At 38.4% G+C, this 115,343-nt stretch carries 123 protein-coding genes and 1 tRNA gene (2 of these 124 cut by a window edge); 41 read left to right on the top strand and 83 right to left on the bottom strand.

The features are described 5' to 3' along the window. From DI077_RS15880 to DI077_RS15620, 54 genes are all read right to left on the bottom strand, one after another. Positions 1–411: the beginning of a hypothetical protein gene (locus DI077_RS15880; RefSeq protein ID WP_109020894.1), read on the bottom strand. It extends 774 nt beyond the left edge of the window; the window shows 411 of its 1,185 coding nt (coding positions 1–411); the start codon lies at positions 409–411; its stop codon lies beyond the left edge, outside the window. Positions 412–640: 229 nt separating this feature from the next. Beyond that, entirely contained in the window at positions 641–1,075 is a 435-nt protein-coding gene (locus DI077_RS15875) for a PH domain-containing protein (RefSeq protein WP_109020895.1), read from the bottom strand. Positions 1,076–1,157: 82 nt separating this feature from the next. Further along, positions 1,158–1,352 carry a hypothetical protein gene (locus DI077_RS15870; protein ID WP_109020896.1) on the bottom strand — a complete coding sequence of 65 codons (195 nt, stop codon included), beginning with the start codon at positions 1,350–1,352 and terminating at the stop codon, positions 1,158–1,160. Between the two features lie 517 nt (positions 1,353–1,869). After that, a complete protein-coding gene (locus tag DI077_RS15865; protein WP_109020897.1) occupies positions 1,870–2,937 on the bottom strand; it encodes a hypothetical protein in 1,068 nt (355 codons plus the stop codon). Between the two features lie 211 nt (positions 2,938–3,148). Next, positions 3,149–3,913, bottom strand: coding sequence for a hypothetical protein (locus DI077_RS15860; protein ID WP_109020898.1), 765 nt, complete (start codon positions 3,911–3,913; stop codon positions 3,149–3,151). Positions 3,914–4,123: 210 nt separating this feature from the next. Then, a complete protein-coding gene (locus DI077_RS15855) occupies positions 4,124–5,101 on the bottom strand; it encodes a hypothetical protein (RefSeq protein WP_109020899.1) in 978 nt (325 codons plus the stop codon). 190 nt (positions 5,102–5,291) lie between these two features. After that, positions 5,292–6,359 (bottom strand): tetratricopeptide repeat protein, encoded by a 1,068-nt coding sequence (locus DI077_RS15850; RefSeq protein WP_109020900.1) that lies wholly within the window; start codon positions 6,357–6,359, stop codon positions 5,292–5,294. Between the two features lie 206 nt (positions 6,360–6,565). Next, positions 6,566–7,786, bottom strand: coding sequence for a Shedu immune nuclease family protein (locus DI077_RS15845; protein ID WP_109020901.1), 1,221 nt, complete (start codon positions 7,784–7,786; stop codon positions 6,566–6,568). A gap of 325 nt (positions 7,787–8,111) precedes the next feature. Further along, on the bottom strand, positions 8,112–9,995 hold the full coding sequence (drt3b, locus tag DI077_RS15840; protein WP_109020902.1) for an antiviral reverse transcriptase Drt3b: 1,884 nt from the start codon (positions 9,993–9,995) through the stop codon (positions 8,112–8,114). Beyond that, positions 9,988–11,184 carry an antiviral reverse transcriptase Drt3a gene (gene drt3a, locus DI077_RS15835; protein ID WP_109020903.1) on the bottom strand — a complete coding sequence of 399 codons (1,197 nt, stop codon included), beginning with the start codon at positions 11,182–11,184 and terminating at the stop codon, positions 9,988–9,990. Before drt3a ends, drt3b begins: the two co-directional genes overlap by 8 nt. Before the next feature lie 169 nt (positions 11,185–11,353). Further along, entirely contained in the window at positions 11,354–11,671 is a 318-nt protein-coding gene (locus DI077_RS15830) for a helix-turn-helix domain-containing protein (RefSeq protein WP_109020904.1), read from the bottom strand. Beyond that, a complete protein-coding gene (locus DI077_RS15825; RefSeq protein ID WP_109020905.1) occupies positions 11,637–12,014 on the bottom strand; it encodes a type II toxin-antitoxin system RelE/ParE family toxin in 378 nt (125 codons plus the stop codon). The genes DI077_RS15830 and DI077_RS15825 overlap by 35 nt, the downstream gene beginning before the upstream one ends. Before the next feature lie 293 nt (positions 12,015–12,307). Continuing rightward, positions 12,308–12,604: a HigA family addiction module antitoxin gene (locus tag DI077_RS15820; protein WP_109020906.1), complete on the bottom strand. Its 297-nt coding sequence runs from the start codon at positions 12,602–12,604 to the stop codon at positions 12,308–12,310. Beyond that, positions 12,604–12,882, bottom strand: a complete 279-nt coding sequence (locus tag DI077_RS15815; RefSeq protein WP_109020907.1) for a type II toxin-antitoxin system RelE/ParE family toxin — start codon at positions 12,880–12,882, stop codon at positions 12,604–12,606. Before DI077_RS15815 ends, DI077_RS15820 begins: the two co-directional genes overlap by 1 nt. 32 nt (positions 12,883–12,914) lie before the next feature. After that, a complete protein-coding gene (locus DI077_RS15810) occupies positions 12,915–13,430 on the bottom strand; it encodes a hypothetical protein (RefSeq protein WP_109020908.1) in 516 nt (171 codons plus the stop codon). A 238-nt stretch (positions 13,431–13,668) separates the two neighbouring features. Next, entirely contained in the window at positions 13,669–14,361 is a 693-nt protein-coding gene (locus tag DI077_RS15805) for a pentapeptide repeat-containing protein (RefSeq protein WP_167837172.1), read from the bottom strand. Positions 14,362–15,117: 756 nt separating this feature from the next. Then, positions 15,118–16,116 carry a hypothetical protein gene (locus tag DI077_RS15800; RefSeq protein WP_109020910.1) on the bottom strand — a complete coding sequence of 333 codons (999 nt, stop codon included), beginning with the start codon at positions 16,114–16,116 and terminating at the stop codon, positions 15,118–15,120. Positions 16,117–16,358: 242 nt separating this feature from the next. Continuing rightward, positions 16,359–16,517 carry a hypothetical protein gene (locus DI077_RS15795; protein ID WP_167837173.1) on the bottom strand — a complete coding sequence of 53 codons (159 nt, stop codon included), beginning with the start codon at positions 16,515–16,517 and terminating at the stop codon, positions 16,359–16,361. 35 nt (positions 16,518–16,552) lie between these two features. Beyond that, positions 16,553–16,915, bottom strand: a complete 363-nt coding sequence (locus DI077_RS15790) for a DUF5615 family PIN-like protein (RefSeq protein ID WP_109020911.1) — start codon at positions 16,913–16,915, stop codon at positions 16,553–16,555. Continuing rightward, a complete protein-coding gene (locus DI077_RS15785) occupies positions 16,905–17,129 on the bottom strand; it encodes a DUF433 domain-containing protein (protein WP_109020912.1) in 225 nt (74 codons plus the stop codon). Before DI077_RS15785 ends, DI077_RS15790 begins: the two co-directional genes overlap by 11 nt. 318 nt (positions 17,130–17,447) lie before the next feature. Continuing rightward, positions 17,448–18,140, bottom strand: coding sequence for a hypothetical protein (locus DI077_RS15780; protein ID WP_109020913.1), 693 nt, complete (start codon positions 18,138–18,140; stop codon positions 17,448–17,450). Then, the gene (locus DI077_RS15775) at positions 18,137–18,655 is read right to left on the bottom strand and encodes a hypothetical protein (protein WP_109020914.1); all 519 of its coding nucleotides are present in this window, start codon (positions 18,653–18,655) and stop codon (positions 18,137–18,139) included. The genes DI077_RS15780 and DI077_RS15775 overlap by 4 nt, the downstream gene beginning before the upstream one ends. 225 nt (positions 18,656–18,880) lie before the next feature. After that, the gene (locus DI077_RS15770) at positions 18,881–19,252 is read right to left on the bottom strand and encodes a hypothetical protein (protein ID WP_109020915.1); all 372 of its coding nucleotides are present in this window, start codon (positions 19,250–19,252) and stop codon (positions 18,881–18,883) included. Further along, positions 19,252–19,878 carry a type II toxin-antitoxin system antitoxin SocA domain-containing protein gene (locus DI077_RS15765; RefSeq protein ID WP_109020916.1) on the bottom strand — a complete coding sequence of 209 codons (627 nt, stop codon included), beginning with the start codon at positions 19,876–19,878 and terminating at the stop codon, positions 19,252–19,254. Before DI077_RS15765 ends, DI077_RS15770 begins: the two co-directional genes overlap by 1 nt. Before the next feature lie 201 nt (positions 19,879–20,079). Next, on the bottom strand, positions 20,080–20,475 hold the full coding sequence (locus DI077_RS15760) for a hypothetical protein (RefSeq protein WP_109020917.1): 396 nt from the start codon (positions 20,473–20,475) through the stop codon (positions 20,080–20,082). Next, complete coding sequence (locus tag DI077_RS15755) at positions 20,468–21,397, bottom strand: hypothetical protein (protein WP_167837171.1); 930 nt, start codon at positions 21,395–21,397, stop codon at positions 20,468–20,470. The genes DI077_RS15760 and DI077_RS15755 overlap by 8 nt, the downstream gene beginning before the upstream one ends. Positions 21,398–21,569: 172 nt before the next feature. Next, complete coding sequence (locus DI077_RS15750) at positions 21,570–22,490, bottom strand: hypothetical protein (protein ID WP_109020918.1); 921 nt, start codon at positions 22,488–22,490, stop codon at positions 21,570–21,572. 207 nt (positions 22,491–22,697) lie between these two features. Next, positions 22,698–23,069: a hypothetical protein gene (locus tag DI077_RS15745; protein ID WP_109020919.1), complete on the bottom strand. Its 372-nt coding sequence runs from the start codon at positions 23,067–23,069 to the stop codon at positions 22,698–22,700. Next, positions 23,069–23,617 carry a hypothetical protein gene (locus DI077_RS15740; RefSeq protein ID WP_109020920.1) on the bottom strand — a complete coding sequence of 183 codons (549 nt, stop codon included), beginning with the start codon at positions 23,615–23,617 and terminating at the stop codon, positions 23,069–23,071. The genes DI077_RS15745 and DI077_RS15740 overlap by 1 nt, the downstream gene beginning before the upstream one ends. A gap of 242 nt (positions 23,618–23,859) precedes the next feature. Further along, positions 23,860–24,900, bottom strand: a complete 1,041-nt coding sequence (locus tag DI077_RS15735) for a hypothetical protein (protein ID WP_109020921.1) — start codon at positions 24,898–24,900, stop codon at positions 23,860–23,862. Between the two features lie 197 nt (positions 24,901–25,097). Next, positions 25,098–26,027 carry a hypothetical protein gene (locus DI077_RS15730; RefSeq protein ID WP_109020922.1) on the bottom strand — a complete coding sequence of 310 codons (930 nt, stop codon included), beginning with the start codon at positions 26,025–26,027 and terminating at the stop codon, positions 25,098–25,100. Between the two features lie 297 nt (positions 26,028–26,324). Further along, complete coding sequence (locus tag DI077_RS15725; protein WP_109020923.1) at positions 26,325–26,963, bottom strand: hypothetical protein; 639 nt, start codon at positions 26,961–26,963, stop codon at positions 26,325–26,327. 269 nt (positions 26,964–27,232) lie between these two features. Then, positions 27,233–27,979 carry a hypothetical protein gene (locus DI077_RS15720; RefSeq protein WP_109020924.1) on the bottom strand — a complete coding sequence of 249 codons (747 nt, stop codon included), beginning with the start codon at positions 27,977–27,979 and terminating at the stop codon, positions 27,233–27,235. A 404-nt stretch (positions 27,980–28,383) separates the two neighbouring features. Continuing rightward, positions 28,384–29,073 carry a homing endonuclease associated repeat-containing protein gene (locus DI077_RS15715; protein WP_109020925.1) on the bottom strand — a complete coding sequence of 230 codons (690 nt, stop codon included), beginning with the start codon at positions 29,071–29,073 and terminating at the stop codon, positions 28,384–28,386. Between the two features lie 242 nt (positions 29,074–29,315). Then, on the bottom strand, positions 29,316–30,410 hold the full coding sequence (locus tag DI077_RS15710) for an SIR2 family protein (RefSeq protein WP_109020926.1): 1,095 nt from the start codon (positions 30,408–30,410) through the stop codon (positions 29,316–29,318). Between the two features lie 201 nt (positions 30,411–30,611). Then, positions 30,612–31,466 carry an SEC-C metal-binding domain-containing protein gene (locus tag DI077_RS15705; protein ID WP_109020927.1) on the bottom strand — a complete coding sequence of 285 codons (855 nt, stop codon included), beginning with the start codon at positions 31,464–31,466 and terminating at the stop codon, positions 30,612–30,614. After that, positions 31,450–31,980 carry a hypothetical protein gene (locus tag DI077_RS15700; RefSeq protein WP_109020928.1) on the bottom strand — a complete coding sequence of 177 codons (531 nt, stop codon included), beginning with the start codon at positions 31,978–31,980 and terminating at the stop codon, positions 31,450–31,452. Before DI077_RS15700 ends, DI077_RS15705 begins: the two co-directional genes overlap by 17 nt. A gap of 238 nt (positions 31,981–32,218) precedes the next feature. Beyond that, positions 32,219–32,554 carry a helix-turn-helix domain-containing protein gene (locus DI077_RS15695; RefSeq protein WP_109020929.1) on the bottom strand — a complete coding sequence of 112 codons (336 nt, stop codon included), beginning with the start codon at positions 32,552–32,554 and terminating at the stop codon, positions 32,219–32,221. Next, positions 32,538–32,903: a hypothetical protein gene (locus DI077_RS15690; protein ID WP_109020930.1), complete on the bottom strand. Its 366-nt coding sequence runs from the start codon at positions 32,901–32,903 to the stop codon at positions 32,538–32,540. The genes DI077_RS15695 and DI077_RS15690 overlap by 17 nt, the downstream gene beginning before the upstream one ends. A gap of 328 nt (positions 32,904–33,231) precedes the next feature. Next, positions 33,232–33,912, bottom strand: a complete 681-nt coding sequence (locus DI077_RS15685; protein WP_109020931.1) for a hypothetical protein — start codon at positions 33,910–33,912, stop codon at positions 33,232–33,234. A 204-nt stretch (positions 33,913–34,116) separates the two neighbouring features. Then, on the bottom strand, positions 34,117–35,085 hold the full coding sequence (locus DI077_RS15680; protein ID WP_109020932.1) for a hypothetical protein: 969 nt from the start codon (positions 35,083–35,085) through the stop codon (positions 34,117–34,119). Next, a complete protein-coding gene (locus DI077_RS15675; protein WP_109020933.1) occupies positions 35,078–35,656 on the bottom strand; it encodes a DUF6932 family protein in 579 nt (192 codons plus the stop codon). Before DI077_RS15675 ends, DI077_RS15680 begins: the two co-directional genes overlap by 8 nt. A 205-nt stretch (positions 35,657–35,861) precedes the next feature. Then, on the bottom strand, positions 35,862–36,263 hold the full coding sequence (locus DI077_RS15670) for a type II toxin-antitoxin system death-on-curing family toxin (protein WP_109020934.1): 402 nt from the start codon (positions 36,261–36,263) through the stop codon (positions 35,862–35,864). Then, positions 36,260–36,472, bottom strand: a complete 213-nt coding sequence (locus DI077_RS19800; RefSeq protein WP_109020935.1) for an AbrB/MazE/SpoVT family DNA-binding domain-containing protein — start codon at positions 36,470–36,472, stop codon at positions 36,260–36,262. The genes DI077_RS15670 and DI077_RS19800 overlap by 4 nt, the downstream gene beginning before the upstream one ends. Positions 36,473–36,888: 416 nt before the next feature. Beyond that, entirely contained in the window at positions 36,889–37,212 is a 324-nt protein-coding gene (locus DI077_RS15665) for a hypothetical protein (RefSeq protein ID WP_109020936.1), read from the bottom strand. A gap of 2 nt (positions 37,213–37,214) precedes the next feature. Continuing rightward, a complete protein-coding gene (locus DI077_RS15660) occupies positions 37,215–37,634 on the bottom strand; it encodes a hypothetical protein (protein WP_109020937.1) in 420 nt (139 codons plus the stop codon). 183 nt (positions 37,635–37,817) lie between these two features. Continuing rightward, positions 37,818–39,299: a TIR domain-containing protein gene (locus tag DI077_RS15655; protein WP_109020938.1), complete on the bottom strand. Its 1,482-nt coding sequence runs from the start codon at positions 39,297–39,299 to the stop codon at positions 37,818–37,820. A 219-nt stretch (positions 39,300–39,518) separates the two neighbouring features. Then, positions 39,519–40,337: a FlgO family outer membrane protein gene (locus DI077_RS15650; RefSeq protein ID WP_109020939.1), complete on the bottom strand. Its 819-nt coding sequence runs from the start codon at positions 40,335–40,337 to the stop codon at positions 39,519–39,521. A gap of 217 nt (positions 40,338–40,554) precedes the next feature. Then, a complete protein-coding gene (locus DI077_RS15645) occupies positions 40,555–40,812 on the bottom strand; it encodes a hypothetical protein (RefSeq protein ID WP_109020940.1) in 258 nt (85 codons plus the stop codon). A gap of 13 nt (positions 40,813–40,825) precedes the next feature. Next, positions 40,826–41,251 (bottom strand): hypothetical protein, encoded by a 426-nt coding sequence (locus tag DI077_RS15640; RefSeq protein WP_135354912.1) that lies wholly within the window; start codon positions 41,249–41,251, stop codon positions 40,826–40,828. A 289-nt stretch (positions 41,252–41,540) separates the two neighbouring features. After that, complete coding sequence (locus DI077_RS15635; protein WP_109020942.1) at positions 41,541–43,112, bottom strand: reverse transcriptase domain-containing protein; 1,572 nt, start codon at positions 43,110–43,112, stop codon at positions 41,541–41,543. Positions 43,113–43,339: 227 nt separating this feature from the next. Continuing rightward, complete coding sequence (locus tag DI077_RS15630; RefSeq protein WP_341461785.1) at positions 43,340–44,443, bottom strand: tyrosine-type recombinase/integrase; 1,104 nt, start codon at positions 44,441–44,443, stop codon at positions 43,340–43,342. A 387-nt stretch (positions 44,444–44,830) separates the two neighbouring features. Continuing rightward, positions 44,831–46,432 carry an L-aspartate oxidase gene (gene nadB, locus DI077_RS15625; RefSeq protein ID WP_109020943.1) on the bottom strand — a complete coding sequence of 534 codons (1,602 nt, stop codon included), beginning with the start codon at positions 46,430–46,432 and terminating at the stop codon, positions 44,831–44,833. Further along, entirely contained in the window at positions 46,429–48,264 is a 1,836-nt protein-coding gene (locus tag DI077_RS15620; RefSeq protein WP_109020944.1) for a S41 family peptidase, read from the bottom strand. The genes nadB and DI077_RS15620 overlap by 4 nt, the downstream gene beginning before the upstream one ends. 112 nt (positions 48,265–48,376) lie before the next feature. Here DI077_RS15620 and DI077_RS15615 point away from each other — a divergent pair, with 112 nt between their 5' ends. Continuing rightward, on the top strand, positions 48,377–49,312 hold the full coding sequence (locus DI077_RS15615; RefSeq protein ID WP_109020945.1) for a tetratricopeptide repeat protein: 936 nt from the start codon (positions 48,377–48,379) through the stop codon (positions 49,310–49,312). Here DI077_RS15615 and DI077_RS15610 read toward each other — a convergent pair. Continuing rightward, entirely contained in the window at positions 49,281–50,048 is a 768-nt protein-coding gene (locus DI077_RS15610) for a pyridoxine 5'-phosphate synthase (protein ID WP_109020946.1), read from the bottom strand. The two genes, DI077_RS15615 and DI077_RS15610, sit on opposite strands and share 32 nt — an antisense overlap. A 105-nt stretch (positions 50,049–50,153) precedes the next feature. On the opposite strand from DI077_RS15610, the gene DI077_RS15605 reads away from it, so the two are divergent. The 7 genes from DI077_RS15605 (at position 50,154) to DI077_RS15575 (ending at position 55,220) form a co-directional block, all read left to right on the top strand. Beyond that, a complete protein-coding gene (locus tag DI077_RS15605; RefSeq protein ID WP_109021153.1) occupies positions 50,154–50,642 on the top strand; it encodes an FYDLN acid domain-containing protein in 489 nt (162 codons plus the stop codon). Between the two features lie 118 nt (positions 50,643–50,760). Beyond that, on the top strand, positions 50,761–51,648 hold the full coding sequence (miaA, locus tag DI077_RS15600; protein WP_109020947.1) for a tRNA (adenosine(37)-N6)-dimethylallyltransferase MiaA: 888 nt from the start codon (positions 50,761–50,763) through the stop codon (positions 51,646–51,648). Positions 51,649–51,676: 28 nt separating this feature from the next. Continuing rightward, positions 51,677–51,928, top strand: a complete 252-nt coding sequence (gene hfq, locus DI077_RS15595) for an RNA chaperone Hfq (protein ID WP_109020948.1) — start codon at positions 51,677–51,679, stop codon at positions 51,926–51,928. A 65-nt stretch (positions 51,929–51,993) separates the two neighbouring features. Next, positions 51,994–53,064 carry a mannose-1-phosphate guanylyltransferase gene (locus DI077_RS15590; RefSeq protein ID WP_109020949.1) on the top strand — a complete coding sequence of 357 codons (1,071 nt, stop codon included), beginning with the start codon at positions 51,994–51,996 and terminating at the stop codon, positions 53,062–53,064. Between the two features lie 170 nt (positions 53,065–53,234). Then, positions 53,235–53,966 carry a hypothetical protein gene (locus tag DI077_RS15585; RefSeq protein WP_109020950.1) on the top strand — a complete coding sequence of 244 codons (732 nt, stop codon included), beginning with the start codon at positions 53,235–53,237 and terminating at the stop codon, positions 53,964–53,966. A gap of 21 nt (positions 53,967–53,987) precedes the next feature. Next, the gene (locus DI077_RS15580; protein WP_109020951.1) at positions 53,988–54,467 is read left to right on the top strand and encodes a chemotaxis protein CheW; all 480 of its coding nucleotides are present in this window, start codon (positions 53,988–53,990) and stop codon (positions 54,465–54,467) included. Between the two features lie 18 nt (positions 54,468–54,485). After that, entirely contained in the window at positions 54,486–55,220 is a 735-nt protein-coding gene (locus DI077_RS15575) for a phosphate signaling complex PhoU family protein (RefSeq protein WP_174705648.1), read from the top strand. On the opposite strand, the gene DI077_RS15570 is transcribed toward DI077_RS15575, so the two are convergent. After that, positions 55,192–55,887, bottom strand: coding sequence for a hypothetical protein (locus DI077_RS15570; protein WP_109021157.1), 696 nt, complete (start codon positions 55,885–55,887; stop codon positions 55,192–55,194). The genes DI077_RS15575 and DI077_RS15570 overlap by 29 nt on opposite strands. A gap of 106 nt (positions 55,888–55,993) precedes the next feature. Here DI077_RS15570 and DI077_RS15565 point away from each other — a divergent pair, with 106 nt between their 5' ends. After that, positions 55,994–58,063: a tetratricopeptide repeat protein gene (locus DI077_RS15565; protein WP_341461784.1), complete on the top strand. Its 2,070-nt coding sequence runs from the start codon at positions 55,994–55,996 to the stop codon at positions 58,061–58,063. On the opposite strand, the gene DI077_RS15560 is transcribed toward DI077_RS15565, so the two are convergent. Genes DI077_RS15560 through pgsB form a run of 5 tightly spaced genes read right to left on the bottom strand, consistent with a single transcriptional unit; the run spans position 58,047 to position 61,620 of the window. Continuing rightward, on the bottom strand, positions 58,047–58,550 hold the full coding sequence (locus DI077_RS15560; RefSeq protein WP_242935244.1) for an LIC_12238 family plasminogen-binding lipoprotein: 504 nt from the start codon (positions 58,548–58,550) through the stop codon (positions 58,047–58,049). The two genes, DI077_RS15565 and DI077_RS15560, sit on opposite strands and share 17 nt — an antisense overlap. A 50-nt stretch (positions 58,551–58,600) precedes the next feature. Next, positions 58,601–58,780 carry a hypothetical protein gene (locus DI077_RS15555; RefSeq protein ID WP_109020952.1) on the bottom strand — a complete coding sequence of 60 codons (180 nt, stop codon included), beginning with the start codon at positions 58,778–58,780 and terminating at the stop codon, positions 58,601–58,603. Positions 58,781–58,830: 50 nt separating this feature from the next. Then, positions 58,831–59,964 carry a poly-gamma-glutamate system protein gene (gene pgsW / locus DI077_RS15550; RefSeq protein ID WP_242935243.1) on the bottom strand — a complete coding sequence of 378 codons (1,134 nt, stop codon included), beginning with the start codon at positions 59,962–59,964 and terminating at the stop codon, positions 58,831–58,833. Further along, positions 59,961–60,419, bottom strand: a complete 459-nt coding sequence (gene pgsC / locus DI077_RS15545) for a poly-gamma-glutamate biosynthesis protein PgsC (RefSeq protein WP_109020953.1) — start codon at positions 60,417–60,419, stop codon at positions 59,961–59,963. The genes pgsW and pgsC overlap by 4 nt, the downstream gene beginning before the upstream one ends. Further along, positions 60,412–61,620, bottom strand: a complete 1,209-nt coding sequence (pgsB, locus tag DI077_RS15540) for a poly-gamma-glutamate synthase PgsB (RefSeq protein WP_109020954.1) — start codon at positions 61,618–61,620, stop codon at positions 60,412–60,414. Before pgsB ends, pgsC begins: the two co-directional genes overlap by 8 nt. Positions 61,621–61,714: 94 nt before the next feature. Between pgsB and DI077_RS15535 the strand changes: the two genes are divergently transcribed. After that, a complete protein-coding gene (locus DI077_RS15535; protein WP_109020955.1) occupies positions 61,715–64,111 on the top strand; it encodes a SpoIIE family protein phosphatase in 2,397 nt (798 codons plus the stop codon). Here the strand turns inward: DI077_RS15535 and DI077_RS15530 are convergent. From DI077_RS15530 to DI077_RS15515, 4 genes are all read right to left on the bottom strand, one after another. After that, entirely contained in the window at positions 64,101–64,439 is a 339-nt protein-coding gene (locus DI077_RS15530) for an STAS domain-containing protein (protein WP_109020956.1), read from the bottom strand. The genes DI077_RS15535 and DI077_RS15530 overlap by 11 nt on opposite strands. Positions 64,440–64,483: 44 nt before the next feature. Next, positions 64,484–66,559: a serine hydrolase domain-containing protein gene (locus DI077_RS15525; RefSeq protein ID WP_109020957.1), complete on the bottom strand. Its 2,076-nt coding sequence runs from the start codon at positions 66,557–66,559 to the stop codon at positions 64,484–64,486. 7 nt (positions 66,560–66,566) lie between these two features. Beyond that, positions 66,567–68,216 (bottom strand): 2,3-bisphosphoglycerate-independent phosphoglycerate mutase, encoded by a 1,650-nt coding sequence (gene gpmI, locus DI077_RS15520; RefSeq protein WP_109020958.1) that lies wholly within the window; start codon positions 68,214–68,216, stop codon positions 66,567–66,569. A 76-nt stretch (positions 68,217–68,292) separates the two neighbouring features. Beyond that, the gene (locus DI077_RS15515; protein WP_109020959.1) at positions 68,293–68,781 is read right to left on the bottom strand and encodes a DUF1564 family protein; all 489 of its coding nucleotides are present in this window, start codon (positions 68,779–68,781) and stop codon (positions 68,293–68,295) included. A gap of 89 nt (positions 68,782–68,870) precedes the next feature. On the opposite strand from DI077_RS15515, the gene DI077_RS15510 reads away from it, so the two are divergent. Further along, positions 68,871–69,863, top strand: a complete 993-nt coding sequence (locus DI077_RS15510) for an adenosine kinase (protein WP_109021164.1) — start codon at positions 68,871–68,873, stop codon at positions 69,861–69,863. 53 nt (positions 69,864–69,916) lie between these two features. Here DI077_RS15510 and DI077_RS15505 read toward each other — a convergent pair whose 3' ends face one another. Both DI077_RS15505 and DI077_RS15500 read right to left on the bottom strand, forming a co-directional pair. Continuing rightward, positions 69,917–70,318: a response regulator gene (locus tag DI077_RS15505; RefSeq protein ID WP_109020960.1), complete on the bottom strand. Its 402-nt coding sequence runs from the start codon at positions 70,316–70,318 to the stop codon at positions 69,917–69,919. Beyond that, the gene (locus DI077_RS15500) at positions 70,315–71,838 is read right to left on the bottom strand and encodes a PAS domain-containing sensor histidine kinase (RefSeq protein ID WP_109021167.1); all 1,524 of its coding nucleotides are present in this window, start codon (positions 71,836–71,838) and stop codon (positions 70,315–70,317) included. The genes DI077_RS15505 and DI077_RS15500 overlap by 4 nt, the downstream gene beginning before the upstream one ends. A 33-nt stretch (positions 71,839–71,871) precedes the next feature. Between DI077_RS15500 and DI077_RS15495 the strand changes: the two genes are divergently transcribed. From DI077_RS15495 to pheS, 7 genes are read left to right on the top strand one after another with little or no spacing between them, the layout of a single operon-like run. After that, positions 71,872–72,801, top strand: coding sequence for an ABC transporter ATP-binding protein (locus DI077_RS15495; RefSeq protein ID WP_109020961.1), 930 nt, complete (start codon positions 71,872–71,874; stop codon positions 72,799–72,801). After that, on the top strand, positions 72,798–73,529 hold the full coding sequence (locus tag DI077_RS15490; protein WP_109020962.1) for an ABC transporter permease: 732 nt from the start codon (positions 72,798–72,800) through the stop codon (positions 73,527–73,529). The genes DI077_RS15495 and DI077_RS15490 overlap by 4 nt, the downstream gene beginning before the upstream one ends. Before the next feature lie 4 nt (positions 73,530–73,533). Continuing rightward, a complete protein-coding gene (locus tag DI077_RS15485; protein WP_109020963.1) occupies positions 73,534–75,390 on the top strand; it encodes a motility-associated ABC transporter substrate-binding family protein in 1,857 nt (618 codons plus the stop codon). Beyond that, complete coding sequence (locus DI077_RS15480) at positions 75,387–76,475, top strand: hypothetical protein (protein ID WP_109020964.1); 1,089 nt, start codon at positions 75,387–75,389, stop codon at positions 76,473–76,475. Before DI077_RS15485 ends, DI077_RS15480 begins: the two co-directional genes overlap by 4 nt. 1 nt (position 76,476) lies before the next feature. Then, the gene (locus DI077_RS15475; RefSeq protein ID WP_109020965.1) at positions 76,477–77,091 is read left to right on the top strand and encodes a hypothetical protein; all 615 of its coding nucleotides are present in this window, start codon (positions 76,477–76,479) and stop codon (positions 77,089–77,091) included. Continuing rightward, positions 77,088–78,482: a UDP-N-acetylmuramate--L-alanine ligase gene (locus tag DI077_RS15470; RefSeq protein WP_109020966.1), complete on the top strand. Its 1,395-nt coding sequence runs from the start codon at positions 77,088–77,090 to the stop codon at positions 78,480–78,482. The genes DI077_RS15475 and DI077_RS15470 overlap by 4 nt, the downstream gene beginning before the upstream one ends. Continuing rightward, complete coding sequence (gene pheS, locus DI077_RS15465; protein ID WP_109020967.1) at positions 78,479–79,504, top strand: phenylalanine--tRNA ligase subunit alpha; 1,026 nt, start codon at positions 78,479–78,481, stop codon at positions 79,502–79,504. The genes DI077_RS15470 and pheS overlap by 4 nt, the downstream gene beginning before the upstream one ends. Before the next feature lie 35 nt (positions 79,505–79,539). Here the strand turns inward: pheS and DI077_RS15460 are convergent, their stop codons facing one another. From DI077_RS15460 to DI077_RS15445, 4 genes are read right to left on the bottom strand one after another with little or no spacing between them, the layout of a single operon-like run. Beyond that, entirely contained in the window at positions 79,540–81,066 is a 1,527-nt protein-coding gene (locus DI077_RS15460) for a thiolase family protein (RefSeq protein WP_109020968.1), read from the bottom strand. Between the two features lie 15 nt (positions 81,067–81,081). Then, positions 81,082–81,879 carry a hypothetical protein gene (locus DI077_RS15455; RefSeq protein WP_109020969.1) on the bottom strand — a complete coding sequence of 266 codons (798 nt, stop codon included), beginning with the start codon at positions 81,877–81,879 and terminating at the stop codon, positions 81,082–81,084. Continuing rightward, positions 81,876–82,880 (bottom strand): LIC_10450 family protein, encoded by a 1,005-nt coding sequence (locus tag DI077_RS15450; protein ID WP_109020970.1) that lies wholly within the window; start codon positions 82,878–82,880, stop codon positions 81,876–81,878. The genes DI077_RS15455 and DI077_RS15450 overlap by 4 nt, the downstream gene beginning before the upstream one ends. Next, entirely contained in the window at positions 82,877–83,161 is a 285-nt protein-coding gene (locus DI077_RS15445) for a hypothetical protein (protein WP_109020971.1), read from the bottom strand. The genes DI077_RS15450 and DI077_RS15445 overlap by 4 nt, the downstream gene beginning before the upstream one ends. A gap of 122 nt (positions 83,162–83,283) precedes the next feature. Between DI077_RS15445 and rpsT the strand changes: the two genes are divergently transcribed. From rpsT to DI077_RS15405, 8 genes are all read left to right on the top strand, one after another. Next, the gene (gene rpsT / locus DI077_RS15440; protein WP_109020972.1) at positions 83,284–83,562 is read left to right on the top strand and encodes a 30S ribosomal protein S20; all 279 of its coding nucleotides are present in this window, start codon (positions 83,284–83,286) and stop codon (positions 83,560–83,562) included. Positions 83,563–83,717: 155 nt separating this feature from the next. After that, positions 83,718–83,790, top strand: a tRNA-Val gene (locus tag DI077_RS15435). A 97-nt stretch (positions 83,791–83,887) separates the two neighbouring features. After that, on the top strand, positions 83,888–85,264 hold the full coding sequence (gene glmM, locus DI077_RS15430; protein WP_109020973.1) for a phosphoglucosamine mutase: 1,377 nt from the start codon (positions 83,888–83,890) through the stop codon (positions 85,262–85,264). Beyond that, entirely contained in the window at positions 85,249–87,084 is a 1,836-nt protein-coding gene (gene glmS / locus DI077_RS15425; RefSeq protein WP_109020974.1) for a glutamine--fructose-6-phosphate transaminase (isomerizing), read from the top strand. The genes glmM and glmS overlap by 16 nt, the downstream gene beginning before the upstream one ends. Positions 87,085–87,090: 6 nt before the next feature. Next, positions 87,091–88,131, top strand: a complete 1,041-nt coding sequence (locus DI077_RS15420; protein ID WP_242935241.1) for a glucose-1-phosphate thymidylyltransferase — start codon at positions 87,091–87,093, stop codon at positions 88,129–88,131. Positions 88,132–88,134: 3 nt separating this feature from the next. After that, entirely contained in the window at positions 88,135–89,049 is a 915-nt protein-coding gene (locus tag DI077_RS15415; protein ID WP_109020975.1) for an alpha/beta fold hydrolase, read from the top strand. Between the two features lie 2 nt (positions 89,050–89,051). After that, the gene (locus DI077_RS15410) at positions 89,052–90,653 is read left to right on the top strand and encodes a carboxyl transferase domain-containing protein (RefSeq protein ID WP_109020976.1); all 1,602 of its coding nucleotides are present in this window, start codon (positions 89,052–89,054) and stop codon (positions 90,651–90,653) included. 45 nt (positions 90,654–90,698) lie between these two features. After that, positions 90,699–91,055, top strand: coding sequence for an STAS domain-containing protein (locus DI077_RS15405; RefSeq protein WP_109020977.1), 357 nt, complete (start codon positions 90,699–90,701; stop codon positions 91,053–91,055). Here DI077_RS15405 and DI077_RS15400 read toward each other — a convergent pair. Next, positions 91,052–91,603 (bottom strand): DJ-1 family glyoxalase III, encoded by a 552-nt coding sequence (locus DI077_RS15400; RefSeq protein WP_109020978.1) that lies wholly within the window; start codon positions 91,601–91,603, stop codon positions 91,052–91,054. The two genes, DI077_RS15405 and DI077_RS15400, sit on opposite strands and share 4 nt — an antisense overlap. Before the next feature lie 132 nt (positions 91,604–91,735). Between DI077_RS15400 and DI077_RS15395 the strand changes: the two genes are divergently transcribed. From DI077_RS15395 to DI077_RS15380, 4 genes are read left to right on the top strand one after another with little or no spacing between them, the layout of a single operon-like run. After that, on the top strand, positions 91,736–92,911 hold the full coding sequence (locus DI077_RS15395) for a trypsin-like peptidase domain-containing protein (protein WP_109020979.1): 1,176 nt from the start codon (positions 91,736–91,738) through the stop codon (positions 92,909–92,911). Then, positions 92,912–93,937: a Holliday junction branch migration DNA helicase RuvB gene (gene ruvB, locus DI077_RS15390; RefSeq protein ID WP_109020980.1), complete on the top strand. Its 1,026-nt coding sequence runs from the start codon at positions 92,912–92,914 to the stop codon at positions 93,935–93,937. It begins immediately after the preceding gene. Further along, positions 93,918–94,826 carry an energy transducer TonB gene (locus DI077_RS15385; RefSeq protein ID WP_109020981.1) on the top strand — a complete coding sequence of 303 codons (909 nt, stop codon included), beginning with the start codon at positions 93,918–93,920 and terminating at the stop codon, positions 94,824–94,826. The genes ruvB and DI077_RS15385 overlap by 20 nt, the downstream gene beginning before the upstream one ends. A 52-nt stretch (positions 94,827–94,878) precedes the next feature. After that, a complete protein-coding gene (locus DI077_RS15380) occupies positions 94,879–95,049 on the top strand; it encodes a DUF2191 domain-containing protein (protein WP_109020982.1) in 171 nt (56 codons plus the stop codon). A 46-nt stretch (positions 95,050–95,095) separates the two neighbouring features. Here the strand turns inward: DI077_RS15380 and DI077_RS15375 are convergent, their stop codons facing one another. Genes DI077_RS15375 through DI077_RS15355 form a run of 5 tightly spaced genes read right to left on the bottom strand, consistent with a single transcriptional unit; the run spans position 95,096 to position 98,453 of the window. Further along, positions 95,096–95,407, bottom strand: coding sequence for a hypothetical protein (locus DI077_RS15375; protein ID WP_109020983.1), 312 nt, complete (start codon positions 95,405–95,407; stop codon positions 95,096–95,098). A gap of 5 nt (positions 95,408–95,412) precedes the next feature. Further along, on the bottom strand, positions 95,413–96,612 hold the full coding sequence (locus DI077_RS15370) for a serine hydrolase domain-containing protein (protein WP_242935239.1): 1,200 nt from the start codon (positions 96,610–96,612) through the stop codon (positions 95,413–95,415). A 50-nt stretch (positions 96,613–96,662) separates the two neighbouring features. Further along, positions 96,663–97,079, bottom strand: coding sequence for a SufE family protein (locus DI077_RS15365; protein ID WP_109020985.1), 417 nt, complete (start codon positions 97,077–97,079; stop codon positions 96,663–96,665). Between the two features lie 7 nt (positions 97,080–97,086). Beyond that, the gene (locus tag DI077_RS15360) at positions 97,087–97,446 is read right to left on the bottom strand and encodes a hypothetical protein (RefSeq protein WP_242935238.1); all 360 of its coding nucleotides are present in this window, start codon (positions 97,444–97,446) and stop codon (positions 97,087–97,089) included. Next, a complete protein-coding gene (locus tag DI077_RS15355) occupies positions 97,443–98,453 on the bottom strand; it encodes a hypothetical protein (protein WP_242935237.1) in 1,011 nt (336 codons plus the stop codon). Before DI077_RS15355 ends, DI077_RS15360 begins: the two co-directional genes overlap by 4 nt. Positions 98,454–98,523: 70 nt before the next feature. Between DI077_RS15355 and DI077_RS15350 the strand changes: the two genes are divergently transcribed. Genes DI077_RS15350 through DI077_RS15315 form a run of 8 tightly spaced genes read left to right on the top strand, consistent with a single transcriptional unit; the run spans position 98,524 to position 106,388 of the window. Beyond that, entirely contained in the window at positions 98,524–98,703 is a 180-nt protein-coding gene (locus tag DI077_RS15350; protein ID WP_109020986.1) for a hypothetical protein, read from the top strand. 1 nt (position 98,704) lies between these two features. Next, on the top strand, positions 98,705–99,250 hold the full coding sequence (locus DI077_RS15345) for a tetratricopeptide repeat protein (RefSeq protein ID WP_109020987.1): 546 nt from the start codon (positions 98,705–98,707) through the stop codon (positions 99,248–99,250). Next, positions 99,247–99,843 (top strand): RsmD family RNA methyltransferase, encoded by a 597-nt coding sequence (locus tag DI077_RS15340; protein WP_109020988.1) that lies wholly within the window; start codon positions 99,247–99,249, stop codon positions 99,841–99,843. Before DI077_RS15345 ends, DI077_RS15340 begins: the two co-directional genes overlap by 4 nt. Further along, entirely contained in the window at positions 99,840–101,987 is a 2,148-nt protein-coding gene (gene pbpC / locus DI077_RS15335; RefSeq protein ID WP_109020989.1) for a penicillin-binding protein 1C, read from the top strand. Before DI077_RS15340 ends, pbpC begins: the two co-directional genes overlap by 4 nt. Before the next feature lie 9 nt (positions 101,988–101,996). Beyond that, positions 101,997–102,413: an acyl-CoA thioesterase gene (locus DI077_RS15330; protein ID WP_109020990.1), complete on the top strand. Its 417-nt coding sequence runs from the start codon at positions 101,997–101,999 to the stop codon at positions 102,411–102,413. 28 nt (positions 102,414–102,441) lie between these two features. Continuing rightward, positions 102,442–103,728: a PP2C family protein-serine/threonine phosphatase gene (locus DI077_RS15325; protein ID WP_109020991.1), complete on the top strand. Its 1,287-nt coding sequence runs from the start codon at positions 102,442–102,444 to the stop codon at positions 103,726–103,728. Beyond that, positions 103,725–104,867 (top strand): LptF/LptG family permease, encoded by a 1,143-nt coding sequence (locus DI077_RS15320; protein WP_109020992.1) that lies wholly within the window; start codon positions 103,725–103,727, stop codon positions 104,865–104,867. Before DI077_RS15325 ends, DI077_RS15320 begins: the two co-directional genes overlap by 4 nt. Positions 104,868–104,882: 15 nt before the next feature. Then, positions 104,883–106,388 (top strand): mechanosensitive ion channel family protein, encoded by a 1,506-nt coding sequence (locus DI077_RS15315; RefSeq protein ID WP_109020993.1) that lies wholly within the window; start codon positions 104,883–104,885, stop codon positions 106,386–106,388. Between the two features lie 23 nt (positions 106,389–106,411). Here DI077_RS15315 and DI077_RS15310 read toward each other — a convergent pair whose 3' ends face one another. Together DI077_RS15310 and DI077_RS15305 are read right to left on the bottom strand one after the other, a co-directional pair. Next, positions 106,412–107,866 carry an FAD-binding oxidoreductase gene (locus DI077_RS15310; RefSeq protein ID WP_109020994.1) on the bottom strand — a complete coding sequence of 485 codons (1,455 nt, stop codon included), beginning with the start codon at positions 107,864–107,866 and terminating at the stop codon, positions 106,412–106,414. A 1-nt stretch (position 107,867) separates the two neighbouring features. After that, the gene (locus tag DI077_RS15305) at positions 107,868–108,623 is read right to left on the bottom strand and encodes an SDR family NAD(P)-dependent oxidoreductase (RefSeq protein WP_109020995.1); all 756 of its coding nucleotides are present in this window, start codon (positions 108,621–108,623) and stop codon (positions 107,868–107,870) included. 52 nt (positions 108,624–108,675) lie between these two features. Here DI077_RS15305 and DI077_RS15300 point away from each other — a divergent pair, with 52 nt between their 5' ends. From DI077_RS15300 to DI077_RS15290, 3 genes are read left to right on the top strand one after another with little or no spacing between them, the layout of a single operon-like run. Continuing rightward, the gene (locus DI077_RS15300; protein WP_278321643.1) at positions 108,676–109,176 is read left to right on the top strand and encodes an NYN domain-containing protein; all 501 of its coding nucleotides are present in this window, start codon (positions 108,676–108,678) and stop codon (positions 109,174–109,176) included. Between the two features lie 7 nt (positions 109,177–109,183). After that, positions 109,184–110,662, top strand: a complete 1,479-nt coding sequence (locus DI077_RS15295; protein ID WP_109020997.1) for an MBOAT family O-acyltransferase — start codon at positions 109,184–109,186, stop codon at positions 110,660–110,662. Between the two features lie 11 nt (positions 110,663–110,673). Continuing rightward, positions 110,674–111,759 (top strand): DUF1574 domain-containing protein, encoded by a 1,086-nt coding sequence (locus DI077_RS15290; RefSeq protein ID WP_109020998.1) that lies wholly within the window; start codon positions 110,674–110,676, stop codon positions 111,757–111,759. Here the strand turns inward: DI077_RS15290 and DI077_RS15285 are convergent. The 4 genes in view from DI077_RS15285 to DI077_RS15270 are tightly spaced (at most 58 nt apart) and all read right to left on the bottom strand, a layout consistent with a single transcriptional unit that may run on beyond the window. Next, entirely contained in the window at positions 111,745–112,344 is a 600-nt protein-coding gene (locus tag DI077_RS15285) for a hypothetical protein (protein WP_109021176.1), read from the bottom strand. The genes DI077_RS15290 and DI077_RS15285 overlap by 15 nt on opposite strands. A 58-nt stretch (positions 112,345–112,402) precedes the next feature. Beyond that, positions 112,403–113,398: a hypothetical protein gene (locus tag DI077_RS15280; protein ID WP_109020999.1), complete on the bottom strand. Its 996-nt coding sequence runs from the start codon at positions 113,396–113,398 to the stop codon at positions 112,403–112,405. Further along, positions 113,395–115,299 carry a FecR family protein gene (locus DI077_RS15275; protein ID WP_109021000.1) on the bottom strand — a complete coding sequence of 635 codons (1,905 nt, stop codon included), beginning with the start codon at positions 115,297–115,299 and terminating at the stop codon, positions 113,395–113,397. The genes DI077_RS15280 and DI077_RS15275 overlap by 4 nt, the downstream gene beginning before the upstream one ends. Positions 115,300–115,305: 6 nt before the next feature. Continuing rightward, a protein-coding gene (locus tag DI077_RS15270; protein WP_109021001.1) for an adenylate/guanylate cyclase domain-containing protein crosses the window boundary here: on the bottom strand, positions 115,306–115,343 show its end. It continues 1,816 nt past the right edge of the window; 38 of the gene's 1,854 nt are visible here — the last part of the coding sequence; its start codon lies beyond the right edge, outside the window; its stop codon occupies positions 115,306–115,308.

Raw genomic sequence — 115,343 nt, 5'->3', positions numbered from 1 at the left:
GGCTAAGATGTCTTTTTCTATAAGTAAAGATTTCGAGGTGGTTGTTGAAATTAAATTATTCAAATAAGAGCTGGTTTCGTAGTCACTAAAATATGACTTTACTATTTCTAAGAATGAGAATTGCCCAGCAATAATTATTGCTGAAATGATTATATATTGAATGAAAAATGATCTTTTACTTGGTGTATAATTAGATTTACTAATTTTTTTGTATTTTGAAGAGGTGTTTGTCTCTTCTACAATTGTGATTTTTTCTTGCTCCGTTAAAGTTTCATAGCTATCATCTAGATTAATAGCCTTATTGATGTTCTTATTCATATCAAATATTTTGATATTTGAAAATTTTGCATAGGAATCAAGATCATTAAGACCTATAGTAAAAAATAAGAAATAAAATATCTTTTCTTTCATCTTTTTGGAAAGGTTCTTGCCTTTCGTATAACGGACTAGCCTTACCGACGTTGTCCGTAGCTGAGCCTCGAGGGAGGCGTTAGCGTCGGCGCGCTTTCTTGCTAAGCAAGAAACGTGACGGAGGACAATGTGGCTTCAGCCCGAGCAAGGGTGAGCGAAGCGAATCCCGCAGCGTAGCGGTAAGGCGTAGTTAGCCGATGGCCAGAAGTATAACTGTTTTTTTGCTCGTTTATAATGTAGAAGCAAGAGCATCTAATGCTATGCTGAAAAACTTAAAATCTTTTTTGCCAATATGAAAAGCTCGAATTATTGAAGAAAACGTCTGTAAATTCATTTCTGCAAAGAACCATCCTACTTTGGTTTTAATGGATTTTAAATCTTCAAATTTTATATCAAAATGAGTTAAATCGAAAAGTAAAGAAGCCTTTTGTAAGAAAAGAAAGCGTTTATCGGTGCATACAATAAGCCATTTTCCAGCCTTAAATTTCTGCTCAGAGCTTTCGAGATTACCAAAACAATAAGCTTTCATCAATTCATTATCTAAAAGAATTTCATGGAGCTGATTGAATGCCGGAAAATAAGTATATAAAAGTTCAATACTTACACTCGGGTAGTTTTCAATAAGAGTCTTAATTTGTGTTTTTACTTCTTCTTGAGTTTGCATAAATACGCTCAATTGTTGTATTTAAATAAATGAAACTACTTGAGAGCAAGCTTATCAGCGTATAAATCTGGAAATTTCTTGCTCAAGGATTGATATGAAACGCCAGATTTTTTAGACTGATCGTTAAGAAAGCCGATATTTTTTTTTTAACTTTTGAGGTGTCTCCTTTTATAATTAATTTATCCTGAGGCGGCAAGAAATCATTAATAACCAAAGAAGATTTGATAGCGTAAGCAATATCCTTCGGATTCTTAGAGTAACTTATTTTGTTTTTCATAAACTTTCTTTCCTTCTCACCAAAACCTAGCACCAAAGATTCTGATATTTTTACCTATCAAAGTAAGTCAAACGGTAATGATAACCTCTGTAATTAACCCGAGAAAAAGAATTTTTCGTAGAGTGTAAAATGCCCTTTGAAATAATTCTATTTTAATCAAGAAAATCCAGTTTTGCGGTATAAAAATCTACATCATGTTTCTCAAGATTGTCCTGGTTTTTCTTAGAATCCCATTCGAACTCCACATGAAAAAGAATAGCATATAATATATGTATGTTAATACATATATTAGTCTGTATTTTTGCTTTCTTGTAGTAAATTTTCTGGCTTTCGGCTAACGAACTAGCCTTACCGACGTTGTCCGTAGCTGAGTCTCGAAGAGACGTTAGCGTCGGCGCGCTTTCTTGCTTAAGCAAGAAACGTGACGGAGGGCAATGTGGCTTCAGCCCGAGCAAGGGTGAACGTAGTGAATCCCGCAGCGTAGCGGTAAGGCGTAGTTATGCGCTGGGTGGTATTTTCAATTTCGATCAAGATTCATTAAAAAATCATCAAGTTTTTCTTCCAAGATAGAATAAAAGTCTTCATTAATAGCCTTTAGTTCTATCATTTTACACAGATCTTCATCAGTTAAAAAGAGGATTAATTTTCCGCTTTCTTTTAGTGCACCTCTTGCTGCTACAATAGCATTATTGCTAGGACCTTGTCTTGAGATTATATAGGCTATATTGCGGAGTCCAGTTTTAAATAAATACCTTTCCGTTGTGTAAATAGTATTCGGTGGTAAAGGGTCAGAATAATTTTTAAATTCGAATAAAATAAATTTGGAACCAAAATCATTTTGTAGTTGGGAAAGAAAGAGTGATTTAGATGTGATCCTGCCAATTAGATCAAATATATTCAAATCACTTTCTGTCCGCTTTTGACTTTTCCAGTTTACTATGTCAGTTTCAAATAAAAATTTAATTATATCTGTTAACAAGTTTTCATAATCTCTAAAAAAGTCCCTTCCGGGATTTATTAATTTTAGTTTTTTGCAAAATTCATGTTCTTCCTTTGAATCCTTAAGCTCATAGTTATTATCTAGTGTATGGGCATTAAAAACATCTAGCGTGGGTTGTTTTCTTTTCGGAGGCTGAAGAGGTTTTTTATTAAAATTGTAAATTTCGATCGGGATTTGGAAATTTATTACGTTTTCAAAAAGAAAAGATTCTAATGTATTTTTTAGAAACTTATCGATTAATGAAAAATCAAGTAATGATCTAATGTCAAAAATATGTATCCCATATCTTTCAAATGTAGATATAATAACTTGATCCGATACATAGCAAGAGGTGATTATTACTGTTGTTGATTCCTTTGAAACAATAAAAAATGAATCTGTATTTAGTTTGTCTGCCCAACCCATGATGATATGGGCTCCGAGTTCATAATTAGATGAGAATTTAACTTCAGCATATGTTTTTTTATTTGAACTGTCTGTTATAATAATATCAAATCCTTCTTTTTCTCTGTCTACTTGCGGATATATTTTTTTTAGAATTTTGAAAACAATATCTTCAAATTCTTTGGCTTTTATTGAAATCATATAATTTTACCACCTTGCGCATAACGAACTAGCCTTACCGACGTTGTCCGTAGCTGAGCCTGCGATGCAGGCGTTAGCGTCGGCACGCTTTCTTGCTAAGCAAGAAACGTGACGGAGGACAATGTGGCTTTAGCCCGAGCAAGGGTGAACGGAGTGAATCCCGCAGCGTAGCGGTAAGGCGTAGTTATACGCAGTTGCTTTTATTTTTGTATCATTTCTTTTGTGCATTCTTTATCATTTTGTCGAATATTTGATCAAAGGGCAATTTTCCTTTAACTAAATATAAGCTCATGGCATCAGTTAATTTATTAGAAAGCCAGCGCCATTTTGCCAGATGATTTAAATTTTCCGTACCCGCAATAGCTTCGTCTATATACTTTTTTACTTTATTAAAATATACTTCTCTCGGATCATATCCGTCATTTGCTAGTTCGGTCGCATTCGGTGGATTTACCGCAAATTTGAAAGGATCTATGTAACAAAAGCCATCCGAATCCGTATTTGTAAAAACTGACTTGATCTGATCTGTTAATTTATTAAGCAGAACAGGATCTATTACGACTCGAGGATAATTTGCAATGTTTGATTCAATTTCATAAGCTTTCACCAGACCTGATCCATATAAAATCCCTTTTTGATGAAAAGTAGGCCCAATAGAAATTCCTCCTCTGACCAAAATTCCAACATATAGCAAGTGCGACTGAATCCATCCGCTAGCCCAAAGAACATCAAATATATTATTAACCTTTGAGCTTATTGCAATAGAATCGGAAAAAACGCTAATTTCAAGTTTAGAAAGAGCAGTCTTAATCTTTCTCGACATGGAATATGTTTTATACTCTTTCATCTTATTTAACGCATAAAGTACCTGTTCATGAAGATCTGGATTATGTTCTAACTTATTTATAATTTCTTTAAATCCGAGTATATCAAGAAATCCAACTATCCTTTCAGCGTAAGATGACTTATTTTTCATGAGTTGTTCGAAAACATTTTAAGCAATTGCGTATAACGAATTAGCCTTACCGACGTTGTCCGTAGCTGAGCCTTCAGGCGTTAGCGTCGGCGCGTTTTCTTGCTTAAGCAAGAAACGTGACGGAGGACAATGTGGCTTTAGCCCGAGCAAGGGTGAGCGGAAGCGAATCCCGCAGCGTAGCGGTAAGGCGTAGTTATACGAAGGGCAATTTTAATTAAGAAAAGTTATTTTCTTGAAGGTTTCGATGTCATCAATAAACAAAGAGCAATTATTGCATTCTGCAAAAGTTTTATTCCTAACTGACATGCCAATTTCATAAAATTTCAATGATAAATTTCCACATACTGGACATTCCTTTGTTTCGGAGGAAAAATTAAAATCTTTGCTATTTTCAAATGCTATTTTTTTATTCCCATAATTGTTTTCAAAATAAGGAAATGAATAAGCCGATTTACCTAAAGACTTTATGATTTTTAAAGTATGATAATTTGGTTTAGAATTTTTTTTATAATGGTCAATGATTGCTTCAATAGGTTCAAATTTAATTTGTAAATTGCCATGTTTCCATATCTCTTTTGTTGATTCAGGAAATGAATGGGAAATTAATTTATATGCTGAAGGTATTATTTTACTTCCAATTAAATCATCAAAATCATTTATTTCTAAATAATGAATTCCTCTATGAGAAATTTCATTTCTTAAATGAATTAATTGATTTATAGTATTGTTTTCTATGTTTAATTCATTTAGCAATTTAGCTAAATCTGAATTAAGGTTTTTTAATTTGTTTAGTCTTTCTAAAGTTTTTTCAAGTGAAATTGTCTTAAAATTTTTTGATTTTTTGAGAAGTGTGTCTTTATCGATACTGTTACTAATTATCGAATGTAAAAAATTTACCTCTTCGAATTCTTTTATATCGTAGATATATATTATATTTATATTTTCAAGGATGCTTTTTAAAGAAATTTCAAAGAAATGATGGAAATGAATTATAGTTTCAATATATGAATTGAGGTAATTTATATTAATGTGGTTAGAGCTACTATCAATATAGTTTCCATCAAGTTCATCATCTAAAAAAGAAGTAAAATAAGATACAATCGCATTTCTGAATGAGAAAACTCCTAAGGAGATAAAATCCGAAGAAAAGCCTCTTATATTTTTTAATTTGTCAGAATAATTTGTCATTTATTTTTGTTTTTACGAATTATATAAAATTGCCTTTCGTATAACGAACTAGCCTTACCGACGTTGGCAGACGGCACGTCTTCTTGCTTAGCGAGAAGCGTGACGGAAAGCCAATGTGGCTTCAGCCCGAGCAAGGGTGAGTGAAACGAATCCCGCAGCGTAGCGGTAAGGCGTAGTTATACGTCGTGTTTCATGGATTAATGGAATTTAATTTCTTTATTGTCATTTCTTTTATGTATTCTTTCACGTGAGAAATGATTTTTCCATTAATATCCGAAGTTTGCTCTTGGTTTTTTTCTTTTAATGACTGAATGTCTTCTTCCTTTATTCCATTTTCTAATAACATATCATATATTTCCTTATTTTCTATTAAAAAATTTATATATATTCTCTTGATATCTATTATCGCGACTAACGAAGCTAATCCAATTTCATTTAATTCGGTAATGTTTGAGTTTTCTAATAATCTATTGCTATAACTGAGAAGCTGAATTGTAGATAAATGATTTTTCACTGATAAACAACGATCAATTAATGTTCTTAGTAAATAAAAATGCAATGAAACAAATTTTTCTTCTTTAAATATGTGACTAACTTCCTTTAGAAGCGTTGTTGCCTCGTCAACATTGTTATCTAAGTATAAGTAATCCAATTGTTCTATTTTGTTGAAAATTAAGCTGTAGTCGTCATTTTTAATGATTTTTTCTATTTCTTTTAAATGATTTAACGCTTTTTTGAATTCAGATTTATTCACATAACATCGGGTAAGGAAAGTCAATTTTTGAATTTTTTCTCTTTCATTTTTTGGAGAAATTTTATTTATATTTTCAATTGCTTTGTCACATTCCCCTTCTGTTACCAGTATAGAAGAGAAAGAATATACTAATTCTATATCCGATTTTGCTTCGAGTGCTTTTTTTAGATACTCTAAAGCATCCTGGTATTTTTCATTTTCTTCCAATCGGTTATGTTTTTTAAAATATTTTTTAATTTTGGTTATAGTTTTATGATCCTTGATTTCTTTAAGCTCTGGAATATTTAACTTCTTGAATGGATATAGTATTAAAAGATTCTGTTTTTCCTTTTTATATTTATCTTTCTTATATGAATTCCATATTTCATTTATGATTAGACTCAAGATATCTACAATTATCGCTGTTAATATACTCGTAAAGGAAAATGCCTCGACTACAAGCAGGCCAATTAGAGACAGGAAAGCTAATAGAATTATTAATCTTCTGATATTATTTACTGGCATTTTTTTTGAAACATGACGTATAACGAACTAGGCTTATCGACGTTCCTCGACCCTGAGCCTCTGTAGGAGGCGTTAGGGACTGGCACGTAGCTTGCGTATTGCAAGCGAGTGACAGAAGAGGAATGTGGCGTAGCCCGAGCGAGGGTGAACGAAGTGAATCCCGAAGCGTAGCGATAAGCCGTAGTTATACGCAGTAAGCGCTGTTATTATTTCAATTTTTTTTCTAAATTTAATAATCTATTTAAAATTTCATCATAAAGGATAATTTGGATATTTTTGTATGACTTCCTTAACACTTTAAAATCTTCTTTTTTGTTATCGTTATTGAGCTGATTACTATGTCCTATAATAAGATAAGCATTCGGTCTAACTAAACTAATATGAAAATCTAATTCCAACTCACGCTTAATATCGTTTTCGATGTTACTTTTTTTAGACTCTGCATTATATAAATATTTCTCAGCTTGTACGACAGATTTCACAAGTTCTGGATGAAAATAATAGTTTCCATGATCCGTTTCGGATGCAAGTAGCTTTGTTTGTGGACGCTTAATCTCAAATATATCTAAATTATAATCGAAATCTATCAATCCAAAATCAAATCTCCTGTTACCACCTAGCATAACGTTTATTTCTGGAATCGATTTTATATATTTTGAATCGATTATATACAAATTTTCCATCAAGAACTTGCCGAGCTTTGATTCAGTAGCATTTTCCTCAATTAAGGATTTAAAGATTAGGATAGCATTGGTTATAACTTTAGATTTAACTGCAGTGTAATTATTTAGTAGAAAGTTAGTTTTCTTATCTTTCTGCTTATATTTTTTTTCTAGGAGAGATAAGTAGAAATTTTCTATTTTATCTAAATTCTCGGGACTAATGTCTGAGATTATATTTTCGTCTAAACTTTCTATTAATCGTTTTTCTTTTATACTGTTTGAGAAATCGCCTTCTGGGTATTTACTTGGTAAAATGGAATGCTGTAACGATTTAAAAGTAAAAACTTTTTCTCTTTTAGATTCATTTATTGCTGTTTGTAAATCTTTGATAAACTTTGAAAATTCGGAGTATTTTAAATATAAGGTTTGCTTTACGACTTTAGTAGTGAAAGGTTCATCCTGATTGATAATTACTCTGTTGATATTTTCTTCAGTTATAAATTTGAATAAGTAATAACTCCCTCCAGATTTAATGTAGCCCTTTTCGTGAATTTCATAGGGTAGTTTCGACATGCCTATGAACTCAATAACAACTTCAAATTTTTTACTATTCCAATTATAAAAGTCTGGAGGATAAAAACGTATGTAATTTTCTGAACGATTAATTTCAAAAATACGTATTTCCTTGTTAGAAAACAATTCATCATTATTCCAATAGTAATTGGATATTTTCCCGTTTTTTTCTTTTCGAATATTTATTGGCATAGCTTTATTTTGGTGCTTATTGCGTATAACGAACTAGGCTTACCGACGTAGCCCGTAGCTGAGCCTCAAGGAGGCGTTAGCGTCGGCGCGCCTTCTTGCTTTTGCGAGAAGCGTGACGGAGGGCTATGTGTCGCAGACCAAGCGAGGGTTTGCTGTGCAAATCCCGAAGCGCCGCGGTAAGCCGTAGTTATGCGACGTTTCTTATTAAATTTAAGAGAGATACCCTCTCGGTGTGTATCATTTGTTTTAAAAATGACCCTCTTTTGCCATGATGAAATGACAAAGGTTACGTTTTTTAGGCGTTCTGAGGATATCTCCCTTATATTTAATAAGATAATTGTAGTTTTTTCTTTTTAAGCAATTCCCTTAATATATTATTATTATTCCAATGGAAATACCAAGAATGCTTTTCGATGTATTGAATAATTTCAGACTGATCTTTGTTGCTTGGTACGGGTTTTTTGAAGTGAACTCCAGCTTTACAAATTTTTATTTTCTCCTCAACGTCAAGGAAAGGCGCTGAAAGTAAATCAAAAAATAAATGACAGGATTCGGAATAATTAATTAGAAAATTTTCGGTTAGTATGTTGCAAGCTTCATCTAATATTTGTTCTTTGATTTTGGAATAAAGTGGTTTATTCTTTATGTAATAAAGAATAGTGATAATTTCAAAATAGGTTAATCTTTCTTTTGGATTTCTATCTTCAAAGATCGTTTTTTTTGATTTTTCGATAATCGTTTCTAATAAGAAAACATCTAAAGTATAATTAATTCCCAGTTCAGAATGTATAATTAGGAGATTTAAAGCTTCAATAACGCAATCAGATTCTATGGATGATTTAAGACATTCTATAATCTCTGAAGAAATTTTATCATTTAATCTTTTTCTGTTGTAGGGTTTGAATTTTTTCGTGATGTCTAAAGTCATATATATAATATTTGTGACCTTTATTATATTATTTACTCTTGTGTCAGTTCTCAGTTGATAGAATGTTAAATCTAGAAAAACTATTATCGCTTTTAAGCAAATTTCTTCATCTATTTCAAAGAGCGATTTGATATTCCTTTGGATCAGACCAAAAAAGTAATTCGATAAAGCATGAGTATTGTTTTCTATTTCGCCAATAATTGAACGGAATTTATTTAATTCTCGTTCGCTGTTGAGTTTCTTATTCAGTGTTGAGTCTAGGACTTCGGTTTTTAACTGGCTTATGAAGCTTTTAAGTTCTATTTTTTTCTTACTAATGGTTGAGATAAACGGCCTATTTAAGTATGCGGTTTTAGTTTCATTAAGATAGAGTTTATATTTTTCTAGTTCCTCTTTGATTATGGCTATAAACTTATCGATTATGGTTTTTGAGTTTGAAAAAATGAAATAATCGTCAATATATCGGGCACAAGTGTAATGTTCTCCAAAAAGAAAACCGTCTACTTTCAGCTGCTTTTCAGTTAGTAAATCAATTTCTTGTAAAATAATCTCCGCAAATATTCTAGACATTTCGGGACCTACGATTATTCCATTAGTTTCTTTGTAATTTGACTCCTGAATAAGATTATCGAAATATCCACCTAATGAAATATCCCTTCCATTAGAAAATGCAACATCTTTGGATTCTAATTTTCCTCTTATTGCCCAAGAAATCGAATGCGAGTAGATAGTTGGAAAAAACTTAGATATATCAATCGTTGCCATTTGACGATAGTCCTTTTCCAATTTTGTGAAATAATCTGATGAAAAAAACTTATATAGATGGGAATAATCTTTGTAAACAAAGTATGATGATGAAAATGCCGTGTTTTCATCGAATTGTTCAACGGATGATTTTTTCATGTCGGCAGTTGAAATATCGGCAAACATCTTACCGATTTTTACGGGATGACGAATCGAGAATTTGCTTTTAAGGCAGCTTTTTATAATTTGGATTTCAAACTTTTTGTAAAGGTTTGTTATTTTCTCTGATAATTTTGGATGAATTAAGTATAAAACTCTATAATTTTCTTTATCCTTTTTTATTCTAAATTTATAAGGAATTCCTGAATAATTATTCGAGAATACTTCCCTAACAAAAGCATTTGGGTTATTGCTTTTTAGGTTATAAAGATAATTAAATGATCCCCAATTCGAAAATAAAATTGGCGTTTCAAATGGAGATACTTCGGTGAGCAAGCACCTCTCTTTTATACCTGAATTGAGTCTTTTTTTATTCATATTTCCAAACTTCCTGAATTTTCGAAATAGTGTCTGGGTTTAATGAATTAGTAATTGTGAATGAGTAGCCAGATTTAAAACTCATTTGTTTGAGTTTGATCAGGTTTTCTGTTGTTAATTTTGCTCTAAGTTTATTTGAAATATAATACTTTTTTGAAACTAAGACAGAATACCAAAAGTTATCAAGTTCTTTAAGGTTAATTTGAATTTCTGATTCATCGCATAACGCATATTGATATTTAATTCCAACTACTAGTTTTTTGGCTCTATCCGCAATTCGTAGCTCAGTCGCACCCGTAAGAAATTTAATTCTCAAAAGAAGTATTTCGAAATTAGAATCTTTAATAAACTGCTTTAAAGATAAGATAATTCGCTTCTTTATTTTACCTAACTTATTCTTTGAAATTCCAATTTTTAATGCATTCGATAAATCAAGTGAGTATCCTAAGTAATTAATTTTCTCAGTTGATTTACTGTGATAAAACCTGGTCTTTGATCTATTTAAAATTAAACCTTCTGGAAGATTTAATTTTATAAAATCTAATATTTTTTTCTGACTATTTTCCTTTGTTATTATAACTATATCGTCAACATATCTGCTATAGTAAAGAATGTCTCTGTTTGAACGTATCAAATTGTCGAATTCTTCTAAATAAATTTCTGATAAAGTTGAACTTAATGCCAGTCCTCTTGGTAGAGATGTATGACCATGATTATCTAATTCACGCTTTATATTATTTAAGTGAAGTAAAAAAGAGTTATTATAAATTCCTTTCGTTTGCAAAAGGCTTATTATTTTATAAAATGATATACTTTCAAAGAAATTTTTGATGTCTGTTCTGACTATAGAAAATGACTTTTCGGTCTCAAGTATATACTTAAGTTGTAAAATTTCCTGTTCTCTACTGAAGGAATTAACATGGAATAGCGATTCAAGAATTTCCGATGTTTTTCTAATTGTTAATGTATCATAAATATTATTTGTTATGAATATTTTTTTATGTCTGAAATCGATAGTTTCAAGTCCCTTGGTTTCTGAATTATTCTCTGCAAATTCAGTTGCAATACTTTCAGTCAATGTAATAAGTTGATCCTTATCTAACTTATATTTCCAAAAATCAGATTTTCTAATTACTTTTCTAATCTGATTTGGAGAATATTGGAACTTTGTTGTATCTTTTTTTATCATAGTTTTAAGAAATGTCGCATAACGAACTAGCCTTACCGACGTTGGCGGACGGCGCGGTTTCTTGCTAAGCAAGAAACGTGACGGAGGACAATGTGCCGAAGGCCGAGCAAGGGTGAGCGAAAGCGAATCCCGCAGCGTAGCGGTAAGGCGTAGTTAAACGAAGTGTGGCTTATACATTAGCAAGAGTTTTCTTGCCTTTTTTTATAATAATCTCAGCGCCTAATGTGTGAACTAACTTAGAAAGCACTAGTAAAGTAGGATTGTCCTGTTTTCCACTTCTGATTTCTTGAATAACAGTGCTTGAAACATTTGCTCGTTTAGAGAGCTCTCTTACAGAAAGTTTTTCTGATTCCATTAATTCAATAATGGTTTCAGAAAGAGTTAAAGCATCGTATTCCTTATCAAACTTTTCTTTAAAAGCTTGATTTTTCATTAAACGATCAAATGTAGTTTTAGTAATAGCTGTCTTTTTTTGTTCGTTTTTCATAATCTTCCCTTCTTTTTAATGCTCTTTCTTTTTCGTTTTTTGGTAATTTGTCTGTTTTCTTGTGAAATGCGTTAGTAACGATAATCTTTTTCCCTTTTACAAAGAAGCAAAGAAATCTATGGGGAATAGGCTTAAAAGCGAATAAGGCATCACCTTCAAAATTGAATTTAGTTTTGTCTTTAATTTCCCCAATTTCTGCGAATCTTTTGAATAAAGCTAATGTTTTAATTTGAAATGACTCAGGTAAATTTTCAAAATAATCCAAAGCATCAGAATTTTCATTGTCATCAAAATACCATTCAATAGTAAATTTCTCACCTTTGTAGGCAGTGAATTCTTTCACTATTTGGGTGTAACGGGAAAGTGATACAGCGTCAATGTATTTAATTTTCTCTATATTGCTTTTTTATCAGTTTTTTCTTATTTTGTTTTAATCAAAATTTGCCACATTTCGTTTAACGAACTAGGCTTATCGACGTTGGTCGTAGGTGAGCCTGCATGCAGGCGTTACCGTCGGCACAACTTCTTGCTAAGCAAGAAGTGTGACGGAGACCAATGTGGCTTTAGCCCGAGCGAGGGTGAACGGAGTGAATCCCGAAGCGTAGCGGTAAGGCGTAGTTATACGCCGGTTTGATTTTAAACAGCGATAGGGAATTTTTCTATATGATTTATTTTTTCTTGCATAGCTAACCAAAGATCATACTTTCCTTGCATTCGAATCCAACTTTCAGCAGATGTATTTGTAGCATATGCGATTCTAACAGCCATATTTGGAGTAATCCCAGCTTTTTGATTCACAATTTCAGAAAGAGTCTTTCTTGAGACACCTAAACTTTTTGCAGCTTCAGAAATAGGTAAATTTAAAGGTTTTAAGACATCTTCGAGTAAAACTTCTCCCGGATGGGTAGGCTTTCGTGTTTTAGTGTTTTTCATTAATGGTAATCCTCATAATCTACTAAAATTGCATCTTCACCAACAAATAGAAAAGTAACTCTCCAATTTCCGTTTACCGAAACAGACCATCGCTTTTTCTTATCACCTTTTAAAGGATGAAGCTTGTATCCTGGTAAATCCATGTCTTCAGGCTTTAAGGAAGCATCTAACCTATCTAATATCCTTGCAAGTTTACTAGAGTGATCAGGTCTTATTCCTTTTTTGCTACCAGTATTGAAAAAATCCTCGAGGCCTTTATGAAGAAATGATTTAATCACCAGATTTGAGTGTAACGCAATGGGTTACGGAATCAAGTCTTTTTTTGTAATTTTAATTTAAAATCGTAACCTAAATAGCTTTTGATTTCTTTCTCCAATGGAACATTAAATTGTAATACTTCTAAGGTTGTGTTTTCAAGAAGGTTAATCATGTATTTTGTTTTCTCATCTGCAAGCTTTCCGAATAGAATCCAAGATAGATTATTATGTTTTTTTTGATTTTTATTATGACTTTGCTTTCCATGGAAAGATTTATCACGAATGGTTTTAAGCTGATAGTCTTGCCTGATAGAAACGTTTTTATTTACCAATTCAAAGATAAATTCTTTCTCAGAAAAAATATTTCCTATTATACTTTTTCTCTTGAGAATATTGGGAAAAATATCTGAAATATCGCTGTAAACTTCGAAAGCGGCCATTACCCAATTATTAAGATTTAGAATTTGGTATTTATTTTTTTTATTCGAGTAATCAGCCCATGCTTCTATTATAATTTCAGAAAGAACATAAAAATAAGATAATCCTTCTTCATCGTTTTTTTTTAACATATTCTTTTCAAACTGGCGTATAACGAACTAGGCTTACCGACGTTCCCCGACCCTGAGCCTCAGGGAGGCGTTAGGGCTGGCACAGAGCTTGCTTTTTTGCAAGCGAGTGACAGAAGGGGAATGTGGTGCAACCCAAGCAAGGGTGAGTGGAGCGAATCCCGCAGCGCCGCGGTAAGCCGTAGTTATGCGATGGCGCTTTGTGGATAGTTCTAATTCAATTACTTTAATGGATTTAAAATTATAGACTGGTTGTAGAATTATCTAGTATATCTTCTATTGTTTTATTCCAGCGATTGCCATATTTTGCATCAAAATAAATATTTCTGTACTTATGTAGAGTAATATTCTTGTATTTAGTATTTCTTTTTTGAAATAAAACTGGTTTTAACTTTAACAGTTCATTTTTCAGTTTTTTTTCCATTTTGCAATTATATAAAGACCATACATCTAATAATTGTTTTGTTTCTAGATTGTAAGATCTTGTTAAATCTGCTCTAGTAAAGTTTGAGTCAGTTAGCTTTGCACCATAAAAATCAACTTCGAAGAATTTTGCATTAGTAAAATCACATCCATGGAATATTCCATTTCTAAATTTACAGTAGTTAAATTTGGTTGATTTTGCATTTCCCTGTAACAACTGGGCTTTATTAAATTCTAGGCCTGTGAGATTTGAATTACTAAAATCAGGATTCCATAGCAAGCTCGAAATTAAATTTATTTCATCGCCCTCGAAATTAGATAAATTGAATTCAATGAGGATTGGAATGTGTGCTCGTAAATTTCTGATATCCCGTATAATTCTAATTTTTCTTTCTTTTATATCTATGTTCGAACTTTTTGCTATATCCAGTAGTTCAATTGTAATTCTTTTCAATTCCTCGTTTTTTGCTAAGCGACTTTGAAACCAAAACAGACCTAAACCTAAGATCATTAAATCAAATACAATAGAAAAGAGAATTCCATTTAGGTTATTTATCTCAAACGGAATATGTCCCTCGACGAAGGCGATCGCAGATTGAAAATAAAATTGAATTATTATTATAGTAATTGAAACTAAAAGAAAGTAAAAAATTGGATGTGTTAATACATTTCTAGAAATTGATGAGTTGTTGATCGATATCGATCTTGAGGAAATTTGAATGTATACTTTCTGCAATTTATTTTTAGCGTAATTAGCTCTAAATATACTTAGTTTATATTTTATTTTCGTGTATTTTAGGCTAATATGTCTGTAAAAGAGTCTAATATTCCCCGTTATTAACAATATTTGACTTTTGATAAAGAAATACACTCGTATTATTGTTATAGTTATAAAATGACGAACACTCAATACAATTATGCCTAATCTATGAAATAATCTTATGATATTTATTTTTACGAAATAAAACGCTTTTATTAGCAAGATAATAGTAGTGATTGATATAGATTTTTTAGGTTTAGATTTTTTCATGTTGGTGTAGAATTGATTATTAGGAAAAATTAAAAGAATCGCAAGCATGAGTTTGGAGCGGTGCAATATTTTTTTGCGCTTTCGCATAACGAACTAGCCTTACCGACGTTGGCATACGGCACGTCTTCTTGCTTTTGCAGGAAGCGTGACGGATAGCCAATGTGGCTTTAGCCCGAGCAAGGGTGAGCGTAGCGAATCCCGCAGCGTAGCGGTAAGGCGTAGTTATACGCAGTCTCGTTATTTTAGTTTTTCCAAAATTTGAAAAATTGGTGAAAAATTAATTTCGGGATTAATATTTTTATCAGAAAAAGACACTTTTGGATCAGTAAAAATATATTTAGCAATGTCCAGCCTGAGTTGATTTTTTAGAATATCATTGTCTCCAATTGATAATTCAAATGTTTTATATTGTTCAAGAATTACTGATCGATGTTCATAAGTTACTCTTAATAGTCTTTCTGCATTGAATTTACTTAAAGAAAATCGGGAGATACTTGTTAACAATCCTAAAATAAATGAATTGAATAACACTTTACTTATAATCTCGTAGACCTTCGATGAATCAAAATTATTTAATATATTAAAATAAATAAATATTAATTCGGAGATAAATATAACAATTGTTATCCAAAATAATATAAACCATTTTTTTTCAGATTCTTTGTGTATCTTAGTTAAACTATTGAACACATTCTTGCTTTCATTGATAAATTGCTCAGAGGTTTTGTCTCTCAAAACAGTCAGGATTTTATCGATTTCCTTTTTTTGTGATTTTATTGAAACCAATTCATCCTCTATCTTTTTACTTGTTTCTGTCGGATCTAACTGTTGTATTTCATTTTGCATCTTTATTATATCAATGTTAAATTGAAGTGGAAACAATAGGCCTAAGAGATTTTCATACTGACCTTTAATACCAGATATAGACGATTCTCTGGAGTTGGGAAATTCTGGAGTGTGAATCCCATTTTTTACCAATTTTTGTATTTTTGATGTAATTGACGATATATGGCCTAAAACAGTATTGATATCGTTAATCGCTTTTGAAAGAATTGATATATTTATTTTACTATGGTAGATAATAGAATCATCTAATATCGTTAAACAATAGTTTGAAAATTCGTTTTTGAATGCATCAGCTTTTTGAAAGTTATTATTACCTAATTCTTCAAAGGTAATATTGTTGCTTTTTAGTTCAGAAATTAATTTTTTTAGTTCTTCGATTTTTTCTTCCATTGGTATTTCCGTTTTAGAATTTGCAAGATTGCGTATAACGAACTAGGCTTACCGACGTTGTCCGACCCTGAGTCTTCGGAGAAGACGTTAGGGACTGGCGCGTTTTCTTGCTTTCGCAAGAAACGTGACGGAGGACAATGTGTCGCAGACCGAGCAAGGGTGAGCTTGCGAGTCCCGCAGCGTAGCGGTAAGGCGTAGTTAAACGAAGTGCCTGTGTTTGAAAGATTTAATCTACAAAGGAATTATTTACTTTTCTTTTTTCCACCAACGTAATGACTTCCTTTGCCTTTACTGTTTGTGCCACCGACACGTTTGCTTCCTTTTCGTCCGGCAGCATCAACTGCAAAAATTATTAGCATAGAGCTAATAATTATGATTGAAATTAGTTTTAAATTTTTCATAATTTTGACCTTTTTTATTTCAAAGTTGTATGAAATTACAAATGTATTTCTCTAATTCTGATCTTGGAAGTTGAAAGGACCACGAACTTACCAACTAGGTCATCATTATGTTGGTTGATTAAAGTTTGAATAGCTTTTGTAATTTCTAAATATTCTTTTGGGTTATATCTTAGTAAGATAACTCCAATGGTGAATTCTTTATGAGAAAAAACCCATTCACCAAAATCTTTATCTAAAGTAAGTATAATTGAATTTAGTTTTCTTGCGATTTCAATCACTTCAAAATCGGATACACTTTTATGATCTTCGAGTATGGAATGAATAACAATGCCGGATTCTCGAAGGATTTTAATAATACGAAAATCAACATTTTCGTCAGCTAGTAAACTAGCTAGCAAGAAGCGTTTCCTTGCTAATAACATCGCTAGAGTATGCAATACATGCGTAGATATCTTCTTTACGGATGTTTGGAGTAGCAGCCAGAATATCTTCGATAGTCAAACCTTCCCCCAGTCTTTCAAGAATAAGCTCAACAGTAACCCTAGTGTTTTTGATAACCGGTTTCCCAAGCATAACTTGAGGAGAAGAGCTAAGATGTTCTCTGTAATTCATAATTATATTTTAGGATATGATCTATAAATTTGTCAAGATTCAATATTTACTTAAAAGACAGAGAGTAAGCAATAATTCTTAAAAAGAAGGCCTATTTGCCCATTTTTGGCTTTTCTTAAAGAATTTTAGGCATTTCGTTTAACGAACTAGCCTTACCGACGTTGTCCGACCCTGAGCCTCGAAGAGGCGTTAGGGACTGGCGCGTAGTTTGCGTATTGCAAACGAGTGACAGAAGGACAATGTGGCTTCAGCCCGAGCAAGGGTGAGCTGTGCGAATCCCGCAGCGTAGCGGTAAGGCGTAGTTAGCCGAAGTTGATTTTAGTCATTGAGGTTTGTTCCAATCGGACCTTTCTCTTCTTTTAATATTTTTTGGTTCATTTCATTTTGAATTTTCTGCATTTTGCTCTCTAACTCTTTCAATTCAATTTTCGTATTCCAAGAATTAAATAATTGAACAGAGTAAATGTTCCTCCGATCTTTATTACTTTCATTTCTTTTTTGTACAATATAAGGGTAGATAAATTTAAAGTAGATTATATAGATATCACCAACTCTTTTGAAAGCTGTGTCAGAGTCTGCAAGTTCGCTTATGAAATATGAAGAAAAATTTTCCAGTATATTTTCTACTTCTGATAATAATTCACTAACCCCAAAGAGATTAATTGTTTCTTCTAACCAATTTGAGGCTTCTTGATTTAATTTTTCGTTTTCAAATTCGTTAATCTTACCTTCATAGTAGGTGAATCCGTTTTCTACTTCAAATTCAAATAATTTCCCTATTCTTTCTTTAAAGATATCGCATTCTCTCAGGGCTATCGATATTGCTTCTCTTTTTGATCTTAGTTCTATATCTTTATTGGAGACTTCTAATAACTTACTCGATAAAATTAGTTGTTTATTAGTTTTTCGGAGTTGGATGAAAGCAATTAAGATTCCTATTGAGGTAATGACACCTGATAAAAAATAGAGAATTTCAATAATATCCCGGTTTTGAATTAGCCAATTCATCATAAGTTCCTAGGATCAAATTTCTTAAGCCATTCTGTAACACCTTCTGTATAATACCGATGCAAGCAACCTTCTATGTGTGCGGCAAAATTTTTTAAACTTTCATCGTCTTTAATTCCATTAGAATAAAGAATTTTTTCTTTTTCTAAACTAAATATAAGAATGTATCGATTTGTTGTAAGATCTTTTGAAATGATAATCCCTGAGATTAAAACTTGCAAATCGTCCATCAGACTTTTTCCGACTAGAGCCATAAAGCTACACTCGTAATACCCCTTTTTTTCTGATATCGCTCTATCAGCTTTATGTGAAAGGCTTATCAATTCTTCTTTACCCATTTTTTTACCGATAAAGGATGTATTGAAGATTTTTATAAATCTCGTGTCGTCTGAATCTAAATTTAGATTACTTCTTAGATATTGTAATACAATCGTAAGAATACCTTCTACTTCTGTTTTTAAGAGATTAAATTCTTTCTCATAAGCATGCTTTGCTTCTAATATTGTGTTATATGTCATTACCTTTTCCTAAATCATGTTGTAACTATTTAATCAATTTCGGCTAACGAACTAGCCTTACCGACGTTGTCCGACCCTGAGTCTCAAAGAGACGTTAGGGACTGGCACGTAGCTTGCGCATTGCAAGCGAGTGACAGAAGGACAATGTGTCGGAGACCGAGCAAGGGTGAGCAAAAGCGAATCCCGCAGCGTAGCGGTAAGGCGTAGTTATGCGAAGAAAACTTTTTAAAACAATGCTTTTAAAAAGTTTTTTCTTCTGCTATGGTGTATATTTTGAAAGTCCATGAATAAAATTAATAATTTCTCTATTATTTCGGTTTTGTGATTTGGTAAAATTGATTCGTCAAAAACTGAAAAATTAACATCTAATGATTCGTCTTCTTGAAGTGCCAGAAGAAAAAAATAGGTTCGATCTTCAGGAGTAGCCAGATTGTATGCACCATTTCTAGTTTTCATACACTCAACTACAAGGACACGGTAGGTTTCTCTATTAAAAAGCTCATAACAACCATGTTGCCTTGAGTAATTTTCTGGATAAGTATCTATTGTTTTTTTAAAAATTCCGAACGAATTTCGTTCAAATTCCTCTTGGCTCATTATTTATTCTTAATTTTACTAAGCCTTGTTCTCATTTTATTTCGCGCTTCTTGAGTAAATAATGGGGTTATAAATTCGCTTAGTTTTAACGCCTGGGTTTTGTATCTTTCGAAATCTTTATCTTTTATTAAAACTTTATCTATAAAGGAATTTCCAATGTATTTTTCAAAATTTATTTCTTCTTTAAACTTGGTTTCAATAAAAGGCTCTGTATTGTATGCATATCCAAGCAAACCACCAGCATTTCTTGGATCGCCTTTTCCTGAAAATCTATATTCCCTAAACTCTAAGGCAAATTCTTCGATAAATTTAGCTTCTTCAGTTGAAAATTTAGTTTCTTTAGTATTGCTTTTAAAATTAGAATAATAATATTTTTGATCTTCATCAAATTGTACTTCAAAGAAGGAAGAGCTTAAAATAGATTCTATTTCAGGAATATTTGGTCCATAATGATCATGAATAAACTTCAGCTGTGAGAATCTTCGCTTCTTTTCTGCAATTGATTTCAGTTCTAATGCATAAAGTAATTTTACTAAATGAGTAATTGCTATACGTTTGTTTGGAAAAAAAGAAATTAGGAACGCAATTTTTGAATCAATTTTGCTTCCAGCTTTCATGCCGATCATTTTATATTTATGTCTCTTTTTGTCAAGATTTAGTTTTTTTCGTATAACGAACTAGCCTTACCGACGTTGGCGGCCGGCGCGTCTTCTTGCTTCGCAGGAAGCGTGACGGACAGCCAATGTGGCTTTAGCCCGAGCAAGGGTGAGCGTAAGCGAATCCCGCAGCGTAGCGGTAAGGCGTAGTTAGCCGCCGTAAAAACGTGGTTATAGATCTATATTTTGACCAGAGTCCATTAATTTCCCTAGTTCAGAAATATTAGAGAATGGACTGGAAGATACAACATTACTTAAATTTTGCAATCCCATTGATATCAATTCTCTGTCATTCGTTTTAATTCCACGATTGATAATTTCAAAGAATTTATCAATCGATTGCTTTCTTTCTTCGAAAACGGCTGAAAATAATCTGTGATAGAAATCATATTTCTTATCGATATCTTTTAGCAAAGTTTCTCTCGCAACTTCTAACCTTTTTAATTTTCTAGCTGTGATTTCAGATTCTTTTTTGTATTCTAAAAACTGGGAGAAAGCTTTGGTTACATCGGCTGTGGGTAGATCGGGGATTTTTTTCATAATCTCTTTAAAGTTAAATTTAGCCATTATTTTCCTCAAAAATTTTAGTATCTACGATCTTCAGCACATCACTGGTTGCTTTTCCTAGAATTTGAATTTCAGCTAAATCCGATTTATTAAAATAGCGACCTGTAAAGATCGATTTAATTTTCTTAAATACTTTTGAAAAGAATCCATACTTGTAAATTTTTTTATATGCTTCAGTATAGATTAATTGGAAGCCTTCAAGTGACTTGATTAAAGAATCATTAATTTCTTTCGATCTATGTTCAATATTATTGAAATTGATGAGGTTCTTTTTAATATCTTTAATATTCTTAATTACTTGAAGTTCGCTCTCTTTAATTTTAATGATTTTTTTGTTGGCAGATAAATGTTGAAAAATACCTGTAATGGCTATTGTAGGAACAGCGATTATCCCACCTACGACGAAACTGCCTATGAGCATTCCACCACCACCCGCAGCTATTGATCCTCCGCCAAACCACGCCAAAATTGCATTCGTTGCAGCAATTCCTGATAACGACCCAATAGCAGTACCGGTGGAAGCAACGCCAAAATTTCCAACCAATGCCCACGTACCTAAAGCAGTGCTGATCCCACTCACTAAGCCTTTGGTACTTATCAATGCTAATTCACCTGCTGTAATGCTTCCTTCTATTTGCTTAAATGAATAATCATTTGAACTAAATGAATATTCAATTTCTTGCCTTTGTTTAATGTTTAGCAATTTTGTAATTTTGTTTATTTTCTTTAATTCGAGAATGGCTTTTTTCTTCGATTCAATGAGATCCATTAAAGCTTCATTAATCTCTGCTTTTCTTTTATCATGTTTCTTTTTAAGAATATTGAACTTATCCAATACATTACTATATTGGTCTAGGGCGGCTTTGATTTTTCCATACGCACCCATTGTAAGAATATTTAACGCATTATCTTTGAATGTCATGGTTTTTTCCTTTTATGGCGGCTAACGAACTAGCCTTACCGACGTTGGCAGACGGCGCGCCTTCTTGCTTAGCATGAAGCGTGACGGACAGCCAATGTGGCTTTAGCCCGAGCAAGGGTGAGCGAAAGCGAATCCCGCAGCGTAGCGGTAAGGCGTAGTTATACGCCGTAAACTAGAGTTCTAGTCTCGTAGATAAAAGTTTTGTATATTTATTCCAGAAAAATTCTGCTGACTTATTAAGTATTTTTCTTAATAGCGAGCTGTAAAGATTAAATGCTATAATCACATAGAATAAAGACAGTAGTGCAGAATTATATATTAATGCAAAAACCTTATCATCGAGCTTGTATGAAATTAGAAAAATTATAATCTGAATGTAGGAAAACGTTGTTAAATCCCATAAATGAATTTTCATTCCGCTAATACCAAGAATTTCGATCTCCTTTCCTACTTCATGATCTTTTTTCTGAGGTATATTATTTTTATGATTATTCGCAGGAAAAGAAAATCTCTGCTCTTTAGTAATATTGGTTTTTTTCCCAAACAAAATATACTCAGTATTCATTAAACAATTAAACAAGAATTGATATAAGCGTGTTAAAAATCTTTTTTTATATAGTTTCGTTCTAATCGGTAAACCAGATATGATTTTAGTGATTTTAAAATGAAAATCTAAAATATAATTGATTAATTCGATAGTTTGAATCGAGTCATTATGAAGATAAATTTGATCAGAAAATGAATCATAAGAGAACTCATTAAAATTCATATCAAGTGGATATTTTTCATATTCCATTTTTTTAAATCTATCGCTATATTTGCCAAAATTTTCTCCAAATAATTTTTTCCAAAAATTTACCTCAATCACAAGATGTTTTAATGATGAATCCTTATCGTTTTCTTCTTTCGATATTCTAAATCGGATAATTGTTTCTAAGTTTTCATCTTCAAATTTTATATGTGGTAGAAATCGATTTGGATATTTAAATATTAAAATTACTATTTTCTCATTTTGGTCTGAGTGTTGAATTTCTATATCTTTATCTTGAATAGACTTAAATTTTTCTTTAAATTTATTTATATCAATACTCATTTTAGTTTATGGCGTATAACGAACTAGCCTTACCGACGTTGTCCGTAGCTGAGCCTCTTTGAGGCGTTAGCGTCGGCACGCTTTCTTGCTAAGCAAGAAACGTGACGGAGGACAATGTGGCTTTAGCCCGAGCAAGGGTGAGCGAAGCGAATCCCGCAGCGTAGCGGTAAGGCGTAGTTATGCGTCGTGTGTTGTTTTGTCACTTTTCTAATATATATTATCTAGCAAATTTTTCAGAACATTTGCGGTGGTAACTTTACTGGCATTTCTAGCTGCATTAAAGAGGTCATTTAATTTTTCTTGATAAATTTTTTCATTAGAGGTTATTTGTAGTAATAATTCTGATGGATTTGTTGATTGTATTGTTAGTATATAATAGTCAAATAATTCACTTAAATCATTTAAAGTGGCTCGTTGTTGTTTGCCTGCGTATTGGATTGTAGTTATTAATTGATTGCTTTTTAGAGTTTCCTGTTTTGTCCATCGAAAGGTTTGCTCATTTAAAAACTTCCACGGTATCTTATTTTTTTTTGTATAAGAAATAAGATTTTCAAGCTGTTTAATTAATTCATCATCCATTATTTTGATCCTCCAGGTGCACTATTTTTTTCTAATACAGCCTTTAATTTATTGAGAGTTTGCCCTATTTTAGAAAATTCCGATTCCATTGTATAATAAACTAAACCATCGATTGTTTGATTCTGTAATCCTGGATTGATAACTGGATTCAGAGAGTCTAATTTTCCTCTAGCATTTTCAAATGCATTATTTAATTCCACTATCAGATTTGCATCAGATTTTGAAATTAATTCTGAAAAGATCGTTATGACTCTATTATTTTTAGAAGATAAAAGGTGTAAAAGCTCACTAGCTTGTTCGAAGGTTAAATTTAACTTAAGATTACATTTTTCTGTAAGTTCTGTAACTTCAATTAAAATGTCTTGTATTTTTACAATATGCCCTGCTTTTATTGCCGCCTGATAGGCTTCAAAGGAAAACCAAGAACCGAGAGTTGATATTATTATTCCTATGATAGTTAATATGAAAATTAATAAAGGATCAGAATACCAAAGACTGGTATTTCCTACTATATTATTGATTATTTGATCGTTAGCTAAAATTAACATTTATTATAGCGTTTCAATATTGAAATGATTAAGAAATGTGTAAATAAATATTTACACATGACGCATAACGACCTAGGCTTATCGACGTTGGTCGTAGGTGAGCCTGCGATGCAGGCGTTACCGTCGGCACGCTTTCTTGCTTAGGCAAGAAACGTGACGGAGACCAATGTGGCTTTAGCCCGAGCGAGGGTGAGCGGAGCGAATCCCGAAGCGTAGCGATAAGCCGCAGTTATACGACGGTTTTAAAGATATGGAACTTTGAATTGGGTAATTTCAGTATCAATTTTTATTTCAACTGTTGGTTTCAATGATTTAAATATGTCTTGTACATGTTCAAGAACATCATTTTTTATTTGCAGTGTAATTTTTTTTAAGTTATCCATTTCACTAATTATTTCTATATCAATATCCTTGTTATAATCTGGGAAAGAATATCCAATAATAAATAGTTCTTTTGCATTTTTGGCAAATTCTTTTGCGATTTTAACTCCATTTGCAGCCATTGCATTTTTCTCCCAAGCGAATGTGAAAATAGGTTGAGTCGACCTCGTATTGTAACTATATTGATAGTAAACAGATAGACCATTGATTACACTATTTTTATCGAATGTTTTAAAGGTATTTGTAAGTAATGAGTAGACCTCCCCTGTTGAAATTAGAAGCCCTGCAGAACCGTTTAATTTAATAATTGAAGTATTTTCAGAATTTAATGAATTCGGGTCATATCTACCTGTTTTGGGATATATACCCCATTTTTTGAAAACTGGAACATTTAAATCTATTTGGCTAATTGATTCTAATGCTTTTTCAATTTGAATGTCATAATTCCAGCTTATAACTTTGAAATTCTTTTTTAAGAATGGAATTCCTTCCTCTCTATCTCGTTCGGTAATTTTTGTGAGCCAGTGTTCGTACCTATGATCAAGAGATTTATATTGAGTATCTGATATTGTTTGTTCTAGTAGAATATAACAAGCTAATGTAGCTTTCAATATTCTTAATTCTTTTAATTTGTTTGCATCCCATAATTTTCGAGCGAAAGTGTCTATGGAATTTCTTCCTGACATCTCAATTAACCAATCAATGTTATTTAGAAATTCATTTCTAATTTCTATTAATGTTCTTTCTATTCCACTATCTTTAGGAAAAGTCTGATTATCTAAATTAACAGAATTAATCAAATAACCTTTAAAAGCAGACATTCTATTTGATAGAGCACCTACTACTGGTATTGAATTTGCACTAGATCCTGCGCCTAAATAATATAAAATGTAATCTTTCATATAGGTTTTTAAAACTGTCGTATAACGACCTAGGCTTATCGACGTTGGTCGTAGGTGAGCCTGCGTGCAGGCGTTACCGTCGGCGCGTTTTCTTGCTAAGGCAAGAAACGTGACGGAGACCAATGTGGCGTAGCCCGAGCGAGGGTGAACGAAGTGAATCCCGAAGCGTAGCGATAAGCCGCAGTTATACGTCGTTTTCAATAATTGTTACTTTGTTTTTCTAAACCTATTTGATAAATTTCTTTTTGTAATTTTGGGATTTCACTTTCGAAATAGATAAATATGAACAAAACAGTTGATTTTTTGCTCACTAGATACCGACCATAGTATGAAGCTGGTTTACTACCGTTACACGACTCAACAGAATATTCAAAATATAAATTTTCTTTATCTTCCTTTAAAATTTTAGATTCGAAGCCTTTACAAGTTGATTTAGATTGAGAAATTAGTTGTTGAAAAAATAACTTTTTATCTTTAATAGCATTATTAAATTTTTCATTTTCAATGTACATATACCGGAAGACTTGAAATAATTCAATAGAATACTGTGGAATAGAAGGAAATGGATAAAATTCATAAAAAATATTATTATTTTCATTGCGATGATTTACAATTGACCATCGTCTTCCATCGAAATTATAATATATATTTATTGGTCGAATCTTTTCATCTACGTTAAGGAAAAGAGCAGAAGACCTTCGTAAATCAGAAAGTTCCGTTTGTTGTATTGTGACAGGGATATTTAAAATATAAGAATTTTTCTTTGATTCATTTTCTAAAGTCAGAGAAAAGAATAATTGTGCATCAGTGTCTTCGAAAATCCAATTAAATTGTTTTATATCTAAGAATTCACTTTCTAGTTTATTTTCTCCCAATTTTAAATTAACTTTTGAATTTAAAATTTCATATGTTTCATTATTTCGAATTTCTGTAATTTTCAAAAAGAACTGTTTTTCAATTTTAGATTTGATTCTAATATTCCAATGGAAGCCTTTTTCATTTATTAGAGGATTTAAATAGGCATCCGAAATAATCTCATTCTCAAGAATAGGTTTTAATTGTGCGCTTATTCCACTTGTTGCCAAGATAACAAAGGAATAAATTGTAAATATTATTGTTTTTCTCATTATTAACTCCTGTTATTGAAAATGACGTATAACGAACTAGCCTTACCGACGTTGTCCGTAGCTGAGTCTCGAAGAGACGTTAGCGTCGGCGCGCTTTCTTGCTTAAGCAAGAAACGTGACGGAGGGCAATGTGGCTTCAGCCCGAGCAAGGGTGAACGTAGTGAATCCCGCAGCGTAGCGGTAAGGCGTAGTTATGCGAAGTTGCGTTTTGATCAAAACCTGCTTTTAGGATTTGTATTAGATATCATTTTTATTCCCATGGTATGGGAAATTGAAAGAATATAATTTTTGAGGAAATTAATTATAACACATTTCGTAACTAGACTTAATTTGACTTAGAAGTGATTCTAAATCTTTTAATAATAATTTAAATACATCTTGTGTTAAACCAGAATCGTTTTCATAAATTTCCCATTTTGTAATAAAATTATCTAGTTCAATCTTTAAGTTGGCCAGAGGTTTGCATTTGTTAGCGTCTTCCTGAAATTTCTCATCTCCCAACAACCATTGGGCAAGAGCCCCAATACCAGCGACGGCACCAGCGATTGTCGCAGTTACTGGATTGGATTGAGCTGTCGCAGCTGCCGTTGAGCCTCCTACTACACTAGAAGCTCTTCCTGCAATCCGCATCCAAAACGCGTATAGTTCTTTTGTTTCTACTAAATTAATAGCTTTATCTAAAGTTGGGCGATAACGATCTTCAATGATTTTGAAATTTGTCTTTATATTTTCTTTTTGAACTATAATAGTCTGTATATTTTGGTTTTGCAATAATGGGTTAGCTGTTTCATTCTCAATATTTATTTCAATTTTTGCACCTTTTCCATCTGAACTAATTTTGTATGACGGATAATTCGACTTTATTTGGCCATTAGTTCTACATGCAGATATTAATATGCTGCATACAATTGCTATTATAATGCTGAAATTTCTCATAGCTAATACCTTCTAATATTTTATAAAATTAAAATTTTTCATTGATAGAGAAATTTAAAGTTATTAAAGAAATTAAACTTCTTTTTTTGTATTTAAGCAATTTCGCATAACGAACTAGCCTTACCGACGTTGTCCGTAGCTGAGCCTCAAGGAGGCGTTAGCGTCGGCGCGCTTTCTTGCTTATGCAAGAAACGCGACGGAGGACAATGTGGCTTTAGCCCGAGCAAGGGTGAACGAAGTGAATCCCGCAGCGTGGCGGTAAGGCGTAGTTAGCCGACGTTTCCTATATTTTGGAAAAGTTCTTTAATTTTTTCAAAAATATAAGAGGAGAGAATGTTTAAGAAAATTGCAAATAATGAAGTTAGGACAATCGATACTATTGGTCGCTTTTGTATGAATGCTTTGATGATATAAAATAAATTTCTATTAATTTTTTTTATTTCTTTTCTGATTCTATCTAAAAATTCGGTTGAAACTGAATATGCTTTATATTTGACATAGCATTCATCGCAGAGTATTGGAAGGTTGCAGGATTTTGCAATATTTTCTTTATGTGCATTCATATCAAAAAGGCAACCTCGATTTTCATCATGAGCTAATTTGTATAAACTTATTGGTACTTTGGAATTTTGAGAGTGAAATACTAAAGCTAACTCATATATACAGCGCAATAAATAGTTGTTTAAGCTTATTTCTTCTGTTTTTAATATATCTTTAATTTCGTGTATTGAGATACAAACTCTATTATCGGATAGTCTTCTTATGTAATAATTTTCTTCTAACGGATGATCTATAATGCATAGACTTAGGATTTTATTATCAGGTTTGGGAATAATATTTTCTAATTGTTTATCAAGGTATCGCCAAAATGGACCTTGCGTGTCTTCTTGTATGCTAAGTGTCTGGATATCGTCTATAAAAGTAAATATTTTAGAATTCCATTGCTCAAGTGCTCGAAAATCAATCTCCTTATAAAGATTGCCAATCCGGTATAATTTAATTTTTACTTTTTCCATATATATTCCTATTTTTTAATATTGTTAATAAAGCTTTAATTTGTGCGAGTATAGATAGTATTACTTGATTTTTTAGACTCTTTGTTGATTAAGCTAGAGTTCTGTAAGGGTATAAAATCCGAATCTGCCTTTGTTTGTTACGGCTACTGTATTTATTATTGATAATTGGAAATGTCGGCTAACGAACTAGGCTTACCGACGTAGTCCGTAGCTGAGCCTCAAGGAGGCGTTAGCGTCGGCACATCTTTTTGCATGAAATTAGCAAAAAGTGTGACGGAGGGCTATGTGTCGCAGACCAAGCAAGGGTGAGTGAAACGAATCCCGCAGCGCCGCGGTAAGCCGTAGTTATACGAAGTTGCAAATTATTTAATTTCTTTGTATGCTTATTTCTATTTTAAATTCATTTATACTGTAAATGCGTTTCCTTTTCCAATGTTGCATTTCTGGCATTTTGTTTGTAAATTAATTTCTACGGTTTCTCCTCCTCGTGACCAAGGAATTATGTGGTCTACATGTAATTCAATACCGCGAGTTTTTATTGGGGTAGCTCCACATGACTGACAAGTAAAACCATCTCTTGCTAAAATTCTAAAACGCATTCTATCTGATATATTTCTGCTAGTTTTATGTTTTATTTCATTTGATATTGAATCATTTGAGGCTATGTCACTTATTGTTTCTATTTCATTCTCTGGATCTTGATTGATATAGTCGATAAATGCTTTTAATGCATCTCTCCAACTACCAAAACGTAAAGCGTAAGCTGAGGCATGGTATTTCGAAGTTGAAGTATTTAAATCTCTGTATACAGGTTGAGACCCTTTCTCAATCCATATTTTCTCTAGATTACTGAAAAGATCGGCTTCTGAAATATTTTTTTCTAAGTTTGGAATTAATCCAGCTTTTAGTAAAGCCTCATTCCATTTTCCAAATCGAAGTGAAATGGTGCCAGAGGTATATTTCCCAATTTTATTATATTCTCTACTTGTTAGTTTTTTATTATTTTTTTTTGCAATCTCATAAGATCGCTTTAAATCTTCTATCATTTCCTCGGTCGAAATGTTGCGATTAAATTCATTTAATTCAAATTTCATCAATAACTCGAGCGTTTATGTTAATTATATTTTGTAAATTATATTCGTGGAACTCTAAATTTATTAAAATTAGTTAAAAATATTTTGCAATTTCGTATAACGAACTAGCCTTACCGACGTTTCTGAAGTGGCACGAGGTTGCTGAGCAAGCGCAGTGACACGGAAGAAATGTGGCTTTAGCCCGAGCGAGGGTGAACGAAGTGAATCCCGCAGCGTAGCGGTAAGGCGTAGTTAAGCGCTGTTTAGCTTGCTCTATTTATTAGCTTTAGATTTTCTTGCTTATCTATGAAGTTTTCGATTTTCGTTCTAGATATGAGAACTTTATCGTTAATAAACAACGAATCACTAAATACTTTTGAGAGTTTTCTTTTTGCTTCATTTTCTTCCATAGGATTTATGAACAGAACGTTTCTGAGTGATATATTATCTTTTAAGCCTGCAGACAGAAGATATTTTACGTGGTTATCTGTCTCTGGAAATGAAAAGCCGATAATAATGATTCTCGTAGCAGTTTTCAATTCTTTTACAGCTTGTTGCCAAACTTTTTCCGTTTGTCCATCTATGTGTTTATTCCAGGTAGGCGGGATTATTGCTATACTTTTGGATTTTTGAAAGCATTCGGACGAGTTTTTATAAATTGTCAATTTACTTCCCCTTGTTCCAGGAAATCCCCAGTTTACACTGCCATGTAATTTTAATAAACTTACGGATTCATTATAATTGGTATTTATCGTCTCATATGATACTTTCCCTAAGTAATATGAATAATCAATTTCTAGTGAATTTAAAGTTTCTTCAAGGACAGTATCATAGTTGAAAGTTATAAATGCGTTCTCTGCATCATCATCGGTAGCGTAAATATTCCCTAATAATGAAGCAACTATTCTCTGATAATTATTAAAATCTAAATATGCATAAGCTCTTTCGTCAAGTCTTCGAAATTTTTGATATTTTTGATTTAAAATAAAATCTTCTAGATAGATTTTATTTCCAAAATTACCTGGTTCACTTTTTAATTTTTCTATAGTAATAGCAATTGAATCAACGACGGAATTTACTAAGGAATATCCTTCATCAATAGCACTGATGAAGGAAAATAATTCCTCAATATTGTCTAAATTCGTTTTTGTCCAATAAGCTGCAGCCGCTGATTGAAATCTTAATTCAAGTAGGGTTTTTATTGCTTCAAATGCCCTTTTATCTTTGTTAGGATCAAGAGAGTTCAAAACTTCCTTTGTTTTATCAAAGAAGTTATCTATTGTTGGAATACCTGCTGGAACAGAGAAGCCTGCTCCAAGTATATATACATTTTTATTTGTTTTAAATTCTATTGTCATATTTTGCTAAATGGCGCTTAACGAACTAGGCTTACCGACGTTGTCCGTAGCTGAGTCTCGTAGAGACGTTAGCGTCGGCGCGCTTTCTTGCTTAAGCAAGAAACGTGACGGAGGACAATGTGGCTTCCGCCCGAGCAAGGGTGAGTGAAACGAATCCCGCAGCGTAGCGGTAAGCCGTAGTTATACGACGTCGTAAATGGATTAAGTAATTTCAAAATTGGGATATGATTTGGGAGGAGGGTTTTCAAGGTCGAATTTACAATGGATCCCTTTTACACCTTTTTCTAATAAACAGCAAGCCTTATACTTTTTGCTGCTTCCACATGGACAAGGATCATTTCTTCTAACGTGCTTAAATTGATTATGGGAATACTGAACATCCATTATTTTATACTCCCATTTTTCAAAAGGATTTGATAATGCGCCTATCAAGTATTTTAAATTATCATAATTGTAATAATCAATTCTTTGATTAGTTTGAGGATCAGATAAGAAAGCAACGGAATATTTTTGAACTGGATTTTTAACTACTGCTATACCTAAAATTTCCCCATTGGTCACTATTCTGTGACACATTTCTCCGTTGTAAATGTTTCCTGGTAAATGACCACATTGGTTTCGAATATTAACTACCTGGTCACAAATGTTACATTTTTTTTCTATTTCCAGAATTTCTGGACTGAAGAAGATTGTATAGGGATATAGCTTTTGAAATTTTTGTGTATACTCAGTTATATGTGATAATCCAAATTGATTAGTAAGTGAAAAATGTCTACTAAGAGACTCTAAATCTATTTCTATTTCCTCTAATTTACACCAGCCCTGGTAAAATTCATTATCCTTAATAAGGTTAAATGCCGATTTGAAATCTTCTTGGATTTCTAGAATCTTAGAATATATCCAGTTTTTTTTTAATCCTTCTTGATCGTCTTTACTAAGTAAATATTCTTTATCTTTTAAAAGGATTTCTTTAGTTTTTTTAGTATCGTCATTGGTTCTGTCTTTGTAATTATTTAAATCGGCTTCAATTTCATTGATGCTACTTTTTTCCTTCATGAATAATTTCCTTAATTTTATCTGAGACTTGATTAAATCCACTTGCCTGACCTTCGTATTCGACACGAACAGATTTCTTTTTTCCTCTTTCTACTGTAATTGCTAAGCGAACAATAGAATCAGCAGATCCTTTTTTCACATAGTTATCATAAATGTAGTTTGATAATACTGCTAAAAAGATAGTTAATGCAACAGTTTTGACTAAAAATTCACCTAATACGATTAAATTACTGTGTAGGGCAAGTTCCCGATATTGAGAATCTTCAGTGCATATATCAACTATAAGTTCATTATTAATGTTAGATTTAATGTAATGAAATATCTCTTCAGTTTTAACTGGAAAAACGGGGCCTTTATATTCTCTGAATCCTTCTGTAGGAACAATTAAAATTTGCGATTCTGTTAGTTTACTTTTTAGTTGCGGTGATATAAAGTCTTTTGTTATCCAGTTTTCGAAATCGATTTCAGACTCGGTAATGGTAAGTTTATCTTCTTCAGTAGATTCGTGTTTCATTCTTTTCTCCAAATTTATTTACGATGTCGTATAACGAACTAGGCTTACCGACGTTGTCCGTAGCTGAGCCTCTGAGGAGGCGTTAGCGTCGGCACGCTTTCTTGCTAAGCAAGAAACGTGACGGAGGACAATGTGGCTTCAGCCCGAGCAAGGGTGAGCGAAGCGAGTCCCGCAGCGTAGCGGTAAGGCGTAGTTAGCCGATGGTTCGGGATCTGCGACAAGGACGTCGCAATCTTAACTAACCGTATTTAACACCTAGGACGTCGAGTGCATTTGAATTATTTTTAAGAACGAATAACATTCTTTGAGCAGGGCCTTGTGGAATATTTCTTCCCGATTCCCAAGCTTCAATAGTTTTCTCGGAAACACCAAGAGTTTGAGCAAATATAGTCTGAGTTAAATGTAATTTATTTCTGATACTTTTAATTTCTTTTCCTTTAAAAGTAGGTAGTTTTGGAATAGAAACGATTCTAGCTTGAACGCCATGAACATTCTCCCCATTAGAGTAATCAATGGCATCATTTAATCCTTTAACAAGGCTATTGAATAATTTATCGTTACTTTGTTTTACCATTTGTGATTCTCCCTTTCTTCATATTATCTTTTAAAGTTTGAACTAATTGAGAAAGTATCTTCAATTGAGCTTTAGATAAGTTTTCCTGATCATTTTTTTCGATTAAAGAGATAAGGAAAGTAGTCCCAAATTCTTCAAGGTCTAAATAAAAAACCCTGATCCCAGAACTCTTCCCAGTACCTTTCTTTTTCCACCTAATCTTTCTTAATCCATTTGAACCCGGAATGACAACACCAGATTTAGGATTTTCGAGAAGATATGATTGAAACTCAAGTAGTTCTTCATCTCCAAGCTTTGCATGTTTCCAAAATTGATCAAAATCTTGAAAATGAATGAATAATCGTTTCAATAAACCAATTATCCCTACTGAATAGGGTATTGTCAAATCGAATTTTTATCTACTTTTCAGATGTTTTAAGTAACGAAAACTAATGAGTTATAAATCTTTTGTTTTAATCGCCGCACGGAAGCGGCGTCTTCCCCGAACTTTCGGCTAACGAATTAGCCTTACCGACGTTGTCCGTAGCTGAGCCTCCGATGGAGGCGTTAGCGTCGGCGCGCTTTCTTGCTTAAGCAAGAAACGTGACGGAGGACAATGTGCCGAAGGCCGAGCAAGAGTTTGCACAGCAAATCTCGCAGCGTAGCGGTAAGGCGTAGTTATGCGTCGTTCCGCCAGATTATACCTCAGGATTTAATTGTTTTCTTATTAGGAGACTGATATTTTCACGAAGAGACTCAATACTTAGAGGATTGGGATTATCCAGGACTTCCAAGAAGCGATGGGAACGACTGTGTATATTTCCGGGAGTAATCTCCACATCGAATCGGTAGGAAGATCCAGAAACGCCTAACACTAAAAGAAGATTAGAATACCACTTGTGTAACGAAGCTTGAGTAATTGCAGATTTTCGAAAGAAATGTTCAACTCCGGCGATCAATTCTGCCACGAAATGAGGTAAATACAAATAAAAGCATCGTCGATTGCCGCTTGTGACAACTGCTAGATGATTTTCAAATCTGTTCTGATCTATGACAAAATCTAGTTTTAGGTTTTCAGTTGCGTCTGATTTACCATACGAGTGAATGAGAGAATTGCGCACAGCATACAATACATCTGCTATATCAGGATCAGAATAAATAGTGTTAGCTTGAGACATGTGTTCAGTGATGAAATTCTTAAAATCTGACTTTGTATTTTTTTTCTCAGGATTCATTGCTAACCCCATGTAATCTATACAGCACATTGACAGAATTATAGATCCCATCAGTGAACCGCCGTCAATGGCCCGAAGAATATCTGCAACTGCAGTGTCGAAGAAGTCATGCTTTGCGATTTTATTACTAAATATCATATTCATATTGGATTAGATTTTTAGGTGGAATGACGCATAACGACTTAGGCTTATCGACGTTCCTCGACCCTGAGCCTCAAAGAGGCGTTAGGGACTGGCACGTAGCTTGCGTATGCAAGCGAGTGACAGAAGAGGAATGTGTCGCAGACCGAGCGAGGGTGAACGTAGTGAATCCCGAAGCGTAGCGATAAGCCGTAGTTATGCGAAGCGTCAGGTAAGAAGGTTTGGCTGTTCTAACGAAATATAGTAAATAGTGTAAACCGATTTAGGTTCGGCAGTTAAAGATTCTATTGTTTTTTGATAACACAACGCATGAATTTTATTTTCTTTCATTGAAATTCCTTGTTGTTCGAAATCCATATACTGTTTTAAAGCGGAACTTGTCATTCCGCCATAAATTAGCTGACCATTATTTTCTAAAACTAATTCAAATTTCCTATGAATAGGTAGAACTCCAATTAGAGTTCCTTTTAATTCAATTTTCTTTTCTTCGCTAATTGATGCTTCAGTTCTGATTTTTGCACGATGTATGGCTTCTTCATTAAGATAAAAATCTTTATTATCTTCTACAACTCTTAGTGTTGCCGAATTCTTTTCGAGTGTAACGAAGAACTCTTTCACTGCACTAAAAGTTCTGCTGTTTATACGTGCAACAACATCATAGAAAAATGACTCTTCGTTTGAACTGGTATCCACCAAAATATTTGCCACTTCATCAACAACGTTAGATAAATTTGTATTAGTTAGTGTATTTTCATTGTCAATTTCATCGAGTATGAAACCAAAAGAACCTTTAGTAATAGTAGTTACCATTAGTTTAGATTCGTCTAAGAATGGAAGTTTTCCTTTTTCACCTTTTATTGTATCATTCATTCTATCTCCGCTGTAGCTGGCATAGACGTTTGAAATTATATTTTGAAATGAATGTATTGTTTTTCCTGCAAAAGCAGCTGAAATACCAGCCGAACCAATTACGGGTTTTCCTCCAAAATAGAGTGCTATGCTAGCATTGTGAGTAGGTGTAGATTCAAGAGCTGATATTTTTTCTTCAAGCTCCATTTTCCTATATTTATATTGAATTTGGCCAATTTTGTCATTCGCTGACTCTGCAAATTTTAAAAGATTTGAAATTGCGGATAGATCTGCATTTAAACTATCAATTTTAAGTTTTTTAGGCATTTTGTTCTTCCAATTCCAATGTACTAATTAGAGAGTCTTCAGAGTCAGAAAGGGCAATTTCGACCATACCTTTCCATAAAAATGTTTCTCTTTGATGAGAGAATAACCCAAACCAATAGGCCGTATTTTTTACAATATAATCTGGTTTTAATCCTAAATCAATAAAATATGCATCACAAAAATATATTGTTTTAAGTCTTTCTGGAATAAAGAATTCAAAATTTTGATCGATAAAATCAGACCATTCAGCTTCATTTTGTATGGTCATAGGCCTTTCAGCAAAGGTAACTAAATCTATATCATTTGGATTTCTTTCTTGGGATTTTTCTATGTTCTCGAGGAAGCTTCCGTCTAGCCATTGGAATCCTTTAACAAAGCCAAGGGATTTTATATATAATCTATATTTCAGGAAACCGATTAAAATTTTTCGTCGCTTATCAGATGTATTAAATAACTCAATAAATTCTTTTAACGTAGCTCTGTATGGAGCAACAGAATCTATTAATGTCGGATTCTTACCTGGCAAAAATGGTGGAAGAACATTTGATTGATTAAAATTTGGTATAGGCATAGTGTTTTAAAAAGAATAAATTTTAATTTGATATGACGTTTCGCATAACGAACTAGCCTTACCGACGTTGGCAGACGGCGCGCCTTCTTGCTTTTGCATGAAGCGTGACGGAAAGCCAATGTGGCTTTAGCCCGAGCAAGGGTGAGCGATAGCGAATCCCGTAGCGTAGCGGTAAGGCGTAGTTATACGCAGTAGCCCTGATCGTTCAGAGAGAAAATTGTGCTAATAGCTTTAACTTCTCACTCACTTCTTCTATTTTTATATTTCCTTCAGCAACTGCTATAACTAGGTCATAGAGAATTTCATTAGTATCCAAAACTTCGAATCCATTTAAATCGAGAAAAACTAATGAAGTGGCAAGAGCTACGCGTTTGTTACCATCAATGAACGGATGGTTTTTACAAATATGGAAAAGGTAGGCTGCGGCCTTATCAAAAATGGAATGGTGAAAATTGACTCCATCAAATGATGCCAATGGTTGGCTAATTGCGGACTGAAGCAAGCCCAGGTCTCTAATTTCTGCTGAGCCACCATATGACTCAATTTGATTAGAATGAATAATTAAAATATCTTCTAAACTAAGAAAGATGATTTCATTTTGATTCATTGAGAAAGTTTTTTCAATGTTTTAGAATGGTTTTTATTAATTTTGTCCAATGATTTTAAAATACTTTTATTCGCGGGTTTAATGATTAGAGACTTACCATCAGTAGTGACTTCAAGAGTTGTATTTATATCAATATTTAGTAGTTCTAGTATAGGTTTTTCAATTACTAGAGCCGAACTATTTCCGTGTTGAACGAGTTTTTTTAGCATTTTTGTACCTGTTACCACAATGTAATAACAGGATTTTATTGCTGGCAACCAAAATATTCAGTTTATCCAAGATTTCAAAAAAAAACGATTACGTATTTAAATGTAAATTAGCAAAATCCCGACCCCTTTTCAAAATTTGAAGAATTGTAAATGAATCTTCTTTTTTCGTAAATGCCTAATCTATTTAAATTAATCAATACTGCATTTGATTCAAAAAATTTGGGCTATTGCGTATAACGACCTAGCCTTACCGACGTTGTCCGTAGCTGAGCCTTTCAGAGAAAGGCGTTAGCGTCGGCGCGCTGGTTGCTTATGCAAGCGGCGTGACGGAGGACAATGTGGCTTTAGCCCGAGCAAGGGTTTGCGAAGCAAATCCCGCAGCGTAGCGGTAAGGCGTAGTTATGCGAAGTATGCAATTAGAAAGTATCTTTTTCCTTGATTTTTCTTTTTTTTATAATTGAAAGATATGATAATGAAAAAAATAGAATGATAGATCCACCTCCGATCAATACTAATCGTATAGGGTTCCCCTTGAGTAATGCGATTAATTCTTCATAGAATAAACCACTTAATATTAGAAAGATTCCCATTAAGGAATACATCCGAAGAATTAATGATAATAATTCATTCTTTCTGTTTTTTCTTTCCGTTAACTCAAAGATTTTTTGGTTTTCGATCATTAATTTTTCGTATAAAATTTCTTCGTCTGATTTCGTTGAACGAATATTTTGTTTTTTCATATTTATAATTCTTGTTCCTTTGTAATTCTAAAAAAGACTGTTGAGCCAGCTAAGATAAGGCATGCTACTAATGTTATTGCTCCCCATAAAGTTGTAATATTACTAGCTCCGATTCCAGCAATTCCCATAATTGGATATTCGGCAATATTTAGTATTATTAGTAATGTTGGTCTTTTGTTTCCTACTAATTTTTGTCTTAGTATTAAATTAGCCTCGATTACATTATCTCCATTAAATTCCTTTTGCTCTTTTTTAATTTTCTGTGATTTTTCACGAAACTTTATTTGCTCTAATAAATCTTTTGCGAAAATATTAATACAATTTTTAAACTGAATTAATCCACTTTCCGAAAAATGATGTTCGGAGAGCGTGTCTTGTTTTATATCAATATATTCAGTTTTCTTTTTTATTTTTCTTTTCATACATCCCTAATTTTAAAGATTTTTTAAGATTATTTTTGCATATTTCGCATAACGAACTAGCCTTACCGACGTTTCTGAAGTGGCACGAGATTGCTAAGCAAGCGCAGTGACACGAAAGAAATGTGGCTTTAGCCCGAGCAAGGGTGAGTGAAACGAATCCCGAAGCGTAGCGGTAAGGCGCAGTTATACGACGTTACTTCTTTTGGTTTCAATTTTTTTTAGTAAAATTTCTATTATCTCTGAGACTTGTGACTTAAACGGTAATTTTGGATCAAATTTTAAATATCCGATTTTATCTGTTAAATCAAATTGGGTTATATTCATATCAGTATAAACAATAGGAATTACACTACCTTCTCCAAATCTATGTTTAAATTGATCTGATTCGAATTTGGTCCATATTTTTTTTGGATAAGAGTTGCTTAATATGACAATTACGAAAGTTGCTTCTGATCTATAGATGGGAGCTAAGTATTCTTCTACATTTTCTGCAAGTAGTCTGTGTTGTTCATTTTTATCGTAGAATACTTCTATCTCATTTTCAGTCAAAGATTCGAAAAGGGCAGCGCTTAATTCACGATTTTCTCCTGCAAAAGAAAGTGCAAAATCATATTTTGCCGAGAAATCTATGTTAGAAAAACCTATATCTCTTGATATTTTTTTCCAAGAGAGATTTTTTAAATAGAATAGGAATTTCGGATCTTCTATTGCTAATACTTTTGAATAAGAATCGTAGTGGAGTACTTTTTGCAATTCTACTTTTTTGTTTAATAACGCAGATAAAAAACCTTTTTCTATAATTTGTGACAATGAACCTTTAAAATAAGGTTTTTGTAATATAATTTCATCCATTTGTACACTCCAACCTTCGCTCTCCGATAACCACTTTAATAGATGTAAATAAGGTGCCCTGCCAGCTCGCTTAAGTTTTGTTCCTATTGAAAATTCTCTTACATATCCATGGAACACTCTTCCAATTTCTTCAATGACGCTTTCTTTGATTAATTCGACACTATTTGAGATTATTTTATTTTCGGATTGCCTTTCAATGACGTTTGCACTTATGCAAAATTCAAAGCAAAATAATTGTGCTAAGTGAAAACTTCCTGTTGATAATTTTACAAGTTCTTCCTTTCTTTCAATTTCTATATTTAAAGATTCTTCTCCTTTTTTAATTAATTCTTCGATTTTTGTATCCGAATTTTTTTCAAAACGAACAGTATCAATTCTATTATTCAAGTCCAGGGCAAAACGTACTAATGAATCCCCAGCTCTGTTAATGCCAACGATAATAATTTTACTGTCTTGATCTTCTTTTTCGGCTAATAATTTCATGAAATTAGCAATTCCAATTTTTATTTCGTCCTTTAGCACATGAAAATCATCAATGATTACTAAGCCAATTTTTTCCATTTCTGGTAATCGTCTTATTAGTTCGATATCATTAACGTCTCTGGAATTTAGTTCTAGTATTTCTTGTCTATTGTTAGATTCAAGAATTGCTTTTTTTATACATGTTGTTTTGCCGATTCCAGATGGTCCTTCAACAACCAATCCTCGACCTTTTGTTCTCAATGAAACTTTGATTTTGTTATATTCAGAAGGTTCTACGAATGTTAAGGTAGGTAATCCGGATTTTTTGAATACGTCTTGTAATTGATACATTATTTCCTCATTGTAATTTAAGTAATGTCGTATAACGAACTAGGCTTATCGACGTTCCTCGACCCTGAGCCTCGGAGAGGCGTTAGGGACTGGCACGTAGCTTGCGTATGCAAGCGAGTGACAGAAGAGGAATGTGGCGTAGCCCGAGCGAGGGTGAACGGAGTGAATCCCGAAGCGTAGCGATAAGCCGTAGTTAAACGCTGGATCGCTAGAATAAGCTTATTTACTCATAGTCACTAAATCAGTTTCTTTGATCAAATATTTTGGAATAACTGTTTGAGAAGCACCTAGAATTAACCCTTCTGTAAGATCAATAGCTCTTGCATTGATGATTAACTCTTCACGCTCATTTTTTATTGTTCCAGTAATAATAGTATTTGCGCCCAAAAATTTTCCAATTTTATTTCTGACTTCATTTCCATCACCTTTTGCTAATCCATCAGTTTGGAACTTCATTTCATCGAGAAGTGGGTCTAGTAATTTACGTTCTACTACTTTAACATTTGATGATGCTAAGGTGCTAATAAAAGATTCTGCAATTCTCTTACCGAAAATATTTTTTTCACCGAGGACTCCTTGAAAATCCAGAACTGCCACTTTTCTATCTTTTAAAGAAGGAGATATTTTCTTTGCTATATCTTGAATGTAAGTTTCCGCGGAAGCTGCCTGACCTAAAATTAGCGCGCTTTCATATAAGTTTACTTGATATTGTGTGGGTTTTTTATCTGGCATAGTGACTATCGCAGTAGCAGTATACGTTCCATTAAACACATATTGAATATAAACTTTCTTTCCAGGATAATCCGGAGTGGTAATGATAAAATTTAAGTTTCCATGGGGCCATTGATTATTTTCGAAATTCAAACTTTGCCATGAAGCAACGATTGTAATTTGTCCATCAGGCTTTTCTTGCTTAATTGCATTCTTTGCTAATGAATATGCAACAGGTGCAGATAATATTGCAAAATCGGCCGTATTCTCATTACAATTCCAAATTGCTGATAAAAGCAATATGACAGTGGGGATCAATCTTTTCATTTTTTTCCTTTAATTCTTAATTTTTGCGATCTTGCGTTTAACGAACTAGGCTTATCGACGTTCCTCGACCCTGAGCCTCAAAGAGGCGTTAGGGACTGGCACGTAGTTTGCGTATGCAAACGAGTGACAGAAGAGGAATGTGTCGGAGACCGAGCGAGGGTGAACGATAGTGAATCCCGAAGCGTAGCGATAAGCCGTAGTTATACGAAGGTCGGAATTAAACTCTAGAATATTTTGAAATCTTGATGTTTTCTTCAATACTTCCAGCTTTTGCGATATATTTTACATTCACAGAAATTCCTGGGTAGTGTTGATCAGTATTATTTGTGCGAATGAATTGAAAGGGAAATTCAATTTTTGTATCAAAGTTGTCTATTAACTGTAATTCTATAGAACCATCGTTAGGTAAGCCATGTAAACTTCCTGAATTTGCTACGTGATCTCCTTCCATATCCATTATTTCAAAAATGCTCATAAGTAATCTCCTTTTATTCTTTAAAAAACTCTGAATTTTCTTTTTCTAACATTCCCTTTAATTTAATTAATTTTTGATGATATTCAGTTAATTCATTTTTTAATTTTATTTTTTTATCAGTGTCACCTAAATAAAATCCATTGCTAGGTTCGAGCTGCATCATTGTAGAGTTTATTAAAGAACTTAATGTATTGAGCGTTGCAGTATATGTGAGAGCATCTGCTTGTTCTTGAATAGATAACTGAGATTTTTCTTGTGCTTCAGCACTTCTTCTTAATTCAATTCGTGTCAATTTTAACTCTTCTCTTTGTAATTTTAGTTCTTCATGCTGAAGATATATCGTATAGATTATTCCAGCTAAAGCTAGCCCAGAGAAAAGGGCATTAATAGCACCAAACATATCTCCAATGGGTCCAATTAATGCTTCGTTAAATGACAAGAATATTATTATTCCTGAACCGATCCATAGAGAAAATATGATTAGGACTATCTTTATTATACTAATTTTGGTTTTCATAATTTAATGTTTTTTGTTTATTGTTCCGACTTTCGTATAACGAACTAGCCTTACCGACGTTGTCCGTAGCTGAGCCTTGCAGAGGCGTTAGCGTCGGCGCGCTTTCTTGCTAATGCAAGAAACGTGACGGAGGACAATGTGTCGCAGACCGAGCAAGGGTGAGTGCAACGAATCCCGCAGCGTAGCGGTAAGGCGTAGTTATGCGTCGTTGTTAGAATTGCAGTAAATATTTTATAGGAATAAAGGAATGGTTTTCAGTGACATCAAGTTTGTCATGGTCTTCAGCACCAGTTACAGCAATTCCAACAACTGCTCCGTTTAAATCTAAAATTGGTCCACCACTATTTCCGGCCACAATTCCAGAATCCACTAGAATTCTTTCTACTCCTGAAACAGTTCTTTTGCTTACAATTGTAATTAGCTTATCCATTCCGCTATCACCTATTCGATAATTAGGGAATCCAAGTAGCCTAAGTTTGGAACCTATTTTGTAATGAAAATCTAGGTTAATTTCCAATCCATCTTCGATGAATAAATCTAATGCTCTCGATTTGATTAGATCAATTCTTTCGTCTTTTTTAATTAATTCTAAATCAAATTTTTTGGAAAAATTATTTTTTAAGAAAATTTTTGAGTAATTATCGTAGACATGTTCGCAACTTATAATTCCAAATTTGTTTAATTTAAATGCTGTTCCTTGTTTTTGAGTGGATTCAGACTCCATTATAAAAATGTAATCCCAAACTGATTTCGGAATAGGGGATTTTATGTTTAACTTTAACTGCGTTTTAAACTTGTTATAATAGTTTGAGTAAACGTCATCAAACTGACCTTTAATCATGAAAATAAAATTCAAATGTCCATTAATGTGATTTATCAATTCTTTATTTTCTTTTGGAAGGCGATTTAAGTTTTTATACTTTCTATTATAAATTTCATTGGCTACTTGATATCCATTTGAGCGGATACTGTGGTATAAACCCCTTAATGATCTTATTGTTTTTCTAGGTATATTTATTTTTTCATTTACTCTTAAACCGGTAACAATTCCACCATCTTTTCCATATGAAAAACTTACTTTATCAGAATTTATTTTAAAGCCATTTTCGTTGACTAGTTTCTTGATATCTTCAAGTAAGTCTTCATCCAAAGTCGAATCGAAATTCATGTATTTTCTTTTTTGAGAAGAAATTGTAATGTCATCTGCATAGCGAGTATAAATTAAATGTTTACTTTTACAAAAAGAAATAAAATCTCTATCCATCTTGTTACAGATTAAATTTGAAATTATTGGAGATGCTGGAGACCCTTGAGGCAAAACATTTTGGTATGTAACAAGTTGGGCAATTAGGGTCGCGATTTTTTTATCGAATTTATAAGGTTTAGAAAGGAATAGTCCTAATACTCTTCCGAAATTAATGGTTCCGAAAAAATTCTCGATATCTAAATTAAGTATCCACTTTGCATTCAAATGTTTTTTTGCATTTGAAAGTATACTTTTATCATTAACAAATCCATGCACAACAGAATACGGATGAAAATTTTCTTCAAGAATTAACTTTATCCGATTTTGTATATGTTTCAGAATACTGTTTGGAGAATTTATCTGTCTAGAATTACCATTTCTTTTGCTAATTTCGAAATTTAGATATTTATCTTCTTCTTTTAAAATATATCCAATGTAATTCAATTTTCCTATTGAAATTCCTATTTTTTCTTCAAATTCGTCTAGAGTTAACATATGATACAAAAAAGCCCATATTAAAGTTCGTACTTTTGCCATACCAGTGTAACACCAGTATACTAATGTGTATAACCTGAGGTAAGAGCAGAATGGCTCTATATCCTAAATTGGCTGCGGTAACAACAGCCGAGAGCAACTTTTGGGCGAGTGATTTTAGTTTTTATATATTTTGATTATAACAATGACGCATAACTCCCTCTCTCCGAATTGCGTTAAACGTTCCTGATTCGGTTATCCCCTTCTTTCCGGGTGATAACCGAACACGTCTAACCGATTCGATCGAAAGGGCTTCTGATTTTAGTAAGCTGGGAGCGGGACACCTTCGCATAGATCTGCGTGGTTCGTACACTCATATGGCCGAGCAAGGTTTGAATCATTCGTAGATCGGTTCCTTGTTCCAAAAGATGGGTAGCGAAAGCATGACGCAGAGAATGAAAGGAGACTTTTTTGGTAATTCCCGTTTTCTGTTTGGAAGTCTCGAAGATCTTTTCGGCGGAACGTATGGAAAGTCGAGTGGTTCCACTTCCGGGAAACAACCATTCATTTTTGAGAACGGGTGATCGTTCTACCGAGGAAATTGGTCGAAACTGCAATACTTTCTTTCGGTAGAGCAGGTATTCTTTCAGCTCTTCACAAAGTGAATCGGCAAGAAGGGAATATCTGTCTTTTTTTCCTTTGGCTTGCTCGATACGAATCATCTTTCGATCGAAATCAATATCCGAAATTTTAAGATGAACCGTTTCACTGACCCGAAGCCCTGCCGAATATGCCAGCTTGAGAAGTAATTTGTGTTTTGGATTTGCGGGAGCATTCAGAATCTTTTTGACTTCGGACTCGGAAAGAACTTCGGGCAAAGTGTTTTCCTTTTTCATTCTGGGAAAACTAAGATCGGGAAATTGGCAACGAACTACTTTGAAGTAAAAAAGGTAAGCTTGCCTCATAGAACGAATGCTAGCCGCACTAAGTGATTTTATTTCTATGCTGTAGTCGGTAAATTCGATGATTTCATCTTTCGTGATTTGATACGGAAGCTTTCGGAAATGAAAACAAATCTGAATGATCCAATGATAATAGGTGCGTGCCGTCTGAAAGGAATAGTTTCTGGCTCGCATCGCTTGGTGAAGGTCAGCGAGAATTTTTACGGACCGGGGAATCTCTTTTATATTAAACCGAATCGGAGTGTCGTAAAAAGTTTTGAGAATGATTTTGAAAGTAACCGGATCTTGTGGAAAAGACCATACATTTCGATTCCAATCATACCTTCTACCGGGGATCGACTTCGCCAACCGAACCCATTCTGCGCGATAGGGAAAATAGAGAATATAACGGCTGTCTTCCGGTGAATATTTAAGTTCAAGAATGGAATCCATGACTTAAATATCCAATTTCGATGATAACTAAACATATGTAAAGTATTTCCGGTTTCCTGTTTTTTTATTTAGAGGGGTTTTGTCTCATTTAACGATGTGACATAATCCCAGCAGTTCCAACAGCCTCCAAACCACTTGAGCTATCCAATCTGTTTATCATAAATGAATCTTGTTCTTATAACACCTGTATCATTTATATTATGTAACATCAAGTTATAGCTTCGCCCCATGAGTCCCAAGCCCAAGAAAAAGTGAGGCTAATTCTCGTTACCAGATGATACGTAGCAATACTTTTTCGCCTGACAGGTCAAATATTGGTGATTTTATTTTTGAAAAGGAGTGAGAGAGAAAATACGTTGAGATAAACTCGAATGCTGAATGGAAATTCTAAGACAAATTTGAAAGAATTGTGTCTTTGCGAGAGGGAGATCTGTCTTCCGGATAATCCGTGCTAAAATGTAATCCTCTGCTTTCCTTGCGAAGCAGTGCGGAACGAACAATCAATTCTGCGACTTTTACAATATTCCTTAATTCTAATAGGTCCAGAGAAACAGTAGTTCGTTTGTAATAGTCTTTTACTTCTTCAGAGATCAGATTCAGTCGGCGTAGCGCTCTTTCCAATCGCAAATTGGATCTTACGATCCCCACATAATTACTCATGATGGTTTTGATCTCGACCAAATTATGAGAAATCAAAACCCATTCTTCCGTGTTTGTGGTTCCTTCTTTATTCCAATCGGGAATATTTACGATTTCTTTCGCATAATCCAATTTTCCTTGGGAGCGGATATCATTGGCGATTCTTTGTGCAAAAACAACGCATTCCAATAAACTATTGGATGCTAGGCGGTTGCCGCCGTGAACTCCCGTGCAAGCGGTCTCACCCACGGCATACAGATCCGCAATATTGGTTCTTCCGAATAGATCCGTTGCAACTCCACCGCACATAAAATGAGCCGCAGGAACGACAGGGATCGGATCGGTTGTGATATCGATTCCCAATTTTTTGCAACGTTCGTAGATAGTAGGAAAATGATGGATGATATCGTTTGCCGGTTTATGTGTAATATCGAGTAGGACATAGGATTCCCCGCGCTTTTTCATGGTATCGTCAATGGCGCGTGCAACTATATCTCTCGGAGCAAGTTCTCCCATTTCATGATAGTCTTTCATAAAAGGGCGCCCGTTCATTTCTTTTAGAATCCCACCATGACCTCGAACAGCTTCCGAAATCAAAAACGAGTTTCCTTGTTCATGAAATAAGGAAGTAGGGTGGAATTGATAAAATTCCATATTCTTGATAATGGCACCTGCACGGTAAGCAGTTGCAACCCCATCACCCGTTGCAATGTTCGGATTCGTGGAATGCAGATAAACCTGGCCGGACCCTCCCGTAGCTAGCAGGGTTTTTTTGGCAATTACCGGAAACACTTCTCCCGTTTCCGTATCCACTATATAAGCACCGTAACAACGAAGAGGAAGATCTTCTTTGTCCTTCAGATGGTGGCGGGTGATTAAATCCACGCAGGCATGATTTTCCAAAATACGGATATTCGGAACTGCATGAACCGCATCCAAGAGAGCTGTTTCAATCGCACTTCCCGTACGATCGTGAGAGTGAATGATTCTGTGTTTTCTATGGCCGCCTTCCCGGGCCAGATCCAAATTACCCGATTCGTCCTTGGTAAAAGGAACTCCGATTTCGAGTAGTTCTCTCACCCTGGTTGGGCCTTCTTCGACAAGGACTTTGACTGCATCCAGGTCACAAAGACCTGCGCCTGCATTCAGAGTATCTTCTATATGTTCTTCAAATTTGTCTTTATCGTCAAATACCGAGGCGATTCCGCCTTGCGCATAATTCGTGTTAGACTCGTAGTCGGCTTTTTTCGTAACGACGACTACGGAACCAAGGGGAGCGAGTTTGAGTGCCGAAAAAAGGCCGCTGACTCCGCTCCCTATGATTAAAAAATCTGCTTGGATGCGGCTCACTTGGTGTTGAGCAATCCTTCTATATAATCCAAACTACGGATCAACATATAGTCGGGTTTGATCGCATCTCCTGCATGTTGTTTCAAGAAAGCATCCGCTTTCCCTTGTTTCTTAGCATAATCTTTGATTGCATCGATATTGAACTTGGACTTCACCACTCCGTCGTAAGGAATTTTAGGCAAATGGTTCCACATATCTTCTTCTCTGTAACGGAATGGGAAACTTCCGTCCGCTTCTTCGGATACTTCGATATCAGGTGAAACTCCGACTACTTGGATGGTTTTTCCGGAAGGAGAGTAATAACGGGAATTCGTGATCTTGAGCAGATAATCCGCGTTACCCGGAAGATCCATCAGTTTTTGAACCGTTGCTTTTCCGAACGTTCTTTCCCCGAGTAAAATCCCTCGTCCGTGGTGTTGGATGGCACTTGCTACGATTTCCGAAGCGGATGCGGATTTGGAATTGATCAGCACTACCAAAGGAAGATTTGTGATGTCTTTTTTGCTAGCAAACTGCTCATCCGGGCTTCTGTTAGGAACTTTTGTGGAAACAATCAATCCCTTTTCGATGAACATATCCGCAATATCAATCGCAAGATCCAAATATCCGCCTGCGTTATTGCGAAGGTCCAGAACAACCGCTTTGAGAGGTTTGTTGTTGTTTTTGGCTTCTTCTTCCAAAGCACGCAAACCTTTTACGATGAGCGCATCCGCTTGTTCTCCACCTTGTGTTTTTACAAAGCCGGTAAGTTTGATATAACCTACCTGAGGATTTTCCTTTAACAGATGATAAGTGATATTTTTGATTGTGATTTTATCACGAATCACTTCGATATCCACGTTCCCGGTATTTCCCTTACGTCTGAGAGTGAGGGCTACTTTCGTACCTTTTGTACCTTTGATTTTTTTAACCACTTTGTCCAAGGAAAGGTTTTTGATCACCTTGCCGTCTACGGCAACGATTACGTCTCCGCTTCTGACTCCCGCTTTCACCGCAGGGCTTCCTTCCAACGGGTTTTCAACGACCACTTCTCTGGAACCGCCACCGGATAAAATGGCACCGATTCCTTCGAAGGAACTGTCATTGATTTTTGCCATGGATTCTTCCCAAACTTCTTTGAGAAAAACATTGGAGTGAGGATCCAGTGAGTTGAGATAACCGTTCGCAGCACCAAGAAACACTTGTTCCATGGTAAAATCTTTTTTCTCTTCCTCATCTTCGGAAACTTCACCATCCAATTCGATGAGTCCTTTCAGAACGGGAGTTTTGTATTTGTCAAGATTGTCTCTTAGGTAAGCGATCACACGATCAAAATCTTTTTTTGAAAAATTGATTTCTTCCCATTTTGCCGTAATGACGGATTTTTTGAGTTTTTCCCTTTCGATCAGTTTTTTAACTTCTTCGTCGGAGAGTTTTTTGTTCTCGTTCTTTTTGAGTTTTTCCTTTTGAATCTTTTCTACCTGTTCGTAGTCAGGATCGAATAACACAAATTTGTCGGAAGGAGAGATCTTGAATGTTTTGCCGGGATAAAGTTCTTCCTTATCATCGTATTTCTCCCGTTCGTTGAAGTAACTTTCGGGATAGAGATAAAGGGGATGCGGCATACTTAACGTTGCAAAGGCCGCCGCATCGATAAAGGCGCGGTCTTTATTGATAATTTTATCTATATAGTATTTATCTACCGCTTGGACCACGTTTTCAAAATCTTGGTAGGTAAAATTAGTAACCTGTTTTTGGGCTTTTTTCGCCTCCGGTTCACAGGATATAAATCCGGCAGGGAGGGTTAAGCAAAGTATTGCCGATAGGGAGATTAGATATAAAATACGTTTCAATGGTTCTCTCGATTTTGTACTTAGATTAGGCAAGGAAAACCTGATTTTCCAGACTGGGCAACTGAAAAAAAACGGGACAATCCTCGATTCTTACGTTAAAATAGACATATCCATGAAAGGATTCGGCATTTTTCTTTTTTCCTTCCTTATCATTTATTCCTGTTCCGCACCGAATAAAAACCCTACAACTGATCCTTATAGTTTGGAAACCTTGAGTTTCCTGGAAGAGGTACTTTTGGATGTCTGGGAAAGTGCGGATTCAAGGGAAGACGCTTTGTCCCGTTTAAGGTATGTTTGCCGAAACAAGGACACGGATGACGGATTTCTCTGTTATACTTGGGGACTTCTGGAATACAGGCGCGGTAATTTCAGTGAAAGTTACACCGCGTTCAAAAAGGCATTGGAAAAAAATCCGGACGACACTCTTTATAAAAACATGCTCCGTCTTTCCGCAGAAAGTTCAAACAATCTGGAAGACATGAGCCTGACTTTTGAGGAAGGAAAAACATTGGCTGCCTATTCCAAAGCGATCCGGTCTTGCGGAGAAGAATACAGGCACAAGGAAGCTTTTCCTTCCGTTTTGTTTCTTGCTAAAGAAGGCCATCTAACAAAGGATATGCTTCGAAAAGGGGTGTTTTCCGAATGTTACCTATCCTTTTCCGAACCGGAAAAATCGGAAATTTTACCTTATATAAAAACAGCACGTTCCATTTATTCCGACAAATTACTGAGCGACCAGGTGAAAACGGATCCTTTCTCCCGGGTCTGGGACACAGGTGCCTATCATAAGGGAGGGGAGACAAAGGAAGGAACTGTTTCGAACCATCCTATTACCGAGTCTTGGCGTAAGCTTCGTTTGGCGGCAGGAACAGGCAATGAAAACGGGGCGAGGGAAGCATTGAAACTTTTTTTAAATGAGATTCAGGTTCTTAAAAAGAAAGGTAAAAAAGAAGCGGATCTCTGTCTTGCTTTGGAAAGATCCGCAAAACTGTTGATAGACCAGGATCCTGTTTATTCTAAGATCCGGTTTCTTTCGAAAGAATTTTGAGATAGGATTTTACCGTTTTTTCCATTCCGTCCACAAGGCTTTGCGCCACCAATCTATGTCCTATGGACACTTCCGCAAGATGGGGAAGATGGGAAAATAGTTTCAAATTGTTCGTGTCCAGATCGTGTCCTGCATTGATCCCGAGGCCCAATTTGAATGCAACTTCCGCTGCATTTTCATACTCTTTATAATATACTTTTCCCGCTTCTTCCGATTGGTCGTAGGCATGGGCAAAAGGGCCTGTGTAAAATTCAATCCGGTCTGCGCCGATTTCTTTTGCCGTTTTATATTGGGAAGAATCCGTATCCATAAATAAGGAAACTCTGATTTTTTCTCTATGGAATTTGTCAATAATCGGTGCTAAACGATCGACTTCCGATTTGTCCTTTAAATTAAAACCGTGATCGGATGTGATTTCTCCCGGACGGACCGGAACGAGTGTCGCCTGGTCCGGTTTGGCCTCCAAAACCAATTTCACAAAACGTTCGCTAGGTTCCCCCTCAATGTTGAATTCTCTGTGAAAGGAAGCGTTCCGATTGTACTTCGAAAGAAAAATTTGAAGGGAAAAAACATCTTCCGTTGTAATATGCCTTTGGTCTTTCCTAGGGTGAACCGTGATTCCATGTGCTCCCGCATTTAGGATCAATTCGGAAAAATGCACTACATTGGGAATATCCCCGCCTCGGGAGTTGCGCAAGGTGGCGATCTTGTTTACGTTTACACTTAATTGAGCCATAATAAAAAAAATACTTTCCTATAATTTTCATCCAGGAGAAAAACGTCAAATTTCAAAAAGGTTGTCCCAGAGATGGGGTCTCCGAAGATCGTCAAAAGAACTCCTATGGTAGCAAAGAAAGCAGTTAAAAAGTCAGCCCCTCCACCGAAGAAAAAAGCTCCGGTAAAGGCATCCAAGGATGTTAAACCCGCTAAAAAAAAGGAAGAGAAACCAAAATCTCCTCCTAAGGCTGGTTCCGCAAAACAATCCTTGTCTAAGTCCAAACCAACAGCCGCAAAAGAAAAACCGGTAGCCCCTGTGAAAGTATCGAAAGCGGAACTTGCTGCCAATGGCCCGCTCGGTAAAAAATTTACATGTTATTCTTGTTCCACTAAATTTTACGATCTGAACAAACCTGAAAAAAAATGCCCTAAATGTGGGGCCGACCAGTTGGCAAAACCGGCGATCAAATCACGAATGGCTGCCATCCGTCAAAGTGAATACGATGTTGAGGATGAAGAAGATCCGGTAGTTGAAGAAGAACTTCTGGAAGAAACAGAGGAATTGGAAGAAGCGGAAGATGACACTCCTGCCGCTGAAGAAGAGGAAGCTTAAAAAGTTCTTTATGATTGGAGAAGGAAGGGAGAGTTCTTCCTTCCTTGCATCTTTTCCCATTTTGTATTTTCCTACCTTCTGATCTTTCCGTTCCCATAGTTATGGAATTTCTCATAAAATGATCCTACCCATTCTTGCCGGGCCTACCGGTTCCGGCAAAACTTCCCTCACCCAATCTTTGGATCCCGATCGATTTGAAGTTGTATCTTTTGATTCCAGGCAAGTGTATTCGGAACTTGCCGTAGGTACCACATCCCCTACAGAAAAAGAAAAAGATCATATCCCTCACTGGCTGGTCGGAATTTTAACCGCAGATAAATCTCCCAACGCCAAACAGTATTCCACTTGGGCAAGAGATGCGATCCTCTCCATTTGGAACAGAAACAAAACTCCCTTTCTTGTCTGCGGAACCGGATTTTATTTACGCGCTTTCCTGATGGGAATGTTTCCCGTACCAAATGTACCCCAAGAGACAAAAGATTTCGCCCAAAATCTACCTCTTTCGGAAGCAGTTTTACTCCTTCAGGAAAAAGATCCGAAAGCATTTCAGAATATTTCTGAGACGGATGGATATAGGATCCGCAGAGCTTTGGAAGTTGTGCTCACAGGCGTTCTTTGGTCTGAAGTTTCCAGTCATACTACAGGAGGGTTTTTGGAAGAATTTCCGGATCTGAAGCCGAAAGCAGTTTGGTTGGATTGGCCTCGCGTAGATTTGTATGCACGAATTGAAACCAGAGTGCCCGGTCTATTGAAGGATGGGATGTTGGAAGAGACCAAATTGGTTTTGGAAAAGTACGGTCCCGACTGTCCGGGCTTGCATTCTTTGGGATACAATTTTGCGCTTGATTTCTTGTATGGAAAAATCGATTTTAATACATTACTTGAACGTTTGGCACAGTCTCATAGAAATTATGCCAAAAGACAGGTCACTTGGTTTCGAAAAGATCCACTTCTCGTTCCAATGTCCTGGGATTTAGCGCTCAAAGAATTTACAAAAATAGATTAAAAATATAGAAACCACTCGGGAATTTCCTATGTCTGCAAAAAACAACATCCAAGACCAACTTCTCAATACTGCTCGAAAGGAAAAAATCGATCTCACAATTTACTTGTTAAACGGGGTTCCGCTCAAAGGTAAGGTAGTGAGTTTCGATAACTTTACAATTGTCTTGGAAAATGATAACAAACAAAGCTTAGTTTACAAACATGCCATTTCCACAATCATTCCGGCGAAACCGATCAAACTGCATTCGGAAGACGCACCTAAGGACGCTCCCACTGCCTAAGGGAGCATTTCTTGTTTTCCTTTTCCTACTCTCTTAAAACTTGGTAACTAGCGGATATTTGAAATATGGCAAAGTTACCAAAAGAGTTACCTGTTGTTTTGATTATGGCGGGAGGAAAGGGAGAAAGGTTTTGGCCCAGATCCCGTACCAATTCCCCGAAACAATTACAGAAAGTTTATTCCAATAAAACATTACTGAAAGAGACAATCGACCGGGCGCTTACGATTACCAGCCTGGACCGTATTTATATTGGGACCAATTCCAATCTGAAAAACGAGATCTTGAAAAAAGATCCCAAATTTCCTTCCACTAACTTTATCATCGAACCGGAAGGTAAAAACACCGCACCGATCATCGCCTTATCTGCCTTACATTTTCAAAAGAAATACGGAAATCCGAACCTAATCGTTTTGTCTGCGGATGCGTTTATCGATCCTATCAAAGAATTTACGAAGACCATTGAACAGGCATTATTTGAGACGGAACACGGCTTGGTTCTATTGGGTGTAAAACCCAACCGCCCCGAAGTGGGTTACGGTTATATCAGTGCGGGAAAACCGACCGATGTCGGATATCAGGTGAAAGCTTTTTTCGAAAAACCGGATTTTAAGACGGCACTGAAATATATCAAAAAAAAGGATTTTTACTGGAATCCCGGGATCTTTCTTTTTCGGGTAAAAACCATTTTGGAAGAGTTTGAAAGACATGCTCCTTCCCTATTACAGCCGTTAAAGAACGGATTCCCTTTTAAAAATTTCGGAGATTTGAAAAACGCATTTTCCCTTTTACCGAGTGAAGCGATTGATACTGCCATTATGGAAAGATCCAACCGGATCCGAATGGTAGAAGCTAGTTTCAATTGGGATGATGTGGGATCTTGGATGTCCTTGGAAAGGATTCTTCCCGGCGACGCAGGGAAAAATCACCACCAAGGAAAAGAAGTCATCTATCACAAATCTTCAGGGAACATTTCTTCCGTTTCCAAAGACCTCATTGCCTTTTTGGGAGTGAATGATTTGATTGTCGTGGAAGAGCCGGATGTTATCTTTGTTTCTTCCAGAGAAGGTATTGGAGAGATCAAATCGATGCTCTCTTCTATGCGTAAAAATAAACATTTACAAAAGTACCTCGATTAGAATTTTGACTTAAACGGCTTATATAAGGAGGAAGGAATGCCTTCCGGAAAAAAGAGAAAGCGTAGAAAAATCGCAACCCACAAACGTAAGAAAAAAAGAAGAGCCAACCGCCACAAAAAGAAGAAATAATCTTCCTTCAGTGACTTTCTATTTCCTCCGATACATCTTTTATGAAGCATGTTTGGAGGAAACAGAAACCCCGCACACCGGGTTTCACCCGAGCCTATACTATGGAAACTCCTCTCGGAGATATCTTAGAGGCAGAGTTTAACTTTCACGAAAGACTCGTTAGGTTAGCGGTTGAAATCAAAGAAGAAAAAGGCAGGATGTATTCCTCTACAGTCCGCAATGGAACTGTACTCCAAGAAAAGGATATATCCTCCGGCCGAGCCTACCCCGTATTCAGAAAGCTCTGGCCTTTTCGGGATTATTTTTCCTCACTCCCTGACAACGACCTGGTTTTATCCATTGGTGGTTGTTATGATATATTTCCCCCAGTCCAACCGGAATACCAGGACCGAAGATTCGGTTCCGGAAGAGATTCTTCTTTCCCCCGTTCCAGCCGTTATGATTCCGTATTTGGGATTGTAAGGGAGACTCGCTTCCAAAGATGGAAGAGAAGGCGCAGAGAAGAAAGAGAGGCCCGTGGTACGCTTTGGGAGCGGTTTAAAAGGAGATTTTGGGGGGATCTACAAGATATTGGTTTGGGATTCGGAATCGCTTATCTCATTTATCTATTTTATTATGATTATGTCGTATTAGGTTGGAGTTTGGCCGCCTTGGGTATGGTCACCGGTCTCTTGGATTTTCTTGTCAGAAAACGTTCTGTACTTTTTACAAAAGTGTTGTCATTTCTTTCACTTGGGTCATATTTTTTCTATACTGGTTACGTCTACTTCTAAGATCGTATCCGATAGAACCCAATGGCAAAAGAATCGTCTAGCAACAATCAGTTTATCCATGAACAGTACATCATATTCAATTTAGGTGAAGAAGAATATGCCATTCCCATCACCATTGTGGAAGAGATAGTAAAGATTACAAATCTCATCCGAGTTCCTCAATCCAAGACCTACTTTGCCGGTATCATGGACATCCGGGGAAAAGTCGTTCGAATGATCGACCTTGCCAAACGACTGAACATCAAAACCGGTCAGGAGACTTTGATTGAAAGAGCCATTGTTATCAATTTGGGTGGCAAATCGGTCGGAGTGATCGTGGACAAAGTATCTCATGTGGTACATTTTCCTGCAAGCCAAGTGGATCCTCCGCCTCCTTCCGTAAAAGGGATTTCTTCCCGTTACATCACAGGAGTAGGAAAAAAGGACAATCGGTTCATAATTTTAATCGATATCGAAAAAATTCTCACAGTAGAGGAAATTTCAGAAATGGCAGTTGTCTAATACCTTTGACTAGCCATGATGATTTCCAAATTTTACTACCTTAGAAAAAACCTTCACTCGATGGCCGAACTTGTCCTGGAACAAGTCATCATGTTAGGCGAAGCTTTGGAAAATGACGACTACGATCTGGCCAACCGGATCGTAGAGCGGGATGATCATATAGATGATTTGGAAAAGGAAAACGACAACCTTTCCCAAAACGCAATCCTCGAAGCCATTACCAACCGGAATATTCTGGGCATGGGAAATGTGGACAATGATATCATTTTAAAAAAAGACCCTCTTCGGTTCGCTCTCTCCGCCATCCGTATCACTCGAAATATGGAAAGGATGGGAGACCAGGTTGTGAATTGTGCGGAAGTATTCCGATACAAAACCATTCGCAAGACCTTATTCAAAAAAGAAGAACCGATGACCCTCATCCTCGCTCGCGTGACCACTCTTGCGGGAATGGCGATCGAGTCCCTTGTCGAAGAAAAAGAAAGGTTTATGGGAAGCGTAAATACCATCGAAGAAGAGTTAAACGGACTCTGCGATCAGGCATTCAAAAAGTACAGAGATGCCAAAGACATGGATAAGGTGGAATTTGCGGATCTTTACCGTATCATTCTCGCCATGGAAAGATTGGGAGATTACGCGGTGAACATAGCGGAAGAGTTGGTTCGTTTGAATACCGGCAAAGATATCCGCCATTTGGGAAATGAAATCCAAAGTCCGACTTCTGTCAGTTATGCGGTTGATCGTTCTGGTTAGATTGATTCGCGTTCAGATATTCGTTTAATTCCTGCTGGAGTCCTTCCGGCAAATGGAGTCCTTTGCTCAGGATTCTTTCATTGTACTTATTAAAAGACAGAATATGTTGGTTGGTGTGGAGATAACCGATGAGTGCCTCCGACGCCCAGGGGATGATTTCCTGCAGGAAGTCGGGATTCTCCTCCAATTCGTCGCAATAATGAATGAAAAGGGGACGGTTGACGGGTCTTCCTATATTTCTATAAAACAAAAGACAGTAGAGCGCTTCGTCACCAAGCACTTGTTCAACTCTAATCCTTTCTTCCACATATTTCAAATTGATAGAATCCAAATAATCGATATTGAACGTTTCCGGTTGCAGTCGTTTTAATACGAATTTGGAAATCTCCTGTTTCACGAATGTCAGATTCGCGCAATGAGGAGGACAGTTGGGATGGTCTTTGTGGAGATCACATTCTATAAACAAAATACAGTCCACGTCGGAAGTGGGTTCTACGATTCCGAAATTGATCGAACCCAAAATCTCCAGAGCCACTTCATACCCTTTCCGGGAAAGCTCTTGTGTGGCGAGACGGAATGCCTGCATTCGTTTGAGCGCGTATTTCGTATCGTAATTACGATATTTGTTTTTTAGAACCAGGTAACGCTCTACGATGTTCTGCGCCATGAGCATCATTTAGAATGGGAATCTTATTCTATGACAACCCTTTTCGATTATATGATTTTCTTTTTTCACCGATAGGTATAGAGTAGGAATCGTTAGAAAAGAACAAATGGATAGAAGTCATCAAAAGAAGGAAATCGGACAAAAGGGAAAAGGATTTTTCCTGAAGGGCAAACCGTTCTTTCTCGCTATGATTTTTCTATTTTCCGTTTTGCCTTTGATCTCAGGCGAAGAAGATCGGCGCAATCCTCTTCAGGGGCTTTATCTCACTCCTTTGCAGGTGATTTCCGTAGAAGAGCTGGACCAATTGGATTCGGAAAAACGAATTCCGATTGATGAAGATTCCGGAATTGCACTTCGTCCTCCGGAACCGGCTACTCCGATCGGAACTGATCCTGCGGTGACGGATCCGAATGCAACAACTGTAATTGAACCTCCCGCCACTGACGACCCTTCCGTTGAATCCGGCCCCAAAAGTTTGGATACCAAAATCCGGGAAGGGGAAGGGTTACTCAAAAGATACTACAGTCAGTTTATAGAAGAAAAGAGGATTTGGGAAGATAGGGAAAGAGGCAATGTATATTCTTCCCGGTCGGATCAAAATGATATCCGGCTTCTTCTCTGGCAAAGCACTCATAAACTTTCGGAAACGTTGATAGTGAAAGACTCTCCCGTTTTATACGAACTTCACAGTCGGATGGCGAGGCTTTATACCGAGAAAGAAAAATACGCTCCCGCTCTCAGACATTATCTTGCGGCATTCCGATACCATCCTTTGGATCTGACCGAAGAAAGATTCAGACAAGGGGAGTGGCAAAAGGAAGATTATAAATCCTTGTTTGCTCCGTCCGCAAAAGAACACCAAAGGATTTGGGAAACAAAAGACAAAGCGGAGAAAGACTGGAAACAGGCAAAGGATGACAAACATACCGCTCTCGCCGATTTGGCCCGGGCCAAAAGATCTCTTTCCGAAATAGAAAGAGAAGAAAAAAGACAGGATGAAATTATAAAAAACAGATTCGCTTCTTTGCAAACCGCTTCCAAAAACTATGAAGAATCACTTAAGTCCCGTTATGCTGTTTACTTGCTTCAGAAACAACAATCCGATTCCAAAACATTTTACGATATGGCAAATGTCGTTAAAAAGATAGAAGATGATAATAAGGAAAGATTAAAGATCGTAAACAAACTGGGAGTCGCAGGAAAAGGGATTTATGTTTTGTTCGATTATAAAAGGAATACTGATTTTTTCGCTTACGAATTACTTTTAGAAAAAGCATATTCCCAGTGGCAGGAAAATCCTCAGGTGATTTTGGATGTGGCGGAACAATACCGCCAAGACGGTAAAAAAGAAAAAGCGATCGACTTTTATGAAAAATACCTGGGGCTCGTTGAAAAACAAAACCCGCAAGATGACGCAGGAAAAGAAAATCTGGCGAAGACATACTTGCGTTTGGCGATGTTGAATGCCGACATAAAAAGAAAAGTCATCGCAAGCAGTTATTATGAAAAATACTTTCTCGGTTCGCCGGATAATCCCGAAAAAACAAGAGTCTCCTATGAGATGGGAGTATTCTTTGCGGGTCATATAGGGGATTTGAAAAAGGCGAGCATTTACCTCACCTATTGGCTGGATCGAAATAGTAAAGACTGGAATCCCGCATTGGATGCAAATACCAATCTTCCCGAATTGGAATCCATTGCATTTTTCCATTTGTCCAAAAAAGACAAAGCGGACCGGAACCAGGAAGCGGAACGAAATAAATTGAATCTGGCTTATTCTCAGTGGAAAAAATTGGAAACTTTGCACATTGAAGCTGAAAAGGAATTGGAAACAATCCGTGCCCGCAAATTAAAAATCAAAAAAGATCTGCTTGTAACTACGGAAGACGATGCACTTTCCCAATACAGACTTCTTGACATTCGAATCGAAGACCAGGAAGCTGTGGTTCGGGTTCTCAAAACAAAACTCGACAAGATTCCCGTATTGCAGTTGTTATTTCGACTTGGGGTACTTGCCGAATACGGTAAGGATTTTCAAAAAGCGGTCGGTTATTATAATTCAGTCATTGAGCTTGGCGGAGAAGTTGAGATTCAACTGGCTTTGAAAGAAAAGAAAAGAGTGGAAAGGATTTTGACTACGGGAGTGATTTTTCCTCCGTTCAACGAGAGTATTTGATCAATTCGTCCTTTTCGTCCGTAGCTAACTCTTGTTCAATGGTATCTTCGGTATAACCTTCTTCGGGCAATACTTGAAATTTCACCTCATCCACAGTTTCACCTTCGTGAACTATTTTCAAAAGGTACTCGCCTGCAATGAGTCCTGTGAATTCGTCCCTGATGGAATTTGATTCCAGCTCTGCAAATTTCTTTTTGATATCCACTTCCACATAATCCAGTTCATAACGATTGAGTGAGATATAGATTTCCGTTTCTACACCGGGGTTACGGGAAAATGTATAAACGTAATGAATCGTGTCCGTTGGAGAAAAAATAAGACCGTCACGCATCATCTTATAGTCGGTGATGATCATGATATGTTTTTCCAGAATGTCGAGATCGCCTGTTTTGGAAGTAGCCCAACCGAATTCTCCTTTGGGAACACCGCAATTGATGGCAAAACAAAGTGCAGGGAGGAGGATTAGGATGCGATAGAAAGAAAACATTCTAATTCTATCATCGGTAGGAGTGGAATTTTTAGAAAAAAGAAATCGGGTTAATCTTCCAAAATCCTTCCTTTTTCGGAGATATCTTTTTCCTTACGAAAGCCTTGTCCGGGACCTTCCGTTTTGTATCGGATTTGTTCTTGTTTCACATGTGCCGAAAAACTGAAGAATCGGGAAAGGATTCGGAACACATAAAACAAGAGAAGGGAAAGTATGATGATTTTGATCACGATTTTATCCTAATCCTTAGACGGAAGAGGTGCAAGCGTTTTCCGAAGATTTATTTGCGTCGGATGGTTTCCGGCAATTGGAAGTCGGTTTGGTTTCCGCCCCATCCCAATTTGGTGATTCCATACATTCCCATGGAAAGAAATACCAGGATTCCTATACACAACCAGGGATTGTATTCTTCCTGGATGAACACTTTTCCTTCTCCCGGTTTCGGTGTTTTTTTCGGTGCAATGGGTAAACCGAATTTGCGGGCAAGAGATTCCACTTGGATGACATTGATGACCGGGATGTCTCTTTGTAAAAATTCTTTGATTACTGAATCGGGAGGATTGATGTCGTCGGGTAACTGTGTGATGAGCCCGCTCTTGAACACCTGTTTGCCGAGGCTTGTTCCGAGAACGGTAGTGCCTCCACCTATATTGATAAATGCTTTGATTTGTTTTCCTGCGGCAAGTTTTTGATAAAGATCCATTCTTTGTCTGATTGAATCTTCGAAGCTGAGCGGATCGATGTAGGCCACCTTATTCCGTTTAATTCCCGTTAAGAGGTAGTCCTTCCCTTCTTTGGACATTCCTATCGCTTTGTCCTGGGTGCCTCCGAGAGAGGCATGTGTCGATTTTATGGAGAAAACGGATTCCTCGGAGAGTATTCTTTCCATGTCCAGCCACAACATCTGAGGATGGTTGGCGCCGAATTGGGAAGCGGAAGTGCTTGCGATGATCATCGGTTTTAATTTGAGTGTTTCCAATGCTGCAAACAAACAAACGTTCATCGCAGGAAAAGATCCTGAAACTGCAACTGCGATAGTATCTCCTTCTTCCAATTTTGCCCTTTTCAATAAATGCAAAATCACTGCCGCAAAGTTCGGATTTACGGACGTTTGTTTGGAAGAAAGGGATCCGGTGTTGCTCGTAACCGGACTTAAGAACTCGCCGATAAGACCGGTGTTAGCCGGGTCCCAATCCTTATAATCCGGTTTTTTCTTCTTCAATAGATCCGAGCGTAAAACCTGAAAAGCTCGTTCCGCCAATTTTGCCGCATGGATTTTCTTTTTAAAATAAGGTTGTTCCTTTTTTACTTTAAAGGATTCCGTCGCTACCAATCCCAAAACCGCGAATAACGCCAAGAGTGCGATGGCAATGCTCGAATGTTTCCAAAAATTCCAGTAGATGCGCGTGATCATAAAAATTCGGAACCTATGGAAAGAATCAGTAACATTTTCACCATGATGGATGCGATCACCAGAACGGACGTGGTTTCAATTACACCTTGCCTTTCGAACCAGATTCCTATCAGACCGGGGATGATGAATCCGATGCTTCTTACATCGGAAAGAAGAGGAGTTTCTATATCGGGTAGAATCTGAAAATTGAAAAGATACCCGTAAAAATAACCAAATAACAGAATGAGTACGGTCTTTCTTTTTCCGAATAAAATGAATAGAAAAGAAAGTAGTTCCACCGTTAGATAAGCAAACAGTGCAATTAAAAATGTAATCGCGAGGTTTTTGGGATGGTTCAGGTTGAGGGCGATATAACCCGGAACGACAAGTCCTGTTCCTACAATTCCGAAAAATTCGGAAAAGACCAGACTTATGACAAGACTGAGTCCTATGGAGAGAGATAAAATATCATTCATTTCTATTGTCTATCTTTGCCCTGTTTTTCAGATACTGAGTGAGCTCAAGTCCCATTCCGGCAATATTTCCGAGTCCCAAGACAAAGGATCTCGGTTTCATTTGTGCCACAAGAGATTCAAAAATCAAATCTATATTATAATCTTCCCAATTGAAAACGCGCATTCCTTCCTTACATTCTTTCTTCAGGTAATGCATCGCGTATTTCGTTCCCGTTCCGATGAGAAAGATGGCATTCACATCCGCCCACTTTGCGATCTCTTGGGCCAGTAATTTGCTTCTTTCCAGTCGGTCTTCTCTGCAATGGAAAAGTAAAAATCCGGAACGATCCTTCGAATACCGTTTTTTCGCTTCGTTCCAAATCATTCTGGTACTTTCCGTATCATTGGCAGCCATTGCGTTGACGAACAGTATGTCTTTTCCGAAAAACTGAATCGGTAAAACAGTGAGGGCACCCGGATCAGGTTCCGAATGGATCATTCCTTGAAGGGCAATGTTTCGACTAACACCTAATTCCAAGCAAACCTTCAGCGCGATGGAAACGTTCTCCTTATGTTCCCAATAGGAAAATTTTGCAATCTCCGCATCCGTGATCAAAGAATCCTTTGGAGAATTTTCACTCACTTCGATCCAATCGGTATTTCTGTCTTTGCAAACTTCCCCGATGATTTTTTTGAATTTGGTTTCTCCGGTAATCAATTTACCTCCAATGGGAACCGTGGAAGCTAGCGCTAGCGCCACATCATCCAAGTTAGGTCCCATTACATCCAGATGATCTTCTCTGATATTGGAGATCACTCCGATTGTGGATTTTAAAATCATTCCTTCGCTGGCCCATTGGTAACGCGGTTCCAAAGCCATACATTCGATGACGATGGAAGTCGCTTTTTCCTTTTTTGCGGCCTTCAGGATGGAAATTTGTTCCAGGATGGAGGGTCTGCCGAAACGATGCACCGCTCTTTCCGTTCCATCGGGCAATATCATTCTCGCCAAAGTGCCTGTGGTTTTTGCAAAAACCCTCTCTCCACTTGCGGCAAGTCCTGCACGTATAAGTCTTGTTATACTGGATTTTCCTCTGGTTCCGTTGACATGGATTCTATTTCGAAAACCCGATAATGTGCCCCGATGAATCAAAAGTTCGATGAGATAATAGAAAAGGAGTAGGGAAATTAGTACAAAAAATAGAAACGTATTGGATTTCATTTGTATTAGTACGCCGGATTACACGATTCGTTTAAGAGAATGTCATCAGATTGAAATACGAAAAGGTTAAGGTTTAGTTTGGACATGAAATCTTATGAGCATTCGTTATAAATTTTTACTCATCCTGAGTGTCAGTCAAATCATATTGGTTTTGGCACTCACTACAAGTTTTGCCTACCTATTACAAGCTGTAAAGAATATACCGCAAACGCAAAGGGCGGAAGACTTATCCCGAAACTTCCAAAGGGAACTGGATTTTAAAGAAGAAAAATTGCGGCTTTTATTGGAAGAAATTACGATCAATCCTACTACGAAAGGAATTTTAGAAAGGGGATTGAACAATCGAAACATATTTTTTTCGGAGCTCGGTTATTTTCAAAAAATCATGAACCGTTACGGGCTTTCCCTATTTGAAATCGGGGATGCAAACGGCAAGGTGCTTTTTCGTTTTCACAGGCCGAAGGATTTCGGAGACGATAAAAAAAATCAGCCGATCATTCAGAAAGCATTGCAGGGACAGTGGGCGGCAAGCCTGGAAGACGGACATAGCGGGTTAGGCTTTCGTCTTGCAGCTCCCTTGATGGGGAGAGGCACGATCCTCATCGGTCAAGTGGTGGACGATAAGTTTACAAAAACCATTTCCAAAGACAATAGAATTCATCTTGCCATTCTTCAGGAAGGTAGGGTAAAGACGATCGGCTCGGATATCATTCGTTCGGTGATCAAAGAAGATCCCAAACTTTTGGAAAACAACCAAAGATTTCATTTTAAGGACAAACCTTATTATATAGTTAAGATTCCTTATACCGGAAAGGAAAACACTCTTCAAAATCTGGAATTCAACGTGATGATCGATGAAAACGAAGTGGAATCCAAAACATTCAAAATTTGGTCCTTTTTTACAATCGCATCATTCTTGTTATTCGGAATCATCTTCGTAACTTCGTTTTTATTTTCCCAAGATATGGTGGAAGCCATCAAATTGCTCACCAATGCAATGAACGATATTGAAAATTGGAAACCGGAAACACTTCCTACAAAACGCAAAGACGAGATCGGACAGATGGGAAGAGTGTTTGTAGAAATGAAAGAAGAGCTGCATGTTCATCAAAACAATTTGGAAGATTTGGTGGAACAAAGAACTCACGAGTTGAATGAAACTTTGGAAGAAGTTCAAAAACTGAAGGAAAAACAGGATGGGGATTATTTTCTTACCTCGCTTCTCATCAAACCTTTGCGAGGTGCTTTTGCAAAATCGGAGACGGTTTCTGTTTCCATCCTGGAGAGGCAAAAAAAAGAATTCAGCTTCCGAAACAGAAAATCGGAAATCGGAGGAGATCTTACCGCGACGGATACGATTCTTCTTCTCGGAAAAAAATACACCGTCTTCTTAAATGCGGATGCTATGGGAAAATCCATTCAAGGTGCCGGAGGCGCTCTTGTGATGGGAACAGTTTTCAAGTCGATTGTGACCAGAACCCAAAAACTGAAATATATGCAAGACCGTCATCCAGAGAGATGGCTGAAAGAATGTTTTCAGGAAGTGCATAATGTTTTTATCAGTTTCGACGGACATATGCTGCTATCAGCTGTTATGGGACTAGTTGATGAAGAGACAGGGACATTGTATTTTATCAATGCGGAACATCCGTGGTTGGTTTTGTATCGTGATGGAATCGCAGGGTTTTTGGATCAGGAACATTCTCTTCGTAAGATCGGATTTACCGAGATGAACGGAGAAGAAGTTTCCATCCAGGTTTTTCCTTTGAAGCCGGGGGATGTTGTGATCATCGGTTCGGATGGAAGGGATGATATTCTGATCAGTGAAGATGAAGAATCGCGTGTAATTAATGATGATGAAACTTTATTTCTCAAACGTGTCGAAGAAGGGGAAGGGGATTTGTATCAAATCGAAGAAGCAATCCTGGAAACAGGAGAGTTCACGGATGATTTCAGTTTGCTTCGGATTTCCTTTTTGGAAGAAAAAACGGATCGATCGACGACTACCACCAAACAAAAAGAATACTATGTTAAATTAAATGAAGGAATTCAATCTTATCGGGATGGAAATTGGGAAAATGCGATCATTTCTCTTGAGTTGGCTTTGGAATCCGAATCGGAAGATCCTTACTGTTTGCGGGAACTTTCCAAGCTATATATCAAATCGGAAAGATATGAAGAAGCGATTGTTCATGCGGAAAAATATCTAAAGACCAATCCGCAGGATACTGATTTTCTTTTTTACATCGCGTTTGCTTATAAACAAAAAAGAAACTATGAACAAGCTTGTGATTTTTCGGAAAGACTCAGACTCCGCGATCCCAAAAATTTTAAAAACTTACTTTTGTTAACTGAAATTCTGATGCATATGAAAAATACGGACAAGGCGGGAGTCTTATTGGAAACGATGGAGGAAAATTCTCCGGGAAATGCCAAAGTAGCGAAACTGCGGAATTTTTGGAAAAAGATGGTAGGTGCGTTTACTTCTTAAAAGAAGAAAGTGCTTCGTCCAGAGATTCAAAAATCAAAATCACGGAAGAGATTTTAGAGATACGGAAAATTTGTTGGATGGTTTTGGATACATTTGCGATCCTAAGCCCTCCGCCTGATTCGGCAAGTTTGTCGTTGAGCGACATGATCAGCCCGAAACCGGAAGAGTCGATGAAGTTCACTCCTTCCAGATCAAATATGAATTTGAACTCGTTTTGAGCAAAAGACTCCCTGATTCTTTCCTTCAGGATTCCGGCATTTAACATATCTAAGTTTCCGAAAAGTTTCAGAACTATAATGTCATTTGTCTTTGACTCAGTGTATTCCATTAAACGCTTAGAGGATAATCAATTTTTGACATTGGTCAATCAGATTAATTTACGAATTTATCCCATTTTTCTTGAGCGGAAACAGCCCCGAGGATTCTCCAGATAAGACCGGAGCCATTTTCCGAATTGGTCATAATTACGATCCCATATCCCTTGCCCGCGTTGAAAAATGCCAGCGACTTATGTCCCTTTGTATGGCCACCATGGAAAAAATACTCGGAAGGTCCGGATTGATTGATGAAAAAGCCCCTGCCCACGAGGGCGTGCACTGTCAGGTTCGCAGCACTCATTTTCGGAGTGAGCAGGTATTTTGCAGAAGATTCGGAAATAAGAGACGACCCGCCTTTGGTGGCGAGCGCCACTTCCGCAAATACGTTTCCAATCTCTTCGGGAGTGGTCCAGAGTCCCCCTGCGGCCAGTTCGGGGGTGACGAATTTTTTTTCTTCCAGAATTTCCCCCTTTTCATCATGACCTTCGCAGTGATCGTCCGCTTCGGTAAGATTTTGACGAAAGCTGCTTCGTTTCCAACCTAAGGGTTTTCCTACATATTTAGTGATTACTTTAGGAAAGGAAAGTTTTGTCGCTTCTACGATTGCTTCCTGGATGACGCTATAACCCGCTCCCGAATAACGGGATTTAGATCCCGGTTTGTAGTATATTTCCAGACCGTGGCCGGGTTTCGGAGAGAAGGAATCCTGAATATCTGTTAGGTGCTTTTTGTTTTGGTTGATCGGATCATCCCAATTTCCTTTTTCCGTGAGTCCGCTCGTATGAGAGAGCAGACTGTCCAGATTAACAAATGCGCCTTTTTCTTTTTTCTTTAGGCTGATATGAAATTTCAGTAGTTTTTGATTCCAATTGGAATACAGATTCAGTTTTCCTTCTTCGGCCAATTTCACTGCCGTAACTGCAGTGACTGTTTTGGAAAGGGAGCCAGCGCGAAATAAAGTATTGTCCGTCACTTTGGTAGAAGTTTTTAAATTACGGACACCGTAGTTTTTTTTCCAAACCAATTTGTAATTTTTATAAACTGCGACACCGACAGCAGGCACTTTGTTTTCTTTCATCAAAGTTTCCAAATCCACTTCCATTTGGTTTTTGGGAACGTCTCTCAGTTTTAGTTTTTTTCCGCCAAATAGAGATTCGGTGAGAATGGATTTATAAAAGGACAAATCTCCCTTGGTACCTCCCCAGGGATTTACAATCGATATCAATATATCGCTTTTCCTATCTTGATAAAATAGATTGGCGATTCCTTTTGCCTTTCCATAGGCCCAATGAAAATACTCTCCTACATACATCCCTTCTCCGAAGAAAATAGAATCTTGCGAAATGGAATCCTGTAGGATGGTTTTTTGAAAAAGTTTTTCCACTTCTTTTTTGGGTAATAGACTCGGATGTAATAACTCTTCTTTCCAAAGAACAAGATCTTCCGGATTGGAATAAATTCCGCTATTTCCCAGAAACGGATCATGAACATCCACGTAGGAATGATTCATATTCAAGGGTTTTAAAATGGTTTCTTTGATATAATCTGAATATGATTTTTCAGAAAGTGCCTCAATCAGATAGCCTAATATAAAATAATCGAGTCTTGTATACTTCCAATATTCTCCTGGGAGAAAGGAAGGTAGTAAGACGGAAGAGGTAAAACTATTACGAACCTGACTTCTTTTTTGAGCTTCCGGTTTGGAATCAAAATGGGAATCGATTTCTATGAATCGGGGAAGTCCGCTCGTATGTTTGAGCAAATTTTCAATCGTGATTTCTTTATAAGGAAACCAGGAAAGATATTTGACTACAGGATCGGACTCTTTGATTTTTTTCTCTCTGAGAAGAACTTTGAGTGCAAATGCTGTAAAAGGTTTTGTTACTTCACCTAACGGGAAACTATGTTTTCTGTAGAGTTGATTCGGTTGGTTTCCCTTTTTGTGATAGAAAGTTTCTCTGAATAGAATGTCCTTTCCTTTGGCAACTAGAACCACTCCTTGAAAGTTTTCCTGTCTTAGTTTGGTTCGGATTTCCTTTTTTTTTGCTTCCGATAGAGATCCTGCCTCTTCGGAGCATGAGATGAAAAATAAGGAAAGAAAAGAGAAACTTAAAACAGAAAAAACCTTCATGGAAAGACTACCTTCGGATCAGGCTTTGGTGGTATCCGACAGGTGCTTCAAATCCCAATACGTCCAATACGGTCGCAGCTATGTTCGCTAAACCGAAGTTAGGGTCTTGTTCTACGAATTGGATTTTCGATTCCGGATCGAAAACGACGAAATGCACAGGATTCAATGTATGGCTGGTTTTCGGGACAGGTTTGCCATCTTTGGAAGTTTGCGCGTGTCCTTTTTTGTCCAGCTGGTACATTTCATCCGCATTTCCGTGATCGGCAGTGATAAAAAGTACCGTTCCCGACTCTTTGCAGATTTTTACCAAACGGTCGATACAGGAATCCAGGTATTCCAAACCTTTGACAGTTGCTTCCATATTGCCGGTATGTCCCACCATATCTCCGTTAGCGTAATTGACTCTTAAGAAAGGATATTTGTGACTTTGGATCGCTTGGATGAGAGTGTCCGTGATTTCTTTCGCTTTCATCTCCGGCTTTTGGTCAAAAGGAATGACATCGGATTTCACTTCTTCGTAAGTTTCGAGAGCCTGGTTGAAGTATCCTGATTTATTTCCGTTCCAGAAAAAAGTAACATGCCCGTATTTTTGCGTTTCCGAAATCGCGTACTGAGCTACATGTTCGTTCACCAAATATTCTCCCATTGTGCGATCGATGACCGGTGGAGAAACTAAGTATTGTTTGGGGATAAATGAATCTCCGTCGTATTGCATCATGCCTGCAAATTCGATCTTGGGAAATCGGATTCTGTTGAAAGGGGCAAAGTTTTCTTCCGTGAATGCTCTTGAGATTTCAATGGAGCGATCTCCTCTGAAATTAAAAAAGATAACGGAGTCGCCGTCTTCCACAGACCCGACCGGTTTGCCGGTCGGGTCCGCAACAACAAAGGAAGGAAGGTATTGATCGATTACATTCGGATCTTCTTTGCGGAACGTTTCGATTGCTTCGGTAGCAGAAGCAAATTTTCTTCCTTCACCTAATACGTGTACCTTCCAGCCCCGTTCCACCATTGACCAATCTGCTTCGTAACGGTCCATAGTGATTTCCATTCTTCCTCCTCCGGAGGCAACGGAAATGTCCAGTCCCGATTTTTTGAGTTCGCTTAGATGGGACTCCAAGGGGGTGAGATAATCAAGGGCGGATTTTTCGGGAACATCCCTACCATCGAGTAAAATATGAAGTCTGATTTTGGGAACTGCTTCCGTTTGGGCAACATCAATCATCGCCCGCAAATGATCTATATGGCTATGAACATTTCCATCGGATAGTAAACCTAAGAAGTGTAATGTGGAATTGTTTGTTTTTACGTTTTGGATTATCTTTTTCCAAATAGGTCCCTGGAACATTTCTTTGGAGTCAATCGAGGCGCTGACTAATTTTGCCCCTTGGTCGAAAATGCGTCCCGAACCTAGAACATTATGACCCACCTCGGAATTGCCCATATCTTCGTCGCTTGGCATTCCCACGGCGGTTCCATGTGCCCGTAAATGGAGTGTCGGTCTTGTTTGCCAAAGGTTTTTGAGAACAGGCATTTTTGCGGCTTCCACCGCGTTTCCGTCATTTACACCTTGTTTGGTGAATCCTACTCCATCTAAAATGACTAGGAGGACTTGTTTGGCAAGAGGTCCATTGGGATGTTTTTGGAGAGATAACATAGATTAGATTCCTATTTTTTTCCAGTATCTGAATGATTCTACATTTTGCAACCGCAAGATGTGGATTGGTTTTGGTTTAGGGCCGGAGGTGGAAGGATCTTGTTAATCGGAAGGGTTTGAGTCGGTAGATGACTATGATCTCTTTGGGCTTCGATTGAAATGTAGGAACACATACGCTCTTTTTACCCTCACCTTCCATCTCCCAAAATATCATCAAACTCACAATCAGAGTCCTGGAAACCCTAAAATTCCCCGCAATCAATCCTATCTCCGCCCAATCCTCATGTCCCGGCCGAAAGTTCACCTTCACATAATAACTCTCCGCATTTTCCAAATGACTCTGATAAGTAATCCTTAAATTTCTCTTTTGTCTCACCGAACTCAGATGCACCACCAACCTTTCCCGGTGTTTACGGATCAATCGGCAAAATAGATCTCTGCTATCGTGACTTCTTCTAAGAAGCCTGCGATAAAACCCGGCGCCCATTTCAGATAGCAACAAACTGGAAACGGAAGTATCTGCAAAAACAAGAACTTCACCCATCCGCCAACGATTCTCTTGCATACTTTTCCTCTGTCAGAAGAGTTAAAGATTCTCTGCAATTGGTTCAAAAAAAAGAGGACTTAGATCCAAAGGATTTCAATTTAGCTTTCATGAAGAAATATGACGTATTTGGTGTGGGAAACGCACTTGTTGATATTATCGCATTCGTAGAACCGAAATTTTTAGATAAACAAAAAATAGACAAAGGTATAATGACCCTGGTCGATGAAACGAGACAAGGACAAATCCTCGCCGATCTCCACGAAATCAAAAAAGAACTCAGATCCGGCGGCAGTGCCGCTAACACGATGATTGCGATCGCCAACTCAGGTGGAAATTGCTGTTATGCGGGAAAAGTCACTCACGACACATACGGTGAATTTTACAAAAAGGATATGGAGGATGCAGGCGTCCGATTTGAGACAGCTCCTGATAAAGAAGGCCATACGGGAACTTGTGTGGTCTTAACAACACCGGATGCGGAGAGAACCATGCTCACTTGTTTGGGTATTTCCACTTCGCTTTCGCCTTCAGACATTCATTTGGAAGATTTGAAATCTTCTCAATTTGTCTATGTGGAAGGTTATCTTTGGGACGGGGACTCTACAAAAAAAGCGAGCCAGCTTACCATGAAAGAAGCAAAAGCCAACCAGGTCAAAGTAGCGTTTACATACAGCGATCCTTTTTGTGTAAACCGAACTCGCGATGAATTCATTCAACTAACAAAAGATTATGTAGATGTGGTTTTTTGCAATACGGAAGAAGGGCTGGCACTGAGCGGAAAAAAAGATCCTTTGGAAGCGGTTGCTTATATCGGGACTTTATCTCCGTTGGTATTTATGACTGCGGGCAAAGAAGGTGCTTACGTTTGCCAGGACGGAAAAATCGAACTGGTTCCCGGATTTCCGGTAAAACCTGTGGATACTACGGGAGCGGGCGACGCATTCGCAGCAGGTGTTCTCTACGGATTGACACATGGATTCACGCCGAAACGTTCCGCCAGATGGGGGAACTATGTGGCATCCCGGATTGTGGAAGAAGTAGGGCCCAGACTTTCTGTCAAACTCCTAAACAAACAGGATGAAGTTTTAAAAGGTTATTAGTCGATACGATTTGGTGCGAGGCTCTTTATGAAAGAGTCTGCACCAAATTAAAGTTATTTGGTTATCGCCTCGTTCCACAAAGTATAAATCTTCGCGGTGATTTCAAGTGGAGCGAATGGTTTTTCGATCACGCCGATCGCCCCTCTTTTTTGGTATTCCTGGATTTCGTTTTTTTGCACCCGCGAAGTGATGAAAGCAACAGGAATTCCCGCTGTTTCGGGAAATACTCTCAGTTCTTCTATCAATTCCAATCCGTTCATTCCCGGCATCAATACATCTAACAAGATCAAGTCGGGTTGCAATATGATTGCTTTTTGCAATCCTTCCGGTCCTGTTTTTGCAAAGAATACGTTAAAATCGGAATTGTATTCAATAGCGATGCGAAGGATTTCAATAATATCTTCTTCATCTTCTACGATCAAAACCGTTTTGATATGTTTCGGGTTCGTTCTCATTGATTCTGTCCTTCTGCGAATTTAGAAAGGGAATTCAAATCATACAAAGGTAAGGTAATTGTAAACGAGGTTCCCGTGGGACTAGTGATAAAATCAATAGATCCTTTCATCACTTCAATAAATCCCTTGGTAATGGACAATCCCAGTCCTGTCCCACCAACTAACTTATCTTTGGGGGGTGTCCCTTGCGCGAATCTGTGAAACAATCTCGGTTGAAAATCAGGATCAATTCCCGGACCTTGGTCTATCACTTGAATATAGGCTCCCAAATCGGTTTTGCCGACTCGGATCATAACTTCCGAATACTTTGGAGTGTATTTGACCGCATTGGAAATCAGATTGGTAACGCAGTGATTCAACCGATCTTCGTCCACATATACGGAAATGGAATCCGCATCTTTCTGATAATTAAGCAAAACATGATATTGTTCTGCGAATGTTCTCATTCCGTCAACGGAAGCTTGAATCACATCTTCCAGAAAGAACGCTTTGTATTTAAAATTGATATTTCCCGAATCAAGTGCTTCTATATCCAGTAGATCCGTCACAAACCGAACCAGACGCAGAGTGTTTTTGCGGCAAATATTCAATAGCGATTTTGCCTGGTTGGACAAATCTCCCGCTACTCCGCCGATTAAAAGTTCGATGGCACCTTTAATCGAAGTCAGGGGAGTACGAAGTTCATGGCTTACCAAACTGATAAATTCGTTTTTCAAGCGTTCCGCTTTCTTTCTTTCCGTAATGTTACGAACGATTGCCAAAACTTCTTCCGGACCGCTTTTGGCAATCCTTGCCTCGTAAAACTTGACCCCGTCGTATTCCTCTTTGGAATATTCAATTGATTGCGTTTGATCCAAGGTTAGCACCTGTGAAATCATATTACGGATAGAACTTAAACTTTCCTCGGGAAAAAGAGATTCTACGGAAGAAAATCGTTCCTCCGAATTTCCGGAGGGCATATCCCACCCCGGAAAATCAGGGTACATTTTGTAATCAATTACGATTCCGTCTTTATGAATCCGATAGAGTTTGTCCGGGATGGAATTGATGATGGCACGGTTTTTGGAAACTACGCTTTCGTAGCCCCGTTCCACCTTCTTTTGTGAGGTGATCTCCGTGGCGAGAACGAATAAAAAGTCTTGAGAAGGAAGAACGAGAAGATCATACCATTTTTCCCCCAAGGCATGAATGTGTTCGAATTGCATGCTCTTGCGTTCCCGAACTGCAGTTCTCATCCTTTCTCCGAGCTCGCTTTCTTTGACTTCGGGGAAGACCGTCCAGACTTCTTTCCCTATGATTTGACCGGGGGAAAGTTCGACCATTTCCAAGGCCTTTGAATTCAGATAAATATAGTTCCAATTGGAATCTAAGATAAAGACGGCGTCCCGAATGGTTTCCAGAATTTTGTTGAGATAATCGGGAGCCAATTTCTCCCAATTTTCCGAAAGAAGTTGCTTTGCTTCCAACAAGCTTGACTCATCCTTGAAAAAGCCTTTGATTTTTTCGTAAAAGTCATTCATACGTTCAAATATACTTAAAATAAAACCAGAGTTATGATTCAAGTCAGCAATTTATCTAAATTTTATGGGGAAAAACGAGCCATTACAGGCTTGAATTTCAAGTTGGAAAAGGGAGAAGTCGTCGGGCTTCTCGGTCTAAACGGAGCCGGAAAAACGACAACCCTTCGTATTTTGACGGGTTATCTGATTCCAAGTGCGGGGGATGCGCAAATTGACGGCAAATCCATTTTCGAGCATCCTCTTGAAGCCAAACAGAAAATAGGTTATCTTCCCGAATCTCCTCCTCTTTACGAAGATCTGAGTGTGGAAGATTATCTTAAATTCGTAAGTCGTTTGAAAAAAATAGAAGAATCAAAGTTAAACGGTGAAATCGATCGCGTTCTTCAAAAAACAAATTTGTCGGAAGTAAAAGACCGTTTGATCAGCACTTTGTCCCTCGGATTCAGGAAGAGAGTGGGAATCGCTCAAGCCATCCTGGGAAATCCTGCGGTTGTCATTATGGATGAACCGATTTCCGGACTCGATCCGAAACAAATCGTAGAGATCAGAAATCTGATCCGCAGTTTGGCGGGAGAACATACGGTTCTGATTTCCAGTCATATCCTTTCCGAAATTTACAAGACATGTGATAAGTTTTTATTTTTACACAAAGGTTCTCTCAGACAACAACTCAGTTTGAAACAATTGGAAGAGGAAATGAGCCGGGTGGCAGGTTGGGAAATCGGACTTTCCGGAAGGGGAAAGGAAGAATTGGAAAATTTCCTTCGTTCGCAGCTTTCTCCGGAAGACAACTTACAATACTTAGGCGTTCAGAATGAGGAGACGGTTTTTCTGATCAAAGCACGCGAGCCTAAATCTTTCAAAGAAAAATTATTCACTTCGGCAATCGCTTCCGGAATCCAAATCGAATCCTTAAAAAAACAGGAAGTATCTTTGGAACAAATCTTTATGGAGAAAATATGAATTGGCAAATCGCTGTTTGGATTTATAAAAAAGAATTAAAATTATTTTTCGGCACATATATGGGACCTTTGGTTTTGGGCGGAACCGCTTTTTTGAATGCGCTCTTTATCATGATTTTGAACTTCAACGGAAGAGCAAATTATGAAGAAGCCACCATTGTTACCTTCATATCCTTTATGACTACGATCCTCATTGCGATGATCATCATATCCATGGGTTCGATCGTAGAAGAAAGAAACAAAGGAACTCTGGAATTGCTTTTTACAAGCCCGATCACCGATGCGGACATTGTTCTCGGCAAATTTCTGTTTGGTGTTACAATCTGCGGAATCATTACGATATTCATCAACGGGCTTTTTCCGATTCTGCTTTACAGTTATTGGCAGGCCCCTCTTTATATCGTTGCTTCCGGCACGATCGGAGTGTTTTTGCTAGGAACTTTTACTTATTCGATCGGTCTTTTCGGTTCGAGCATTGCCAAAAACCAGATGATTTCCCTTTTGATTTCCGTGTTGATCATCCTTACGCTTTGGGTGGTCGGGTATTTTTCCCATTTGTTCCAAGCAACAACTAGGAAAATCCTGTTTCATCTGCATATATTTTCCCATTATATCAATTTTTCAAAAGGAGTTCTTCCTCTAACGGGAATTATGTTCTTTGTTACGGGATCACTTCTTTTTTTATACCTTACCGTAAAGGTATTGGAATCCAGAAGATGGAGAGGTTAGTTCTGTGTTAGTTTCAATCGATCGTATTTTTCCTTTTATCAGTGTAGTTTCCCTGTTTTTGTTCTTTTTGTTGGATGGAATGATCACGGATCCTTCCCGTAGGATCGTATGGCTTCTGGCAATCACCTTGTTTCTGTTATCTGATTCTGTTTATCGGATGATTGCGCATCGTTTTCGGAAAGAAGACAGCAACCGTTATATCGGCACGGCTCTCGGATTGTCCGCATTCGGGTTTTCTTTGCTTAGGGATTATCTCGACAATCAAATGATCGCAGGAATCAATTCCGAAATCAGCTCCATTCCGAAAGTACGGGAGTTTTTACTTTTGATCATCGTTGTATTCTCATTTGCATTTTTATTGCAGGTGTTATTTACTGAAATCGGAAAGTCCTCTCTGGAAGCTCAGAGCAATCTCAGCAAAACAAAAAGTTCTCTATTACAAAATGCTCTGCTCGGTTTTTTATTGGTTTTGCCTGTGCTAGTTGCGTTCAATTATTTTGCCATCAAACGAAATTATAATTTTGATTTGAGTTCGAAGGGAAAGTATTCTCTTTCTCCCATCTCCAGAAATCTTTTGAAGCAGATTCACAAAGAAACAACGATCACCGCTTTTTATCCCAGGCCTTTGGAAGCGGACGGTCCTGCAAGCTCCTTCAGCTTGACCAAGATACGTCCGGATGTTGAGATATTGCTCGACCAGATCAAAACCGAAAATCCTCTGATCACGATCAATTTTATCAATGCGGATGTGGAAACCGACTTATTGAAAGATTTCGGACAAGCTTCCAACGGAACGATTGTGATTCGATCCAAAAAAGATTCTTTATTGGATAGTAACACCCCTTATGCGGAAGAAAAGATCTTTGCCAAAGAACCGAGTGATTTGGAAGAACTGGAACGTAAGTTAATCGCAGGTATTTTTAATGTTTCCACGGAACAGAAAAAGATTTATTTCACAACTTCGAACGGGGAAAGATTCGGTGTGGGATTCCGTTCCGTACCGAATGAACAGGTAAACAGATTCAATACGAATTTGCAATTTCTGAATTTTAAAGTTGCCGAGTTGGGGTTTTCGCAAGGATGGCCGGGAGTTCTTCCGGCTGACGCAGATATGGTGGCGATCCTGGGCCCAACGGTTCCGTTTTCTCCGGAAGCACAATCCGAGATCAAAAAATTCGTTTTGGAAAAAAACGGAAAACTATTCATTACGATCGAACCGAAAGGAAACGAAAACTTCGATTGGTTGTTGAAAGTTTCCGGGCTGCAATTCAAGAAAGAGCCTTTGATGGAAAGAGCGGAAAAGCCCGGAGTTATCATAGCGAAACGTTTTTCCGAAAACAAACTTACCGATCTTTTACCTAAAAAAGATTTGGGAGTTCTTTTCCCGTATAGCGGTTATTTTGTGACACAATCTACAGGCGAAACACCTTTTTCATTTAAGTCGGCAAATCTTTTGGAAACAGGCACTGATGCGTTTGTGGATAAAAACAATAACGGGAAACAAGACAAGGAAGAAACCAAAGAAAACCTAATCCTTTCTGTTGTTCTAACACCTGTTTCTCTGGGTGACGACAAAAAAGGAAGGATCATTGTTCATTCGGGCACTTCCTGGATTACGGACCAGTTTATTGCTTATGTAATGAACGGTCATTTTGCGAATGCATCCGTCACTGGGCTTTTTCAGGACACGGGAATCGCGGAAATTCCTCCTAAAAAGGAAGAAGTTCAAACCGTCAGTCTTTCGGACAATCAAAAGCTGATCGTCTGGGCTATCGGGGTATTCTTTTATCCGGGTCTGATTCTGGGAATCGGTGCTTATTATGTTCATTCGAAACGCAAAAAATCATTAACTGAAGTATGAAAAATCGTTTAATCTATGTTATTGTTTCCTTCGTTTTACTGTTTTTCCTATTTTTCTTTTTAGAGGAAAAAACGGAAAACATCACCGAAACCAATTACTGGAAGGAAAATTGGAAATCGGTTGTTTATTTTCCACCTAAAGAAACCTGGTGCGGAGAAAAAGAGCCTGCCTTCGGAAAAGATCCGATTTTTTTCCGTATGTTTGAAAGAGGTTGGAGAAAATCCCCGATTTTTTCCGTTTCTTATTTTCATCCGGATGAAAAGGACATCCTCACTTACGAAGGAAACTTCAATGTGAAAAATTCATTTTCCGATCTGAGTGTTCTCAAAACAAAATTCATAGAGTCATCCTCGGAAGAGATTCAAAAGTCATATTGTATCGGAGAAGATGCTCCGCGTTTGGTGGTGAACGAAGATTTGTTGGATATTAAATTTGATGATCTTCCAGGGAGAACTTTGTATTTCGGAAAAAAAACGGAATCGGATACCGCAAGAGTTGCCGCCAGGGAAAAAGATCATGTGATTTCTCCTTATTCCTATTTGATTGAAAAATTTAGAAACAATTCTCTCAGTTTCAGAGAACGCCAGTTTGTTATCTATAGCGGCGGTTATCTGGCTTCCATAGAATTCACCGGACAAGGACAAAGGATTGTTGCAGAGAACAATGCAAAAAAAAATCAATATGATTCGTATGTGAATCATTGGAATCGCCCTACGGGAGAACGAATCGTTCTCTCGCCTGAAATCGGAAATGCTTTGGAAAGCAGCACAAAGTCGCTTCGTGCGGATCTGTATCCGGATGATGAAAACGGCCCGGGGCTTTCTTTCTCCAAAGACGCCGTGAAGCCGGAACCTGAGGGAAATCTATTCGTCAAACATTCCCTTGGATACAAATGGAAGATTCGTTTTTATCCCAAAGTTCAGTGGAAGAACCAAAATTATCGCCCTGTGGTTCGGGATCTTTCTCCTTATTTCGAAGAAAGTCCAAGTTTCGTGAAAGAGGAAACCTTTCAAAACTTTATTCAGGCCGTAACGAACGTGAAAAATGCTTCCCGTTGGGAACGCCCCAATCAGAAAATCCAATAAGGTGCAAAATAATCATTCTACCAGGGCCCGTTCGGATTTGCTACGGGATGTTTTCTTTTCCCCGAAATCGGCATTCGAATCTTATTTTCAAAAGCATGAATTAGGAGGAAGGGATTTATTTGTGACTCATTTGAGTCTTGCCGTACTCGGAATCCTATCCAAGTTCGTGAGTAATCTCATCCAGATTTTTGTTTTTAAAGTAACAAACACGGACGAAGAAACCAGTTTGACTTTGTTCCAAGGCGTATTTTCCGTCTTTGGGTTTTATGTTCTGATGATTTTCGTATTCCGGCTTTTGGATAGTTTCCGTTTATATCACAAAATGCGTGATAGGTTGCAAGACTGGGACGGCCCGGAACCTCATGTGTTTACGGTTTCTTTTTTACCTTTCACTTCCACGGCTATCTTTTGGATTTTGCCGCCTCCTTTCCCTCTCGTTTTTATCGGAATAGGTACTTTGTATTCTTTGCAACTTTCCTATATGTATCTTTCCATGATCCGTCATTGGACTACGGCTGAGTTTTTCTTTTTCTTTCTGAAGGCGGCTTTGTTTTTTATGTTCTTGGCCTTCTTTCCTTTGTTTATTTATAATATCGTTCGGACGGTGAGTTTTTGAAAATTTTCTTAGTGGGAATCGGCGGGATTGCTATGGGCAATCTCGCTTATATGTTGAAAGAGATCGGGCATGATGTATCCGGTTCCGATGAAAATCTATACCCTCCTATGTCCGATAAGTTGGTGGAATGGGGACTTTCGCCTAAATCCGGTTATAGAAAAGAAAATGTAAAAGATGCGGATCTAGTTATTATAGGAAATGCGATTTCCAGAGGAAATCCCGAAGTGGAAGAAGTTCTGAACTCGGGTAAAGAGTACATGAGCATGGCTCAGGCAATCGGTCATTTTTTCCTAAAAGGAAAAAAACCGATCGTAATCGCGGGCACCCATGGAAAAACAACGACCACATTTTTAACTCATTGGATACTTTCCGAAATCGGTCTTGCTCCGGGACTATTTGTAGGCGGTATTCGCAAAGACGGTCATGCGGGATTTTCCCTTGGCAAGGGAGATTATTTTGTAATCGAAGGGGACGAATATGACTCGGCTTTTTTCGACAAAAGTTCCAAATTTTTACATTACAGACCCTTCTATCTGGTGTTAAACGCTCTCGACTTCGATCATGCCGATATTTTCGCAAATCTTGATGCGATCAAAGTCATGTTCAAACGACTTCTCAATCTTGTGCCGGGGGCCGGAAAGGTTTTGTATTGGAAAGGGTCCAAAAATTTGAATTCCATCATTGACGGATACAAACACGCACCTGTGGAACCGTTCGAGCTGAATGAAAAAGATTCCATCTTGAATTATGTAAAAGGCGTTTTGAGCGAAAACAAATCCAAAAACATTTTGAAACCTTCTTTGATCGGATCGCATAATTATCGCAATGCGGAAGCGGCTGTTCGGGTTTGTTTGGCGATCGCACCTTCGAAGAAAAAGGAGATTTTGGAAGCATTTCTCAGATTTCCAGGAGTGAAGAGAAGACAGGAAGTTCTTGTTCGGAATGAAACCTCTCTACTCGTTGAAGATTTCGCCCATCACCCGGTGGCCATATTGGAAACAATCAAGGCGCACAAAGAGGCTTATCCAGGTTATAAAATCATTTCCTTGTTCGAACCGAGGAGCGCTACGTCCCATAGAAATGTTTTCCAGGATGATTTTGCCGCGTCCTTCAAAGGTTCCGATTATGTGTTTATCACGGAAGTATATCAGGTAAACAAAGTCGCTTCCAAATTGAGATTGAATGTAAAAAAGTTGGTCAAAGATACTAAGGCAAAAACAAAAGCATCTTCCTTCTATTGCAAAGATCCGAAAGACATACTGGTTCAAATCAAAAAAGAAATTCCGAAACTCGCCAAATCAAAGATCATCGTACTTGCCATGTCAAACGGTGCTTTCGGCGGAATTTATCCTGAGTTGACAAAACTCGTTTTAGAGAGAGAAATCAAATGAGCATCATAAAAGAAATCGAATCCATCATTGTAGAAGCGGAAGAGACTTTATCCCAGGCACAATCCGAAGAAGAGTTGGATACAAACAAAAACAACTTTATCGGGAAAAAAGGAAAGCTCACTCAAGTATTGAAAGGACTTGCGAGCCTTTCCGTAGATGAGAAAAAAACAGTGGGTAAGCTCGCGAATGAAGCCCAAACCAAGATCGAATCCATCGTTGAATTGAAGAGAAGCAATATCAAAGAAGAGTTCTACGAAGTAAAACTCAAATCAGAATTTTTCGATGTTTTGCGGACCGAAGAACCCAAAGAAAAAGGATCTCTTCATCCTATTTCCCAAATCCAATACGAGATTGAGGATATTTTCACATCCATGGGTTTTTCCATTATGGATGGCCCGGAAGTGGAAACCGATGAAAACAATTTCGGAGCATTGAACTTTACCGAAGACCACCCTGCGCGGGATATGCAAGATACTTTCTATACAAAGGATGGAAACTTGCTTCGCACTCATACTTCCGCCATACAAGTGCGTGCACTTCGTAACTTAAAACCTCCCTTTCGCATCATCGCTCCGGGCAGAGTGTTCCGTTATGAAGAAGTGGATGCATCTCACGAAAATACATTTTATCAAGTTGAAGGAATGGTAGTGGGGGAAGGGATTTCCATCGCTCATCTTATCTATACCATGGAGACTTTATTGTCCCGTGTATTCCGCAAAGAAGTGAAGACAAGACTTCGCCCCGGTTATTTCCCTTTCGTAGAGCCCGGATTTGAATTGGATATCAACTGCCTTGTTTGTGAAGGGAAGGGTTGTTCCGTTTGCAAACAATCCGGTTGGTTGGAATTGCTTCCTTGCGGACTAGTGCATCCGAATGTGCTGAGTCATGCGGGGCTTGATCCAAAAAAATGGTCAGGATTCGCCTTCGGATTGGGACTGGATCGACTTGTGATGATGCGATACAACATCCATGACATTCGTTACTTCCAGTCGGGCAATCTTCGGTTTCTAAAACAGTTTTGAGTTTTGAAGATCATTCGATCTTCAAAACGAAACGTCTAAATCAGATGCGATTGTAAGATTCCGTTTTGGATTTTTAATTTTACCTTCGTTTTTCCGATTTCAATTGTATCAGCGGATTTAATCTCTTCGCCTGCCGCGGAAAATAGATTTGTAAGTAACATGGAACCAGAGTTAGTTGTTACGGCGCAAAGCAGATAAGGCGGTTTTTTTTCTCCGCCAGGATTGAAATGTACGGCACTTGCCGATAGAATCACTCCATCTTCTCCGTCTTTTGCATCGGGAACGTTGACTCCCAAATTGCGCGTGGGTTGTGCGGAACGTCTCCCTTTTTTGGGAGCTTCTTTGGAAAAAATAATCACAGAATTGATACTGTCGATTCCTCCGTTTCCTCCCAATAAACTCACCTTAGGCGGTTCACTCAAGCGGCCTGGAATCGGATCTACCGCCAAACCGTATTGGCTTGCCACGTCGATTAGTCCTGCGGCGCCGGAGAGGGACATGGCAGCCTGATAATTCAAAATTCCTCCGCCCAAATTGATGGGAATTTGTCTATTGCCTGTAGGAATTTTTCCCTCATGCAAACCGGCCGCCACTTCTTTTACCGGTTTTCCGAAATACAAACTCGCCTGGTTAATGATCATGCCTGTAAAACAATCGTAGATCCAGGCATAATCGATATCTTCTCTCTCCCAGCCGGAAAGGGAAAACGCGCGTTCTGCGGCGATGGCTGCGGGACTCGCCAGATCTTTTTTCTGAATGAAATATTCCGTATGGGCAGCATGGCCCGCGCCGGAGAGATAAATATGTTCAGCGTCTTTTCTGATAATCCCTTTGTCGATTAACTCTTGTTTTTTGGCTTCGGTCGTGATCAAAGTTGCGAATCCGTGATCCGTTACGATTGCGATCATAGGAGTGGAGTAAGGACCTGCCAGGGGTTTGCGAAGCTGTTTGTCGGTTAGTTCTTTTTCGAATTGGAAAGCGCGCGGATTGGAAATTGCTTTCTCCCGGAAACACTTTGTAATCTTTTCAAAATCTTCCGAGTTTACTCCCGAATCTTTCATCAATCTTTCTGCGAGGATCGCATACAGTCCGATGAGCGTGGAGCCGTAAGGGATCTCCCAATCCTTGTGGCAAACCGTTGCAGTCAGTCTTTTTAAATCGGAGACTTGTTTGAATACGGATTTGGGAACATCCGCCGCGGCAACTAACACAATACTGTCGGGATTGGAGGAAATGATGGTGTAAGCTTGTTGAAGAGCTCCTCCCACACTGGCCCCACCCAAATCCACAACATGACATGCAATTCCTGTGAATCCCAAATCATTGGCATCACGAACCGTAAAACCGTAACCTTCCCTTGCCAAAGATTGGGCTTCTACGGAAACAAAATCGGTAAGGTAGGGAGCTATTTTGGTTCGGTCCGTTCCTAAAAAGGTAAATAGTTTATCAACGGAACGAAATAGTATTTTATAATATTTTTCTAGAGCAGAGGAAGATTTGTATTCCTCTGCATTGAATTCGGATTCAATTGTATCGGCAACGCCAAGTAGAATAGGGGTCATTTTGCATAATTAAAATTAATTATCCATACCTAGCAAGGCATTCATTCTAAAATCTTGAATGATTCCTATGCATCGTTCAGTAACCCGATCCAAACTTTCGCCGAATTTTCTGCCGTTGAATTCGGCGGAAGCCTTAGGAAAATCCTTTTCGTTGATTCGGATGATCAGATCCGGATTCACACGGTTTTTAGACACCAATTCATGGATGGATGTCGCCAGATTTTTGAGAGCGAAACAACCGTCCTTCAAAAGGTTCTGAGAAACTTTTTCAATCATTACGGTGTTTCCGTTTGCATCCAAAAAGTTTTTGACCGCCTCCTGGATTCGTAAGGAAGGCATACCTCTTCGTGTAACACCGATTCGTTCTATTTGAACTATGCTGTCCTGGATTTGAGAAAATTCGATCGTGCCTTTGAATATATTCAATAATACGGGAAGTTCTATTTCCGCAAAATCCACCATGGCACCGTAAAAATAGCGGATTTCCGTTTTTGCCATAGGATGAAAATCTATCTTGGAATATTTGGACAATCTTTCCAAAGACTCATCCATAATTCGGTTGAGTGTTTCGCCTTTGCCGGCTTCTTTCTTTGCGACCAGTTCTTTGTATTTACTTTTGAGTTGTTCTAAAAAAACCACTTCTTCCGATATAAACTTTGTTATATTGCCTCTCAGTTGGAGGATTTGAAGGTATCTTTTTTCGAATTCTACAATGTCGAATGCCTTGGGGTGGAGTTTGGCATTTTCTCTATAGTCTGTTCTTATTTTTTCTAATAGTGCTTTTACTTCTGATTCAGCTAGTTCTTTATTCATTTTTGTTTTTTCCAGTTCTCAACCTCCATAATGGACTTGTCCAAGTCTTGCGAAAAATACAATGATGCAGTCTTCGCATCGACATACATGAGTTGGTTGGGATATTGTAATTGTTTAACTTGTGTTTCCGTCTTCAAGTTCAGAATATTCATCAACTGAAGACTTAGTTTTTTCAAATCCTTAATGATAGTTTCTGCATGTCTTTGCATTTCAAATAGATGAAGATTGTCCAGCTTATCTTTATCTGACTCAATAAGTTTCATCTCTTCCCGTTTGTCGGCGGGAGCTTTTGAGATATAATAAGTAATTGGACGAGGATATGACGACATTTCTTTATGCAAATCGACCATTTTATCCAATGCTTCAAAAACTTGTGATTCAAATTCTCTAGCTAAATTCCCTACAATATTTTTATTTTCTGAGGGATCTCCCGTAATTTCAAAAATACGGGATGCTTGTAAGTTTTTGATGATTGCGTTTGATCTTTCCTTATAAGTTCCAAGCATCTTGATGAAATGATCGATGAGTCCTCTTGCGGGACGAAATTCGGTTGTTTCCAAATTCGGTTGTAAAGAAGGAGATGTATCGGAATCAAGTGAGAGAGAGGACGGATGGGACACTGTTTCCGTTCCATCCATAATATTCAGATCGATATCGCCTTCCATCAGAAAGTCGGTAGGTTCTTCCGGAGGAGTGTTTTGATTTTCCGATTCTTTCGGGGGAATTCGTTTGGAAGTTTCGGATAAATCTTTGATCGATGAGAGAGTGGGTTTGGAAGGGATATTTGTATCTCCCGTTGTGCTCACTACTTCAAATTCCTTAGCGGAAGTGATCTTTATGATTTCTATGCGTCTTGTATCCTTGTTGAAACGTAGCGCATAACGATTGTCATCTTTATCAATGAATCTTTGATTGATTTGGGAAATGGACATACGATTCGGATCTATTTCCGAGATAGAATCGATTCGTATATAATTGCCTTTTCCTTTATCCGGTGTCACAGTCTCAATATATCCAATAACGCTTCAGTAAAAGCATAAGATAGAAGTACGTTCGGGTCAACTTCGTTCTCTAAAGACTTGCGATATAATGTAAAAAAATCGGAACGTGAGAGATTCACTCTATTATGGTATTCGGAAAAAGAAGAATCCCTTTCCCAAACAGAGACTTTCTCGCGGGAAAGTTGAAGGATAGCGAATCTGAGTACCAGCCCTAAATCCAAATGTTTTTCTGTAATGATTTCTGCTAATTCTTTGTCAAATTCCAGTAAACTGTAAAACATGGGTTTCCTCTCTTTGGAAAGGTCGAAAACCGGGGGAAATGGTTCGGATTTTTTTCTCTTTCGCCTTGACCCGGAGAGTGGTACTCAAAAGATAAGTAAAAATTCCTCGTAGGGGACATTCCTTGGCTAATTTACGATCTTCTAAAAAAGACATTCGACGCACAGAGCGCAGAAAAGAGCGCAATTCACAAGACAGAACGGAAATCCGTACATACGCACGTGGTTTGCTGAAAGCTATCAAATCAGGAAACAAAGAAGAAGCTCTTGGCTTTTTCTCCAAATACGCTTCTAAGATAGACAGAGCTGCAAAAACCAATCTCATTCATAAAAAGAACGCTGATAGAAAGAAAGCAAGAATGGCTGCAAAAATCAATTTGTTAGCTAAACCGGCTAGCGCCTAACATTTTTTCCCATAGCTAATGAATGAAAAGGTCGCAGAGAGCTGCGGCCTTTTTTATTTTCGGGCAATCCTAAATTCTTAAGAAATCCAAACTTTAAAATCTCTAAAACTCTAGACATCCAAGTCCTGTGTTTTTTAATGACTATACGAACGAACGGGCGATTAGCTCAGCTGGGAGAGCAGCTGCCTTACAAGCAGCGGGTCGGCAGTTCAATCCTGTCATCGCCCAAATCCGTTCCTTCCGCCATTTACTTTTTCAAACCTCCATTCCTAAAACCTAAAAGAATAGACTTCCCCTCTGGAAACGCCATTTTGGATTAGAATTTATGAGAATTTCTAAAGAATACGATTTGTCCAACCTGATGATTTCCATCTCCGGAGTCAGAGGGAAAATAGCAAACGGGTTTGGTCTTTCGGAAGCTTTATTATTTGCGCAGTCATTCGCAACCATGATGAATCATGGAAACGTAGTGATCGGACGTGACTCAAGACCAAGCGGGCCTTATTTGGAACACCTACTAACGGCCGCTCTACTGGCAAATGGTTCTTCCATACTTTCTTTGGGACTGGTTCCCACTCCCACTACCAAGGCAGTCGTTAAACTTTCGAAAGCACGCGGTGGGATCATGATTTCCGCTTCTCATAATCCGATGGAATGGAACGCATTTAAGTTTATTTCCAAAGAAGGATTTTTCTTCAATGCGAAGGAAAATGAAACCTTGATTGATCAATTGAAACGTTTTCAGTTTTCACCCGAGATGATTCATCCCAAAGGCACTGTGGGTTTCGGGGAAGAATATATAGATTTGCATATCAAATCGGTACTGGCACGAATCAATCTGCCAAAGATCAAAAAGAAAAAATTCAAAGTATTCGTAGATGCTGTCGGCGGAGCAGGCTCCTTTGTAATTCCGAAATTCTTACGCGAGTTAGGTTGCGTTGTGGTTGAACATAACTGCAAACCGGACGGAACTTTTCCCAGACCTCCCGAACCTACACCGGCAGCTTTGAAATCGTCGGAAAAAGCATTCTTAAAATCAAAAGCAGATATAGGTTTTGCACTTGATCCCGATGCGGATCGTTTGGTTTTATTCACTCCCAAGCTGGGCGCCATATCGGAGGAGTTGACTCTTCCCCTTGCTTTGCAAAACATACTTTCTTCTTCGAAAAAGGGGAGTAAGGTGGTCGTCAATTTATCCACAAGTTTTCTTAATGAACATGTCGCTTCTCTATTCGGTGCCAAGGTCATCCGCTCCAAAGTAGGAGAAGCGAATGTCGTAGAAGAAATGTTAGCCGAAAAAGCAGTGTTCGGAGGAGAAGGGAACGGAGGAGTCATTGATCCTAAAGTTCCTTCTTTCGGACGGGACACTCTGTCCGGTATCGGACATATATTGAATCTGATGTCGGAAGAAAATAAAACCATTGATGCACTTGTTTCCGGCTTACCTTCCATCCATATGGAAAAACAATCTTTTCCTTTGCCAAAAGGTTTTTCTTTGGAAACGCTTTATGGAAAATTTAGAAACGGATTTCCAAAAGCAAAAACATCCGAAAAAGACGGACTTTGGTTATCCGAAGAAGACAGATGGATTCATATTCGTCCATCCAACACCGAACCAATATTTCGAGTCATTGCAGAAGCAAAGTCGAACGAAGACTTGCAACAAACCTTAAAGAGGGTAAAATCATGTGTGGAATCGTAGGTTATTTAGGCAAGAGAGATGCTCTTCCCGTCATCATCAAAGGATTAAAACGCCTGGAATACAGAGGTTATGACAGTGCCGGTGTGGCAATGTTAAACGGTAATCTCGAGATCGTAAAAAAGAAAGGAAAAGTTTCCGATCTTGAACTTGAAATAGGCACAAGAACACTTTCCGCTACCGTAGGGATCGGTCATACCCGTTGGGCAACTCACGGAGAGCCGAATGATAAAAACGCCCATCCTCATACTTCGACGGACGGTAAACTTGCGATCATTCACAACGGAATCATTGAAAACTATTCCGCAATCAAAAAGGAATTGGAAAAGGCCGGCCATAAATTCAATTCCGATACGGATTCGGAAGTTCTCATTCATCTCATCGAAGAGATCAAAAAACAAAACAATTGTTCCATAGACGAAGCTGTCCGCCTTGCTTTGAACGAAGTGGTAGGAGCTTATGCGATCGTTGTTCTTTCCAAAGATGACGATCGCACCATGATTGCCGCGAGGAAAGGATCTCCTCTCGTTGTAGGAATCGGCGAAGACGAATTTTTCGTAGCTTCCGATGCAACACCTATCATCGAATATACGAACAACGTAACTTATCTGAACGATCGTGAAATGGCCGTGATTAAAGACGGAAGCCTCACTGTTAAAAACCTGGAAAATGTCACTAAAACTCCTTTTATCCAAAAACTGGAACTTGATTTGGAAGATATCGAGAAGGGTGGTTATCCTCATTTTATGCTCAAAGAAATTTTTGAGCAACCCAAGTCCATCAAAGATGCGATGAGAGGTCGGTTGGTATCCAGAGAACACCATCTGTTTATGAGCGGGATCGATCAGTATCTGAATCGTTTTTTGAATGCAGACAGACTACTTCTCATCGGTTGCGGAACTTCCTGGCATGCAGGTCTTATCGGCGAATACCTTTTCGAAGATTTGGCAAGGATTCCTGCGGAAGTGGAATATGCTTCCGAGTTTCGTTATCGCAATCCCGTCGTAGGGGAAAAAGATATCGTCATCGCAGTATCCCAGTCAGGTGAGACTGCGGATACTTTGGCGGCGATCGAACTCGCAAAATCAAAAGGAGCTTTGATCTTCGGAGTTTGTAATGTGGTGGGTTCTTCCATTGCACGTGCTTCCGATGCGGGCGCTTATTTGCATGCGGGTCCTGAAATCGGGGTCGCATCTACAAAGGCGTTTACATCTCAAGTTACCATACTTACCATGATGGCAATGTATCTCGGGCTCAAAAAAGGTACGATCTCTCTCAGTCAATACCAGGAATTGTTATTCGGATTGGATACGATTCCCGATAAAGTGGCGAAGATACTTTCCAAAGCGGATGAAATTTTAACGATATCCAAATCCTTTTATCAAGCGCGTAACTTCCTTTATCTGGGAAGAGGGTTCAATTTTCCAGTGGCTTTGGAAGGAGCTTTGAAGTTGAAAGAAATTTCCTACATTCATGCGGAAGGTTATCCTGCAGCGGAAATGAAACACGGCCCTATTGCACTGATTGATGAGGACATGCCGGTTGTCTTCATTGCAACAAAAGACGCATCTTATGAGAAAGTGGTTTCCAATATCCAGGAAGTCAAAGCCAGAAAAGGAAGAGTGATTGCCATCGTAACGGAAGGCGACAAAGAAATCCAATCCATGGCAGATTTCACTTTCGAGATTCCTAGTATTGCAGATCCTTTGGTTCCATTACTTGCAGTCGTCCCTTTACAGTTGTTATCCTATCATATTGCAATCTTACGCGGATGCAATGTGGACCAACCGCGTAACTTGGCAAAATCGGTAACCGTTGAGTAAAAAATCGTGAAATCGATCCTAATTGACGAACGAAATCGCCCCAAAATTTTAGACCCCATTTCCAGGTTTCACTCTTTCTTGGAATGGAATTTGGGGGGAATGAATTTGTTGGACAAACTTCGATTCAAATACCCGTCAGCAAATATATATTATACGGCAGATGATCCCGGCTTTACCAGGCTCGTTTTGCAAAGACATCCGGATCTTTTACCTTTTAAAGAGATTTCGTATGATGAGACGATTCTTGCCGAAAGTTATTTGCCTTGGGAATTGCAAAGAGTTGTTACTTCCATTATAGAAGAAATACTCAGTCTGAATAAGGACTGGAAAAAATACCGTAAAAATTATAAAATCAAAGGATCGGGATTTCATATCGTAGGTAAGGAAAAACATCTTTATCTTCACCCGAGTGTCACTGTTTATCCAGGAGTGGTTTTCGATACTTCGACCGGACCTATTCTTGTGGACGAAGGGGCCAAAATATCTTCCTTCAGCTTTTTGGAAGGTCCCCTCTATATCGGTAAATCTTCTCAAATAGATAATGCCAGAATTGCAGGCGGAAGTTTGATCGGAAAAAATTGCAGGATCGGCGGAGAAGTTGAAAATTCTATTATCTTGGATTACGCCAACAAACACCATGAAGGTTTTCTCGGTCATTCCTTTGTTTCCAGTTGGGTGAATCTGGGAGCTTTGGCTACCACTAGCGATTTAAAAAACAATTACGGTATCGTAAAATTAAAGTTAAGTGATTCGGAAACAAATACCGGAACGATCAAATTCGGTTCGGTATTGGGGCCTTTTGCCAAAATCGCCATCGGAGTCATGTTGAATACGGGATCGGTCGTAGATATCGGTTCCAACTTGTTGGATGCAAGAGTTTCGGGATACCAACATCCTTTCACCTGGATCAGCGCTGGAAAACATTATCAGTTGGAATCTTTCCTTGCCGATACGAAAAAAATCATGGCTCGTAGGAGCGTGGATCTTTTGGATTTTGAAGAAGATTATTTGAGAAATTTGTATTCGAATTTATTGGAAGGTAAGTAAGTTTTGAATCCCTCTTTGCAAGAGCATATCAATTCGGGAAAATATTTGGAAGTAAACGGAGTCCGTTTTTTTTACAGAGAAAGTGGAAAACAGGATGAGATCGTTTTGCTTTTGCACGGATTTTTAATAACTTCCTATCATTACAGAAAGTTGATCGGCATTCTGGAAAAAAAATACAGAGTCATTGCTCCCGATTTTTTAGGAGTGGGTTTAAGTGAAAGACCGAATTCCCCTTTGTCCCATAGAATGCAGGCATATCATTTGTATTCCTTTTTGGAAAAATTGGTAGGTGAAAAAAAAGTTCATGTGGTGGTTCATGATTACGCTTTACCCATACTTGCTTTTTTGTTAAAAGAACACCCCGAGCTTGTGAAGTCCTTAACCATAGTGAACGGCTTTTTGAATTTACCGAAATTTCGTTTTTATCTTCCGGTGAGTTTGCTTCGGATTCCTATTTTCGGATTCATATTGTCTTTTTTGTTTCGTCCGCCTTTCCTTAGGTTCTTTTACCAAATCTTTTTAACTAAAAAGGGATTTGTGTTCGAGAAAGGTTGGGAAAAAGACACCTATCAGATGTTATTTGCCGGTAGTGCCCGCAAAAACACTCTAGAGTATCTGAATAATGTGGATCGTTCTTCTCATGCTTTGAGAGATGCGGAAGACGGAGTCAAATCTTTGATCGGACTACGTCAAATCATCGTTGGAGACGAGGATACCAGACTTTCCCCTTATCAAACCGAGTTTATCAAAATGACTCTTCGAACAAGCGGCCTAGCTACAGTCCCCGCCAAACATCTGCCAATGGAAGAATGCCCTGAGGAACTTTCCGTTAAGATCGAATATTTGGTGGATTCCTATTCCAGAAATAAATCAAAAACATTTCATTTCTCCCGCAATAAAATAAATCCTGAGGAATAAACATGGAAACCATTCTATCTAACATCCGAAACTCCGCCAAAGAGTTCCAAGAAAACAGATCCGCATTTTTGGAATTGGTTGTTCCCATTCGCCAAACCATTAAACAAGTAAAGTTAGGTGGTGGGGAAAAGGCGCAGGAAAAGCACAAGTCCAGAGGCAAACTTACCGCCAGAGAGAGAATTGAGCATTTGTTAGATGTTGATACCGAATTTTTGGAACTTTCCACTCTTGCCGCTCATGAAGTTTATCCCGATGTTGTTCCATCTGCGGGGATCATAACTGGGATCGGTCGGATTGAAGGCGTGGAATGTATGATCGTTGCCAATGACGCTACCGTAAAAGGAGGAACTTATTATCCTCTTACGGTCAAAAAACATTTACGTGCTCAGGAAATTGCCGAAAAAAATCATCTTCCTTGTGTATACCTTGTGGATTCCGGCGGAGCATTCCTTCCTTTGCAGGATGAAGTTTTTCCGGACAAGGATCATTTCGGTAAAATATTTTTCAACCAGGCGAATATGAGCGCAAAGGGAATTTCTCAGATAGCGGTTGTTATGGGATCTTGCACTGCCGGTGGAGCCTATATTCCCGCAATGTCCGACGAATCCGTGATCGTAAAGGGAAACGGAACCATATTCCTGGGAGGCCCACCTCTTGTCAAAGCGGCAACGGGTGAGGTCGTCACACCGGAAGAGTTAGGTGGTGCAGACGTTCATTGTCGTGTTTCCGGAGTAACGGATCATCTTGCGGAAGACGATTTTCATGCCATTGAAATTACACGTTCCATTATTAAAAATCTAAATCACAAAAAGAAAACGGTTTCTCTACCTTCTCAGGATCCGCTTTATCCGGGAGAGGAAATCTACGGAATCATCCAAAAAGATTCCCGCAAATCCTACGATGTGAAGGAAATTATCGCCCGTTTGGTGGATGGTTCCCGCTTTCATGAATTCAAAAAATTATATGCGACGACTCTTGTTTGTGGGTTTTCCGAAATTTTCGGATATCCTGTAGGGATCATTGCCAACAACGGAGTACTGTTTTCCGAGAGTGCTTTGAAAGCCGCTCATTTTATCGAACTTTGCGACCAGAGGAGAATTCCTCTTCTATTTTTACAAAATATAACAGGGTTTATGGTGGGGAAAAAATTCGAAAATGCAGGGATTGCAAGAGACGGAGCAAAGATGGTCAATGCGGTTTCCACTACAACCGTACCAAAATTAACTGTTGTTATTGGGGGTTCCTACGGGGCGGGAAATTATGGAATGTGCGGTAGGGCGTTTTCACCGGATTTTTTATGGATGTGGCCTAACGCGAAAATTTCGGTCATGGGAGGAGAGCAGGCCTCCAATGTACTTTGGACAGTGAAACTGGATCAGGCGGAAAAGGAAGGAAAGACACTTACTCCGGAAGAAGAAGTCAAATTCAAAAAACCTATCTTAGACGATTATGAGAAAAAATCTTCTTCTATCTACAGTTCCGCACGTTTGTGGGATGATGGGGTTTTAGACCCGAGCGAAACTAGGGTGACTTTAGGGCGGGCCTTGTCGATTGTTTCCAAGCGAGACGAAGAAAGAAAACCTTTCGGCGTTTTTAGGATGTAAGTTTTTTTCTTTTCCATTTCCTTTTGATATGAAAACTCAAACAAAATGTTGATTCACGAGACCATAATAGATTCAATTCCAGTGATTGCTCTGGAAGGAGAAGTGGACCTTTATAATGCCAAAGAGCTAAAGGACATTCTCGATTCTAAGATCAAAACTCAGCAGTATGAGATTGTAGTGAATCTAGCGAAAGTTCCGTTTATGGACTCTTCCGGGATCGGAACTTTGGTCACTGCGATGTACAAGCTTAAAAAATACCATGGCAATCTCAAAGTTTGCCATGTGCATGGTTCCGTTGCCAAAGTGTTTAAGCTTACCGGAATGGAGAGTCATTTGGAAGTGTATGCTGACGAAGCCGCCGCCATTCAGGCAATTATCGCCGAAAGAGATGAAATAAACTAAGGTAAGTGAAGCGCCGCTTCCACCTTGATTCTGGTTTCCTTTCCTTCCAGTTTTTCCAAGATAAAAAGAGCAAATTCAAAAGCAGACCCGGGCCCTAAACTCGTAAGCACTTTATTATGTGAAACGATTCTGTCCGATGTATATACCCCGCCTTCACCTAACATAAGACTTGTGGGGAAGGCGGTGAATTTATCCTCTTCCGAGATGATCCCCCAGTTTCTGAGTACATTCGGTGCGGCGCAAATGGCTCCGATTTCTTTTCCCAGATCCCTGTGTTTGAAGATTATCTTTTTCAGCAAATCCGAATTTTGAAGATTTTTCGCCCCTTCCTGTCCACCGGGTAAAATGATAATATCGAAAATTTGATCTTTTACGGAGAGTAATGTTTTATCTGTTAGGTGAATTGTTTTTCTCGCGGCGACTACCGGTGCTTCATTCAATGAAGCTGTAACAACCGATACATTCCCGCGCCTAAGAACGTCTACGAGTATAATACCTTCCATTTCCTCGAAACCTTCGGCAAATGGGATAAGAACTGTGGAAGCCATACGGAAAGGTTCCCAAAATTTAAACTTTCGTTCAAGTATTTTATGGAAAATTCGATTTGAGGAAATGGGGATGTATGGAACTAATGTTCTTGAATCCAGTCTAATTAAACAAAGGAGAAGAATATACGATCTATGAATAAACAAAATCCTTTCAAATTCATTGCAGTCGCCGCCACTTCATTATTAATCGGGACATTTTTATCACCCATTATTACCTGTGGGGACTCCCATTCTGAAAATCCATTACAATTAAAAGCAGACGGTTCCGATAAACTATCTCCCGCACAAACGCAAGCAGTAGCTTTGGAAGATGCTTTTCAGGAAGTATTTGATAAGGCTTCTCCCAGTGTTGTTTCCATAGCTACAGAACGTACGGTAAATGTACAACAACATCCCTTCGCGGGAGATCCGTTTTTTGATCATTTTTTCGGACGCCAAGGAAGACCAGGACAAGGCGCCGGCAAAGTAATGCAACAAAAACAAACCGGTTTGGGATCAGGTATTGTTCTGAATGATGACGGTTACATTATGACCAACCATCATGTGATCAAGGACATGGACAAATTAACTGTAAAATTCAAAACACATAAAGCTTACGAGGCCAAACTCATCGGGTCCGATGAAACCATGGACATTGCCTTACTTAAGATTGACGCACCCAAAGGAACTTTGACACCGATCCCTCTTGCAGACTCTAACAAGGTAAAGGTGGGAAATTGGGCGATTGCCATCGGTGCTCCGCTCGGATTTGAACAATCGTTTACAGTGGGAGTTGTTTCAGCAGTGCAAAGGGGTGGGATTGATAGCTCCGGACTTTCTTATATCCAAACGGATGCTGCGATCAATCAGGGAAATAGCGGAGGCCCGCTTTTGAATATCCGTGGTGAAGTAATCGGAATCAATCGGATGATCGCTTCTCAATCGGGAGGTTCCGTCGGAATCGGATTTACCATTCCAATCAATGAGGCTAGAAAAGTAGCGGAAGAACTTAAAGTCAACGGCAAGGTAGTCAGACCTTGGCTTGGGGTAGGACTTGATATCATTACGGAAGAAGACATTGCTCAGTTGAAACTTCCTTCGGAAAAAGGTGCGATTGTCAGACAAATCATCAAAGGTTCTCCTGCCGACAAAGCGGGACTCAAGTTGGGTGATGTGATTATTGAGATCGGCGGAAAGGAAATTTCAGCTCCGGAAGAACTGATTAATTTTGTTCGAGGATCAAAAATCGGGAAACGACTCGAGATAAAAATCATTCGAAATAAAAATGAAATCTTGACGCAGGTCACTCCGGAGCAGAAACCAAATTGAGTGGGTTTACGAGAAGAGATCAATACGGAAAGCATAGACGAACCACAGCTTCGTCCTACTAAACTTTCCGAATTTATTGGACAGAGAGAGGTTCTGGAGAACCTCTCCGTCTATATAGAAGCCGCTAAAAAACGAAGGTCTCCACTTGACCATGTTCTGATTTCCGGTCCTCCCGGGCTAGGAAAGACCACTCTCGCCAATATCATTGCCAATGAGCTCTCGGTTGCCTTTACCTCTACATCAGCGCCTGCTATTTCAAAGGGAGCTGATTTGGTTCGGTTTCTTACACTTCTGAAAACCAATGAAGTGTTTTTCGTTGATGAAATCCATGGATTTGTTAAAAAACAAGAGGAGCTATTGTATCCTGCCATGGAGAACTATTTTGTGGATTTGGTAGTGGGGGAAGGAGTGACCGCAAATGCGCTCCAGATCCAATTACAGCCGTTTACTTTGGTAGGAGCTACCACAAGATCGGGGTTGGTCAGTGATCCGTTAAAATCCCGGTTTGGGATTCATTTGAAATTGGATTTTTATTCCGACGAAGAGATGGCAATCATAGTCGATCGTTCTGCAAAACTACTTTCCGTTGTTTTGGAAGAAGGGGTTGCTTTGGAAATCGGAAAAAGAAGCCGTAAAACCCCCCGGATCGCCAATCACCTGTTAAAGAGGGTGAGGGACTTCGGAGAAGTTCGAAATGAAAAATCTGTCGGTATCACCACCTGTCGTTTCGCTTTTGACAGGATGGGTGTGGATCATCTGGGATTGGACGGTGTAGACAGGCAGATCCTGGATATTTTAATCAATCGTTATTCAGGAGGACCCGTGGGAATCAAACCGATTGCAGTGGTTCTCGGAGAAGAAGAAAGAACGATTGAAGATACATACGAACCTTTTTTGGTTCGTATCGGCCTGATTGACAGAACCCCGGCCGGAAGAGTGGCGACTCGTGCCGCATACGAACATATGGGATATCCCTATGTAACACAGGTTAAACTAGGTGAAAAAGATGGCCCCGGTCTTTTTTGATTTTCAACTTCCCGAGAAGGAAGAGGGCGAAAAACGTTTATTCTATTCCGCAGCGTTTGTGGTATTACTTTCCTCGTTGATCCTGGGCCATTTGATCACCCGCAATATGTTGTGGAAGATGTTAGGGGAAGAATCCGCTTCCGAAGAGCTGACCGCGCAGGAAAAAGAAAAAATCTATGATGTTCTGGTAGAACAACAGTTTATCAATCCCGATAAAAAAGACGAATACAAAGCTCTTTCCAATAAAGAGTCCGCGGGCGGTGGCGGGCTCACCGAAAAACAAGGGTTTCATGCACTTTCCTCTTTTCGTGAGTTTGTATTCGGAAGCAAAGCTTCCAATCCTTCGACCGCACAACCGAAGGCGGAACAAACAAAAGAAGACGAAATATTCGAAGTAGGGATTTTTAAAGCGGACCCCAAAACCAATCAGAACCAACAGGAATCACCAAATCAAAGTCAGTCGAGTGGACAGATGATGAAGATTCCTTTCAACTATCGCTTTCAGCAGGATTTTTTGTTTCGTTGGGACGGATCAAAGGCGTTGACCGTGCCTACCAAAGAACTTGCAGGTTATCATTATTTTAAAAACATGCTGCGCCAAATCGAACAATCATTCGCTCCTCCGGGAGGAGGAAACTTTGCCTATAGGGATATGGCCGGAACCGTAGTCAGGGAAGGGATCAAACCCGGGATGACCAAAGTTTTGTTTATGTTAAACGATTCGGGTAAAGTAGTGGATGTCCGTTTGGTTTCTTCCCAAGGACAGGTCGTAGTGGATCAATCTTGTATGGATTCCATCCGGGGACAGAATTTCGGAATCGTCCCCGAGGAAGTCAAATCAAAGGGTTTGATCTTCGGAATCAATTTTATCTTTCCGAATTACAGATAGGTCGGACTCGATCGGTATAGAGATTTAAGTTGATTATACGAATCGATATCGTATAATCAATCGTACGAAAGTGACCGCTATTTTACCAGATGACCTGATTGCCGAAGTTCAGAAATATTCCGGGGGTAAGAATATTACCGACTCTCTCCAAAGGGCTCTTTCCGAATGGCTTAAGCAGGCTAAAATCCGTTTGTATACTCATACGGTTCACAAGGGAATTTAGAATAAAAATCGGAATGATTGTTTTGTTTTTCAGTATCCTAAAGGTTTCAATCATTCACCAATCTGCAGCCCAATCTTTCTCCCAAATACTTTGCCTTGTTTGTTCTACCCAAACCAGAAACCGTTACTTCTTTGTTAGTTTGATCCAGGTTGAATAGGCTAATGGGAACCCATTGTCTTGCGAAATTATGACATTGTTCCTCGGATTGTTTCATTACGTAATAACAAGAACAGAATTCTTTGGAATAAAAACTGGAGATAATGGCGGGGAAAGCGGATAAATGTTTCCAATTCCATTGCACCCAAAAAAGTAAAATCAAGAAAAAACTAGCTATACCGATTGCAATTTTCTTTTTCATAAAGACTACCTGATTACCGATTCTTTTACAAGTTTAAGAAGTTCATTTTTGCTGAAAGTCCCTTTCTCACGATCGTCACCGTATCTAACAACGATTATATCAAGACTTGGGATTACGTATAACATCTGTCCCCAATGGCCGAGAGCTGCAAAAGTATCCTTCGGTCCATCCGGCCAAGGTTCGGGAACCCCTCTGTCGGGAACTCCCGTATTTGCATACCAGTGGGATGTATAATTGTCTTGGGAAAGATCCTCACTGAAAGGGGTGGTTTTGTAACCGGGAGCGGGAGTTCTTGTAAAATCCACCCAACCTTCGGGAAGTAAACGGTTTCCTTCCCAAACCCCGTCATTCAAATAAAGATATCCTATCTTTGCCAAATCCCTCGCCGTCAAATACAAGTAAGACGATCCTACAAATGTGCCGGACCCATCCTGTTCGAAAGGAGCGTTTTTGATTCCAAGTGTTCCGAATAATTTGGTATAAACCAAATCTTCGTAAGCTTCCTGGCCATAGACTTTTTTCAGGATGGCGGACAGAATGTTCGTATCGCAGCTGGAATAATAAACTTGGGTGCCCGGTTCCGCACGAAGAGGAAGCTCGCTGCAAAATTCACCCATATCTTTTCTTCCACGGGTGTACAACATGGCAATCACGGAAGATTTAAGAGGTCCGCTTTCATAACCTTCTTCCCCATCGAGACCCGAAGACATATTCAAGAGATGACGGATCGTGATTTTTTTATGGGCTTCGTCTTTTCCTAAAGATTCAAAATGATAATAACCGGGGTCATCCAGTTTGATCAGTCCGTTTTTAATCGTGATCCCGTAAAGCGCTTGGATGATACTTTTGGATACCGACCAAGTTAGGTGAGTGGATTCCTTTGTAAAATTGCGTGCATATTGTTCGAAAATGATTTTCCCGTTGCGAATGATAAGAAGTGCGTCGGTTCTTTTTCCTTTTCTGTCCGTTTCATCTCCCGTTCTCGCGAAAGCATACTCACCGACTAATTTCAGTTTTTCGCCCGATACGCCGACGGATTCCGGTTTGGTTTCTTTCCAGTCGAGGGTGGGCCACTCCGGTTTGGTTCTGTCCGGTAGGGGTGAAATTGTAGGAGGTCCGCCAAAAGGAGAGAGATCCTTACCGCAGTTTAACAGGAAGGTAAAGAAGATTAAGAGAAACAATCTGTACATGCAACTGTCCATCATTCGAGAGTGGACTCATCCTATACCGGATTGATCAGAAAGGAAAGTACAAATTACTGTGGGTGTTTGGCAAAATTTTGTAACATATTGACCATTGAGGAAAGTCCGTTTCTTCGGGAGATGGATAGAAACTTGGACAATCCGATTTCCTCTATAAATCCCAAAGAAGCATTTGCTATCTCTTCGGGAGAATGGTCGGAAAATACTCGTATTAAAATCGCAATCAAACCTTTGGTAAGGGCTGTGTCACTGTCTGCAAAAAATGTCAAGGCACCGTTCTCCAATTTTGGATAGACCCAGACCTTGGCCTGGCAGCCGGGCACTATGTATGCATCCGATCGTTTTTCTTCCGGATAGGGAGGGAGTTCTTCTCCCAGCTCGATCAGGTATTGGAATTTTTCTTCCCAATCCTGTAAGTCGGAAAACTCTTCTATGATTTCTTTTTGAATCTCTGCGATGGATTTTTTCATAGTAATGTCATTTAGGCGGTTCATGTGCGAATTTTTCTTTTTTGCGCATATAAAACTTCGGTGGCTGATTTGAATCGGGAAGTTTCATATCCAATCTGTTTTGTGTAGAAACCAAAAGTTCCGCTTTCTTGTCTTGGTAAAGGAACGTATATTCTGTCCGTGTACGAAGTGTTAGTTCATATTCCGTATCGTTCCAAAAGAGTTTGCGTTTTTCAAAATCGGCGTACAAACAAGCGGGAGGTTTTACCATTACATCGCAGAACTCTCCTTTGGGAGGAAGGCGTTTTTCAAAAAGTCCGCAATAATAATTGAATATTCCCAAAAGAAAAATGAGTAATAGATAAACTTTATTTCGCAAGCTCGTCATTTGGGAAGACCCACATCCAATTTCGTTTTTGCCGTCGGCCTCTCTTTCAGCATAACCCGAATGATATTTAAAATCTCTTCATTTTTTTTGCCAGAAAAAGCATAATACTCTTCCAACAAATCAATACCTTTCTGAGTGAGATTTTGCATATGAAAAATATTCGCTTCCGTGATGACTGCTGTTTCCGTGATTTTGTCAGGGTTTGAGGTTTTCGTACTACGAAGCAGGGAAAGTGAATTCACATAATCTTTTTTATAGAATTTGGACATTCCTTTCAGAAAATTTTCTTCCCTGGGGGAAAATTGAATTCTTCCCGTATAACCAGGCTTTTTTGTTGCGTCCAGGATTTTTTCCAGTCCTACTGCATCTCCCGCCTGCATAGTGTTATATGTAAGAAGCCAGATAAACACGGATTGGAATTCGGGAGAAAGTTTGGATGTATCAATGGAACCGTAATCTTTTGTAAGCGCCCCCGGTTTTTTTACCTGGCGATAGGTTTCGGCTAGAAATAATAACAGACGGTTGTTTTCCCAATCGGAAAAGGAAGAACTGGCAACGGCTTCGGCGGTTCTTGCGTTCCAGAAAATCGAATCCAATGTGGATTCGGCAAGTTGGGTCTTCCCGATAAATTCCGAAAAATCGGAACCTAAATTCAGTACCAGACTGGAAGAATCGAAAAAAATCCCGATTCGGGGTAAATTCCAATAAAGACTACGCGCAATTAGGTGAAATGCCTGCGGATCGGTCGGGTCTTTTTCGGAAAAATTGATCGCAACCGTTTGAAAGTCTTCTATATCGGATTCTTTCAATTTGTCCGATTTCCAGAGTTCGATCAGTTTTTCTTTCGCTTTTTCCGCGCGGACACTTTGATCCCTTGCAAAAAGAAAAAAAATTTCCTTTCGGTAAAAGTACCCGAGAGAGCCAAGAATGATTAGGAAAATAAGCAGAAACCAGGGGGTTCCGCTTTTCTTCTTTCTATGAGGTTCGTATCTAGAGTAAATCGCCATAGATAGTCTCCATTTTTTTTTAGTCTCCCCACTTGACACGGCTTTTTCTTTATGATTTAGTGTGAGTGTTATGGAAGATGATTTATTTGATGATGATGAAATTGAGGCAGAAAGTCTCAACGAAGACGTTGTGACCTATGCATGTGAGGACTGCGACCATAGATGGGAAGCAGAGGGGGAGGACGAATACCTCGATTCCTGGGAATTGATCTGCCCTATGTGCGGATCTGCCAATATAACAGAACTTTAGTTTGTATCTTTTTTTCTCCATTTACGTAATTTGCCTATTTTCCATTTCCCCTCTTTTTTCGGAGGAAACTTCTTTTAAGTCTTTGTATGATGAATACAAAAGGGGAAATTACGAAACGGTCTCTCGTCTTTCGGAAAAAATTTTAAATTCTAAAACCGGTAACTGGGACTCTAGGATTTTTTATCTCTACGTTGCGACGGAACAGGATTGGGAAAAAATCAAAGCCAAGGCGATGAATTTTCCGCCCCCTACCGGCAAAGACAGTTCACATTATTTTAATGCATTGTATCTGGTGATGGAAAGAGCATTGGTTCTTGGGGAATACGAAAGCCTCATCAAATGGGGTAGACTGTTTCAAAAGGAAGGAAAAACTAATTCTCGTTATGTGGATGCGGTTTTGATTTTGGCTGCGGGACTTTTGGAATTAAAGAATCCGAAAGAGGCTTTAAGGGCAATGGAAGAATTGGAAAATCTCAATCCTTCCGAGAAAAACAAAATACAGATGACTGCACTTAAAAATGAAATCGGGAGAGAAGTCGGAAATTGAAAAGTTTGCGGGTAGGCTCGGGAAAGTGGAGAGGAAAAGAAATCTCCGCACCGGATGAAATTTCGGGACACCAGAACTTTACCAACAGTCTGATCAAAAAAGCTATTTTTTCTCTGATCGATTCGCGTCTTTCCGGTTGGGATATACGCGCGGAAGATTGTTTGTTCTGCGATTATTTTTCGGGAAGCGGACAGATTGCAGCGGAAGCGTATAGCTTGGATTTTGCGAGAATTTTGGTTTATGAATTGGATCAGGATCGGTTCGGCAAACTTCTGAAATTGTTCAAAGGACTCGCTAATGTCAAATTGTTCCGAAAGGATGCCACCAAGCATGCGTTAAAGTGGGAGCAGGAGACGGAAAAAGCATATATATTCTATCTCGATCCTCCTTATACTTATTGGTCCGAAACTCCCGATCGCATGAAACATATGATTGAAAATCTATATGCACATTGCAGCACTCTTTCCCGGCCTTCCATCATTCTATGTCAGATTCCGGAACACCAGAAATCCGATAAAATCTGGTCGGAAGTTCCTTTTAAGGAAAGAGAGTATGGAAGCCATTCATTGATTGAGACTATCTTTGAGATGTGATCCTTTTGTTTCGAAAAGAAAGATTCAAACTTCTTTTTTTTCTGCTATCTTACAGTTATAGTATTTCTCTTTTTGCATTCCCTCGTTTTGAAGAAGTCCGCTCTTCCTATCTCCCTTCCGATATTCTAATTCTTGATAGAAACGGAGAAAAACTCCAATCCATTCGTACATTACATAATTATCGTTCTCTTTCCTGGATACCTTCGGAAACTCTCGCCAAACATACAATCGATGCCATTCTTCTCAGCGAAGATAAGAATTTTCGGGAACATAAAGGAGTGGATAGTCTTGCTTTTATCGGATCCGTTTGGGAGAAATTTCGCGGGGGAAATCTTCGGGGCGGTTCTACCATTACGATGCAACTGGTTTCCCTCTTGGATGGAGATCTGAAGCCGGAAAAGGGAAGGCGTAGTTTTTTCCAAAAAATGAAACAAATCCAAAGAGCAATGGATTTGGAAGAGGCCTGGTCGAAAGAAGAAATTCTGACCGCTTATCTCAATTTGATTTATTTTAAGGGGGAATTGAAAGGAATCCATTCCGCGAGCTTGGGACTTTTTCAAAAAGATCCCGAATATTTGTCGCCTAATGAATCTTATATACTTTCGGTTTTAATCCGTGCTCCCGAAGCGAATCTGGAAAAAATCATAGAGAGGGCCTGCATTCTCAAGAAAAAGACGGAAGGACAAACATTTCAGGATTGTGATTCTTTGGAATTGACAGCTAAGAAATCGTTTTTTAAGGGAATGGAGTTCTCAGCTAATCCGAGTTTTGCGCCACAGTTCGGAGCTTATTCCATTCAGAAAGGAATTTCCAATGGTGAAAAAACATCCCTTTCCAAAAGTCTGCAGGATAGGATTGCAAAGATACTTGTTTCTCATATTTCCCCGCTTCGTTCTCAGAATGTTACCGATGGTGCCGTGCTTGTATTGCACAACCGAACGGGACAAGTGCTGGGTTATCTGGGAAACCAGGGTAGTGCAAGCGAAGTGTCTTATCTTGATTTGATTCAAACCAAAAGACAAGCCGGTTCCACTCTCAAACCTTTCGTATATGCTCAAAGTTTTCAGGAAAAAAAACTCACTCCCGGTTCCATTCTGAATGATGCGCCGACCGATATTCCCGTATTTCGTGGGATTTACCGGCCTTTGAATTATGATAAATCTTACCAGGGTAAGGTGACGGTAAAACAAAGCCTCGGTTCTTCCCTGAATATTCCTGCGGTAAGAACTCTTTCTTATTTGGATATGGGAAAATTCATAAACACATTATCCAAACTGGGATTTAAGGAACTCGCTTATCCCGAATTTTACGGACCTTCTCTCGCTTTGGGAACGGCGGATGTCAGTCTTTGGGAATTAACGAACGCTTATCGAACGTTTGCCAATGCAGGAATTTATTCCGAGCCGAAGGTTCGATTCGAAGAGTTAGGTGAAGTTTCGAAAGATAGGCGGACATCTTCCGATGAAATTTTGCCGGAAGAAAATATTATCTTTCGTCCCGAGGTGGCATTTTTAATTACTAGTATTCTTTCCGATAGGGAAGCGCGTGCTCCAAGTTTCGGTTGGGAAAATCATCTATCCACATCGTTTTTCACTGCGGTGAAAACGGGAACGAGTCAAGATATGAGAGACAATTGGTGTATCGGTTATTCCGGCGAATACACGGTCGGAGTTTGGGTGGGAAATGCGAAAGGTTTACCCATGAAAGATGTTTCCGGTATCGCCGGCGCCGCTCCTGTCTGGAGGGATGTGATGGAATTCCTTCATTCGGAAACTCCTTCCCTCTATCCGAAGCCTCCTGAAAATGTTTTTTACAATACCAACAAACAGACGTACTATGAAAAGGGTTTGGAAGACGAGTCTATGGAAACGTTTCCTGTTTCCAAAATCAAAATTCCGCCGAAAATCATTTCGCCTGCGGATCAGACCGTTTTTGCAGATGATCCCGATATCCCGAAAGGAAGACAAAAAATCTTATTCAAACTGAATCGGTATGAAAAAAATTCAAATTGGTCTTTGAATAAAAAAATCCTCGGACCGGCTACGGAACCTTTTTTTTGGAACTTGGAAAAAGGCAATTTCCAATTGGAGCTCTTGGATCAAAGTGGAAAAGTGTTGGATCAAGTTTCGTTCGAAGTTCGTTAGGGAGTAAAGATGGGAAAACCCGCCAAATACAAACACAGTTATTTTCAAAAAGTGGCATGGGGAGAGATGGACGCCTTCGGACATGTCAACAATGTAACTTATGTTAGATATTTTGAGACTGCTCGTGCGGATTATTTTACCGCGGAATCTCTTTGGGATTCTCCTCTAAAGCCGGTTAGGTTCGGTCCCGTACTGACCCATTTGGATATGGACTATCGAAAACAAGTTGTATTTCCCGCTACATTGGAAGTTTCCCTGGAAGTGGATTCCATTTCATCCCGCGCTTTTACAGTTGTATGTTCCATGTGGAATCAAACGGACGATTGTGTCCTGACGGGACACGCCAGTTTTATCTGGTTTGATTTTGAACTTCAAAAACCTTCCCAGATTCCCGATGTTTTTCGGGAAAAATTTGGTTCTAAATGAGACCGGAGTTGTTTAATATGGAATGAGCATGAAGCTAAATAGGAGAGAATCCGACAAGTTCCAATTGGACCAGGAAGTGTTGAAAATCGCAAGGATTTGCCTTGGAGTATTTTCCGCATTTATTGCTTTTGGAATTTTTGCCCCCACCGAAGAACAAGGCCTCTATGATCCGAAGTGGATTCGAATCGTTCACTCCGGCGTTACATTCGCTTTTTTTCTTCTCTCTTATTTTTCCTTTCTGATTCGCAGATACATCCAATCGATTACTCTTGTGTTTTTTTATACAATGAGTACGCATTCTCTTGCTCTACTTTATTGGAACTCGCTTTTCGTCGGTTATCTGATCGGTATGGTTATGGTGATCAGTTGTATCGGAGTGAGTTTTGTAGATCGCAGATGGCTTGTGAATTATTTGGTGTCTGTTTCGTCTGCAGGAATTCTTGTAGGGATTTATACGGTAGACCCGCAAGTAGATCTTTCTCTTTATATCACATCCATCATCACCCCGGCGATCGTATCTTATCTTACTTTGAATGTAAGACTTGGTTCCGTTGCAAAATTAAGAGATTCGGAATCCCAATTGAAACTTTTTCACGATCGGGTTTCCCGTGATTTGGAACTTGCTCAGGAAATACAGAACAATCTCGTTACAACTACTTGGCCGAAAATTCCAAATACCAAATTCACTTCGTTTTTTCGTTCCTTTGAAAAAGTGGGGGGAGATGCGATCAGTTATAAATTAAGATCCGACGGCAGCATCGCTATTTTTTTTGCCGATGTTTCCGGTCATGGAATTGCATCCGCAATGGTTTCCGCCATGGCAGTGCTGGCGTTTAACATCCATGCTGTGGAAGAGGAACCGGCGACTTGTTTGAAGTCCATGCACGAGGATTTGAAAAACTTAGTCACAACCAACCATATCAGTGCCGTTGTTGTTTATTATTTTCCCGAGACGAAAAAGATCAGTTATTCCTATGCGGGTCATCCTCCTCTTTTGCATTTGAAAACGGACGGAAAATTTCAGTTTTTAGAAGGAAGCGGAAGATTGATTGTATCCATGTTGGAACCTAAGCTTAGAAATTATTCCAGGGTTTTGGAAGAAGGAGATAGACTTTTGTTTTACTCCGACGGAATGATAGAAGTTTTTGATGAAGAAGATGAGATTTTCGGAGAAGAGAATCTTGTAAACAGTATCAAAAACCATTTCGATAAAAAAGGAGAAACATTATTAAACGCACTTTTCGAAGATGTGACTGCCTATTCCAAGGAATCCGCATCCGATGATATGAGTATGCTTTTACTTGAACTTCAATGACATTAAATTTATTTTTAACACCTTTTACTTGGTTTAAACGGGAATTCATTCCGTTTCGGATTTTGGATCGCTATTTGTTTTTCGATTTTTTGAAAAACTTTTTAGGTACTTTGATTCTACTCACTTCGATGATCATCATCTATGAATTTACCAATAATATGAAATATCTGGTATCTTCCAAAGTACAACAATCCCATGTGTATTTATATATTTTATACTCCGTTCCGGGAATGCTCGTGCAAGTCGTATCTCCCGCACTTATGTTTTCCGTTTGTTTTGTAGTAGGTCAGTACAGCGTAAATAAGGAGTTAGTTGCCATAATGGTTGCAGGAGTTTCCTTTCTCCGGATCATCACTCCTATTTTGTTTTTCGGTTTTTGTATGTGGCTCTTTATGACTTTCTTTCAACAGTTTGTCGTGATTCCTGCCAACAAACAAGCGCAAATTCAATACAGTTATATGGCCAAAGGTGCCAACAAACTGATTGATTTCGTCTATCAATTCCACGTGAAAGGAAAGAACGGATTCTATTATGTGTATTGGATCGATGAAAAGGAAAATACGGTTAAGGGAGGATTCAATTATATCGAAATCTCCGAGGACGGTCTTCCCGTATTTACAGTATCTTCTCAAAAAGCAAAATTCATAGAATCCCCGCATCAATGGATTTTATATGATGTGGAAGAAGTAAAATTCAATAAGGATTTGGAAGTAGTATCCCGCGAAAATATCCCCGAGAGAACATATCCATTCCCGGAAGATATAAAATACTTTTCCCGTCCTACGCGGAATCCCGAAGAGATGAATTTTTTCGAGCTTGCGGAAGAGATCGAATCCAGAATCGGAAAAGGGATCCCTTATCGCGATGTGATCGTACATAGACACGCCGCATTTGCAATGCCTCTCATGTCTTTTATCGTGGTTGCTTTAGGTGCTCTGGCCGGTGCGATCACCAAACGATCCGCAGGTGTTGCATCCTTGGGACTTACGATCGCAGTCGTGCTTTTGTATTATATTCTATATTCTACGATGAAAACTTTAGCGGAGAACGGAGGACTTCCCATCTGGTTCGGGATATGGATCACTCCGGTGATGTTTATTATCTTTGCTTATGTATTTTATAAAAAAATGAATATCTGATCGGATCCAGGCGATATGAAATTTTTTATATACTCTCTTATTTTCTTTTTTTCGGCTTTGTCCGTTGGTGCGGAAGGTCTTGAGACGGAAGGGCCGCTTCGTTCTCCCTTTCATAGTTTGGATTTTTTCTATCAGTATACCGAATCCCGTCAATTTGCGAAGGCAAAGGAAGCATTGGAATTTCCATCCGTAGTAAGCGAAGAGAAACAAGAGTTAGATGCCGAAAAGTTAAGATATCTGTTCGATCGTTTTTTATGGATCGATTGGGATTCCGTTCCTAAAGAGGAAGAATCTAAAAAAAATCAAAACCCTTTGCGGATAGGTTCCATTCCTTTCGGAGAAAGGACCGTTCCCATCATCATCCATCCTATTTTGCAAAACGGGGAAAGGGTTTGGAAAATTTCCAAAAGCACCGTGAATGCGGTGGATGTTCTGTACGATATGTACCATCCTCCTGCTTGGAAACGTTGGATTCCCGATTCGATTTCTTATTTCAGTTTTTTAGGAGTCGAGTCCTGGCAATGGATCGGCCTTGCTTTTGTGATTTCCCTATCGTTTGTGTTATCTTTTTTGTTTGAGTCCGTTTCCCATTTTATCGGTGGGAAGATTTTACTGAAGAGTTCGGAAAATCTGAACGATTTTCTTTTGGCTTTGCGTAAACCTGCAAGACTTTTCTGGTTTGGAATTTTACTCACCATCTTAAAAGAGGGATTGGATTTAGCATACTCTCCCAAACAATTTTTACAATCTTCCTTGAACGGGATGTTGATTTTTAGTTTTTTATGGTTCCTTTACAAGTCAGTCGACTTGTTTTCCGACTTACTAGAAACAAAGTTAGGTGGTGATACGGAGACCGATATTCTTGAACATAAAAAATTCAAAACCAGTTCCGTCGTTATCAGAAGAACTTTAAAGCTGATTTTGATTTTGATCGGAATGTCCGTGGTATTTATGCAGTTTGACGAGGCGAAACAATTCGGAGTTTCTTTGCTTGCATCCGCAGGACTTGCGGGAATCGCACTCGGTCTTGCGGCTCAAAAAACATTAGGGACTGTGTTTGCAGGGATTCAGTTGGTTTTGACTCAACCGGTTCGCATCGGGGACAATGTTGTGGTGGAAAAGGAATTCGGACTCGTCGAAGAAATTCATTTTACATTCATTGTGATTCGCACGAAAGATCTGCGCAGACTCATCGTTCCTATTTCCTATTTTTTGGAAAAGCCGTTTGAGAATTGGACAAAGATCAGTTCGGAAACGATCGGCAATGTTTTGTTATACGTTCGTTATGAAACTCCTATTGAGATACTGAAAAAAGAAGCGACTCGGTTCGTATTGGATCACCCTCTTTTTAGCGGCGCTACATTCGGAATTCAAATTATAGAAACGAGTCCGAATTATATCACGGTTCAGATCCAGGCTTCGGGTAGAAACCCCGAGGAGAGTTTTCGTTTGCAAACGGAGCTCAGAGAGTATATGGTTGGTTTTTTAAAAAATTGGGAAGACGGCAAATTTCTTCCTTAAGTCCGCCATCCCAATTTTTGTTTTTAGTCCGTGAGAAAAATTCTCTTATAAAGATCCGTTTGTAAAATCCCTTTCGGATCGTATTTCTTTTTCATAGCATAAAACTTTTTCAGGTTTGCTTTCGGAAAATAACTTTCCATCACTCTCTTGCGAAGTGTGGAATCTTTTGCGAAGTAGAAACGTCCTCCCGCCTTTAAAACCACTTCATCCATCGCATAACATAGATTCCATAATTTTTCCTTATTGGATCTTGTTACCGGAAAATCCATTGCCATGGAAAATCCATCCACCGCATGGGTGAGTAAAAAGGGATCAGGTTTGTGTTTTTTAAATACGGATAGGTAGTTTATGATTCCGTAAGATTGGCCCAGAGAAAAGATTTCCTTCATAGCTTCTTTTGCGGTTTCTTTCGGAATGAATACCTGGTATTGGATCATCGCTCCAGGTTTATAAACGAATTTCCAATTGGGAACATAGTCCAGTAGAAATGCATATTCCGCATGACCTTGAAGATAAGGTTTGTTATTCACAAGAATACTCGCAATATACTTCGCAAAATTAATCAGTCGCATTCCCAAATTAAAACTGAAAGGTCTCATTAGAATCCACATCCATTTTTTAGGAATGATTCCGAAAAGTCGTGAAGGAAGATGTTGTCTATCCAAACGGCAGTTATCCGGAAAATCAGGATCTTCCCCTTCGCTTAGATTGACTGCTTTATGAATTTGCCCCCGCCCCATAGCCGTACCGCTTGCAAACGCATCAATCCAACCCACCAGATAATCGGAAGATTTGTATTCTTTTTCAAAATAATCGAAAAGTTCATCGAAGTTTTTTACAAGAACGGGAAATACCCGCATCTTGCCCGAATAAATCGGTTTCATTTTGATTTGTACTGTTAGAAAACAACCTAACATCCCAAAGCCGGAGATGGCGGAATAGAATAGATCCGAATTTGTTTTGGGAGAACATTTTAAAATTTCACCTTTGGCAGTGAGGAATGTGAATTCCTTTACATGTTCTCCGATGGTTCCTACTTTGAAATTGTTCTTTCCGTGAATGTTCATGGAAAGTGCTCCGCCGACGGTAGGCATCATCGTTCCGGAAACAACCGGCGGCCAAAAACCTTTTTCAATGCCCGTTTCCCAGAGGTCTTTGATTCTCGCTCCGGATTGAACCGTAATGATTCCGGTTTTCGTATCGAAATTCAATACTTTATTGAACTCGGTCAAATCCAAAACAATTCCTTCGCTGTTGATGGAGGCATCTCCATAACTGCATCCTCCTCCTCGCAGTGCGATCTTGGTTCCTGTAAGATTCGCATTTTGAAAAATACTTTGAATTTCTTCTTCGGTCGTTGGTCGCAAAACAGAGCTTAAAGAATACTTGTTCATTCCCCAAGCTTCCACTTTTTCCGGTTTGGGAAGTTCGATTTTCAAAGGGGTGGTTTTTGTTTTAGAATTTTTTTTTGCGACCATATCAGATACTCAATTTTTTAAATATAAAATTGGGAATGTTCACTATGATGAGTGCCACCAATTTCCAGATGCCTGGGACGAAGGCTTCGTCTTTGCCCTTGGCAACTATTTTTAAAATTTGCTCCGCAGCATCTTCGGAAGTGATTGCTTTCAATAATCCTTTTTCGGGAAGATCCAAACCTTCCGTCATTTCTGTTTTTACAAACCCAGGTTTAATCGTTGTTACTTGAACATTTTTTTCGGCAAGTCTGTTTCTAAGAGCTTCCAGATAAGTGTTGAGTGCCGCCTTTGATGTGTTATAGACCGGTGCTCCTTTTCTTCCTCTTTCCCCTGCAATGGAAGAGATTCCTATGATTTTACCTTTGCCTTGTTTTGCAAAATAGGTAGCAACAGGATTGAGATAAGCAACGGCTCCTAATGTATTTACATTTAAAATCTGCAAATCCTTCGTAGTATTGTATTCATCGGAAGCGACAGCAGGCATAACTCCGGAAGCGTAATATACTTCATCCAGTCCGCCCAATTCTTTAATTGCTTTTGCGATTGTTTTTTCTGCGGAAGCAAACTGAGTTACGTCCGCTACGATTTGGATTGCGGGTTTTGTTTGCCCTTTTTGGTTCCATTTGGAAACGATCGCCTTCAATTCTTTTTCTCGTCTAGCAACGAGAACCACTTCCGATCCGTTCTTCAATTCAGCCTCTGCAATGGCTTTTCCGATCCCGCTTGATGCACCGATTACGATTATTTTTTTCACTATGGCTCCTATTTTTTGGTTTTAGGGAATCTGGCAAGTTCATTCAATAGGGGAAGTGTCTGTAAACCAACGAATCCTAGTCGATGGGATGAATTTGATCTACAAATTCCCCGATTTGGCCTTTTATTTGGTCGATTACCGGTTGAATGAGGCAAGAGAAGGGCTTTTGGCCTATCTATGGCAGTTTTATAAGGACGAAAAGAATTGCCAGGTTTTGGTATTTTTCGACGGTAAAAAGGATCTTCTTTCGGATTGTTACTCGGAAGACTATGAAGGAATGTCGGTTCATTACAGCCATGACCAGAAAGCGGACGATTTGATCATTGGTTATTTGAAACAAGCACCGATTCCTTCTCATTGTTTGGTGGTAACATCCGACAAAGAGATTGTTAATTTTGCCAGAAGGATCAGAGCCAAACGTAAAACTTCGGAAGAGTTTTATAAAGACTGGTTGGCCTCTTTAGAGGCCAAAGAAGACGCTGAAATAGATGAGGTCAAAGAAGGCTTGACAGCGACTAAAGACCGGGATTATTGGGAAAAACAATTTTTAGCATAACCATTCCATGTTGTTCAACTCAATTCCATTCTTAATTTTTTTTGCAGTCGTATATCTTTTCTATTGGGGACTGCCGCGCTCTTATAGAAAACCGTTTTTATTATTATCCGGTATTTCCTTTTACACCTATTTTTCTCCTCTTTTCACAATTCATTTTTTATCAGTCATCGCACTGAATTATTTTTTATACACTCAGATTCGCAAAACAAAGAGTAAACGAATTTTAACTCTTTCCGTTAGCTTTAATTTACTCAACTTGGGATTTTTTAAATATTTTTATTTTTTTAACCGCTTCCTTGCGGATGTAACAGGTTATCCGTTTTTTGAAGAAGTTCCGAATCTCGTACATATCGTACTTCCTCTTGCCATCAGCTTTTATTCCTTCCAGGTGATCGCCGCGGCGGTAGATACATATCGTGATCCTTCCAAACCAGTGGTAAGTGCTTTCGATTATTTTTTGTTCGTTGCATTCTTTCCCGTTCTGATTGCAGGACCGATCATGAGAATGACGGATTTTTTTCCCAATCTGGAAAAGCTGAACCCGGACAAAGAAAAAATGTATCGGGCTTCCTATCTACTGATGTCGGGACTCATCAAAAAGGTGTTAGTTGCAGATCCGATGTCTACCACGATCTCACCTATTTTCAGCAGTCCGTCCAATTACGATTCATTTTCGCTTATCATGGCGGGAGTTTGTTATTCCATCCAGGTATATTGCGATTTTTCAGGGTTAACGGATATGGCGCGATCCATCGCATTGTATTTGGGTTTTGAAATTCCTGAAAACTTTACCGGTCCCTTCTTTTCCCTTTCGGGAAGGGAACTTTGGAGAAGATGGCATATTACTCTTTCTTTCTGGCTTCGTGATTATATTTATTTTCCGTTAGGTGGCTCTCGTTTGGGAGAATTCAGAACCTATCTCAATTTGATCATTATTATGACTTTGGGTGGATTCTGGCACGGAGCGGATTATACTTTTATCTGTTGGGGATTTTATTGGGGAGTGATTTTGGCCGGAGAAAAATTTCTCGAAGATCGCTTGGGTTGGAAGCTCACTCCTGCAAAAAACAAGGTTCTTATTGTTTTGAAAGCTCTGATTGTTTTTATGTTGTTTTCCATCAGCGGTCTTATGTTCCGATCAAATAGCGCCAGTTTAATGGTCGATCTCTTCGCAGGTATCTTCACCCATCTTCCTTCTTCATTGGAATCTTTGGTACGATCGGATTCGAATTCCTGGCTTGTGGGAGCGACTTCCTTATTCGGAAGCGGATCGCTTTATTCTTTTTCTCATATAGAAAACCTGGAGCGGGTGAGTTATATGGCCGTGGTATTGTTATTGTTCCATCATTTTCAATACTTTCCGGAGTATTGGAGCAAATATAGAAAATACGATGCTTATCTCGCACCTGTCATCGGAGTCTTTACTATTTTCATGTTAGCGACTCTTTCCCAGGACGGCGGCGATTTCATTTATTATAAATTTTAACGGGGGCAAATATGGATTTATTCAAACATAAGTTTTTACTGATTCCTTTTTTGGTAATCGCCCTGACCTTTGCACTCGACAAATTGATTCTATTGGAAAACGTTCATACTTACTTTTCCAAATCACTTTCGGACATTAACTACATTCAAAAAAACGATTTGTACAAATCTTTGAAAGAATATCTCAAACTGGAAAAACGGGAAAAGGTTCTGGTTTATTTCGGAAATTCAAGAGCCTTATTATTTGATAATGAATACATCCAAAAAAAATATCCCGGTTGGATCATGTTCAACTTTTCCGTACCGGGTGGAAAGTCCGACTATACCTTGCAATGGATGGAGAAGTTCGAATCGGACGGAGTAAAGCCTGATTTTTTTCTATTCGATCATTCTGTGGAACTTTATAATTCCGCAGCAACTTTGAAAGTGGATGAAACTCTTACGAACGGTTTGGACGTCTCTTTTGTGCTTCGTCATATGAATTTATTCACTACCGACGAGGTCTCTACACTCATCGCCAAACGAATGTTTAGAACTTATCAGTACAGACCGAAGTTGGAAACAATCATTGCCCGTGCAAAAAACAGAAAATCGTTTTTGCTTCCTTATCGAGAACTTCGTGACAATTTATTCAGTCGTTTGGATAAAGGGAAAGGATCGGCCATTACTCCGGGGACTCATGAAGCGATTCTGTCCGACGAACTTCTCAAGAAATCAGCGTTAGGTGATTTTCATTCTTATTTGGTTCCATTCCGTTTTTCCACAAATACTTTGACCTTTATAGACAAATCCATCGATATTGCGGATCGGCTCGGTGTAAAATCGGCGGTGATCTGGGTGCGTTTGTCCATACCTTATCTGGATCATATCCGCCATAAGGAAGTTGGTTTGGAAGACGGGAAAAAGGGTACTGTCTATGAAGATTGGATGCCAAGGATGTCCGCTTTCCACAAAACGAAAAACATCCCTTTTTGGAATATGAATGATGATCCGAATTATACTTGTGATGCTTTTAGCGACGCAGGACATATGTCGCCGTCTTGTTATCCTGCTTATACGGATTATATTATGAACAAACTGATTTCATTCGTTCCGTAATGGAGTGCGGATGAATTCCACTCTGTTTTGTAAATCGTTCGGTGATAGTTTTTCAGGTTCCGTCGGGTTTTGTTTTTGAGCCGGGTTCGGCACAACAGGTTTGTTTGTATTTTCTTTATCCATCGAATATCCGAAATAGTATCCGTGGATCACTTCCACCACTGCAATCGCATGGGAAGAATTTAAATTTCTAATCTCAATCACTACTTCTTCCGGTGGGGCGAGAATCTCGAACACCCATTGGTTTTCTCCGGTGATTTTTTCTTTCCGAAGTATGGGCGCCACTTCTTCAGGACCATTCCCGCTAAATACGGTTAGCTGCCACTCTTTTAAAGTGCCGTCACCGGCGATACCGATTCCCAGGGATTGAGGAGCCGCTTCGGAAGCTTTTAAATCAAAACGAATCGCGCCGCCTTTGTTGATCGCACCATAAAGTCTTTTTTTAGAGAGGGCGGGGTAAAGTGCCAGATCCTGCAATCTGGCAGTGACTTCCTTCACATTCGTACTCAAAGAAGAACCGGGTTCCGCATTCAATGTCCCTACAAAGAGTAAACTGAAAATCAGCAGATAAAAAAAAGCATTCATAAACATATCTTTCATAGGACTCGGATTCATGTATTTTTATTATATCACGAGTATCCGGCTATTTAGGACAAGAGTCAATTTTTTTAATGGTTTCCTCTAGTCTTGTGATTTCTTCCGGATCAAGAGATCCTCGTCTTTTACCTAGGAAATCTACTATCCTTTCTTTTGCAGGGCGAAATACAGGTTTGCATTTTCCTTCAAAATAAGAATAAGAGCTAAATCGATCGGATTGGTTTTCACTGATCAATTTATAAAATGCAAATATATCTTTTGCATCATTTGTTTTTTGATTCAAGAGAATATAATCTTTATAACATTCACTCAATGTCGGCCCGGGCACTCCCGTCATCGGACAGGACTCGGCTTTGTTTGCATTTAGATATGCCATGAATTCGGCGTAAGTGTAAGAATTAAGAGACTTCCCTTTCGGAACTTCCACTACAGGTTCTTTTTTTTCTTCCACTTTCAAAAACTTGGAAATGGTTTGCGGTTTCTGAAATGGGTTAACAATCGTTAAATCATATTCGCCGGCAGTGGCATTAGAAGTATCAACTTTGACATCGATACGTTTATCGCTTTTGAATTGTTTATCCAAGATCGGTAATTTTTTCTCTTCTTTGGAAATTTCCACTTCGGTAACATCCAAAAAATGATCTCCTTGGATTTCCAACTCGGAAATTTGTTTTTGATCCTTTTCCGGTTCTTGAAGTTTAAGCGCGAGTTTCGGTTTGTCTTTATTGGAATCAACCGTAGGAATATCGGAGATTAATACTTCCATCTCTTTCCAAGGAGACCATACAACAGGTTTTTTGAATATATTCAAAGGAGCGGTGCGAACGAAATAATCCCCCACACCGACGTCTTGCACAGAGTAATAATTCTTCTCTATTTTTTTATCAACGATCACTTTTCCTTGCGTGTCTTTGATTTGAATTTGATAACCGCTTGCGTCAGGGATGTTTTTCCAAGCCACAAATTTATAGAGTTCGCTTGCGATCAGCGAGGAAGCAAAACTCAGAGATACTAATAAAATCAGACTGGAACGAACTTTCATTGTTTGTGTTTTCCTTCTTTGTAAAGTCGTTTGGGAGAAATAAATTCGATATCATTCGGCTTTAAGGTTTTTAATTGATCCAAAGCGATGATAAAGTTTCCTTTTCTGGACTGTGCCGGATTTCCGTCTCTATGTTCCAATAATTCCCAGGAAAAAGTGCCTTCGTCCAAAATTGACAGATCCCGGATGGATAAATTGAGCGATTTTGTCTGTGCCCGATAAATCGCTGTTCGGCGAGAGCCTTCTATTTGATACAGAACAAATTCGTATTTGTCCGAACCGGGGCCGGCTTTCCAGACGAAATCCAGGCTGTTTTTGCCTTTCATCTCGACAATATTATTTACGGGAGAGATGAGTTCCAAAGGAGGAGGTTTCGGTTTATCCGCTTTTTCTTCTTTTTTAGGCTCTTCTTCCGGGATCTTCTTTTCTACGATACTGAACTTGGAAACTACGGAACTGGTTCCTTCTTTTCCATCGGAAGAAAAACCTTTGACTCTCGTATAATACGTACCAGGTGCAAATTCTTTCCAATTGGGCTGAAAGAAATTGCTCGCGGTTTCTTTGGAAAGACTTGTCGCTGCGAATTTCGAATCCTTTGCTACTTCCAATTTGTATTTGATCAATTCGGGATTTCCTTCCCAGATCATGATGGCTTGTCCTTTTTGAATTTCATCCAGGGAAATTTCGGATCCGTTGGCGGGCCGAATGATCGTAGGAGCGGGGTAGGTGTCGTCTTTTTTGATCACCAAACTATGTGAAGATGTTTTTTTGTCCGGAGAGCCTGGAAAAGAAGAGTGGGCAGTCACTCTCCAATGATAAGTTCCTTCCTTCAAATCATCCACTGAAATCGTATTGGCTTCGGTCTCTATCGTTTTTATAATATTCGAAAATTGACTGGAATCGGAAATTTCAAATTTATAAGAACGGGAAGTATTGAGTTTTGTCCAACTGAATCCTATCAAAGGAGGGTTGGTGACAAATCTGTATTCGGCCGAATTGGCAGGAGAATCCAGTCTAAGCGGCTCGTCTTTGGCTACGAAAAATTTCCCTGTATCACTGGACTCCCATTTATTGGTCTTTGTGTCCTTGGTTTTGACTCTCCAGTAATAGGTACCTTCTTTTAAGGAAGCGGTGAATTTGCTTGTGTCAACCTTCGAATTAATCAAGGGAAGTTTGAACTGGGGAGACCGTGAAACTTCGATTAAAGATTCTGAGAATCCGGGATCAAGTTTCCATTCGAATCCAACATTCGCATCCGTTCCTTCGATTAGAAATAGTTTTTGAGATAAAGGCAATACCAGGCGAACGGGTATTTTTTTGACTGTTACTTCGCTACCTTCGACTAACTCGGCTTTTCTGCCGCTCTCCACATCCACTTCTTTTCCGTTGTGTTTTAATTTGGAACTTCCCTTCTCAACGAAAAGGCTCAAATCTTTCTGGCCTTCTTTTTCAATCTTTACATCACCGGAAGTAACGTCGATTTCACTTCCTTGTGATTTGATGACTATGTTGGATTCTTTAGAGGAGCCTTTTTTGACTTGGAGGGAACCTTGTGAAAATTCAAGACTCGGTTTTTCTCCTGTGAGATCCAGATTGAACATCGAGTTTTCATCAATATTGATTTCCGTTCCGTCGTTCAAACGAATCAATGCGTCGGAAAAAGCTTCCGAACGGATTGTATCTTTGTTTGTGAGAGGGCTGTTGTTTTCCAGTCTTTCCCAAACAACCTGATCTTCCAGTTTTCTTTGAACGATATTGTTTTTGAAATGAATCGTTCCGATGACTTCTCTATCGCCAATATCGATTTTTTTATTTAAATCATAATAGAACAGTCCTGTAAAAACGACTGCTATAATGATTAATAGAGTGAGAATGCGTAAATCGCGTTTGTCTAATTTCATATTTTTCTATTTGGATTTTTTAGAATCCGGGGTAGGAATACCAA

Source organism: Leptospira kobayashii, assembly GCF_003114835.2.
In the GTDB taxonomy this organism is placed as follows: domain Bacteria; phylum Spirochaetota; class Leptospiria; order Leptospirales; family Leptospiraceae; genus Leptospira_A; species Leptospira_A kobayashii.
Note: the sequence above shows the minus strand (reverse complement) of the source record. Positions and strands in the feature narration are given on the sequence as shown.

Coding starts and splice junctions, on each gene's coding strand:
- DI077_RS15320 (WP_109020992.1), top strand. CDS start 103,725: ATGACATTAAATTTATTTTTAACACCTTTTACTTGGTTTAAACGGGAA.
- DI077_RS15565 (WP_341461784.1), top strand. CDS start 55,994: ATGGATAGAAGTCATCAAAAGAAGGAAATCGGACAAAAGGGAAAAGGA.
- glmM (WP_109020973.1), top strand. CDS start 83,888: ATGAGAATTTCTAAAGAATACGATTTGTCCAACCTGATGATTTCCATC.
- gpmI (WP_109020958.1), bottom strand. CDS start 68,216: ATGTTATCTCTCCAAAAACATCCCAATGGACCTCTTGCCAAACAAGTC.
- DI077_RS15830 (WP_109020904.1), bottom strand. CDS start 11,671: ATGAAAAACGAACAAAAAAAGACAGCTATTACTAAAACTACATTTGAT.
- DI077_RS15275 (WP_109021000.1), bottom strand. CDS start 115,299: ATGAAATTAGACAAACGCGATTTACGCATTCTCACTCTATTAATCATT.
- DI077_RS15310 (WP_109020994.1), bottom strand. CDS start 107,866: ATGGTCGCAAAAAAAAATTCTAAAACAAAAACCACCCCTTTGAAAATC.
- glmS (WP_109020974.1), top strand. CDS start 85,249: ATGTGTGGAATCGTAGGTTATTTAGGCAAGAGAGATGCTCTTCCCGTC.
- hfq (WP_109020948.1), top strand. CDS start 51,677: ATGTCTGCAAAAAACAACATCCAAGACCAACTTCTCAATACTGCTCGA.
- DI077_RS15410 (WP_109020976.1), top strand. CDS start 89,052: ATGGAAACCATTCTATCTAACATCCGAAACTCCGCCAAAGAGTTCCAA.
- DI077_RS15365 (WP_109020985.1), bottom strand. CDS start 97,079: ATGAAAAAATCCATCGCAGAGATTCAAAAAGAAATCATAGAAGAGTTT.
- DI077_RS15590 (WP_109020949.1), top strand. CDS start 51,994: ATGGCAAAGTTACCAAAAGAGTTACCTGTTGTTTTGATTATGGCGGGA.
- DI077_RS15705 (WP_109020927.1), bottom strand. CDS start 31,466: ATGAAGGAAAAAAGTAGCATCAATGAAATTGAAGCCGATTTAAATAAT.
- DI077_RS15865 (WP_109020897.1), bottom strand. CDS start 2,937: ATGATTTCAATAAAAGCCAAAGAATTTGAAGATATTGTTTTCAAAATT.
- DI077_RS15730 (WP_109020922.1), bottom strand. CDS start 26,027: ATGAGAAAAACAATAATATTTACAATTTATTCCTTTGTTATCTTGGCA.
- DI077_RS15290 (WP_109020998.1), top strand. CDS start 110,674: ATGGATTTATTCAAACATAAGTTTTTACTGATTCCTTTTTTGGTAATC.
- DI077_RS15495 (WP_109020961.1), top strand. CDS start 71,872: ATGATTCAAGTCAGCAATTTATCTAAATTTTATGGGGAAAAACGAGCC.
- DI077_RS15610 (WP_109020946.1), bottom strand. CDS start 50,048: ATGGCTCAATTAAGTGTAAACGTAAACAAGATCGCCACCTTGCGCAAC.
- DI077_RS15795 (WP_167837173.1), bottom strand. CDS start 16,517: ATGAAAAATTTAAAACTAATTTCAATCATAATTATTAGCTCTATGCTA.
- DI077_RS15775 (WP_109020914.1), bottom strand. CDS start 18,655: ATGACATATAACACAATATTAGAAGCAAAGCATGCTTATGAGAAAGAA.
- DI077_RS15715 (WP_109020925.1), bottom strand. CDS start 29,073: ATGAAATTTGAATTAAATGAATTTAATCGCAACATTTCGACCGAGGAA.
- DI077_RS15280 (WP_109020999.1), bottom strand. CDS start 113,398: ATGAAAGTTCGTTCCAGTCTGATTTTATTAGTATCTCTGAGTTTTGCT.
- DI077_RS15770 (WP_109020915.1), bottom strand. CDS start 19,252: ATGAGCCAAGAGGAATTTGAACGAAATTCGTTCGGAATTTTTAAAAAA.
- DI077_RS15490 (WP_109020962.1), top strand. CDS start 72,798: ATGAATTGGCAAATCGCTGTTTGGATTTATAAAAAAGAATTAAAATTA.
- DI077_RS15530 (WP_109020956.1), bottom strand. CDS start 64,439: ATGGAATACACTGAGTCAAAGACAAATGACATTATAGTTCTGAAACTT.
- DI077_RS15560 (WP_242935244.1), bottom strand. CDS start 58,550: ATGTTTTCTTTCTATCGCATCCTAATCCTCCTCCCTGCACTTTGTTTT.
- DI077_RS15645 (WP_109020940.1), bottom strand. CDS start 40,812: ATGAGCATTTTTGAAATAATGGATATGGAAGGAGATCACGTAGCAAAT.
- DI077_RS15455 (WP_109020969.1), bottom strand. CDS start 81,879: ATGAATAAAGAACTAGCTGAATCAGAAGTAAAAGCACTATTAGAAAAA.
- DI077_RS15750 (WP_109020918.1), bottom strand. CDS start 22,490: ATGAGTATTGATATAAATAAATTTAAAGAAAAATTTAAGTCTATTCAA.
- DI077_RS15500 (WP_109021167.1), bottom strand. CDS start 71,838: ATGAATGACTTTTACGAAAAAATCAAAGGCTTTTTCAAGGATGAGTCA.
- DI077_RS15700 (WP_109020928.1), bottom strand. CDS start 31,980: ATGAAACACGAATCTACTGAAGAAGATAAACTTACCATTACCGAGTCT.
- DI077_RS15870 (WP_109020896.1), bottom strand. CDS start 1,352: ATGAAAAACAAAATAAGTTACTCTAAGAATCCGAAGGATATTGCTTAC.
- DI077_RS15505 (WP_109020960.1), bottom strand. CDS start 70,318: ATGAGAACGAACCCGAAACATATCAAAACGGTTTTGATCGTAGAAGAT.
- DI077_RS15855 (WP_109020899.1), bottom strand. CDS start 5,101: ATGACAAATTATTCTGACAAATTAAAAAATATAAGAGGCTTTTCTTCG.
- DI077_RS15860 (WP_109020898.1), bottom strand. CDS start 3,913: ATGAAAAATAAGTCATCTTACGCTGAAAGGATAGTTGGATTTCTTGAT.
- DI077_RS15355 (WP_242935237.1), bottom strand. CDS start 98,453: ATGGCGATTTACTCTAGATACGAACCTCATAGAAAGAAGAAAAGCGGA.
- DI077_RS15350 (WP_109020986.1), top strand. CDS start 98,524: ATGGAAGATGATTTATTTGATGATGATGAAATTGAGGCAGAAAGTCTC.
- DI077_RS15585 (WP_109020950.1), top strand. CDS start 53,235: ATGAAGCATGTTTGGAGGAAACAGAAACCCCGCACACCGGGTTTCACC.
- DI077_RS15875 (WP_109020895.1), bottom strand. CDS start 1,075: ATGCAAACTCAAGAAGAAGTAAAAACACAAATTAAGACTCTTATTGAA.
- DI077_RS15725 (WP_109020923.1), bottom strand. CDS start 26,963: ATGAGAAATTTCAGCATTATAATAGCAATTGTATGCAGCATATTAATA.
- DI077_RS15800 (WP_109020910.1), bottom strand. CDS start 16,116: ATGGAAGAAAAAATCGAAGAACTAAAAAAATTAATTTCTGAACTAAAA.
- miaA (WP_109020947.1), top strand. CDS start 50,761: ATGATCCTACCCATTCTTGCCGGGCCTACCGGTTCCGGCAAAACTTCC.
- DI077_RS15760 (WP_109020917.1), bottom strand. CDS start 20,475: ATGGCTAAATTTAACTTTAAAGAGATTATGAAAAAAATCCCCGATCTA.
- DI077_RS15285 (WP_109021176.1), bottom strand. CDS start 112,344: ATGAATGCTTTTTTTTATCTGCTGATTTTCAGTTTACTCTTTGTAGGG.
- DI077_RS15635 (WP_109020942.1), bottom strand. CDS start 43,112: ATGGCAAAAGTACGAACTTTAATATGGGCTTTTTTGTATCATATGTTA.
- DI077_RS15325 (WP_109020991.1), top strand. CDS start 102,442: ATGAAGCTAAATAGGAGAGAATCCGACAAGTTCCAATTGGACCAGGAA.
- pgsW (WP_242935243.1), bottom strand. CDS start 59,964: ATGATCACGCGCATCTACTGGAATTTTTGGAAACATTCGAGCATTGCC.
- DI077_RS15535 (WP_109020955.1), top strand. CDS start 61,715: ATGAGCATTCGTTATAAATTTTTACTCATCCTGAGTGTCAGTCAAATC.
- DI077_RS15680 (WP_109020932.1), bottom strand. CDS start 35,085: ATGCCTAAAAAACTTAAAATTGATAGTTTAAATGCAGATCTATCCGCA.
- DI077_RS15580 (WP_109020951.1), top strand. CDS start 53,988: ATGGCAAAAGAATCGTCTAGCAACAATCAGTTTATCCATGAACAGTAC.
- DI077_RS15395 (WP_109020979.1), top strand. CDS start 91,736: ATGAATAAACAAAATCCTTTCAAATTCATTGCAGTCGCCGCCACTTCA.
- DI077_RS15460 (WP_109020968.1), bottom strand. CDS start 81,066: ATGACCCCTATTCTACTTGGCGTTGCCGATACAATTGAATCCGAATTC.
- DI077_RS15720 (WP_109020924.1), bottom strand. CDS start 27,979: ATGGAAAAAGTAAAAATTAAATTATACCGGATTGGCAATCTTTATAAG.
- DI077_RS15810 (WP_109020908.1), bottom strand. CDS start 13,430: ATGTTAAAAAAAAACGATGAAGAAGGATTATCTTATTTTTATGTTCTT.
- pgsB (WP_109020954.1), bottom strand. CDS start 61,620: ATGAAATCCAATACGTTTCTATTTTTTGTACTAATTTCCCTACTCCTT.
- DI077_RS15615 (WP_109020945.1), top strand. CDS start 48,377: ATGAAAGGATTCGGCATTTTTCTTTTTTCCTTCCTTATCATTTATTCC.
- DI077_RS15755 (WP_167837171.1), bottom strand. CDS start 21,397: ATGACATTCAAAGATAATGCGTTAAATATTCTTACAATGGGTGCGTAT.
- DI077_RS15660 (WP_109020937.1), bottom strand. CDS start 37,634: ATGAAAAGAAAAATAAAAAAGAAAACTGAATATATTGATATAAAACAA.
- DI077_RS15820 (WP_109020906.1), bottom strand. CDS start 12,604: ATGAAAAACACTAAAACACGAAAGCCTACCCATCCGGGAGAAGTTTTA.
- DI077_RS15570 (WP_109021157.1), bottom strand. CDS start 55,887: ATGGCGCAGAACATCGTAGAGCGTTACCTGGTTCTAAAAAACAAATAT.
- DI077_RS15695 (WP_109020929.1), bottom strand. CDS start 32,554: ATGGTAAAACAAAGTAACGATAAATTATTCAATAGCCTTGTTAAAGGA.
- pgsC (WP_109020953.1), bottom strand. CDS start 60,419: ATGAATGATATTTTATCTCTCTCCATAGGACTCAGTCTTGTCATAAGT.
- drt3a (WP_109020903.1), bottom strand. CDS start 11,184: ATGATAAAAAAAGATACAACAAAGTTCCAATATTCTCCAAATCAGATT.
- DI077_RS15710 (WP_109020926.1), bottom strand. CDS start 30,410: ATGACAATAGAATTTAAAACAAATAAAAATGTATATATACTTGGAGCA.
- DI077_RS15480 (WP_109020964.1), top strand. CDS start 75,387: ATGAAAAATCGTTTAATCTATGTTATTGTTTCCTTCGTTTTACTGTTT.
- DI077_RS15740 (WP_109020920.1), bottom strand. CDS start 23,617: ATGTTAATTTTAGCTAACGATCAAATAATCAATAATATAGTAGGAAAT.
- DI077_RS15655 (WP_109020938.1), bottom strand. CDS start 39,299: ATGTATCAATTACAAGACGTATTCAAAAAATCCGGATTACCTACCTTA.
- DI077_RS15605 (WP_109021153.1), top strand. CDS start 50,154: ATGGTAGCAAAGAAAGCAGTTAAAAAGTCAGCCCCTCCACCGAAGAAA.
- DI077_RS15445 (WP_109020971.1), bottom strand. CDS start 83,161: ATGTTTTACAGTTTACTGGAATTTGACAAAGAATTAGCAGAAATCATT.
- DI077_RS15630 (WP_341461785.1), bottom strand. CDS start 44,443: ATGGATTCCATTCTTGAACTTAAATATTCACCGGAAGACAGCCGTTAT.
- drt3b (WP_109020902.1), bottom strand. CDS start 9,995: ATGAATAAAAAAAGACTCAATTCAGGTATAAAAGAGAGGTGCTTGCTC.
- DI077_RS15510 (WP_109021164.1), top strand. CDS start 68,871: ATGAAGAAATATGACGTATTTGGTGTGGGAAACGCACTTGTTGATATT.
- DI077_RS15745 (WP_109020919.1), bottom strand. CDS start 23,069: ATGGATGATGAATTAATTAAACAGCTTGAAAATCTTATTTCTTATACA.
- DI077_RS15665 (WP_109020936.1), bottom strand. CDS start 37,212: ATGAAAAAACAAAATATTCGTTCAACGAAATCAGACGAAGAAATTTTA.
- DI077_RS15330 (WP_109020990.1), top strand. CDS start 101,997: ATGGGAAAACCCGCCAAATACAAACACAGTTATTTTCAAAAAGTGGCA.
- DI077_RS15850 (WP_109020900.1), bottom strand. CDS start 6,359: ATGCCAGTAAATAATATCAGAAGATTAATAATTCTATTAGCTTTCCTG.
- DI077_RS15515 (WP_109020959.1), bottom strand. CDS start 68,781: ATGCAAGAGAATCGTTGGCGGATGGGTGAAGTTCTTGTTTTTGCAGAT.
- DI077_RS15785 (WP_109020912.1), bottom strand. CDS start 17,129: ATGAATTACAGAGAACATCTTAGCTCTTCTCCTCAAGTTATGCTTGGG.
- DI077_RS15295 (WP_109020997.1), top strand. CDS start 109,184: ATGTTGTTCAACTCAATTCCATTCTTAATTTTTTTTGCAGTCGTATAT.
- DI077_RS15360 (WP_242935238.1), bottom strand. CDS start 97,446: ATGACGAGCTTGCGAAATAAAGTTTATCTATTACTCATTTTTCTTTTG.
- DI077_RS15675 (WP_109020933.1), bottom strand. CDS start 35,656: ATGCCTATACCAAATTTTAATCAATCAAATGTTCTTCCACCATTTTTG.
- DI077_RS15385 (WP_109020981.1), top strand. CDS start 93,918: ATGGCCCCGGTCTTTTTTGATTTTCAACTTCCCGAGAAGGAAGAGGGC.
- DI077_RS15575 (WP_174705648.1), top strand. CDS start 54,486: ATGATTTCCAAATTTTACTACCTTAGAAAAAACCTTCACTCGATGGCC.
- DI077_RS15315 (WP_109020993.1), top strand. CDS start 104,883: ATGAAATTTTTTATATACTCTCTTATTTTCTTTTTTTCGGCTTTGTCC.
- DI077_RS15845 (WP_109020901.1), bottom strand. CDS start 7,786: ATGCCAATAAATATTCGAAAAGAAAAAAACGGGAAAATATCCAATTAC.
- DI077_RS15780 (WP_109020913.1), bottom strand. CDS start 18,140: ATGATGAATTGGCTAATTCAAAACCGGGATATTATTGAAATTCTCTAT.
- DI077_RS15765 (WP_109020916.1), bottom strand. CDS start 19,878: ATGATCGGCATGAAAGCTGGAAGCAAAATTGATTCAAAAATTGCGTTC.
- DI077_RS15375 (WP_109020983.1), bottom strand. CDS start 95,407: ATGAAAAAGAAAATTGCAATCGGTATAGCTAGTTTTTTCTTGATTTTA.
- DI077_RS15405 (WP_109020977.1), top strand. CDS start 90,699: ATGTTGATTCACGAGACCATAATAGATTCAATTCCAGTGATTGCTCTG.
- DI077_RS15685 (WP_109020931.1), bottom strand. CDS start 33,912: ATGAATATGATATTTAGTAATAAAATCGCAAAGCATGACTTCTTCGAC.
- DI077_RS15525 (WP_109020957.1), bottom strand. CDS start 66,559: ATGAAGGTTTTTTCTGTTTTAAGTTTCTCTTTTCTTTCCTTATTTTTC.
- DI077_RS19800 (WP_109020935.1), bottom strand. CDS start 36,472: ATGCTAAAAAAACTCGTTCAACACGGAAATAGTTCGGCTCTAGTAATT.
- DI077_RS15370 (WP_242935239.1), bottom strand. CDS start 96,612: ATGATGGACAGTTGCATGTACAGATTGTTTCTCTTAATCTTCTTTACC.
- DI077_RS15400 (WP_109020978.1), bottom strand. CDS start 91,603: ATGGCTTCCACAGTTCTTATCCCATTTGCCGAAGGTTTCGAGGAAATG.
- DI077_RS15650 (WP_109020939.1), bottom strand. CDS start 40,337: ATGAAAAGATTGATCCCCACTGTCATATTGCTTTTATCAGCAATTTGG.
- DI077_RS15670 (WP_109020934.1), bottom strand. CDS start 36,263: ATGAATCAAAATGAAATCATCTTTCTTAGTTTAGAAGATATTTTAATT.
- pheS (WP_109020967.1), top strand. CDS start 78,479: ATGAGCATCATAAAAGAAATCGAATCCATCATTGTAGAAGCGGAAGAG.
- DI077_RS15805 (WP_167837172.1), bottom strand. CDS start 14,361: ATGATCTTAGGTTTAGGTCTGTTTTGGTTTCAAAGTCGCTTAGCAAAA.
- DI077_RS15735 (WP_109020921.1), bottom strand. CDS start 24,900: ATGAAAGATTACATTTTATATTATTTAGGCGCAGGATCTAGTGCAAAT.